Raw genomic sequence first — 115,343 nt, 5'->3', positions numbered from 1 at the left:
ATGAACAAAAAGTTGGAACACGCGTAGTAATCGAATTTTTCCACTACTCTAGTTCTAAATATAGAAGTTATCAAGCTTATTCTCCAGGACGCGCTAAAGTTACTACTGGATTAGATGTAAACTTGAGAACAAGCGGCGTTTTATATAACAAGTAATTACTGTTTTTTTACCAATGTTGAAAATTAGTAAAATAGAAAAGAAGGTCAAACACATCGCTCTTTTTGCTTTGTGTCGACCTTCTTTTCTATTTTTCCGGATACATTTGTTCTGCTAATTTTTCGATACCATCTAACGATTGATAACCATAACCAAACATATAATTATAATCAACTGCATAAACTTGTTTGTTTTTAATAGCTTTCATACTTGAAAGTTTTTGATTTTTCAACACAGCATCAATCATTTTCTCACCAGAGATGCCATCTTTCATCGTGCCCCAATCCGCGACAATCAAAACATCAGGATCTGCTTCAATCAATTTTTCTACGCTGACTTCGCCTTTTTCATCTTTGAAAATATTATCTAGTTTTACCATTTTAAAAATATCATTAAAAAATGTTTCGTTATGGGCAGGATAGACATACAATTCTGCTGGATCTGCTGTATGAAGATAAGCAAAGGTTTGATCCTCTTTGATTTCAGCTAATTTTTTATCTACTTTTGCTTGGCGTTCTTTCAACTCTGATTTAAATGCATCCGCTTTGTCCGATACGTTAAAAACTTTACCTAAGTTATCGATATCATCATAAACAGAGTCAAACGTGCCACCTGTTACAGATGAGTTCAAGACGAAGGTTTTGATACCCATTTCATTAAGTGTATCAACCGTGCCGATACCCCAGTCTTGGTTATCAAACAACCCACCGCGGCCGTATGCCAAATCTGGATCAACACTTAACGCCATTTCCTTGCCGATATAGTCCGTCGATAAATGATTCAATTCATTAAACTCTTTTTCAACTGCCTTATCAGGTTCACCAAACACTGCACCCACACCAACTATTTTATCTTTTAAACCAAGATGCAGTAATAATTCTGCAGCAGGTTGCGTATTGGCTAAGACTTTTTCTGGTACTTTATCAAAAGTTTGTTCTTTCTTTTGCCAGCTTTCCGCCCCTTCTGCTTTTGAAAAATTCTGAACCGTTACAGGATAGCCTTCACTTTGATTTTTTTCAGTAGCCTTTTGCTCTTTTTGACCGCAACCTGCTAACAATGTTAATCCTAATAAACTAATAATAAGTGCTTTTTTCATTTTTTCGCTTCCTCTACATATATATTTAAATCTCATGACTAGTCCAATGAATAGGCAAAACCTAAACGATGGGTCACTGGATTTTGATAAATCGTGCATTTAACGCCATAAATCTCTTCGATCAACTCGGCTGTAAATAAGTCCGCGGGTTTACCTTCAGCAATGATTTTACCTGCTTTCATCGCATAAATGTAATCACAATAATGTGCAGCTAGCTCTAAATCATGAAGGGCCGCTAAAACTCCGATTCCAAGATTTTTGACACAGCTCAATATTTCAAGTTGATAGCGGATATCCAAATGATTGGTTGGCTCATCCAAAATCATATAACTAGGTTGTTGCGCAATCGTCCGAGCTAAGATCACTCGTTGTTTTTCACCACCAGATAATGATAAAAAACTTCGATCAGAATAACTGGTCAAATTTGTCTTAGTCAACGCATCCCTCACGATCTCAATGTCTTCTTGTGTATCTGATTCTAATAACTTCTTATGAGGTGTTCGGCCTAATAAAACCATTTGAAAAACGCTTAGATCAAAATTCAGTTCATTAAATTGATTTACTACACCTAACTTTTGAGCCACTTTCTTTTCGGAAACAGCTAAAAGGTCCAACTCATCTAAAAATACACTGCCAGATTGCGGTTTGATCCCTTTATAAATCCCTTTTAACATCGTAGATTTACCACAACCATTGGCTCCGATGATCCCCACAAATTGTTTCTTTTGTGTTTGAAAAGAAATACTTTTAACGATCGACTCTTGCCCGATCATAATTTCTAAGTCTTTTACCTTTAGTTCCATTGCTAGCCTCCGAAATTGTAGCCTTTTTTTACGATGATATAAATGAATAGTGGTGCACCAATCACAGAAGTAATGATCCCGATCGGCAGTTCAACGCTTGGAATGATGATCCTTGAAAGAAGATCCGCCCAAATCATAAATAATGAACCCGATAAAGCAACGATTGGTAATAGACGTTTATGATCCGAACCAACTAATCCGCGCACAATATGAGGAATGATCAACCCCACAAAGCCGATCATTCCAGAATAAGCCACGATCACACCTGTCAAAAGAGCCGCTAACAATAAGTACAACTGGCGATATTTACTCAAGGAAATTCCTAAAGTAATTGCCGCCTCATCGCCTAGTAACATGACATTTAAAATACGATGTTGAAATAAGAAGAAGCCTGTGATCACAATAACGGTGATTGATAAAACCGTCAGCTTATTCCAACTAGCAGAAGCCAAGCTCCCCATAGCCCAAAAGGTTACTGTCTTCATCCCTTCTGCATTATTCGCCAAATACACAATAAAACTGGAAACCGAGCTACATAAAGCACCAATCACTGAACCTGATAAAACGAGTTTAACGGAGGTCATTCGCCCACCGATTCCTGATAAGATCAATACTCCGAAAGCCGCTGCCATTGCTCCCACAAAAGCACCAAAAGCCAAGCCAAACTGAGAAAAAATACTCCCGGTACCAAATCCAACTAAAATCGCAAAAGTAGCACCCAGCGAAGCCCCCGAAGAAATCCCTAAAATATAAGGATCAGCCAATGGATTTTGAACAACCGCCTGCATCACTGCACCAGTTATCGCCAAACCCATTCCTACAAAAACAGCTAGAATCACTCTCGGCGTTCGAACAAACCAAATAATATTGACCGCTGAATTACTAGTGATCCCATCAAGCGATCCAAGTTTACCACCGGATAGTTTAGTTAAGAGAATCTGAAATACATCCTCCATCGAAATATTCGCTTGCCCATTGATCAAAGAGTAAACGATCGAAAAGAAGATAAGTACCACTAATAATAAAAGAATCAACGGAAAAACATGCTGACGTTTAGTTCTTGTTCTTACATCACTTGCCTTGATTGCCTGCAAAAAAATACGCCTCCTGTGTATCTAAACTACTCATTACTTTCACTCATTTTTTTAATTTATCAGACAGTTGAGCTGTCCAATGTTCCAACGGTTTTCTGCGACTTGTCGGAATTTTCATTTTTTCATCTATTGCGCTGATATCAAGTAACCCGATAATTTGTCGATCTGCTACCACTCCAACAGCCTCTTTGAATATTTCGTCAAAGATTACTGGAATCGTACGCCAAGTAACACCGATTTGTTTTGACCAAGCAGCTAATTGAAAGTTTTGGATAAACGCTGAAACGGCGCCAATTGCTTCCAAGTTCAATTTTTCACTTTTATGCTTAGGCGCTGTGACAATCAACGTTACAGGAACATCTAGAAAATAATCACGGGTTCTTTTTTTAGCTGTTTCTAGATTTTGCTGGTCGTAACGTGCCCATGTATCTAATCGGTCATAGCTTGCCATGATTTTTTCTACGAATAACTGACGGTCTTGCGTCGTCTTGACGATAATGACTTCCCACGGCTCTTCTTTCGAATGATAGGGGGCATAACTGGAACTTGTTAATAGTTCATCTATAACTTCCATAGAGATCGCTTGATCCGATAATGTCCGAATCGTTCGGCGTGCTCTAATTACTTGTTCAATTGAATCAATGTCCATCATTTTTCTCCTATTCTTTTACCATTTTATGTTCGATAGATCTATAGAATAACTTTACGCATCAAATGAAAGTGATAATCATTCTCAATTAGATTTTAAGAGTACCATTACACTATTTTATTTGCAAGTTTCTTTTCCATTTTTTAGAACAAAAAAACTGCCTGATTGGGCTAAACCAACTCAGACAGCTTTTATTGCTTATATCAATATTGATGGTAGAGTAGAAAAACAAGGCAACAAATAGAACAACAGATTATAGAGATTCAGCATCTACCAAATCTAACAATGTGATTACAATACCCTTTCATACCAACCCGGTTCTGAACCATCGTATTCTCTAACAAACTTAGTATAAACAATATCTTTTTCTACATGCCTCCATTCATTCGATAATACTCCCACACTATTTACAGCTTCACCACGCAAACTAAATTCTGAATTCACATGGATTTTGTTTAAAGATTTTGTATTCCAAAATATATGATCTTTTTGTTTCGCTAACTTAAAGCTGGAGATATCTAGTTCTCTTAAGTTTTTTAAATCACTAAACATATACGCCATATTTGTTACATTGCTTGTGTCAAATGTGCTTAGATCTAATGTTGTAATGGCGCTTAGTCCGCTGAACATAAGCGACATGTCTGTTACTTTACTTGTGTCTAAATTTTCAAGTCCCTCTATTTCTTGTACTTCGGTTAAGTCTCGGAATAAACCCGTACTACTATTTTTCAACTGCACTTTATCTGGAAATTTTATTTTATGAATCTTTGCCCCGTTTAGTTGTTCTTCGTACTGTTTAAATTTAAAACTACTACCTATCGTTCCTTTTCCCACAGTTACTGTTTTGGTTTCTTCATCAAATTCTAGTGCAGAGGAGATTCCTTTTCTTTCATACCACCCTGGAACTGAACCATCATATTCACCAGCAAATCTCGAATATACAATGTCTTTTTCTGCGTGGGTCCATTCATTCGATAATACTCCCGCACTATTTACAGCGCTACCACGCAAACTAAATTCTGAGTTCACATGAATTTTGTCTAAGGATTTTATATTCTCAAAGATACGATCTTTTTGTTGCGCTAACTTAAAGCTGGAGATATCTAGCTCTCTTAAGTTTTTTAAATCACTAAACATATACGCCATATTTGTTACTCTGCTTGTGTCAAATGTGCTTAGATCCAATGTTGTGATCGCGCTTAGTCCGCTGAACATAAGCGACATGTCCGTTACTTTACTTGTGTCTAGATTTTCAATATTTCTAATTTCTTTTAAAGCACTCATGTTCTGGAATAATGACTTTGCTGACGTTAACTTTAATGGTTTTGAAATGACAATTGTTTGTACTTGCTTTGAATCTATCTGATTTTCTTCTACTAATTTCGGGATATTGAATTGGGTTGTGCCAGATCCTTTCCCTAAAGTTAAAATCTTTTCAGTTTCATTCCAAGTAAAGCTAACGCCTTCAAATTCTCCATGTTTTAGCGTAGGGTCAATAAATGAAACGGACATTTTCACCCCTAGTTCACTTTGGACTGCCATCATAAACTTAGGATATAAATCCGGATTTTTTATTGAAGGATTTGAATCTCCTGTAAATAAATTTAAACCTTCCTGGCCTTTTTTAAAATAGGCATAATCTCCAGTAACTGTCCCTTTTTCTAATGACGGAGCTCCCTTTATGATTTCATCTGCCTCTATCAATGTTACATTTTGTTCTCCATAAACTGAAGCACCAACATTACCGACATTCTTATAAAAATCATTAATTCTATAGATCGCTATTCCTTTAGACGTACTTGTTCTTTTTTTATTATAAGGATCTCTTCTTCCTTCATCAAACCCAAAGCCTTGTCTATTTTCAATTAAATAATAATTTTCTCCTGTTTTATCCTCTTTTACGGGCACTTTATATATTTTTTGATTTTTTGAAGAGATATCTTCTATGTCAACTTCCTTTTCTGTCGCTACTTCCTCAACAGGTACGCCCAGTTTCATTTTAGAATATGCATCTAAATGAACAGGCGAAGCACCTATATAATTCGTTGGATCATCAACGTCCACTTCTTTTCTTGAGCCATAAGCTCCTCGGTCCATTAAACTATGATCACTTAATCCACCCGAACGACTATTTGAATTGTAGTATAGATCTTTAAGCCCTAACTCATGACCAAACTCATGTGCAGCTAGTCCAATAGTACTAGGAACTGATTTATAACTAGTGGTAGAGTTATTTCCCACCACTTTATCATGATCTTTAGTATATATTAACTCTCCATGCGCCATAAAAGCATTTTCAAACATAAATCCACTACTTGTATACACTTGTTTGCTATAAGATTTGTATCCAAGTATAGAGTTTGTATGACCACTGCCAGTCCCTCTATCTCCACCTGCAACAACAAATACTAAATGAAGATCGTTGAGCGTAATGTTTTTTGAATAATCTTCACTTTTTTGACTATACTGAGAGAAATCAATATACCCCTCTTTCTCTATACAATCTAAACTTGGCCTTACAATTGAGTCTATACCTAATTTATTATTGGGATGCTTTTGATCTAACTTTATCTTTACAACGCCTGGCGCTTCAGGGAATTGAGTTGTCTTCGCAGGTTTTATTTTAATCATTCCGCCAGTTGCTTCGGTATAGTAATTAGCAACTGATATATAGCCATTTTTAGTACTGAAGTATGTGTCTGACCATCCTTTTTCATCCCTTGGCTCTTTTGTATCTTGATTAAATACTTGGTTCTCAAATTCCAATAATATGACCAGTACATTTTGCTCTTTTTCAGGTATCAAAGCTGTTCCTCTACTACCTTGTATGCTCTGTAGATTTTCATTTATTTTCTTAGTAACTATTTCAAGGTCTTTTTCTTTCAAACGCTTGCTTCTTGTTTGTCTAATTTGATATTTCTCTTTTGTTGCGACAACGTCTGTCTGGTCCTTAGAGAGCTCACCAAAGTACCAAGTATTATTTTCTCCTGGCACCACAATGTCCGTTGTATCTTTTACTACATAATAGTTGAAATGTTCGTCCCCCTTCAACTTCACTTCAAAAGTTATGCCATCTTGTTGTGTAACTGTTTCATATGGTATATCTGGGTTTATCAACCCAGCTTCAGCTTTCATGGCACATAGATTAAAACTCAGCAACACACAAAAATAAAATAGCAAACGTTTTTTCATCATACTTCCTCCTTTTTTTAATACACATTTATTATATCCAATATGACGAATAAAATACACATATATTTTAGTAAATATTTAGTAAATAATTATTTTATATTATATACTTATTGTTTAATTATCTAAAAATTTCCCCTACCTAGAATTCAGGATGCTTATTCCTATATACCAGTACATAGAGTATATATAGAGTGTATAGATTTAACTTTAAGAGTGTAATCAACAAAAAAATGGATTAGTTAGTCAGGCAACTTTATTTAGTAAAATCTCATATCACTATCATTCTCATTTATTTCATCGTTTATACATCACAAATTCTTTTGAAAAAATATACAAATCAAAAAGAAAATACAACTATTTTTTCAATGAAAATTACAATCGTTATTTTAAATCAATAAAAAAGGATCTAAGGTGAACTCCTTCGAGTTATCCCTCAGATCCTAAAAATTCTAGCTAAATAAACACTTTATACTACTTAATATTACGTAATTGGAAAAACGACACCAGTTCACCAATTCCCATAAATATCAAAATCCCACCGAACAATTGGAATAATACCAAAAGACTACTGAAAGGATTAAATGTTAACACTAAGCCCGCAACAATCAAAATCACGCTATAAATCAACATCGGCACCCAGCTGACATTGACATATGTCCGTAAATTGACTGATTGAATTGCACGAGTAACCCCAACAATCACGATTACGAGTCCTAGGAAAATCGGTAAAATGCTGACGATTCCTTTCGCAAATACTAGCACGATTCCTGCAAGTACGATTAAAACAATTCCACCTAGAAAACTCATTCCGTATGTCCCAGTTGCTTTTTTGACCTTAAAGCCATCATACAGATTCAGTAGTCCCATAATTGCAATATAGGCCGATATAAAATAGACAGCCAATTGGAACACACTTCTTGGGTTAATCAAAATTAATGCACCAAAGATAATATAAACAATTCCACGTAAAAGTGCATATTTTCTTAATTGTTCCAAAACATTATTCATCGTTATTCCCTCCATTAACGCTTTACTTAATTTCTACTTATATTGTATAGAATTTCTTGAAATAAGACGAGTAATAAGGATCAGTAATTGTTATTTTTATGAATTATAACATATGTGGTGACTCTGTAAATCAATTCCATTTCTTATACCAGCTTAACACTCTCTTAGAAAAGTGGCTAAGACCGAATACTTTGAGTTCTATTAGTAGTACCACGAATCCAGTTAAATGGTGCAAAATTATTGAGAACGACATTTCCATTCTGATCCCAGCTGTTATCCGTAATATTCTAAAAGAGGCTGAGATGTGACTCTAAGAGTCACATCTCAGCCTCCAAAAAATCGGGAACCAAACGTCACACTTCAGTTATATCAAAATCTAAATGCCAAGGTACTTAGATTTGAAAACTTCAGAAATAAACACTCCTGTCCCAACTTTTTTAGTCCACTTTACCAAAGATACAACAACGGAACAAATGGATATACGATTGTTCCTTGCTTGGTGCTTGAGCCTAAACAACTTTTGTCACATCACCTTTTGACGTTTCTATTAAGGTGTTTGCTCTACTTGCCATAAAATCGTTGCTCGATACCCACCAGCTTGTAGCACTTCTCCCGATGGGACTTCTAGTAATAAGCCAGATTTATTTTTATCCCACTCATTACTTACATTATATTGACCTTTAGTTTCATGCGTTCTCTCTGCAATAGACTGTGTCACGTTTTCCGATAAAATCACCGTTTCAGTATCACTTACCTTGTAACGAATCGCTGAAGGTAAAACTTTGCTTGGGTCTTCTTGGCTTGTCAGTGGTTTCTTCAACGTTGCTGTTAGATTCCATGCTCCGCCATTTTTACGATTATCCCAAACAATCAACGGTTTGTCATACTTCGCTTTTTCTACCTTTATAAATGGAATCCCTAACGTCTTACGACCAAAATTCAAGAAGTTTGGTGAAGATTGTACGAACAACATCCCTTTAAATTGATATTGTACCGTACTCTCTTCACTTGTAACTGGAATTTGGGTTTCGTTATCTGGTTTTTTGACTAATTGATAGTTCTTTGCCAAAATAGATTTCAAAGCTTGTTGGACTTCTGTTTCTTCCGTTAGATCGATCGTTGTGCCGATGATCTTATCGAAAGTAATCTTGTCATGTAAAGAATCGCCTGTTTCATCTATGAATTCCACGTTCACTTTTTGATTACTTTGAATATCGATCGTGATTGTTTTTTTGATTACTTCTGTCCCACGAACAGCTTTTAAGGTTGCCTTATAACTCCCTTGTTCAGGATTTAGTGGTAATGTCGTTGACTCTACTGAAAGCGTGATATCTTTACTTGAACCAGTTGCAACATCCCAAGCAATCGCTTCAGATTTTTTAAGAATCAATTTATTGACTTCACTTTCAGTCAGATTTTGAAATGGTTCTGGTCTGCTGTTAAAATCGTTCGCTGCAATATAAAGCCCTCTAGATGGTGGTGTCTCATCGATCACTTGAATCGGAACCTTGATCAACGTCGTTTTATCTGGTTGATTTGCATCCGTCATTCGCACCATTACACTGGTTAGACCAGTGACCGACGTATCTGGCATGTCTCCTTCGTATTGGTATGAAGCAGTATGTCCTGGTAAGATAACCGCATCTTGAATTACTTCAGAAGCTTTTTTATTAAACGTTGTTCCTTTTTTGATGATTTGTGGAATCGGTTTAGCACCAAGATTATAAACTTTGATTTTTACTGCATAATCTTGCGAAGGTAATCCATTATAGGGTCCTTCTGACTCATTTATTGCTAGTAAAGAAGTATCATAGCTTTTGATTGTACCTGGTTCTCCATTTAGCTGTTCAGGTAATCCTGTTCTTGGTATAGTCAATGGGCTATTAAATTCTTTTTGACTATTTGAAGTAAAAGGCATCGTGATTTCCTCACCAGTAGGATAGGTTACATAAACTGTACCGTGATCCGATGCTGTAGGGATTTTACTTAGTTTGTAACTAGTATTAAAATCATCTACATAATCTGGATAAATATTGAATACTTCTGGATTCGCTTTTATTTGCATATAGGGAAGCTCATCACCTGCAAATATCTCGTATCCTGTTTTAAATGCTTCGTCAGGTGAAATATCTTTCCAAGGAGCGCCTAATTGATAGCCCGAGTCTGCGCCTGATGAAATAACTTGTCCAGCATTGTAATTTTTACTTTCAGATCCTGAACCGGAAAAATCATTATTGAAATAGTTCGTCCCACCAGAAACACCTATTGTACTATAATTTCCAGCAATATATTTTTTATACTCTGAAAGCCAGTTTCCTCGAGAGTCTTTTAGCCTAATCGTAAATCTTTTTCCTGATGAAGGCTGCATATAAAAACCACTGCTATTCCCCAACGCATATATTGGCACATAATCATCATAATAATCTGTATCAACACTTTCTAGCATTGAAAAGTTCTTTGTTGTATTAGAAAGATTATACATGTCTAAATTAATCGTAAAATTAAGATTTCGATTCAACGATAAATTATACACATAAAGAATCTGATTTGGTTCATCAATTAGAATTTGCCTTAAATTATTATCTTTTCGCAGAAAATACTTAGATGTAATTTTAGGAACAACTTCATTCCAACCGATCCCATTTGTTCGATTCCATGCACTTCCATACAAAACATTATTATTCACACCTGGGATATCCGTTACTCTTCCATCGCCATTCCCACGAGGACTCGTATAAACGTAGCCTTTATTAGAGCTGTCTTTAACAATGAAACCTAACTCATTTTTCAGCGATGTTACAGAAATACCTCTTTCTGGAAAACCCATTTTTGAACCGTTTAATGGATTAGTAATAACACCATCAGTGGAATTCAAGGGGATGTTGTTCCAGCCTTCAATCGTACTATTTCCGAATACCTGATCTGGAAGTACCACCACATTAAATTTATAGGTCAATAACTGTTCACCCAATGTTATTGTGATCGTTACCTCTTTGGACCCTCTACTAGAGTTCACAATCATAGATTTAGTGATTCGTGCATCCAGATCTTGTCCTGTCGTCAGATCCCAAGCTTTTGGCGCTAATTTTTTAGTAAGCACTTGAATGATTTGCGGAACAGTTTTCCCTTTGATCTCACTCACATTTAAAAATGGTAGATAATTGAAACTCATCCCAGCTTTTGCCTCTACAATAACGGTTTGATTATCTAACGTTACTGTAATTGGTACAGGAATAATTGTCGACACACTTGTATCTTTTTTATCCGTCATTTTTATATAACCCCAGTGAAACCCTGTTTTGCTCGTATCAAATTTATTGACAGGTTCAGTAGGATCACCGGCTGGATTTTTGACCCATTCATACGTGGAACTGGCGGCGGCCGCATCATTTAAGGACTGATATTTTGAAAAAATATTCGCTGCATTCGTGCCCATCGCCATGTCTTTGCCTTGATCCACCTTAAAATAATAAGGCGATTTCACATCGGCACCGAAAACCGTGACATTTCGTGTGGTCGTAGCAGATGCCCCGTCTAATTCTACTTTGATTGTCCCAGTATATGAGCCTATAGAATTATTGACTGCCGTCGTATCCGTAAATGAGACTGGAACTGCTGCTCCTGTACTCATATTCCAAGCACTTAAATGCGCTCTTGACTGAATGAGCGCAATTAGCTCTTCTTTACTTTTCCCTTTTGTTTCATTTGGGTAAAAAAGAACCTTCGCATCGGCTTTTACCATCACTTTATTTGTTAATAAAGCGGTAGTATCTGCGCTAGTCACATTGATCGGTACTTTGATGATCGTTGATACAGTTGCATCAGCTTTCTCTGTCATTTTTACGTATGCCCAGTGAAATCCAACGGTGGAGGTATCAAACTTGTCGATCGCTTCACCATTTTCACCAACAAATTGATAAAGTGCGTTCGTTGCTGTCGTACTATTTACTGTTTGGAATTTCGTAAATAGATTTGTTGGATTAGTGCTTAAAGACAATGTAGCATTTTGAGCGATAGATACAAACGGTTGTGGATTAGCACCGAATACCGTAACATTTCTAGTCGTAGTAGCCGAAACGCCATCTAATTCTACTTTGATCGTACCAGTGTAGGAGCCTATAGAATCGTTGAGCGTTGTTGTGTCTGTAAAAGATACAGGGACGGCTGCTCCTGTGCTCATATTCCAAGCACTTAAATGCGCTCTTGATTGAATCAACGCAATCAGTTCTTCTTTACTTTTTCCTTTCGTTTCATTAGGATAAAGTATCACTTTTACATCTGATTTCACCATGACTTTATTTGTTAATAAAGCAGTAGTATCTGCGCTAGTCACATTGATTGGCACTTTGATGGTCGTTGTTACATTCTCATTCGTTTTTTCTGTCATTTTTACGTAAGCCCAATGAAATCCAACTACGGATGTATCAAATTTTTCCAATACTTCGCCAGTTTCATTTACAAATTGATAGGTGGCATTTGATGCTGTTGCATTATTCACTGTTTGAAACTTCGTAAATAAATTGGTTGGACTTGTCCCTAAAGCGAGCGTGGCATTTTGAGCAATAGACACATAAGCCTGTGGATCAGCTCCAAAAATAACCACATCTTTTTGAACAGAAGCTTTTTGTTCTTCTTCACCTGTTCCTACTGTAATTTCAAACTCAGCTTTATAAGCGCCCACAGAGGTTGTTACAATCGTTGTTTTGATTACATCCACTGGAACCGACGTACCGTCCTCCACTTGCCAAGAGCGGACATTCGATTTGGTTTTGACCAATTGCTGTAGTTGTTCTTCCGTTTTATTCGCGATTTCGTTCGGATACAAAATGATTTTGCCATTCACGTGGTCTGTCTGAAGGGCAATTTGATTGTCCAACAAAAAGGACGTTCCTAAGTCAGTAACCGTTACCGGTATGGGAACACGAATACTGGTCAGCTCGTAATTTTCGGTGATTTCTATATAAATTGTTTGAAATCCCGCCTGTTCACTACTAGGGGTAGCAGGCGTTCCATCGGCGTTAACATATTCATATACAGCACCGTATTCTGGATGTGGAATAACCCTTTCTGAAAAGAGTTTTGTTAGACCTGCTTCGGTGTTAAGATCTGGAAAAACGTCATTTTGTTTCAGCGTCAAGACTTTAGGGGTCGCCTTCAATCCTGCTTCATTTTCCACTGGATCTAGTGCCTTAGCTGTATAATTTTTTTGCATTTTTAGTTTTTCTAATTCAGCAACACTTGTAGTAGAATCTTTATTTGTCACCTGTTTGGTTCCTTTTTTTACACTCATTTCAGGTTTCGCTAGTATAGGATTGGTTGTGGTGAATAAAACGGTGACCGAAAAAATACCCACTATCGTTAGCCCAATAAGTGCCCAAAGTAGTTTAGCTTTAGAAGGATTCTTTTTCTTGTTATCCATTTTTTCTCCTTTCTTCTTTATTTTTGATCGCCTACCTAATTACTCTCTTATCGCAACACCTCCTTTGTCTCACTATCACCTATTTAGTTCAGCCCGAACCAGATCATTGATTGAGCTATTTCGCTTGCTGATTAGAGGTGATGCACAAGAAGAGTGTTTGAGTCAATTCACTATTATTTCTTTTAATACTGTTCTTTTTCATGAGTATGACCGTGAAAAAGGATTGCTTAACGTCTCTTTTCATTTTCTGTTTTTTTACGTTTTATCACTTTATAACTTAAAATGAATACAAGTGCACCTACACATAAAAGTAGAAAAATGACCCAAAAAGTCTGTTTTGTATCTGGTTTATTTTCTTTGAGTTGCATATTAAGACTGCCAGCTTCTAACGTATTGATTGTAAAATCTTCCGTCCATGACCAATTACCACCTTTTTTTGAAGTCACCTTGACCTGAGCAGAATACGTTCCTGCACTCAGTCCTTTATCGGTTAAATCAACAGGGAAATCAATCATTGAATTTGGGGCCATTCGCATCTCTTTTTTTTGGTACTCCACTAACACTTTTTGTTTGTTGGCTTTTCTTACTTGAATATCTATACTCATCCCTTCCACATATACGGGATGAATATTAGAAATATTGACAAATAAATGACTTTTTTTATCTTTGAATGCTATGTATGTTTTATTTAATTTTAACTCTGGTTTTATGCTATTCGTATCACCAACACGTAATAACATCCCCACTAAAAAAGCAAATTCATTGATGACAATATCTTTTTTTCCTTGATCATTTGACTCATGATCTACCACTGGTTGTAATTGGATGCCGCCTGCAATCAATCCGTCATTCATTTCCTTAGGCAGCGTGATCATCAAATCGACCTGCTTACTATTACCTGAAGGAATCACCACTTTTGTTGGTCCTTTAACAATAGTTGCGAAATCATTTATCAAAGAGGCGTCTTTCTGTAAATTGTTCGGCCCATATTCCACTTTCCCGATGCTATTGGTTTTCGCTGTATTTAAACGTATTTGGACTGTTAATTCTTTTGCTAATGCATTGTATAGTTTAAGAGAAACTTTTTGTTCTTGTCCTGGCTTCATTGCAAGATCAAAGTAACCTAACTTCTTATCTTTCTGATTCTCTGGATATAAAACTTCATACGATAACCCGTCAATCAAATTCGATGTATCTTGTTTTGCAATGCTTTTGATGGGATCAACGAACAGTGCTAAACAAAAGAATAGTCCTATTAAATATGTTTGATGTCTCTTCACTTATTGATCCCTCTTTCTAAAATAAATCCTTAATTCTGTGAACAATTTATAACAATAACTGTCAACCAATCTACTTACTTATTTATATCAACACACTACTAAGCTATTTCTTAGTAAGTATTGTCAAGACTCCAGTTCACGCTACCTTTAAATGCTTTACCTGCAGCCCCTGTACCTGTAGTAACAGTTAATTTAGTATCAGATAATTTTGTAGCAAAACCGCCTTTGACAGCATCTGCTTGTGTTTTAGCAATGATATTTGTCGCAGTTGTATTACCAGCTTCTAATGTTACACTTTTACTAACAGCAATATTGTTAGGATCAGCAAGTGTTCCTAAGTTCCCTTCAATTGGGTTTGGTAAAAAGTCATTTGTATCTGGATCAACTTCACCAATATCGTATGATTGCGCATCGCCTAAAGTAAATGTTAGTTTTGATGGCAATTCTGTAGCTGAGCTGTCTTTAGATACTAATTTAGACAATTTAGCTGTCACTTTCCAAGCTGATGTTGTTACGGCTCTAGTGCCTTCTCCGCCTGTTTCAGTACCTTGTCTGTCATCATTCACGACAATATATTGATCTCCAGCTACAGTATTGCTGTATGTAGCAATATTCGCTGTTGCTGCTTGACGACCAAAATCAAATTTAGATGGTGTCCATACCAATGCTAAGTTATCTTTGAATGGTCCTGGTCCAGGTTTTACTGGTCCATCAGTGTCAAAACGAATCCCCAAATCTGTTTGCTCATTTCCGACTTCTTCTGCATTCGCAGGTTTTGCAAAAATCAGCAATGCTGATGAAGCAAGTAATGTTGTAAATAGTATTTTTTTCAAAATTTAATCACCCTTCTTATTTAACGTAAATAAAATTGGCGACAGTTACTGTTATAAATTGTTCACAGATTAGTGTTACTAGAAAAATATTATCCAATTAGTTTAATTTGATCTTTTAATAAAACGAATAGATAAATAATCAGCCCTAGACTTACGATAGATACAGCTAATAGACTAAAGTTAAAGGCCAAATCTAGCTTTTTTTTCCTTAATTTTTTGACTAAGAACACATCTCTTGAAAGTGTTACTAGAAAAAATAGCAATGAAGCGGAGGCAATCCCCCCTAATATATAAATCCATAAATAATCTTTCATTTTTTCCTCCTATGCGTGTATGCGATATACCTTACGTAAACTGATCACACCTAAAAAGACAATCAAGCAAGCAACACCCAACAATAATAGAATGAAGGACGTCATCATTTGTCCTAAATGAGGTAAAGCCCCATCCGTTGATGGATAAACTGGCGGTTTCGTTTCATAAATAGGTGGTTTAGGCTTCTCTGGTTCCACAGACTGGTTGAAGGATATACCGGTTTCTGTTTTCTCCTGCTCTGCTAATGCTTGAGGTGCCTGGCTAAACAAAAGCCCAAACACACACAGCACACTAAGCAACGGCCAAATAAAGTAACGCTTTCCCATCCTTATTCACCCTCTTTTCGATTGCTTTTTTTTCGTTTTTGCTTTTGTTTCCCTTGCTTTTTTCGTTTTGCAATTCTGACTTTTTTCCATTGTTTCTCCCACTTTTTTCTTCTAAAAAGAGTCAATGATACAATCAGAACTGTAACCACTAGTAAGAAAATCGCACTTCCCTTGATCCAAGTGGGCGTAATAATTTTAAACGCACTTTCTTCATTCATCTTTTTTGCTTGTTGGTTCGTGATCGTAAAGTCTTTGCTCAGCTGCCATTCTTGATAGTCATTGGAGGCATCCAGTTTTAAGGTATAGGTGCCGGATGGTAGATTCGCGATTCCCCAATCCATTTCAAAATCAAATGAACTGTTCGGCGCCATGCTATAATTTTCGACAGATTTTCGTTTAACAACTTCAGTAGTGCCTTTTTTAGTCATGGTGCCCACAATACTTAAATTTTCTAATACTTTAGGTTCAGGGTTTTGTAAATTTGCTAACACCATTTTTTTCCCGCGTTTGATTGAGGCTTTTGCTGAATTTAGATTTAATGTTTGAGCGTTATTGAATTCATCGCCAGAACCTGACGTGATCAAGCCGACCCGATAAGAAAATTCCGTTGTTACACCACTTTTTGCTTTTTCTCCTTGATCCAAGGCAAAAACGATTGCGCCCATTTTGACACCGTCATACTTTTCTTTAGGCGGCGTCAATTGGATTTTTACCGTCTTCTCCTCGTAATTCCCGATTGTAATATCAGGATTAGCTATTTTGATCATTGACGTCACTGGTTCTTTTAGCGTTGAGTCGAAATACGTTTTGTCATCGCTATATTCGATGGTTCCACCATCTCCTGTGATGGCATTGGTGCCATAGATCTTTATGTGTACATTTTCTTTTTTAGTACTTTTAACTCTCACTTCTAATGTTTGAGCTTCACCTGGCGTCGTTTTCACATAAAAATAGCTTTTGTTGGGGTCAATTTGGGTATTGGACTGAACCAATGTCACTGTATACCCTAGGTTATTATCATCCTCTGCAGCCCTTACTTGATCGGCAAAAAAAAATAATGAAAAGACACAGATTAGGCCTATATAAATCGCATTAATCTTTCTCATGAAAAACGTTTCTCCTAACTACTACTATTTATTTTTATTTAATCGCTTGAACGATGATTTCCACATGCCATTCATTTTTTTCGTCGCAATTGGTAAATGCTACTAAGCGATGCTCTTTCTTTGCAAAGTGGTCCGTCCAATGGGCCAAGAACTCTTTAGTATATTCTTCAGCTGCTTCCTTCGTTTGAAAAGGGCCTTCTATTTTGACTAGCTCATTTTCTTCGTAGGTTTCATCTTTTTCTTCATATAAAGATTTTGTAATGACGTATATGATATAGACGATTGTTAAAGAGATAATAAACAGCAATAAGAACAGCGGCCAAAGAATCGTCATCAATAGCGCTATAGCATTAAGTCCAATGATCGTTAGAAACATGATCGTTGAGTAGGTCATTTCTTTTTGCTTAATTCCTTCGCGCTTATTTTTGATATAAAACATCAAGAGTAGGAAAAGATTGAACGTCATCAGTAAAAAGGCGACAAATAAATACGTTAGTACATCACTCAAGTAATAATTCACTACAAACAATAGCTGAATAATAAACTTAGCCTCTTTATCCACATAAAACATAGCCTCTTTATAAAACGTTGAAAACAGGATAAAATTAGTGACCCATCCTATTAAAAGGATGATTTGTCCAAGGTAATAATATCGATAGTTTTGATAGTAATTCTTTTTGTCTTTCACACATTTTGCCATCCATTTCTTTAAATAATTGCTTCTATTTCTCAAAAGTTATTTCTATTTAAATAATTAATACGGAGCTAACTTTAAACAGCATTGAATTTTTTTCTATGAGAGGATTACTGCAACACTTTTACATCCGTTTTTTCCATCACATTGTGAGCATTTTTTGAATAAATCAGCATATATCCTTTAGTTCGAATGATTTCAATATCAAAATAGCTTTGTTCTTTTAGTTTATTCCTGATATGAAAAATGAAGTTTGCGACCCGGTACTTTTCGAGTGCTTCTCCTGTGGAAGTACCATAAATGGCTCTATTGATTTCATGATAGGTTACAACGTTATTCAAATTTTCATATAGCAGCTCAATAATTTTGAATTCTTTCCGGGTTAATGCTATTATTTTGTCATGAACCACTAAGCTTAGCTTGGTGGCATCTAAATAGTGATGATCTGGTAATTTTTTTCGTTCAGTCCTGTTTAATAGGTAATTTTTATAATTGAGTGCATTTTTTATTTTGATTCCAAGTTCCTCAAATCCTTGCTCTGACTCAATAATCTCTATTACTGAATTTTTACTTAAATGAGGATACAATTTTATCAGTTCTGAATCCTTGCCTTCACTCAGAATCCAAATAAATAAGGAATGTTCCTCTTGTAAATCGATCAACCATTGAAAGGCTGTAACATAGTCAGTCGATTCCTCCAAGTGAATCACCAAACCATCCAATGCTCCTATTTGTTCTTTTTCTCTAATTTCAATTAGTGAGTAATGTTGTTCACTGAGAGCCCTTTTTATCACTAAACCTATGTTATCGTTCTGTTCAGAATCATCTTTGATATGTAATATGCCAATTATATTTTCCATATGGCTCCCTCCAATTCAAATTTTTATACTATTTATTTTCTTGTTCTATCGAGAAACAAGAAATAGTATTATAACCCTAGCTGTATCAATCGATTCACTCTCTACGACGGCAAAACTGACGGCGCAAGTCAGTTTGAGATTCAACTAGTCAGGGAAGTAGCAAAGTAATCCGAAATTGACTAATCTACTTTATGATTAAGGTACGTTATTCGAAACTAAAATAAAGTCTATCTACTTTCCAAACATGATAATTTTTGAAAAGTAGATAGACTAACTGATTAAGTTGATAGCTTTTCTTTTTTCTGACATAAAAGAATTTACATAAACATCGAGTGTCATCTTGGTAGATTGATGCCCTAATAAAGCACTAATTGTTGCTATACTCACACCTTTTTCTAAACATCGAGTAGCAAAACTATGTCTCAATTGATGAAAACGAATATTAGCAAAATGAAAACTTTGACAGATTTTTTTTAACCACATTGAAATGAGCCGTGGTTCTGCTGGCTTATTTCCTCCTAAAACAAAGTCACCACTCGTTTGTTGTTTTTGTTTGGCCAAAAGACTCTTAACATTTTTAGAAAGTGGAATCGTTCGTTTAGATGTTATACTTTTCGGCGTTCCTTCAATAACTTTCGTTTTTTTATTCACACCATTCATAAGTTGGATTCTTTGAATCGTGCGTTGGACTGTCAGAGTATCGGATGAAAAATCGATATCTTCCCACTTTAAACCAGCAATTTCACCGATTCTCATTCCAGTTTCTAGAGCTAAAATAACCGCAAGTCCTTTAGGATGTGTTACAGCTTTTTCTTTTAACGCTCTTTGCTCCTGTGATGTAATTGCATGTATATTATTGGGTGTTTTCTTTGGCAAAACAACATATTTACAAGGATTTTCTAAAATTAATTCTCTTTTTACTGCAGCTGTGCAACAAGACATCATCACTTGATAGACGATTCGAACAGAATTAGGAGATAAATCTCTTTCTATTCTTTTGATCCAATCATTCAAATTGGCCGTTGTGATCGCTTGTAAAGGAAGATGACCTAAAAAAGGAAGAATGTGTTTTGTCATTTTATTGGTATAACTAGCATACGTGCTAGGCTTCAATTGTCTTTGCATTTCTGTTAGCCAACAAGTTACCCAATCATTCAGTGTGCCTTGATAAGCAACTGTTTTAAAGATATAGTTATGAGAGTACAGTGCTTTCATGGTTAGGAGCCTCTCTTTTAAATCCATATATGTTTTATTATATACATAACCGTATATAGCACTTCCATCACTCTTTCTTCCTTTTATGTATCTTCCTTCCCAACGACCATCTTTTCTTTTATAGATATTTTCACCTTTTCTTACCATAAATCATTTCCCCCTTCATTGTATTTTGACGGCGATTTGACGGCGAATAAAATTCATTATATAAAACCAGTAAATAATAAGATATAAAAGCGAACACAATGATTAAAATACAAAAATATATATAAAACAGTGTTGACAAACTAAACAAAACAATATATCATCAGCTAAGAGAACTAAACACAACGTTGTTTCCATAACTTTTCTTGTTCCTCGATAGAACAAGAAATAATATTTTAAATAACAATAAAAAAAGATTTTTTAAACAAAAAAACAATCCTTTTTGGGGATCTGTTCATTTTTTATTCTTCTGTTCTTCAACATGTGTTTCCGTACTATTTGATCTATCCACAGATATCTTTAGGACCTTTTACTCTGTAGGTCTTTTTTTTCTGGAAATCATCAACCTACTATAGTTAACGATCAAAATGACCTTACAGATGAACGAATATTACTGACACCATGTCACTCTATTATACCTTTTATACTTATAACTTCTAGTTCTATTTTCACTGAGGCTATATTCCTTGAATAGTGGACGTTTAAAAATTGTAGGCTTCTTATTGTCTGAACCTATTTAACTGAAAAGGTAATACGAGAATTCAAGTGTTATTTAGCTAAGAATATCTTACTCTTATGGCTTATTCCCAAAAAGTTACTCCTACTTTTAAAAAAGGCCCAAACTCTCCTAAAACATCTGATTCTAACAGTTCGTCTGAATGCTTAAATCCCCCCACCAAAGTGTTGGAGAGAGCATCTTGTAAATTTTGGAGCTTCTACAATTTCAAGTTGAAAATTTCTTTATGTTTTGACAAAATACTTTTTCAAACAAACAGAAAAACCTAGAGGAAATTCCCTCTAGGAATTATACTACTTGATTTAATTCTCCTCTTGACTAATCTTCGAAACGTAACGAAGTCCTAACTCACAAGTGTCATATCTGCTACGACCATTTTATTAAGGTACTTGTTCCACTTGCCATAAAATAGTTGCTCGGTAGTTCCCTGCCTGCAACACGTCTCTTGAAGGAACTTCTAATAGCAATCCCGATTCATTTTTGTCCCACTCACTACTTACATTATATTGGCCTTTAGTTTCATGTGTTCTTTTCGCAATTTCCTGCGTCGTATTTTCCGATAATATAACCGTTTCTATAGCATCTATTTTATAACGAATTGCAGACGGCAAGACTTTACTCGGATCCTCTTGGCTCGTTAACGGTTTCTTTAACGTCGCTGTTAAGTTCCACGGTCCACTATTTTTGCGGTTGTCCCAAACAATCAATGGTTTGTCATACTTGGCTTTCTCTACTGTTATAGAGGGAATCCCTAAAGTCTTTCGACCAAAATTCAAGAAAGTTGGAGAAGATTGTACAAAGAGTATCCCGTTGAATTGATAGAGCATTGTACTTTCTTCATTTGTTACAGGAATCTTGGTCTCATTTTCTGGCTTTGTCTTTATTTGATAATTTTTAGCCAAGATACTTGCAATCGCTTGTTTGACTTCTATTTCTTTCGTTAAATCGATCGTTGTTCCGATTTCTTTATCGAAAGTGATTTTATCATGTAAGGCTTCTCCTGTTTCATCTAGAAACTCTACGTTCACTTTTTGATTACGCTTTTCAAAAACTGCCCGTATTTTAGCATCTGTAGTCCCCATAGTAAAAGTAGTGGATGCAGATTGATCATCAGAAATACTTGCCCCTTCACCAGATAATATTTCCCAGTTTATAAACTTATATTCTGCGTTTGGGATTGCAGTAATTGTCGTTGCCTGTCCTGTAAGAATTCGATCTGCTTCTACCGAGACGCTTCCTCCTTCAACAGGACTAGGTTCGGCTGTTAAATGCTTCCAATTATCACCATATTTTTTATAGATCATTGTAAAATTTTCTTCTTCATTCGAAAAATACCCATGAATCTCCTGATCTTCGTACGGTACATAATTTGCAATATCTTTTGCTATGATTATATATGGATCACCAATCCCTCCTGTTATTCTATCTGAAGGGGCTATTTTTACTCCTGTATCATCCACATAGTTTACAGTGATGGGGGCTCCCTTGTCTATACGAACAATGATTACATCACTCAGAGAAAATGATCCGAGTTTATTTTTCGATCTAAAGGAAATTGTGGTCTGATCAGCAGGCGCTTCAAAACGAATGGGCGTAATCGGCACAGCATATGTGTCATTGCTGGTCAAAGGCACATCCACTATATTACCAGGTCCTGAAACAGCTGTGCCGCCGTATACTCTAGCATTTGTCATCCCTCCACTTATTACAGCCGTAAGCTCATAGGTAGAGCTAGGTTCCGTGTCTATCGTTTGCCCTAGAATTATTGTTCCACTTGTGTTTGTACCGGCTGACGTGTTCCATAAAGATCTCAAATAGTCATTACTCGGCAATTTAACAGCACTCACTTTAGTCTTTATCACTTCTTCTTTCGGCCACTTTATGTTTCGTGAATCTCCATTTTTCGAGCCTAATGATAATTTGTGTATCGTTTCTGACATAGTAGCGGTAGTTCCCATTATATTCCAACTTGGAATCTGAGTATTTGAATCTCCAAATTGTAGATTGGGGTTCGTTAGTAGATTGCTCCGGGGCGCGATATACATGTTCTTCAATTGAAAAGGACCTTTAATTGCTTGAGCTCTAAATGACAGAGTTGTTATTTTAGACCTTGCAGTGAATCGATAGACTCCAGTTGACTTAAAACTGCTGTCCCCAGTTAAACTTATTGAAAGTAGAGTATTCGGACCCGACGTGCTCGTTTGGTTATCTGCCCTTATAGACGTAATTCCACCTAAATAGTCTGCAGAAAATTCATAAGACTCATTAGCTACTGTTTCTATTTGTTGGCTAAATATTATGGTACCCTTGGCACTTTCAGTCGCTCCTACCAAATGATCTTCATCAGCATTAAGACTAGTATGCATATGTCCTAACGGGTCATCACCTGATGGTGTTTCCACTCTTTTTAGCATGCGTGAATTCTCTCCAGCCTTACGTTTTTCGAGTATCAACTCATAAGGGAATATGGAAAGAGGGGTATCCCCCCCTTGTATCCTCCAGTTTGGAATTTCAGTGTCTTTATCGGTAAATCGAAGATTAGGATTCTTAATTTTATTATTTTGTTCATTTGATAAATTATCCAGTTCGACTGATCGTTTCTCCCTCATTTTTTCACCCAAAACACTAGTATCCTTCAAATTCTCTGTTTCTACCTTTGTGACAGCAACTTGTTTTTCTATTCCCTCTTTTAAATCACTTTCAGAGCTAGCTACAATAGGTTTTGTCGTACCATACAACACCATGACAGAAAAAATACTGATGATTGTCCCCACGATGAGTATCCATCGTAGTTTAGTTTTAGGAGAATTCTTTTGGTTGTTCATTTTTTCACCTTCATTATTTAATTCCTGAAAAAAACTATGTCGTTTCATGTTTAATTCTTTTGCGTTTTATCACTTTATAACTCAAAATGAAAACAAGTATGCCTACATATAACATCAAAAAACACACGAAATAAAGTCCCTTATTGCTTATTTTATTTCCTACCAATTGTTGATTACGACCAATTGTCACCATTGTTTGATTTGACGTTGATCTGAGCTAAATAATCTCCTATAGTCAGTCGATCCCCCAGGTGAATCACCAATTCACCCAATGCTCCTATTTGTTCTTTTTCTCTCATTTCAATTAGTGAACAACGTTGTTCGCTGAGAGCCCTTTTTTATCAATAAACCTCTGTTCTCGTTCTGTTCTGAATCATCAAGGTACTTGTTCTACTTGCCATAAAATAGTTGCTCGGTAGCCACCTGCTTGCAATACTTCTCCTGAAGGAACTTCTAATAGCAATCCCGATTCATTTTTGTCCCACTCACTACTTACATTATATTGGCCTTTAGTTTCATGTGTTCTTTTCGCAATTTCCTGCGTCGTATTCTCCGATAATATAACCGTTTCTTCAGCATCTATTTTATAACGAATTGCAGATGGCAAGACTTTACTCGGATCTTCTTGGCTCGTTAATGGCTTCTTTAACGTCGCTGTTAAATTCCACGGTCCACTGTTTTTACGGTTATCCCAAACAATCAATGGTTTGTCATACTTGGCTTTTTCTACTTTTATAAACGGGATTCCTAAAGTCTTTCGACCAAAATTCAAAAAAGTTGGGGAAGATTGTACAAATAGTGTCCCGTTAAATTGATAGAACACTGTACTTTCTTCACTTGTTACAGGAATCTTGGTCTCGTTTTCCGGCTTTGTCTTTATTTGATAATTTTTAGCCAAGATACTTGCAATTGCTTGTTTGACTTCAGTTTCTCTCGTCAAATCGATCGTTGTTCCTATCGTCTTTTCAAAAGTGAGCTTATCATGTAACACATCTCCTGTTTCATCAATAAATGCTACATTTACTTTTTGATAAGGTTGAATAGTAATAGCAATCGTTTTTTTAACTATTTTTGAGTCTTTAACTGCTTTGAGTGTTGCTTCATAACTGCCAAATCCTGGATTAGAAGGTATTGTGCTAGACTCTACTGAAAGATCGATTCCCTCACTTGAACCTGTTTCAAGCTCCCAAGCAATCGCTTCTGATTTTTCGAGAATCAATTGATTGATCTGGCTTTCTGTTAGGTTTTGAAAAGGATCTGAACCACTGCTAAAATCATTAGCAATTAGATAAATCCCTTCCAATGGTGGTTTTTCATCCATTACTTGAATCGGAACTTTTATTAAAATCGTCTTATCCGGTTGGTTTACATCGGTCATTCTTACCATCACGCTAGTTCCCCCAACAATTGACGTATCTGGCATCTCCCCTTCATATTCAAATGAAGCCTCATGCTCGGGTAGTATCACAGCGTCTTGTATCACTTCGGAAGCTTTTTTATTAAAGTCAGCTCCCTTTTGGATAAGTTGAGGAATTGGTTTTGCCCCAAGATTATAGACATTGATATCTACTGAATAATCTTGTGAAGGCAACCCATTATACTGACCTTCCCCTTCATTAATAGCCAATAAAGAAGTATTATAACTTTTAATTGTTCCAGGCTCTTCATTCAGTTTTTCTGGTAGTTCGGTTCTTGGGATAGTTAAACGACTTTCAAATTCTCTTTCGTTATTCGAGGTAAACGGTACTGTTATTTCTTTCTCATTATAATAGGTCACATAGATCGTTCCATGATCATTTACTGTAGGGATTTTACTTAATTTATAGTTCGTTTCAAAATCTTTCGTATAGTCTGGGTAAACATTAAAAACTTCTGGCTCAGCTTTTAGTTGCATGTAGGGCAGCTCCTCACCAAAAAAAAGATCATAGCCTACTTTTAATGCTTCATTTGGCCGAATCTTTTTTGTTGGTGCACCTAACTGATAGTTAGGATAGACCTTCGTACCAGATGAAACAATATCCCCTGCCTTGTAATCTGAATTTTCAAGACCAGCCTTTCTAAAGTCATCCCCAAAGTAATTGCTGTTCCTTGCTCCGGACAAATCACCAACCATATATTTGGTATAGTCTGATAACCACTTTCCTTTAGAATCTTTTAGCCTAATTGCCAATCTATGTCCTCCCTCATCCTTCTGCTGATAGAAACCACTATTACGAGCTAAAGCAAATACCTCATTATTAGTAAAAGGATTACTACTATATGACATTGGCATATTTTCCAACAGCGCAAAAGTCTTTATCGTATCAGAAAGATTATACATATCCAGCCGTACCTTAAAATTAAAATTCCGATTCAATGACAGATTATAAACATAAAGAATTTCATTTGTTTCATCGAATAATATTTGTTTTATTTTATCGTCTTTTCGCAAAAAGTATTTGGACGTAATAAATGTATTACCAACATTATCACTACCAATACCATAGTCAGAATTATACGATACTCCGTAAATAATCTTTCCATTTACAATCGGAATAGACGAAACTTTCCGACTAAATGGTAGATACCCCGATCCAAATTTATCCAATGCAATAAACCCATTATCTGATTTCATACCATTTATGGACAGATTCCGATTTGCAAAACCAATTTTTGATTCATTCAACGGATTTGTTAAAGTTCCCCGAACAGATCCCAAAGGGATATCTTCCCATTCTTCCATGTCATCCTCTTCAAATACTCCATCAGGAAAAATCAAAACATTACGCGTATACGAGATATTTTGCTCGCCTAAATAAGCTGTAAGCGTCACTTTTTTCGTTCCTTTACTAGCATTTCCCAGCGCAGATTTAGTCATGCGCACATTTATTTTTCTTCCAGAACTTAGTTCCCAAGCTTTTGGTGCTAACTTTTGTTCTAATACCTGAACGATTTGTTGGTCTGTTTTCCCTTTAATTTCACTTTCTCTTACAGAAGCTGAATCGTTAAAACTTATTCCTACTTTTGAATCAACAATAACCGTTTGATTATCTGAGACTATCGTAATCGGAACTTTGATAGTTGTCGTAATTTGTTTATTCGTTTTCTCTGTTATTTTTACATAAACCCAATGAAAACCAACTGTTCCAGTATCAAATTTTTTCACTATTTCGCCGTTCTCATCAACAAACTGATATGTAGCATTCGATGCAATCGTATTATTTATTGTTTGGAATTTTGTAAATAAATTTGTTGGATTACTCCCCAAAGAGAGCGTTGCATTTTGAGCCACGGATACAAATGCTTGCGAATCAGCACCAAAGACAACGACCTCTTTTTGAACAGATGCTTTTTGCTTTTCCTCTCCCGTTCCTACGGTTACTTCGAATTCAGCTTTATAAATTCCAACAGAAGTTGTTACAATTGTCGTTTTGATCGTATCTACTGGAACAGGCGTCCCATCTTCCAATTTCCAAGAATGAACACCAGACTTCTCTTTTACTAATTGTTGTAATTGTTCGTTTGTTTTATTGGCTATTTCATTTGGATACAAAATAATTTTTCCATCTGTATGGGTTATTTGAAGCGCTACTTGATGATTCAATAATAAAGAAGTTCCTAAATCGGTCACAGTGACCGATACGGGAACGCGAATACTGGTTAAATTATAATTTTCTGTAATTTCTACATAGATAGTTTGGAACCCCACCGTTTCACTGTTTGGATTCATTGGCGAACCATCTCGATTCACATATGCATATACAGCTCCGTATTCAGGATGTGGAAGCACACTGTTAGAAAAAAGTTTGGCCCGACCAGCTTCACTGCTAAGATCGGGAAAGGCTTCATTTTGTTTCAGCATCAATACCTTGGGCGTTACTTTTAATCCTTTTTCATTTTCAACTGGCTTTAATCTGTTGACTACATTATCATTCCTTTCAGCCTTAGTTGTAGACTGTTCCATAACTACATCAGAAAGTACGTTGGGCCTCGTGCTTGTATTGGATACCTTTTTCACACCAGCTTCTGATTTTGCCAGTATCGGATTAGTCGCAGTGACTAGAAGTGAAAATAAAAAAACACCAGCGACTGCTAATCCGATAATAAAACTGATTAAACGACCTTTTGAGTAATTCTTTTTTCCATGCATCATTGCCTTCTCCCTTCTTAATTATTTTGATTGTCTGTTCATTATTCTCTTAATGCAACACCTCCTTCAGTCCCCTCTACCTTCCACATGAGGAGATACATGTTAGTGTTGATTGTATTGGCGCTACGAAAAAATCCTTATTTTTTCCTCTTTCCTGCTCTTTTCCTCTTTATCAATCGATTACTTGCAACTACTATAATTAAAACTGGAGCAAACAACCAGATTTTCTTTCGATGAGTTGGTTTATTTTCGACCTGTTGCGAATGAATACGCTCAGCTTCTAATGTATTAATGGAGAAATCTTCGGTCCATGACCAATTACCGCCATTTTTTGACGACACGTTTATCTGCGCGGTGTACTTTCCAGCATTCAGCCCTTTATCTGCTAAATCAACTGGAAAATCGATCATTGAATTAGGTGCCATTCTCATGTCTTTTTTGTAGTATTCAAATAAAGTATTCGACTTATTCGCTTTTCTTATTTGAACCTCTATTGCCATCATTTCTAAATATACAGGCTGTACATTAGACATATTGACAAAAAAATGGCTTTTCTTATCTTTAAACGCTATGTATGTTTTATTTAATTTCAATTCTGGTTTTATATGACTAGTATCCCCCACTCTCAATAACATCCCGATCAAAAAGGCAAATTCATTCACAACGATATCTTTTTTCCCTCGACTATTTATCTCATCAGTATCTATAGGTTGTAATTGAATGCCACCAGCAATCAGCCCATCGGCAACATTTTTCGGTAAACTAATGGCCAGCTCCAAGCGTTGGCTACTTTTGGGAGGAATCACAACCTGTTCTGGTCCCTTGACTAACGCTGTAAACCCATGTTTCAAAGAAGGATCTTTTTTTAGATTGTTTAAACCATATTCAACTCTTCCAATATTGTTGGTTTTGGCTGTATTTAAATTAACTTGTACTGTCAGCTCCTTGTCTAATGAATTATATAGTTTCAACGATACTGTTTGTTTGTTTTCAGACTGTACAGTAAGATCAAAATAACCTAAATTTTTATTCGTTTGATTTTCTGGATAAAGCAACTCATACGACAAACCATTTATCAAATTAGAAGAATCTTGGTTTGCCAAGCTCTTAACTGGTTTAACAAAAAAAACAAGAAGACCTAACACTAGTGCTAAATACGAAAGATACTTATTCATCCACTTTCCCTCTCTAACAAAGCAATCCTTTTTTATGTATTACGTTTTATTTCTGTGAACAATTTATAACAATAACTGTCGTTCAATCTACTTACTTATTTGTGTCAAAACCGTCGTACTTACTCTTAGTACGTGTTATCTAAACTCCAGTCTACACTACCTTTAAATGCTTTCCCGGCAGCTCCTGTTCCTGTAGTAACAGTTAATTTTGTATCCGTCACTTTTGTTGCAAAGCCACCTTTAACAGCATCTGCTTTTGTTTTGGCTATAATATTAGTCGCAGTCGTATTGCCTGCTTCTAACGTTACGCTTTTACCAACAATAATATTATTAGGATCAGAAAGTTTCCCCAAGTTCCCTTCGATCGGGTTCGGTAAAAAGTCATTTGTATCTGGATCAACTTCACCGATATCGTAAGATTGTGGATCACCTAAAGTAAAGGTTAGTTTCGATGGTAATTCTGTAGCTGAATTATCTTTTGACACTAATTTAGATAATGTTGCCGTTACTTTCCAAGCTGAAGTTGTTGAAGCTTTTGTTTCGCCTTCACCTTCACCACCAGCTTCAGTCCCTTGTCTATCATCATTCACGACAATATATTGCTCATCCTCTACAGTATTACTGTATGTAGCGATATTCGCTGTTGCAGCTTGACGACCAAAATCAAATTTAGATGGTGTCCATACCAATGCTAAGTTATCCTTAAATGGTCCTGAGCCTGGTTTATTCGGACCGTCAGTTTCAAAACGAATCCCCAAATCTGTTTGCTCTTTTCCAACTTCTTCTGCATTTGCAGGTTTTGCAAAAATCAGCAATGCTGTTGAAGCTAACAATGTTGTAAATAGTATTTTTTTCAAAATTTAATCACCCTTCTTATTTAACGTAAATAAGATTGACGACAGTTACTGTTATAAATTGTTCACAGAATAATTCAGTTCATCGTTTCTAACCAATGAGCTTGATTTGATCTTTCAGTAATACAAATAGATAAATAATCAGCGCCAGACTGGTGATCGACACCGCCAATAGACTAAAATTAAAGACTAATTCATGTCTTTTTTTTCTTAACTTTCTGACTAAAAAAACATCTCGGGAAAGTGTTACTAGAAAAAAAAGTAACGAACTAGCGACAATTCCTCCTAATATATAAACCCACAAATAATCTAGCATGTGTTCCTCCTATATATTTATACTGTATACCTTACGTAAACTGACAACTCCTAAAAAAATGATCAAGCAAGCCACTCCTAACAGCAATAAGATAAACGAAGTCATCATTTGCCCTAAATGTGGTAGCGCACCATCCGTTGAGATCCCTCCTGGCTTTGTTTCATAAATAGGTGCTTTAGGTTTATCCGGCTCATAAAACTGATTAAATGAAATCCCCGTATCCGTTTTATCTTGATCTGCTAAAACATACGTCACTTGGCTAAACAAGGTAAAAAATACATAAAGCATCATAACTAACGGCCAAATAAAACAAGCTTTTTTCATTCTTATTCACCAGCTTTTCTGTTTATTTTTTTACGTTTTTTCTTTTGGTTCCCTTGTTTTTTTCGTTTAGCAATTCGAACTTTCTTCCATTGTTTTTCCCATTTTGTTCTTCTAAAGACCATTGCAAGCATGACTAAAACAGTTCCTACTATCAAGAAAATCGCCGCACCTTTGATCCAATTAGGGGTAATAATTTTAAACGCACTTTCTTCGTTCATTTTTTTAGCTTGTTGATTCGTTATCGTAAATTCTTTACTAAGTTGCCATTCTTGATAATCATTGGATGCATCCAACTTCAAGGTATATGTACCAGAAGGCATTGCCGCAATTCCCCAATCCATTTCAAAATCAAACGAACTGTTAGGCGCCATACTATAATTTTCTACGGATTTCCTTTTCACTACTTCATCGGTCCCTTTTTTAGTCATTGTGGCTACAATGCTTAAGTTTTCCAATACTTTGGGTTCAGGATTTTGTAGATGACCTAATACCATTTTTTTCCCGCGCTTTATTGAAGCTTTAGCTGATTTTAAATCCAGCTTTTGAGCATTATTAAATTCATCTCCTGATTCAGAAGTAATCAATCCTACTCGATAAGAAAATTCTGTTGAAACGCCACTTTTGGCTTTTTCCTCTTGGTCTAGCGCGAAGACAATTGCCCCCATTTTCACCCCATCATACTTTTCTTTTGGTGGTGTTACTTGGATCTTCACTGTTTTTTCTTCATAATTGCTAACCGTGACATCCGGGGTTGTTATTTTGATCATAGATGTCACCGGTTCTCTTAAGGTCTGATCATAAAGTGTTTTGTCAGCACTATATTCAATCGTTCCTGCATCGCCTGTGATCGCATTGGTTCCATAAATCTTTAGATGAACCTCTTCTTTTTTCGTACTTTTGATTCTAACTTCCAGTGTTTGGGTTTCTCCTGGTGTCGTTTTTACATAAAAATAGCTTTTTGTGGGATCTATTTGGTTGTTTGATTGTACAAGCGTTACTGTGTATCCTAGATTGTCATCACCTGCTGCGAACACTCGATTCTCTTCAAAAAATAGTGAACAAAAGCAAATGAGTAATGCATATATCGCATTTATTTTTTTCATGAAAAAGAGTTCTCCTAACTACTACTATTTATTTTTATTTCATCGTTTGAACAATGATTTCCACATGCCATTCATTTTTTTCGTCATATTTCGTAAACTCTGTTAAGGTATAGCCATTTTTAGAAAAATAGTCTGTCCAATGAGCTAAAAATTCTTCGGCATATTTTTCAGCTGCTTCCTTTGTTGGAAAAGGACCTTCACTTTTAACTAACTCATTTTCTTCGTAGAACTCCTCTTTTTCTTCATACAGATACTTTGTAATGACATAAATAATGTAAACAATCGTTAATGCTGCTATAAATAATAGTAAGAACAGCGGCCAAATAATCGTTGTTAATAAAGCTATTCCATTGATGGCGATAATCAGTAGAAAAACAAGAATTGAAACGTTCATTTCTCTTTGAGAATTTGTTTCTCGCCTATTTTTTATGTAAAACGTCATTAGAAGAAATAGATTAAGTGTCATTAACAAAAAAACAACAAATAAATATTTAAGCAGTTCATCAAAATAGTAAGTTACTATGAACAACAGCTGGATCATAAACCTAGCATTTTTATCCACATAAAATATAGCTTCTTCATAAAACTTGGAAAAGAACATAAAATTAGTGATCCACCCTATTAAAAGGATGAATTCACAGAAATAATAATTTCGATATTTTTGATAATACTTCTTTTTCTTTTTCAACATTTAGCCATCCATTTCTTTACATAATTGCCTGGGCGTCCCCTTTGGACACAAATCTACTTTGATCTTCCTGATGATTTTTATGAAAAACTAGTTATTGCAATACTTTTTCATTGATATCTTTGAAAAAAATATCTTCTTTTTTGGGACAAGTGAGGATATATCCTTTTGTACGAACGATTTCAATTTCAAAATACGTTTGTTCTTTTAGTTTATTTCTAATGTGAAAAATAAAATTCGCTACTCGATATTTCTCAATTGGCTCTCCTGTTGAATTGCCATAGATCACTTCATTAATCTCATGATAAGTCACGACATCTTCTATATTTTGATATAATAGCTCAATAATCTTGAATTCTTTTCTTGTTAGCGTTATTCTTGTCTCATGAACTACCAAACACAATTTTGATGCGTCTAAAAAATGGTCGTGCTCTTCCTTTTTTGGTCCCATCTGATACAACAAGTGGTTTTTATAATTGATTGCATTTTTTATGATCGTTCCAAGATTTTCTATCCCTTGATCGTACGATACAAGCTCTATTACTGAATTTTTGCTTAAATGAGGATATAGTCTGATAAGTTCTGAATTTTGTTCTGAACAAAGAATCCAAATAAATAAAGAGCATTCTTCCTGCAAATGAATCAACCACTGAAATGCTTTGACATAATCTGATGACTGTTCCAAATTGATGACTAGTCCGTCTAACGAGGCGATTTGGCTTTTTTCTGTTACTGTGATTAATGAGCAACTTTGTTCCTCATCGAATGCTTTTTTTATCACCAAAGCTATGTTCTCATTTACGTCCGATTCTTCACCGATATGTAATATACCAATTGTGTTTTCCATGTGGCTCCTCCTGTTTAACTGGGTAAAATTTCGCATTTTGTTAACAAACACGAAACGACTGTATACAGCTTGTTTTATCGCTCGTTCAATGCAATATGACGGCGAACTTGACGGCGTAAACAAAATCAACTAGATAGGATTATTTCCATTTTAGGAGAAAATAATTCCGGAATAATAAAAAACGTACATTAAATGAAACACACAGAACAATCGATCTACGTTAAACATTATAATGTTTAACGTAGATCGATTAACTAATCAAATTAATAGCTTTTCTCTTTTCCGACATAAAAGAATTTATATAGGTATCTAGTGTCATTTTTGTTGACTGATGCCCCAAAAGTGCACTTATTGTAGCTATACTGACCCCTTTTTCTAGGCATCTCGTCGCAAAGCTATGTCTAAGCTGATGAAATCGAATATGAGGCAAATCAACACTTTGACACATTTTCTTTAGCCAAAATGAAATAAGCCGTGGCTCTACAGGTTTACATCCCCCTAAAACAAATGATCCATTGCTATTTTGCTTTTGTTTTGTCAAAAATTGGCTTAAATTTTTAGAGAGCGGAATTGTACGTTTAGAAGTTGTAGTTTTAGGTGTCCCCTCAACGATTTGCGTTTTTTTAGTTGTTCCATTTATAAGTTGAATTCTTTGAATTGTTCGTTTTACTGTAAGAATATTGGTTGAAAAATCAATATCCTCCCACTTCAATCCTGCAATCTCTCCGATTCTCATACCAGTTTCTAATGCTAGTACAACCGCAAGTCCTTTAGGGTGTTTAGAAGCTTTTTCTTTAAGCGTCTTTTGTTGATCCGTTGTAATTGCTTTTATATTATTAAGTTTTTTTTTCGGCAACGTCACATGTTTACAAGGATTTTCTATAAGTAATTCTCTTTTCACAGCAGCAGTAAAGCAAGACACCAAGACTTGATAGACAATTCGAACAGAATTTGGAGATAGATTCTTTCCTATTTTTTTGATCCACTCGTCTAAATTGTGTGTTGTGATCGATTGCATCGGAATATGACCTAAAAAAGGAAGAACATGTTTTATCATCTTATTTGTGTAACTAGCATATGTGCTAGGTTTTAATTGATTTTGTATTTCTTTTAACCAGCAAGAAGCCCAATCATTTAACGTTCCTCGGTACGTAATTGTTTTAAAAATATAATTGTGCGAATATAGTGCTTTCATCGTCAATAACTTTTCTTTAAGATCTGTATACTTTGTATGATAGATATATCCATAAACCGCTCGTCCATCACTCCTTCTTCCTTTTATATATCTACCTTCCCAACGGCCATCTTTTCGTTTATAAATATTTTCTCCTTTTCTAACCATAAAATCGTTCTCCTTCCGTTCTATTTTGACGGCGATTTGACGGCGAACACATTCCGTTCCAAAACACCATTAAACAACGAGATATAAAGTTAAAGATATAAATATTTTTTAAAAAATTATTTCTAACAGTATTGACAAACCGTAAAAAACATTATATTATCGGCATGTAGGTTTAATTATATATATATTTTCTTATTTGTTAACATAACAAGATAACAAATAAGATTAAAATAAAAAACAAATGAAAATATCTTTCATTTATTTTCTAGCTATTATTTTTTTACTTTCTTCGTTTTTTTGATTTTATCTTATAACTAAAAAAGCTCTTTATAAGAGCTTTTTTCTTTTTCAGTGATATAATCCAATTCCTCTAACTTTAAAATTTTCTACACAACACACAGAATCGTTCTCATTTGTTGTGTATTTTATCTTTGATTTAGTTCCATTTGATCTGTCCCCATTTATCTAAGATTAACTTTATATATAGCTAGTCCTCAGTCTTACAGACAATTTCAGCGTTGTAATCCTTATTTAAATCCACTAGTCCTATACAGAGCTAGACCCATTCAGCTATTGGTTTTAAAAAGCTCTCCCACAATTTAAATCCACTAGCTCTATAAAGAGTGAGACCGAAAACAAAAAGCACGAAAGCCGGAACTGCTGCATTTCAATCCACTCACTCTATACAGAGCTAGACTAATTTTGACCAAAAACGTCTAGCTAAAAGGGTAATTTAAATCCACTAGCTCTATACAGAGCTAGACGGCTGTAGAGTTGTATAGGTTGTTGGTGTTGAGCGTATTTAAATCCACTAGCTCTATACAGAGCTAGACTATTATAGGTCTTTTCTACCGTTATAAAATTGTTTATTTAAATCCACTAGCTCTATACAGAGCTAGACATTTATAAAATTTGTTTTGTTTGTATAGTTACTTATTTAAATCCACTAGCTCTATACAGAGCTAGACGGTAATAATAAAAATAACAGTGAGCATAATAATAATTTAAATCCACTAGCTCTATACAGAGCTAGACCTCAAAGTTAACGATACCGTAGTTGTTAAATTTATTTAAATCCACTAGCTCTATACAGAGCTAGACGCAGACCACTTGCTGATAGATAAAGTATACCAAGGTATTTAAATCCACTAGCTCTATACAGAGCTAGACATTTTCTAAATAATTAAACATTTTTAAACCAGCGAATTTAAATCCACTAGCTCTATACAGAGCTAGACACCAATCGTCGAAACGGTTGTAAACGCGCTTCCAATTTAAATCCACTAGCTCTATACAGAGCTAGACCGTGAAAATGACAAAAATAAATGACCTATCGTTATCACTTCATAAAAAAACAACGATGAAAATTAAATTTCAATGAGGAAAACAGACGTTTTAAAACATAATATTGTAAAAAATTGGTGCGGGTCCCTCAGTGTTTTCATGTGCACTTTAGGTCCGCACCACATTACTAATGCTAAAATATCAAAGGACCCTCTATATCGAAGCTTTCTTTTGCACCTATATGTTCAACTTTGTTTTGATAATTATTACCCAATCGATAAATGCGCAAACTATCTACTTCCTCATCAATTAAATCATTCAGTTCTTTCTTCAGCTTCGTCAATTCTGTCGCATCAACTATACACTCAAAAACAGAATTCTGAACACGTCGCCCATAATCTTGACATTTCTTTGCTACTTTCCTTAAACGGCGAGTACCATTCTTTGAACTTGTTGCGACATCGTAGGTTATTAATATCAACATTCAGTGTCACCACTTTCTCATTTATGCTAAACCACAAATCTTTGTAATGACTTGTGCTAACACGCCACTAACAGTATTTTGAAAAAGCTCTGAAAGGAATTCGTTTTTATGACTTCTAATAACTGATTCAAATTTACTAGTATTTTGTTCTTTAGCAGCAACTAAAGCTGCTTGACTTGCCTGTTTTACTGGACTATCGATTTTAATTGATGTTATAACTTTTTCTAACGAGCCTTCTATCGCTTGCCAATCATAGGTTTCTACACTTTCATTTTGTACGGACGTATCCATTTTACTATTTGAGGTAGCAGATTGAATAGAGCTATTTGTCATATTTCCCCCTACATTAAAAGAATGATCATCAGATTGATTGAAGCTTTCTGTAATATGATTGCGCTGAGAGTAATCTTGTTGAACACCAAAGTTTACATTACTGTGATGCCCATTAAAAACAAGCTGATCTCCATTTAAGATTTTTTGTTCCGCTACATTTATAGTATAATCACCAACTTTGCTATTAAACGATGCTTCGATCACTGATTTCACTTCTTCTAAAAACGTTTTTTCTTTAAACATCAAACGGTAGGTCTGACCTGAATTCAAAATAAAGAATAAATAAATTTTATTTTCCGTATATTTCTGATAAATAAAAAATATATATCCTCCAGAAATAAGTAAACCTAACAACCCAATTGATTTAAAATTCTCACTAAATAATCCCATCCATGAGAGCAATAAAAGAAAAATAATTCCCTTTGAGATTTTAAATTTTAATTTCCCGTCATAAATTTGTGAGATGTTACTTAATTGCATCGTCATATCTTTGAATTTTAACAAATTCCCTTTTATCGTCAATTGTTCTGTGACTATCTCTTTATCTGATGTTCCAAAAATTTTCCCTAGTTCACTATTCATAATAATAACTCCTTTTTCAATAAATTATAGTAATTACTTTCCTAACAATTTGAATGCAACTATCACTTCCATAAAAACGGCGGATAACCATCTAAATCTTCTCTTAAAAAACGACTTAACAACAATGCTTGCGTATAAGGAACTAACCCCCAATTGATTTTCTCCCCCAAAAAGGGATGCTGAATTTGTTCTTGCTTTTTTTCTTGCCATTTTTGAAAAAACGTCCGCCTACCATCGTCCGTTAAAATCACAGCGCCACTTTCTTTTTTGACGAAATCCTTTTCAGTTATCATTTTTTTATTGATCAATGTCAAAACAAAACGATCCGCATAAATTCCACGTAATTCTTCCATTAAATCTAAGGCTAAAGAAGCTCTTCCAGGTCGATCTTGATGCATAAAACCAACATACGGATCAAGACCAACTGTTTCTAAGGCTGCTGCACATTCTTGTGCTAACAACGTATACGCCAAAGAAAGCATTGCATTGACATTATCCAATGGCGGTCGGCGGTTCCGCCCATAAAAACCAAAATCACGTTTCTGCTGTAAAATCATTTGATCGAACAAAAGAAAATAGCGATTTGCTGCTTGTCCTTCAATTCCTCTTAATGATTCTAAATCACCAACTTGGCGAATATCTTCAATATATTTTTTTAATTCTCCAGAAATTTGTTTAAAGCGCTCAACATCAACTCTCATCGGATTTTCTCTTGTCATTCGCTCTAACATCCACCGTTGATTGTACAATTTACCAATAATAAAGTGGCGGGCAATTTCCAAGCTTTCTGCTTCACTATCAGATAGACGATATTGTTTTTTCCGCAACGTGACATTGCCAGTTGTGCCACCAGTCACTCGACTGCCAAATTTACCTGTATTTGTTAAGAAGGTGATACTAATGTTTTTTTCAGCACATTTGCGCATCAGAGCTGGACTTGTACCCAAGTAACCTGTTGTTACGATTGACTCTAAATTATGAAGAGGAACTCGACCTAACGTTGCCTCCTCTTTTTTTATCACAATATTTTCACCATCTAAGGCTAGATAGGTTTCAGGAGTCGTAACGAATAATGTATTTAATAATTTTCTCATTCACATAACCTCCGATCTAAATAACCTTTGACCGTTTGTACATTCATCAATTTAGGTAGGCAAATATTTTGTAACGAACATTTTTTGCAGAAATTACCTGTTTTGACTTTAGGTGTGTAGCGTCTTGCCCAGTATTGATGCATTTCAGCTACATTTTTCTTGAGTTCGTCACGTAAAGCGGGCGTAATATCCACTGCTTCTCTGCGTTTTGTTTCATGATAATAAAGATAACCTTTTGGTACTTCACAAACGAGCATTTCTTCTAGACAAACAGCTTGAGCTGTTAGCTGTAAAATATCGCTAAGCTCTTGTTTGGGCTTCCCGTGCTTGTATTCGATGGGAATCGGCGAAAAGGTTCCTGATTCTCCGTGTAACGGTATACCATTTGGATCTTGTACAAATTCCACAACATCACAGATTCCCGTAATTCCTAAAGTTGGTGAATGGATAGGTAGCGCGCGAACAATTAAGCGATCTTTGCGTTTTTCGCGAATCGTCGGCTGATCAGCTTTTTCATGTAAATATTGCCCTTCCAACGTCAATACATTTTCTTGCCATTGTTGTTCAATATGAATCAGCGCCCATTGACGGCGGCAAAAGAGAAAATGTTGAATCCCGGAAATCATTAAATAATCTTGTTCGTCGTACATATTATAGCCCTTCGATGACTGTTAGCTCGATTCCTTCTAATGGTTCAACTGTTACTTTATAATCATCAAATGATTTTGCCCGATCCACTTCAGGTATTTTTTCGATTTTTACAGAACGATGGACTTTAGCCGATGAGGCTTTGCCCATTTTGCTTGGGTGTTCCCACCAGTAGACTTTTTCTACAGCCATACTGCCGTCTGGGCGAGCCGATGATGCGTCATTTTCGAAAAGCGTGGTTAGGGCTTCTTTGATTTTTTCTGCATCAGCTTCGGTAAATCCTGTTTTTTCGGCTAGCTGAACGTTGATGCTGCCGTTGAAGACATAGACTCCAAAGTCAACGAAATGTTTGGTTCCCATGGTGTCAGAGCTTTTCCCGCCACCTTCACTAACTGAATTGACACTTTTGGTGATTTGCATGGTGTTAATGTCGATTGGTTCAAGGCTGACTGCAGTTTGTATGGAAACTGGTCCACGAACACCTACTGAAAGCTCCAACCCTTTAAATGCAAATACCTGTCCGAAGCTACGTGTATCGATCCATGTCTCACAAGCCACTTCACTGAAACGGTTAACGTCTGCTTTCTTTTTATTTGCAGCAATTTTATTTAATTCTTCAACTGAATCTACGCGATCTTTCAAGCTTTTAAGCCCATCATCTGCTCGATCATCAGACTGAACAAAGATTCTTTCTCCCATATCTTGGAGTCGATTACGAATTTTGCGTTTAATTGCTACATCTGATATTTCGCCGAATCCGTCGAAGTTTTGGCGTGGTCGGTTTCCATTTAATGGGTCACCGTTTGGATTGGCGTTTGTTACTGATGTGATTACCTTAAAGTCGATTTTGTGCGTTAAAACTGTCATGATTTATTCCTCCGTTTTCTCTTCTATTTTTTTCTTCAATTCTGCCCGTTGGCTGTAATATCCTAATAAATACTTACCGTCTAATGCTTTATCTGTATAGTGTTCAAGTTCAAAAGAAGCACCAATCTCATCTAATAATTTTTGGTAATATGTCCCTTTTCCTCTTAACCTCGCTTGATAGGGAATTAAATTTTCTTGAATAATTTTCCATGTTTTTAATGGATGATTACTAAACGCATTCATATAGCGAATGGCATTTGTACTTCTGTTAATTCCCGCTTTATATAAAGCGCGTTCTTCTAGAACGTCTGCCACTGCCAACATTCTTCCAAATAAATAATTACGATCCGTTTCATTTTTATCTAAGGCCACACTTTTCTCCTCCTTTTTAAAATCAAAATGCTTTTTCATTACAGCACAAGCAATACTTAGTGTTTTTTCCCATTCCCATTTTTCCATGCTTACAGGATTTGATGCTCGTTGCAACAGACTTCTAACAAGATTGATTGGCATCTTTTTACCATCCACAACGCAAGGAAATAATTCATGGATTGTATTTTTTATTAGGGTGTCACTAGCTCTTGCACCGTAAGCTGCTTCTGCCATATCTCTAAGTGATGGAGCGCCCCAAAATGTGTAGCGTTGTTTCTTTTTACTACCATACGTATGACGCCAAAAACACGTTTGATGCCACGCGTCAATTCGTGTAAAGTATTGTTCTTTTTCAAATGAACGATAGTACAGAACACCCATTCTTCCAGGAGTCGCAGCATCTAAAATCATAATATAAATTGGCTCATGGTAAGAAAGCTTCACGCTATAACCATTCAAGGCTTGCTTAAATAACTCAGAAAATTGTTGATGCGTTGTATCTGGATTTAGTAACATTTCTGCTTCTTCATCTTGGGCAAAAACAGCATCAAAATCAAGAAAATCAGCACTTGATTCTTCTGGATTAGGCACCTCTGTTTCTTTTTTCCCCCAGGTTAAAAAGACTCGCCCATCCAAAATAAATGCTTGTTTACCAATCAGCCATTTCAAAGCATTGTGTCCTTTTTGAGAAACTTCGTAACTAATCGATGCAACTTGATTTTTATCAGTAAAACGACCTTTATATGTGAAATTTGTAGAATCATTTCCTGAGATCAATTTCGCCATATCACCGCCATAGCGTACTTTCGAAGGATGGTTTTCTGTTAGTGGTAACATTTCTCCAGTGACATAATCTAACCCTTCATTTGTCAGTTCGTTTGTATAATAAGCAACAAATGAGTCAATTATTTCTTTATCTCCCCAGAGTGATCGTTTTTCTTTTCCCTTTTCTTGAACAGCAAATCTGACAAAAGAAGTTGATTGTTCCCCAACTACCACACTAAATAACGGTGGCTTCTCACCAAGTTCAGCTTCAAGCTCTTTTGACCATTTGGGGATAAGTTGATGATTCTTTTCAAACATTACATTTTCTTTTACTAAATCTTCAATCAATGTTCCTTTTTCTAAATACTGCAAAACACTTTTAACAACTGGCTGAGAATACTCTGATTCGCACCATGCCAGCAAGTTTTCTATATACATTTGATACGAATTTTTTCCAGCTTTATTCTTTTTATAGACACCACCATATTTTTCAAAGTCACCTGCCACATAGACTAAATTATCATGAATTAAATGTGGCGCAGATGTTGAGCCCGATCTTCCCGCAGACTCAATCGTTACAGGGATCATCGTTTGTGCTTCTTCTTTTGGTACGACATCTGCCTCGTAAAATTCACCCTCTGTCGTTATCGTCACTTCAATTTGTGCATTTTGATAAGCATGAGCAATTGGCAAAAGAACGATTTCTTTTCCTGAAGATGTTCGTTGAACTTTCCCTACTTGGTCTTCATTTTCTTTGTACGTTTGGTACAAGTCATTTAGCCAACTCATTATTCAACCTCCTGTTCCAAAGTTTCAAATAACTGATCGACAGTTTCGATATCTGTTGTTCCAAATACTTTTGCCTGCATTGTTCTAAGTGATCGAACTAAAGTGCATTCTTCTGGACGTTGAAACTTAATGATGCCTTTTTCCATAATCGGACGCCACAACCGAACAGCTAGCTCATCTTTTCCCGTTTCGTCTGGATAGGATAATCCATGCACCATCGTGCCAAAATGTAACTCTCCTTCATAATCGTCATAGTCACCTTTAGCTTTCCCAAACTCAACTGGTTCTACGTAGCCCTGACATTCTCTTGTTCCTAGAAAAATATCTCTCCGTCCGCCAGCTTTGATTGAGCGTTTTAAAATCTGATAATGTTTGTCTTCATTCCAATCTCCTTTTAAATCAGGACGATGTGGATTGAACTCAAAATGGACTTTTACTTCATAAACAGGCTTTTTCAAATACGTATAATACGCCAAATCACTAGCGCTGCTATCGTTGTATTTCATGGGTCGCATGCCTTTGGATTCCATTTGAATCGAGTTCATCACACGAACTTCATCAATATAGTACATAATCGATGGTTTCCAATAAATACTTTCTGTGATTCCTTTTAGCGCTTGATAGGTAGGCACTTGATAGGTCATTTTTTCACCACCCATTTTTGTCAAAGGATCTGTAAAAAGAGCATATTCACCTTCAACTCTAAATGAAATCTGATTTTTGTATCTCATCGTTGCTTCCTCCTTTATGATCAAACTCTTGAAGTTAGATAACATTAAAATCCTAAATAACCACTCACCGCTTCTGCTTCTATATCTATGCCAAACTTCAAATCATATGCATTATTGGTAAGAGCCAAAATATCGCCATTCAACAGTGGATAAATTCCACTACTTGCTTGAAGTTCCATCAATTCGTGCTGGAAGATATTGACCATATATTGCTGCGCTTTTTTCAGCGTTGGCGCATACTCTTCGGGTCTTAGCTCACCATTTAAATCCGCAATCAATTCATTCCCATCTTTGTAAGGAACAAGCACTGATGTCGTTGGACTATCGATGACTTGAAAATATTTTCCTACTGTTTTAGGACTACTTCTAAGAGCCAAAATAGGTGCAGAGCCGTGTGTTCGTTTATAATGTTCCAGCGCATTAGCACCTTCTCCTAATAAACCAAATAGTTCGAGCGATGTCTTTTTAACTGGATAGTTTAATTCATGCTTAAAGCAATCATAATAACGATCAAAATACCGTTTTTGAACATCATGAGAAAGCAATCCCTCTTGATCAAGTTCACTGTTTTCTTTAAGAATATCTAGCGTAATTGTTTGTCCTTGTTTAATCTCTGGTAAATGAGTCAGATTTTCAAGGTCTGCGGAAAGATTAACTAGGTAGACTGGTTGTTGCTTAGTTTCCCCATGTCGATTACAACGTCCTGCGGCTTGGGCAATTGAATCTAAACCAGCCACTGAACGAATCACAGTTTGAAAACTAATATCTACACCCGCTTCAATTAATTGCGTTGTGATACAGATTAGTTTTGTCTCACTATTTTTTAGTTTCTCACGTAATTCATCCAACAAATCTTTCCGATGTTTGGCACACATTGAGGTACTTAAATGATATAATTCAACATCTTCTAATTGTTGTTCTTCCAAATATTGATATAAACTCCGAACAGCTTTTTTGGTATTTAAAATAATCAGCAAATTTTCTTTCTCTACTAAAATGTCTTGACTGAAATCAGCTAATGCTTCAAGCTTCCATGGTTCATCTGTTGTTCGATCAATGACCTCTACTCGTTTAAACTTGGATTCTACTTCTGATAAATCCAAAACCATTTCGCCATCGGAATCTTTGGTTAACGCTCGTCCAACATTTTCTAAAGACGGCTGAGTTGCTGTACACAGAACACTCGTTGTTCCACCGAATTTTTTTAAGAAGTTCAAACTTTCATTAAATAAATGCGTACAATTCGTTGGCACGCCTTGCGCCTCATCAAAAATAATCACAGCATTGGTTAAATTATGAAAACGACGTGGGTTTCGAGTTCCTCGACTGTATATCGTATTTAGAAATTGTACCATTGTAGTAAAAATCACTGGGCTTTCCCAATTGTCTTTCATTAATGCTTGTTTTTGCTCCAGCGCTTCTTTTTCTGCTTCTGATTCTTCGGATTTCCTTACTTTCGTTTCTTCCTGATCCGTAAAAACATTGGAATGATGCTCTAGAATATTTTCTTCATCTTTTAAAATCTCTCGAACTGTCGCAGCGTTCTGTTCGATAATCGTTGTAAATGGCACGACATAAATGATGCGCTCTTTTCCATGCTTGATAGCGTGATTCAAGGCAAATCGAAAACTAGCTAACGTTTTTCCACCACCTGTTGGAATCGAAAGGGTGTAAATTCCTGTCTCTCTCTCTGAAAAAGCTTTACATTGATCCGACATCCGTCCACGAAGTTGATTAATTGGCGTATCCGCGGTAAAAGTTGAAATATATTCTTCTAGGCTTTGACTATAAGATTGCAGTAACTCATCATTTTCATGCTTTTTAAATTTTTCATTTTCTTCAAATAACATCGTATTTGTTCGGTCGGCATCCAGTAAGCAACTATAGATGAATTTCAAAAGGAAAAATGTATCATTTTGTTTGATTCTACTTTTTCCATTTGATTGATAAACTCCTTTCAATTCTTCTATTGCTTCTGACAATAATTGTTGAAATTGTTCCTCTGACATTACTTCTTCAAAAAAACGAAGTTTAATCTGCTCATAGTCCACAACTTCTATTTCCGCTACTCGCCTAAGATAATCAGAAGTTGCTTCTCCTTCTGGTGTAAAAAAATCTTGCAGGCCTCGACTGCTGTGATGAGAAATAATCGCATTCCCCACCAATTCAGCAAAAATATATGAAAATGGATCACGACTATTTTTGTGGCAATAATCAAAAAGAAGCTTACCACCCGCAGTTGAATGATCCACGCTACCACGTGTCACACTTTTCGGATCAACAACAGCTTTTCGCAAATATTCTTGGAATTCGTTGGAATATTTTCCTAAATCATGAAGTAAACCTGCTATATAGCTGACTTTTCTTAATCCAATTTTTGCGCCCCAATCGCCACTCAATACGGCACATTCTAGTAGGTGATCTTTTAAGCGTTGCTTTTCTCCATCTGATTTCCTTACATGTGCGATATACATACTAAAACTCCTTAATTAATTTCTAAATGTCTTAAATAAATTATACCACTTATAAAAAAAAGAACTATCTAAAATTTTGGATAGTTGGATTAATTTTTTAGTTAAAGAAAAAAAGGTAGACTAGTATTAATATTAGCACTAACAAAATAAACAAAACAGAAAGAACATCCCAAAGCTTCTCTGCTATAACTACAACGAGTGCACTAATAGCTACCAACAACAATTTTTTACTTTTATCTCTATTAATCATTTTATTATTACCCTTCCTGCTAAATTCTGATACTAAACACTGAATTGAGCATAAAAATATTTACTAGTTTAGCGTACTACATTAAAACTACTTAGTCAACTATTTCTTCCTTATTAGTTAAAATATAAATAATGTGTTATAATTTAAATAAGTTTTAGAACCTGTCACATTTTAAATGTGTGGATTGAAATAATTCTGTGTTTAGTACCTAATGATAATATCAGCCCAAGTTCTGGAATTTGGGCTGGTTTTCATTTATCTAATTAAATCCGTCCTCAATAAATAAAGCTATAAAGAAAGAAAAACTTGACTCCATCTTTCTTTTCATGTATCTTATAAGTAGAAAATAACGAGCATGTAGATACACCAAAGACCCCATCACTTTCGAGGAGTGATGGGGTCTATTTTGGCTTTCAGCCGCTTTCTAGTCCTGCCGATTATCAAGTCAATGTTTGAATAGTCCTACGACTACTCCAACAATAATCGGACCAATGATTGTGGAAAATAAAACAAGCATATAGATACACCTCCTTTATGCGATTAGTATCGCCATCGCAAAAGAGAAAGCGACCACTTTTAGCATAGCAAAGGTTTTGTTTCTCGCTAGCTTTTCTTCGTAATTAATTCTGCTTTTATCAAATTTGTCCTATTCTTAAAACTATTTTGCCCATTTTCATTAATTTTGACTTCGCAGAAAAAAATCCTCAATTTCAAAAAAATGTTGTTATTTTTCCTTATATATAAGGAGCATGATTTCCGTGTTATTTAATGCCTTACCACAAAAAAATCCATTGTGAATCAGTCACTCTTTATGTATAATAAAATGCATAGGATAGAAATAACTAACATTAAAAATAAATAAATTGGCTCTTCGTGGTCTGGCGCCAACCAAACCAGAAGCCTTGTTTAAACAGCAGTATCTGTAAAACAACTTTGCCAATAGCGTAAGAATCGATCTATTTTTTGTTGGACGCTTCTATAGTGACAACACATTTTATAGTTTCTTTATCTTGCCTATTTGTAAACGATTACAGGTCATCTGTGGATCGTCTTTTTTTATTTCTATCCTACAAATTTTGAGAAAAAGAAAAATAGGCACTTCATTGTTCGGCGCCAACCGTTCAATGAAGCCCTGAATAGAAAGCAGTATCTCTCTATCCAAGTTGCCCATTTACCAGTACCGTAGTACCAGCTTCTTTATTGTACCTAATTCTTGTAAGAATTTCTAGACACTTTTGAAATTTTTCTCCGAATACTCAAAGAAGTTCCAGACATACTAGTCATAATCCAACAATAGAGACGGACAGCTTTAACCATTTTCTTTTGCTCTACATACAAAATCAAACAAAGAGAAAAGAAGCATTCCCATGAAAAATTCCGTCATCTGCATCAAAACTGTCCCATATCAAGAGATTTTAAACCTTCGGGATTCACTCGAACGTTTAGAATCCTGGAAAGAACCGCTGGAAGTTCTGGAAAAGTATTTTACCAATCCCACTACGCCAATCAATAAAAAACAAGTAGTCAAACAATACTACGCTAGTGCAAAATTGTTTGAAACCTTTCATAAAGAGTATGCACTTTTGATAGCCGAATCGCAAAATCAATTAGCGAGTATTACACAAAATCAAAAGATCTAATCAAAAAATAAAAAGGAACACTTTTTGCGTACTTTGTTATTACATGGGGCAAAACTACTTTTAATCAATATGATCAGTACCAGCATTTCTCAGTTCTTGTTTTATTGCTTCATAATAACCTAACTTGTAAAAGTTATACCATTGTTCTATTTCTTTCTCAGGCTTTACTTGAAGTGCCAGCAAAATTTCTTTTGCAAACTCTAAATGCCCAGTGCCATTGGCTGTAATCAAGTTATCTACTCTTATTGCTTGGACTTCTACATACTGGTTGGCACCCGTATAGTTCGCGCCAGCATAATCTTGCAAGTCTTGTAATTGGTTGCTCGTATGTTTTTGATCATTTAGTAAACCAATACTTCCCAAATAAACAGTCGCATCACAAATCGCTGCGATCACAGCGCCTTGTTGTTTTGCTTTTTCTACTAAAGCATCGACTTCTTTTGCTTTATCCGAGCGCCAAGACTTTCCGCCAATTAAAACCAGCGCGGCAAACTCTTTTTGACATGCTTCAACAAATGTATAGTCTGGCAATGTAGAAAAACCGCCCATCGAATGAATGGCTTGTTTTTCATTTGACACTGTTTTAACCGTGAATCCTTCTAGTTGATTCAACTCAGCGGCAATTGAGGCTGCTTCCCAATCTGCATATTCTTCTAATAACACAAAAAGTACTTCTGTCATGTTTTATTCCTCCTCGTATAGTGACTTCATCATACAACAGAAGTGTGACAACTGGTTGTCAGCTTTTATAAAGAAAATACATTTGTTCAATTTTCGATTTGACTGCTTCAACGATTATCGGCGGTTCAATGACTCGTACCTTGTCTTGGAAACGTAAAATGAAATCCACTGTTTTTTCCTGATCGATCAATGGAAACACGATTGTTCCAACAGCTGAGGCTTTATCCTGTTCCTCAAAAAATTCTGCGCCAAGTTTGTCAATCAAGTATAATTTATCCTTTTGATCATACGTTAAAACCACTTGTTGACTTGCTGGCAATACCATCGCTTCTAGATAATCATTTTCCGAGTCAATAGTCAGCTTTATAGCTTCTAAGGGTCTAGGCTCAAATCCCTCATCTAACAACTCATATGTTTGAATCCTAGTCAGTTTAAACAAGCGAAATGCCTTTCTTTTTAAGCAAAAACCATAAAGATACCAATGGGAGGCTTTAAAAACAAGTTTATATGGTTCTACTTTTCGCTCCGAATAGCCTTTTTTGGAATGATACTGAATAACAATAATTCGTTGCATTGCTATTGCTTCTCGTAAATCATTTAGTTTATTCTTACCTTCGTTAAGTGTAAACCACGAGGATAGATCGATCAATAAATCGCTTTGTGGTTGCTGCAAGCTTGTAGTTGGTGCAATTTTTGCTAGTAAGGGACTGATGTCAGAGGATGATGAGATACTTTGAATCGCTGAAAGGCCAGTCAAAATAGTCGAGATATCTTCGGTTGAAAAAATATGTTTACTCACTTTATACCCCTCAACTATGCCATAACCGCCACGAATCCCTGAATAAGAAATAATCGGAATCCCTGCTAAATTTAACGTTTCAATATCACGATAGATAGTTCGTTTAGATACTTCCAATCGTTCAGACAATCCTTTGGCAGTCATTCGGTCATTTTCGGTTAACAAATTTACTAGACTGAGTAAGCGATCGATTTTCATATTTTCTCCTTTTCATTGCATATATACGTAATAAAAAAGGAATCTATTTGCTCAATGCTCATTGATTCCTTCTTTCTTGATTTTTGTATCATCATTATACTGTGTAATTTCTTACAGCACAATTCAATCTATGTATTAAACGTGTCAAAATCGGGTTTATATACGTTTTTCTACAAAATTATATTATCTTTCAAAATATCCATATCCGTAATCACAATCTTCCGATCTTGAATCTTAATCGCTCCTAAATCCTTCAGCTGCTGCATCATGCGATTGACACTACTAGCAGAAGTGATTCCGCAAAAATGAGCAATCTCTTCATTGGTGACCACAAAATCAACCAATAAGCCATCTTCTATCTGCACACCAAACGTATCATACAACTCATAAATCTGCGTGCAAACAGCACCAAATTTTCCATTCATCAACATTTGCTGCATCTTCTTCATTGAATACATCAAGCGAACACGATAATAATCTTTCACATACATCTGCAGTTCTTTGCTTTGATTGATATCCTTCCAAAATTGAACTCGATCGATTTGATATAATTCTGCCTGATCTGATTCAATTCGAATATTAAATGGTGCATCGATAAACTGAGAATATTCATCCCTCAATAAAGAAACGATCTCCAAACTATTGATATATCTCAAATTGAACTCTCGTCCATCAGGAGAAATCACACTGGTTTTGATAATACCGCTCTTCAAAATATATGCATAACGATCCTGTAACCCTTCATATGTAAGATAGGTTCTTTTTTTCTTCACTACTATAGGAAATGAATGTTTATCTAAGTATTCTTGTAATACATGGCTGTCCATTAGTTGGCTCCTCATCGTTTTTTGAAAATTTTCTATACAAATAATTGCTAGTCTTATTTAAAAGGATAACACATCGAAAAACAATAACAAATGTATATGACTTTTGTTGTGTTTTTTTGTTAATAGCTTTTTTTAAAAACAAATCCGCATTTTTTTTCATGACTTTTTTCGTATAGTATCTATACAACTGGCTTTCAGAAAAGAATTGTAACTTGCAATTTAAGCTTATCACAACAAGAAAGAAGGAACTCTCTAAAATGACGGAACATTCAGAAGAAAAATTATTTAACAAAGGCTTTATCAGTATTACATTGATCAATTTTGTGGTCTATCTCGTGTACTATTTATTGATGGTGATCATTGCAGTAATTGCACAAGATACGCTTCACGCCTCTTTAGGTCAAGCAGGTCTTGCTTCTGGGATTTATATTATCGGCACTTTAATTGCTCGTTTATTCATGGGAAAAATGTTGGAACTACTTGGTAGAAAAGCTGTTTTGCGGTATGGTGCCTTGTTTTACCTTATCACAACGATCGCGTATCTTTATATTCCTAGTATTGGCATTCTTTACCTTGTTCGTTTGTTGAATGGTTTTGGCTATGGAACAGTTTCGACAGCAACAAATGCGATCGTAACTGCTTATATTCCAAAATCAAAACATGGTGAAGGCATTAATTATTATGGATTAAGTACAAGTTTAGCTGCGGCGATTGGTCCATTTATCGGAATGGTTTTATTAAATACAATGAGTTTTTATTTTATTATTTTGTTTTCGATTGTACTAATTTTCTTGACTACAATTGCTTGTTTTATCTTCCCTGTAAAAAATATTCAATTAAGTCCTGAACATAAAGCGAGTTTGTCTCGTTGGACGTTTGACAGTTTTATTGAAAAGAAAGTGTTATTTATCTCATTTATCGCCTTTTTGATGGGTCTTTCTTATTCCAGTGTGTTATCGTTCCTTTCTTCTTATGCTAAAGCGATCGATCTTGTCGGTGCAAGTTCCTTTTTCTTTGTCGTTTATGCCTTAGTCATTACAGCTACACGACCATTATCTGGGCGGATTTTTGATGCGCGAGGTGAAAATGCGGTTATGTATCCTAGTTTTATTTTTCTAACTGTTGGTTTGTTGTTCCTAAGTATGACTACAACAAGCTGGATGCTACTTGTTTCTGGTGGTTTGATTGGATTAGGATACGGTACATTTATGTCAAATGGACAAGCCGTTTGTCTAAAGGCCAGTCCTACCAGTCATCGTATCGGAATTGCTTTGTCTACTTATTTTATCGGGTTAGATTTAGGACTTGGTGTCGGTCCTTATCTTTTAGGTGAGTTGCGTACTATCTTGTCATTTTCAGGTTTGTATATGGTCGCTAGCAGTATTCCAGTCATTTGCATTGTTCTTTATGCGCTATTTTATCGATCAAAAGTGATTGTTCACGATAGCTTTTCAGCAGAATAAATACAATATAAAAAGGAGAATCAGGATGAATACAGATGAACGTATGTTAGAAGTTTTACAAAAAACATTAGTAAAAATCGAAGAATTAAATACACGTCTAGGTCATATTGAAAGTGATCTTACGTCTATAGATACCTATCAAACCAATATAGATCGCTATGCTCGAGAGATCGAGCTAGCAACTGAAAATAATAATATCATGTGATAACAAACCACAGGTAAACTATAGATAGTAAACAAGCGAGTAAAAAATCATGCCTCCGTAGGATTTTTTACTCGCTTGTTTGTGTATTACATCCCATTGTATAATTCCACTAATATCATTACTTAAACATTAAAATTAAATAAAAAAAGATATAATTTGAAAAAAATTTCACAATTTTTCAAATTAAACCTTGGATTATATCAATAGAAGTATTATCATTCATTGAGGGAGGAGGAACAATCTATGAAAAATTTTTTTATGAAGAAAAATGATCAGCAGAAATTTGAGATTTTTAAACTGATTCGCTTTAGTCAAGAGGGAATTTCTGGCTATTCTATTTCCAAAAAAATAGATCTTTCTTTGAACCTTGTTTATCGAAAAATTAAAATGCTCAGTGATGATTTAAATGAATTATTTGAACCTGGTGATGTTTGTATCGTAAAAAACGATGTGCTCTACACGATTGTTGTAAAAGACACTTTAAACGTCAGCTTTGTCATTGATACGTTAAGACTACACTATATTCAACAATCACATGAATATTTGATTTTCCGAACCGTATTATTGAAATACTACACGAGTGTCGAAGCCTTATCTCAAGACATCAATTTGAGTATCGCGCACACTTATAAAAGCTTGACCACCATCAACAAAGCATTAAATAGTTTTAAAATCGAACTAAATTTCCCTGGTGATAATACACAAGTTAATTTTGAAGGAGCAGAAATTCATATTCGCCTTTTTCTTTTCTATTTTTATTGGAATGTATTTAAAGGACTTGTTTGGCCTTTTAGAAAAACGCTAGAGCATATGGAACATATTGAATTACCAATAGAAAATATTCCAGATTCACAACAAATCCGTCTAAGATATTTTCAAGCTTTAAGCGCTTGGCGCATTCGCTATAGAGGGGTTCTCGTACACATTGAACCAGATTTTTTAGCTATTATTACGTTACTTAATAAGGTACACCCTATAACATTTTCACTTGACTTAGCTATTTCTGGAGAAGCGCTTGTTCAGGAAGAATGCTACTTTGCCTTTTTGTGTCGAATTTTTATATATGATATTGATACCCATGATCAAAAACTAGAAACTGCTGAAGTATTTATTCAATCAGATTTACCGCTTGCTAAGAGCTGCACATTTCTTCTGGACAGTGTCTACAAAGCGTATAACGTGACACCAAATCGTCAGGAGTATCTTTTTTCTTATTACTCCCTTTTGCTCGGACTAACTTCTATTACGTATTTACAAATTGATAATGCTGATTTACTTGAAAATGATCAAAATATTTCAAATCTAGGTCATGAATTTGCTGACTTTCCTCAGATGGAAGCAGAACTTGCCGCACTTGCTAAAAAACTATTTTCCGAAGATCGTTCGTTGCAATCATTAGAGTCAAAAGGCTTTTTAACCTATATCGTTTACTTATTTTATTTCATTTTAGACAGTTCTAAAAAAACAGAGACATTAAATATTTACGTTCAATATTCAAAAAACCACTTTACTACAGAGGAGATCAAAAATAGTCTCTTGACGTTCTTTAATCCAGAATTGATTCGTTTTGTTTCAAATATCGAAGATTCAGATGTTCTTATTTCGGATTGTGACGAAAAAGACTATCCTAACAATGATTTTTTTTATTTTGAAAATCCAGTAAATACAAATGATTGGCATGCTTTGATCAATTATATCAACAATAAAGCGTATAATAAGTGTTTTTATAAACAGTTTTAGCTTAAAACAATAGAACCTGAATAAACTGGGAGGAAAAAGCAACTACTACGTTACGTTGTACATCACTACGAACGAAGTGATTCGATGCAACACGCTACAATGACAGTGAAGGAGACCGTCTTTTGTAGGGACTCGAAGTCCATGAGGTAATGATCGATCTTCCTTTCACTCACTACTATAGTCCTAAAAAAGAAAATAGAGGGTAATTTCATCCATCGATGAGTTTACCCTCTATTCTTAGTAATTTTTTTTAGCTTTAAAATGCTGGTGTTAACGTGTCACTGTATTTTGTTTCCAATAATTCTCGCACTTTGTCACTTGTCATGGCTTTTTTCAGTGCTTTGATTTTATCTGAATCTTTATTATCTTCTCTAGCAACTAAGCTAATTGCAAAACGATCATCAACTTTTTTCTCTAATAAAATCGCATCTTTTGGTGTTAACCCGATTTTGGCAATATAAGTTGGATAATTGTAAACCATTGCGATATCTTTTTCGTTGTAGGCTTCTGCTAAATTTAATAAATCGACAGATACCCATTCAAAGTTTTTCGGATTTTCTACAATATCTTTGATCGTTCCATTAAAACCGACACCTTTTTTTAATTTGATCACCCCCGCATCATCTAAGATCGCTAATGCTCGTCCTTCATTAGAGACATCGCTTGGTAATGCAATTTTAGCCCCCTCCGGAAGAGCATTGATCTCTTTGTATTCTTTCGAATAAAAACCAACTTTTGCATTGTATATTTTTTGTACAACTACTAAATTACCCTTCTTTTCTTCATTAAATTTTTGCATAAATGGTTCATGCTGGGCAAAATTCGCATCAATTTCTTTGGCATTCAGCAACTCATTATACTGAATATTATCATTGACTTGAACTAATTCTACTTTGTAGCCATCTGCAATGTTTTTACCTGCTAGTTCAACTACTTCTACGGTTGATGGAATATGGGACGCCACCTTGATAATCTGCTCTTCTTTTTTCTGTGAACCTGCTGTTTTTTTCTGTCCACCACACCCTGCAACCACTAAACCTGCAACGACTAACATACTAATCAATAATTTCTTTTTCATCTTCTTGCTCCTAACTATTATTTTTTATTTATTTTTTTTGCTAACCAACTACCGCTTACTTGAATAAAACTAACAAAAATGATCATAAGGACAATTGCCGTATACATTACAGTATATTCATACCGTTGATAACCATAGCGCAATGCAAAATCGCCAACACCACCGCCACCGATCACACCCATAACCGTCGAATATGAAACCATACTGATAATAACCGAGGTCAAGGCCAATACTAATCCGGATCGTGCTTCAACATACAAAAAACGAAAAATCAATTGCCCCTTCGTACTTCCTAAGGATTGGGCAAGTTCTAAAATATCGTTTGGCATTTCCAATAATACTTGTTCAACAAGTCGGGCATATAATGCAACAGCGACAAAACTTAGAGGTAAGGATGCTGCATAAGTTCCAAATGCGGTCCCTAATACCAAACGAGTAAAAGGGATCAAGGCTACTACAAACAATAAGAATGGAAATGAGCGCACAACATTAATGTACCCATTTAACAAAATTCCTATCCAATGGTTGGCTTTTGTTGGTAATTTTTTGGTTAAATAGACAAAAGTCCCAAGCGGTAAGCCAATAACAATGGCTGCAATTATCGAGATCAAAATCATAATGGCGCTTTCTGACAAAGCTTTGCTTAATTCAGGGAGGTAGTAGCTAATTTTATCGATATATTCAGTCATCATCCTAAACTCTCCCGAACTCTTTCATAATAAGAACTAAATTGTGGCTGTTGCTGTCCCTTTTGAATTTCAAGCGTTTCTACCACTTTGCCTTTTTCTAAAATGGCCGTCCGATTGCACAATTGTTTGATCAAGTTCAATTCATGGCTGACAATGACCATCGTGGTCCCAAATGTTTGATTGATCCGCCGCAATAATTCCAAAATATCATACGCATTTTGTCCATCCAATGCCGAAGTCGGTTCATCACAGAGTAACATTTCTGGTTTGGTAATCAATGCCCGTGCAATCCCTACACGTTGTTTTTCACCACCACTCAATTGCCTAGGATAATGATTTCCTTTATCTGATAAACGAACAAATTCCAGAACTTCTCGGACTTTTTGTTGATCATACGCTTTATTCAATCGTAAAGGCAAGGCGATATTTTCATTCACGGTTTGATTGTAGAGTAAATTAAACTGTTGAAAAATCATCCCAATTTTTTTTCGACTTTTTCGTTTTTGGGTGTCGTTTAACTGCATTAAATCTGTTCCAGCAATTTTGATTTTCCCTTGGCTTGGCAACTCCAACGTATTGATCATACGTAACAATGTTGACTTACCCGAACCACTCTCACCGATCACACCAAATATCTCATGATCTTGGATTTTTAAATCAATATGATCTAACGCTGTAACGGCTACTCCATTATGACTATAAAATTTTGAAACCTGTTCAAATGTAATCATTTTATATCCTCCAACTTAGTCAACTAGCAACTGAACAAATTCGTCTTTAGAAACATTGGCAAAATAATCGTCGATCTTGATTGGCTCCAATACTTGCTTGATTGCTTCTTGTTCATATTGACAACCAACCAATAAATTAGCTATTTCCTGCGTATCTTTCTGACTAAAATAATCCCCATAAATCGTGATTGCTGTAATCAATTCTTTTTCGACTGAAATATTTGCTTCTATTAAGCCACCTTTGAACTTCTCTTCTCTTTTGATCGTATACTTCGGTTCTTCTCCAAATACCCATGCATCATTTGCATAAATATCTGTGACCAATTGATCGATTGCCTGCTCATCAGTATGTGTCAAATGATATTCTTGCATTTTGATAGCATCCATCGTCTCAGCATTAAAGAGATGCAGCAATAAACGATCTCTAAAAGCTTCTGTCGTAATCTCCTGATATTCTTTCGCTAGATAAGGCTTAAGATTAGTCACTCGACTTCTAACAGATTTGGTGCCTTTTGAAGCTAATTTCTTTTCAGAAACAGTTAGGACTCGACTGACTTCATCTAAATCGACATCCAGCATCAAGGTACCATGAGAATACATTTTTTTATTTTTAATATACATGGCATTCCCTGAGAATTTTTTCCCATCAATCATTAAATCATTGCGACCACTAACTTCAGCTTCCGTTGCGCCCATTTCATGTAAAGCATCAATAATTGGCTGTGTAAAGCGTTTGAAATTACCGAAAGAATCATGTTCCGCATTCACAACAAAACTAAAGCTTAAATTGCCTAAATCATCATAGACTGCACCACCACCAGATAATCTTCTCGTAATCACAACCTGATGTTCCTTGGCATACTTCAAATCAACTTCAGCGCGTACATTCTGATTGCGTCCAATAATCACACAAGGTTTTTGGATATAAAATAGGACAAGTGGTTCATCAAATGTTCGCTCATTCAACAAATACTGTTCCGTCGCTAAATTTCGACGAATATCATGAGAGGGCATCATAACATAATACATTTTATTCCTCATTTCTATAAAAGTGCTTTCAATAAACCGTCTGAAAAATTCTGATAATTCCAATAACAGATTTAGTCTATCATCCCTGATTATAATATTACATATATTTGCTCAAAAAAGCTTTATATTATAGGAAAAAATGATATTTTATATAACAGAATTTTGAATTTAAGACAGTTTTTAGTACACAAAAGTATTTCGGTGTCTGTCATAAACAAGAAGACTTCAATCAAAAATTTCCGTTTGGAAAACAATTGATACATAAAATCGCGCAATAATTTTTGTTGAAATCCGGCAAAAACAATACTTCTGAACCTAGACTGTGCATTGACTTCACAACAGCAAATGATCGATGAAAAAAAGGGTGTGAAACAAAAGTGAAGTTCACTTTTGTTTCACACCCTAAACCCGAATAAACGGCGGGAGCAGAAGTATTCAGCCTACTTTTCAGACTAGGCACTGAAAGTCGGATTTTGGGTAATGATTTCTTGATACCACTCAAACGATTTTTTCTTCTTTCGTTCCAAAGTTCCTGTCTGATCATCATTTTTATCGACGTAAATAAAACCATAGCGTTTTTTCATTTCGCCAGTCGTTGCACTAACTAAATCAATCGGTCCCCACATTAAATAGCCAAAACAATCCACATAATCTTCTACGATCGCTTTTTCCATCTGTTCTATGTGTTTTTGGACATATTCAATTCGATAATCATCTTGAATTGACCCATTTACTTCTAATTGATCCACCGCACCTAAACCGTTCTCAGTAATAATGATCGGCAATCCATAACGTCTATATATATAATTTAGCATATACCTTAATCCAATCGGATCAATCGCCCAGCCCCATTTACTTTGTTCAAGGTAAGGATTTTGAACACCACCGAATAAGGTCTCTTCGTTGTTATCATCACCTTCATAGTGCGCCACACTAGAAGAATAATAGTTTAATCCTATAAAATCAATTTTTCCCTCTTCAAACGCTTGTTGATCTGCTTTAGAAATCTCCAATTCAATTCCTTGTGCGCTGTATTCTTTCAATTTGTACTCTGGAAATTTTCCCATACACATAGCATCTATCTGATAACATTCCCGATCTGTTTCTTTCAAAGAATTCATGACATTTTGTGGATCACAATTTAAAGGATATGCTGGTGTCAATCCAAAGACACAGCCAACCTGGTTTACAGGATCAATTCTACGCGCTATTTTAACAGCTTTTACACTCGCTAATGTCATATTATAGCTAATTGTCGCCAGCGTCTGTTTTTTATTCTCCATTTCGGTGTATTTCAATCCTGCAATAATGTAAGTAAAAATATCTGAAGCTTCTGTTTGGGGATCAATATGGTTCATTTCATTAAATGTCACCCAATAATGGACCTTTCCTTTTAGTGCTTCAAACATCGTTTCACAATACTTTAAATAAAAATCAACGACTTTCCTACTCGTCCATGAACCATATTCTCTGACTAAATGAATAGGCATTTCAAAATGATATAACGTAACGATCGGGATGATTTTATTTTTTAGCAACTCATCTACGACATTTTGGTAAAACTGAATCCCTAGTTGATTGGCTTCTTCTTCATCTCCATTAGGATAAATCCTTGACCAATCTATAGAAATACGCAACGCTTTAAAGCCCATCTCAGCAAATAAAGCAATATCTTCTTTGTATCGATGATAAAAATCAATACCATCATGAGATGGATAATAATTATCAGATTCGATCGTTTGACAAATTTTGCGCGGAGTTTCATAACTACCCTGTGTGACCAGATCCATGATCGCTACTCCTTTGCCATCTTTGTTCCAAGCACCTTCGCACTGATGAGCAGCAATACTACCGCCCCATAAAAATTCATTTTTTTTCATTGTATTTTCTCCTTAAATTAAAAGCGTAGCATTAGCGTGCTAAGCTAGACATTATAAAATAACAGTTAAGCATTCATCATCAGCAACCACATTTTCTCGTGCTACTGGAACCACATCTAGATAGTCCATAGTATTTGTAATAACCACAATCACTGTTGGATCATACCCTTTTGTTTGAATTTCTGCAAAATCAACAGTTGATAGTAATTGGCCTTGTTTTACACTATCCCCTTGTGAAACGATCGTATCAAAATATTTTCCATCAAGTTCAACGGTATCAATGCCGATGTGGATCAATACCTCTACTCCTTGCTCCGTTTTGATACCGATTGCATGTTTCGTTGGAAAGACAGCTGACACTTCTCCTGAGACTGGTGCAACGATTCGATTATCACTTGGAATAATACCTAACCCTTTCCCTAATGCGCCTGTTGAAAAGGCTTGATCCTTGATTTCACTCAAAGGAACTATCTTTCCCTCTACAACTGAAGCAAGTGGGACCTTCTTTAAGGTAGCTAGCTTAGCTTGATCGTTTTCATTAAGCGATTCTTTTTTCTGTCCTTCTTTTTCTTCTTGGGGAATTCCTAAAATGTATGCTGCAATTGCCGCTGTAACAAAACCAACTACAACACTGATGATCATAAAAACCAAGTTAGAGAAATCTTGATTATCTGCATAAGATGGTAACCCCATCAATCCCCAAACGATAGAATATGTTTTGACATTCATTAATCCTGCAAACAATCCTCCGATTCCGCCTCCGATCATGACTGCTACGAACGGTCTTCTATATTTAATAAACACACCATAAATAGCTGGTTCCGTGACCCCCATCAAAGCACTGAAACTAACTGTTCCAAATAATTGTTTTTGTTTAGAATCCTTTGCTCTTAAGAAATAGCCCAACATCGCACCAGATACTGCTAAATCAGATATCGTCGCTGCCGCTAAGAAGATTGGATCATAGCCCATTTTATTCACAAAATTCAACGCTAATGGCATCATAAAGTTCCCTGCACCCAGCATAATTAAGAATGGTTGAAGTGCCGCATATAACATCACAACGATCCAACTGCCAAACGTGTTATGCAAAACTTCAAAGAACCAGCCAATACCATCACCGATCCAAATACCGATCGGCCCAAAAATCAATAACGTCACTGGCAGACAAATCACCATGATTAGTAGCGGATTTAAAAAATACTGCAAAAACTTAGGAACATATTTCTTTAATAATACCGTTAATTGTCCCATAAACCAAACGGCTAAAATAATAGGAATAAAGGAGTTTGCATAAACCATCTGCGGCAATTGAATACCAAAAATGCTTAGGCCTGCTACGTCATTGATTGAGCTTGAAACAAGTGTTGCAGCTAATGCCACAGCTAAATAGGGACTTGCTTTTAAGCGTTTTGCACAAGACATTGCAATCAAAATAGGTAAAAAGAAGAATACGGCTGAACGAATCGAATCTAATAATTGATAAGTTGGGCTGTCTGCTGAAATTAGTCCTGTAATTGAAAATAAGGATAAAAATCCAGCTAACAATCCAGAGGCAATAATTGGTTCGATTACTGGTGTCATTGTTTCAGAAAGTAGATCCATTGCTGCTTTCAGCGGATTTTTTTTCTCGTTTACTTCGGTCTCCTCATTTGAATTTGGTGCAATTCCCAGCATACTAATCAATTCGGCATGCACTTCACTAACATGAGTACCAATAATAACTTGATACGCTACATTATTGGAAACAACATCGATCACACCATCGAGCGCTTTTAGTTCTTCTGTCTTCGCTTTTGAACGATCTTTTAGGGTAAAACGCAAGCGAGTCATACAGTGAACGACTGCTTGAATATTGTCTTTTCCACCTATCAGGCGGATGATTTCTTCATTGAATGATTGATATTTCATTGTCTTATGTCCTCTCTTTTTGACTCCGATTCGTCACTCGATGGATATGGAGCATAAGATAGGTTTCTTCATCGACCGTTAGATCACAGGCATACTTTTGCTGAATATAAACCCTGATTTTCTGCACACATTCAAACGAATCGTTGTACATCAACTTGATTTGTTCGTTCAAGATCGTGTCACTTTCTTCATCACTATTTTTAGTCATGATTCGTTGAATAAAATATTGCAAATGGGTCATCAGCCTCATATAATTCATAGAGCCTTCGTCTAACTTGATTTGAAAATGGTACTGAATGATCGATAAGATATCTCTTAAACTTTCCATCGAACGGATCGTTTCGTCTAGATTATTCTTATCCTCTTGCAGATTGACAAAGTGTAACGCAATCGAAACAGCTTCATCTTCTGGAAATGTCAGTTGAAATTGTTCATTGATCAAGTTCAATGCATACATGCCAATGTCAAAATGTTGTGGATAAAATTTCTTTACTTCCCAAGTCAATGGGCTGCGAATAAATTGTCCTTTGGCTGCACGTTTCAATGCAAATTCAATGTGATCCAGTAAGGTCAAACTCAAATAATCATTTGATTGTTCACTTAACTTTTCTTCTCCGTAAGCAATGATTTGGTTAATTAAAGTAATGTGATTAGCATCTGAATGAGACAGCAAATAACTAAAATGTTCTAGCATATCATTTGAATCTAAAACATAGGTCTTTTCGATTTCATTTTCATGAATCACTTGTCCCACTTTTTTTCTAAAAGCCAATCCTTTGGCATAAACAATGACCTCATTATCTCCTCTGCTTACGATCGCTACATTGTTGTTTAAAATTTGACTTACTTTCACTTGATTTACTCCTTTCCAGAAAAAAAACTCAAATTACCCAGGAAAGGACATTCCTAGGTAATTTGAGTTCTGCCTGCTTTAATCAGTAACATACTCTATAAAATGACTGCTTCGTCATTCATGTTTTTTTTCTTGTTTTTAGTATAATGCATTCTAACTCAAGATGCAACGCTTTCATAAGATTTACGTTTAGGGACAATCGTTTAGCTTAGGTCTGCTCCATTTGTTTCAATTACTTTCTTATACCAATAGAATGAGTCTTTGCGAGAACGGTCTAATGTTCCTTTGCCTTCATCATCTAAATCAACATAAATAAACCCATAGCGTTTTGACATTTCACTTGTACTTGCGCTGACTAAATCAATACAGCCCCATGGTGTGTACCCCATCAAATCCACACCTTCATCAATCGCTTGTTCCATTTGTTCGATGTGGCTTCTTAGATAGTCAATACGATAACTATCATGAATGCTGCCATCTGATTCGACCACATCTTTTGCGCCTAAGCCATTTTCCACGATAAATAATGGCACTTGATACCGATCATATAATTTATGCAATGTAACCCGAAGTCCAACAGGATCAATTTGCCAGCCCCAATCACTCGCTTCTAAATACGGATTTTTCTTAGAGCCAAGAAGATTTCCACCTGTCGTATCTCCCTCTTTTTTGTGAGATGCGATACTACTCATATAGTAGCTGAACGACATAAAATCAACGGTTCCTTCACGTAAAATTTGTTCATCAGCAGCATCTTTTTTGATTGTAATATTATGGTCGCGGAAGAATTTGTTCATGTAGCTTGGATAATATCCACGAATTTGAACATCTGAATAAAATAAATTATAATGGTCGCTATTCACACTTTCCATTACATCTAAAGGATTACACGTTTCTGGATAAGCTTCCATTCTCGCTAACATACAGCCGATTTGCGCATCTGGAATAATCTCATGGCAAGCTTTAACGGCTAAGGCACTTGCGATAAATTGATGGTGAGCTGCTTGGTACTGCGCTTGCAACATATTTTTTTCACCATCTGCTAAAATACCACCACTTAAATAACCCGTCATTCCGATGATATTGATTTCATTAAATGTTAGCCAATACTTCACTTTATCTTTATAGCGATTGAAAAGGACACGAGCATATCGTTCAAACGCTTCAATCGTTTCACGGCTTTCCCAACCATTTTGTTTAAACGCTAAACCTAAAGGAAATTCATAATGTGAAATTGTCACTAAAGGTTCAATATTATATTTCAGACATTCATCAAAAACCGCATCATAAAATGCTAAACCTGCTTCATTTGGTTCTAGCTCGTCACCATTTGGAAAAATGCGGGGCCAAGAAATCGACAAACGAAATGTTTTAAAACCCATTTCAGCAAATAATGCGATATCTTCTTTGTAACGATGATAAAAATCGATCCCATGACGTTTCGGATAAACCCCTTCTTTATCATTCATTGCAAATTCTATATCCGCTCTTGTTGTTGGTTTTAATAATTCCGTCATGCTTATGCCATTTTCTTTAATGAATCGTGCTGTATCAGCTGTCGACCAACCTTTACCGTCTTCTAAAAATGCTCCTTCAAACTGATTAGCAGCCGTCGCACCGCCCCATAAAAAGTTCTGTGGAAATCCGCTCATATTTTCCCATCCTCTCGGTCATTGATTTAGTGTATAATTGATGTAACAACCTTATCTTAACATGAGAACAAGTTGCGTTATTTTTATATTTTAAGGGTTATTTTCATTATTTGTCCCCATTTTCATATTTGTGAAAATGAACCTTTGCAAAGGAGTTTTTTGATGCTTGATTTATTTGATTTTCTCCATTATTTAAACACAACTAAACGAGATGCGACGTATTCACGAATCATCATCTATCTCTTTAACCATTTAAATGAAATACAAACACTGACCATCACTGAAATTGCAGAACGCTGTTTTGTTTCACCTGCAACTCTTACACGTTTTTGCCATCATTTTGGCTTATCTAACTTTGCTTCTTTAAGAGAATCTCTGATTGTTTTAGGAACGATGAAAAAGCATAGTGGTTTGCGGATGAAAGAACAAGAGCTAATTGATCTTAAAGATGATCCAAAAAGCTACCTTACTTCTTATGGAGCAGAAATCATCACAGCAGTAAACGATGTCTTAACAACAATCGATATTGAGCAGGTCGATCATTTATTAGCTGATATCCACCAAGCAGATGAAGTGATTCTGATTGGTTACAGTTCCACACTTGAGCTGGCAAAAGATTTGCAACTTTCTTTTCTCCTAAACCAAAAGCTGGTTTTTGTTGGAGAAACAGTAGAAACGCAACAAGCCTTTGTAGAAGAACTGAGTGAAAAGTCGGTCGTGATCGTCATTTCATCTTATGGCTCATTACTCAATCGAAGTAGTGAACTGATGAGAAAAATCAGTGATAGTCCAGCCAAATCGATTCTTTTAACACAGCATACACAAAATACACTGACGAACCAATTCGACCTATCCATGAATGTTACGACAACAAACTATGTCCGCATCGGGAATTATCCTTTGACGTTTTTCCTGGATTACTTTGTTAGGCGATACACCAGTCTATATCAGTAAAACAGCTTTGATACATTGATAAATATAAACAAGAGGAGCAAGATATGGGATTATTTGATTTTTTTAAACAAAAAGAACCAAAGGAGATTATTGACTTAAATAAAGAACTTGCAAAAATCGTGGCTATTTATGAAACTTATTCAGAATTTCCAGTGATGTCTGCAGACCGAAATATCGATGACTGGCTAAAATCTATTGCTCTGGGTACAACTAAAATTGTGCCAAAGGAAAGGATGGTCCGCAATGAGGACGGTTTGTTGCCAGGCGAAGTAATCTTACTGGATTGGCTTGCTGAAAAAGATTCCGCCATTCCCGTTTTTCCAGAATTCTTTGAAATGGAGTTAGGAATTGATCCTGTAGAAGCTACAAATGAGTTATTGTTTGCTGATTATCTAGATATTTTAAATGATGCTTCAGTTATTGATTACTGGTCTTTATTTCAATTGAACAAAGTGTTTGAAGAAAATGGCTTGAAGAAATGTGATACTAAAGAGCAGGCAACTCAACTGCTAAATAAAGAGTTTACAAATGATTATATCGCAGATATGGTCAATCCTGGAATCTATGTTTTAAAGCCAAAAGGACAAGCGATTGTTGAAAAATATGCACATTTTATTCATGATTATTTAGATACACCACCAGAATAAAAGAAAGGGTGTGAGACAAAAGTAAAAATCACTTTTGTTTCACACCCTAAATGCGAATAAATGATGGAATCAGAAACAATCCCTTCGAAAATAAGTTGGACTCTTTTGTCTTGACCTCTTTCTCTTTTTATCCCACTAATTCCCAAGGACCCCATTGTTCTGTTCCAGGTACGTTACCTTGAGTCCACCATTTTGCTTTGTAGGTCTTACCTTGATATGTCACAATATCCCCGCCATTATACGCTTTAGATGCATCCCATTCATTAGTTACAGGCGGTGTTGTACTTTCTTTTGTTTTTACTGAAACCACATTACTATCTGCTGAAAGATTGCCCGCAGCATCATACGCTTTTACAGTATAATTGTATGTCGTGTTGGCTTTTAAACTGGTATCTGTATAGGTTGTATTCGTAACAGTTCCTACTAAAATGCCATCCCGGTATACTTTGTAACCTGCTAGCTTCACGTTATCTGTTGATGCTGACCAACTTAATACGGCACTAGTATCCGTAATCGTTCCTGCCACTAGATTTCCTGGTATCGTTGGTGGTGTTGTATCTGTTGGATCTGGATTGACAGCGCCGCCACCATAGATTGTTTGTTTACCAAGTTCCGCACCATTTTTTGCGATTCGTTGCGTCAATACTATACTGCTGATTCGATTTACATCAACGGTTGCAGCATTCGATTTCAATCTAAATGTATAACTTGTGCCTTGCGGAATTTGTTGTGCATCATAAACAGATGATAGATCAACCACAACATTGCTCCCTTCAACGGTAACAGTTCCAGCTTTATAGTCGCCAGCAGTCAGCGTTTCGGCTGCATTGACTGGAATGTACAATTTAGGTAATTTTACTGTTTCAAAGGCCGCTTCAACGGCTTTTAGCACATCACCTGTTTCACCTGAAGTTTCATTGTTTTTAACTGTGATTTCATAGCCAGCGCCATTTTCATTGTAGGGTACGATTGTCGCTTTGACATTTAAATCAGCATAAATCGTTTTATTGGCTGGCAAGTTAGCTGAGCCAAATAAACCTGTTTTGATTGCTTTCGTTAATTCGTCACGCTTCGTCGTATCGGTCGCTTTATCTTGTGACTGCATCCATGAAATCACGCCGCCTAATTGATTATTTTTCACATATTCTGCTTTGTAACTAATCGAGCGCGGATTATCATAGGTATAAAACTCACCTGTTGTTTGATTATACATGTAAGGCGCTTTTGCTACATCATCCCAATATTCTTTTAAGCCTGGTGATTTTACTTTAAGATCTGCAATATTACGATACGGCCAAACACCGCCTGCACGACCTCCATCGCCTGATTTTAAGGGATTTTTATTATTCGCACCATAAGTTGGTGATAAATCAGCATCCTTATTATTTTTTTCTGCCGCTTGGAATAATCCTGGATGAGCAGTATCTGTTCCAGCAGCTACTTTATTCCAACCACGAGTATAAAAGGCTGCACCAATCACAATTTTATTAGACGGCGCACCATTTGTTTTTAAATAGTTGACTGTTTGATCTACTGAAAATCCACTAGCATAATTAGGATCTACAGGATTGCCATATAATGCACTATGATGCGCACTATTTGGTGTCCAGGCCCCATTCATGTCATACGTCATCACGTTAGCAAAATCGATCACTTTAAATAATTCTGCAACATCCACACCATTTTTCAAGGTGTTTTGTGAAGCAGGCAATGCAACGGATAGCTCGTAGTTTTTGCCTAACTCTTTTCCTTGTTTATCGATGGCGGTCCGAATATCTTGTAATAGTGTGATAAAATTTTGTTTATCCGCAGGTTTGGCATGCGGTGTTCCTTCATCGTTTGTGTTGTCCACTTTATCTGGTTCACGAACAGAAGCAGGGTATTCCCAGTCCAAATCAACGAAATCCATATTAGTATACTTAATGAATTTAGCGATATTGCTGACAAAATTAGCTCTAGTCGTCGGATTAGCTGCGACATCTGAGAAATCACCTGATTTTGACCAGCCGCCGATTGAAATACCAATTTTTAAGTTAGGATTTTTTGCACGTATATCTTGAATTGCATTTAAAACTCCTGCGCTAGCGCTATTCCACTGAACGCCTTCTTGCCCGACAGGTGCGCCCACTGCTGCATCTTTATCCGTAAATTTTAAATTGCCGCTACTATCAAAATCTAAAAATGCATAGTTTAAATGAGTCAATTGATTCGCTGGAATATCTTTAGGATAAAAATTATCTTCTCCCCCCCATATAGACCAGTCCCCATAATACATGACGTTACGATAAGTAGAAGATTCCACCGCTTCAACAGAATGATTGGGAACAAACATAGATAAAGATAAAACTAAACTAGAAACAATAAGTACGGCAACTGATAAAACGTTTACATTTTTTCTAAACACTTTTTTCAAATTTTCCACCTCGACTTAAGTTTTATATTCTTTATAGGACAATTAAAAACTGACACTAAGCTTATCTTTTCATCTCCTTCCTGCTTTCATCATTTGTCAGTGGGATTACCTTTATTTCTACCATTAGAATAAAACAAATTGTAAGTAATTGCTACTAATAACCATGATATCCAAAACCTTTTTTATTGTAGCCAAACAGATAGAAGCACTGGCACTACTACTTCCTTATTTTCCAGAAGTTGGGTAACTGAAACAAACGTGAGTGGGACATAACTCTTCGAGTCATATCCCACTCACGTGGAATCCTGATAAACGGTAGATAATTTACGTACAATTTTTAGGGCGCACATCATTCTGTCACATCCTCGTTTTTCTACAAGGAATGTCTTCTTTTTTCATACAGTTTGCTTAATCACTATAATCCGTGATACTCATCTCTAACTCACATACTTCACCTGTTGAGTTAAAAACAACTTGGATAATCCGACCAATTGTTTTATCTTTAACAGCTTTTCTTGAATCATCGTATATCCTAATCGTTTTGTACGCTAATTCATCTTTAGGTTTCTTTATTGTTTCTTGATATTTTTTGATTACTTTTTCTGAATCAACTATTTTCATTGTCTTACTTTCTTTTTGTAAAAGAAGTTCAATTCCCTCTTTAGTCTTTTCACTCGCTATTTTTTCACCAATGATGATTAAACTTTGACGACGTAATTTGTTTTCTTTTTTCTTGGCATCAAATTTGTAGATAGCTTCTAAACTGCCATAAATAGCAAGATTCTCTTCTGCTTTTTGATATTCCATAAAAGTATGCATGATCAGTTCTTGATCAGAACCTTTAACACGATAGATAGGTTCATTCCATTGGTATTCTTTATTGGAGAACGCTTCTTTTGTATTCTTTATGGATGACATATAAAAATCTGTAACAGAAATATCATAGTTTTCTTTCATAAGTTTCTTTGCTTCTTCTTCAGAAACCTCCGGAAAACTAACCAAGCTAAAGGGCTTATCTTGTTTTTTAGACCATGATAAACTTGCCTCCTCATTAGACAAAGGTTTCCCTTGATCTGTTTTAGCACATCCAGAAATCAGTATCAGCATTGTTATTACTAAACTTATTGCCTTAATTTTTTTCATTTCATTCCTCCAAACTTTCTGACCTATTTAATTGCTTAACTCCTCATATTATTCTTCTCTTCAAGTAATTGTCGCTTCCTTAAGAAAAGGACACTTGAGACCACAATTAGGACAACGGCAGGTATTTTAGCTATTTTTTGAATCTTAGTCCCTGTGTAGCTGATTGCTAATTGTCCTTTTCCTTTTACTACAACTTCACTCAAGCCAACATTTTCCTTACTATTTTGTAATCCCCTAACTAACGGATCGCCTGTTGAATTGACTGTATATCCTTTATAGAAGGTTAATGGAAAAGTAAGTGTTGTCTCTTCAGGTGCGTCGTAATCTAAACGAATAAAATCGTAACCACGCTTCAGATTGGTCAACTTAATCTTTTTCGATCCTGCCCGCATGTTGTGAGGATTGTTAATGAATCGGTCAAAATCCATATTAATCGGTAAATATTCTTTTCCATTTCCCAATGCAGCTGGATTAGGATTTTCAAAATCCTTATGCAGAAATTTTTTTTCCTCCTTTGCATTCATTTGATATGAAATCGATTGAATGATCATAAAAAGAAATACAATGATACTCACAAATTTTACGCTTTTTTTAGGTAATAATTGATCCAAGCTATCCGCTAATGCCCAACAAATAACAGTTGAAATGATCATAAAATATCGCCATGTAAACTGTATCGTATTTAGTAATGTGTTGTGAAAAAGAGCATGGGGAAAGGAATCAGTTGTTACAAATAGAAAGATACTTCCAATAATAAGCATTTGTTTGCTTGTAGTGGTTATTTTTTTTAAACATAAAATTAAATACCCTATTGAACTAAATATAAATATACCTAAATTATTAAAGCCTGTATTATTTATACTAATATTTATATATTCAAATAAACTACTCGCACTATTTTGTAAGTAGAAAATTGGTTTTGTCTGAACATTTAACCGCTGATACATCAGCTGTTCTAGTAGTGGAAACAGTACTGGTGATACTAGAATAATCGTCAGCGCTATAGATAATAGAAAATAGCTGATACGCTGTTTCTCATTTACTAATTTTCTGATATTTAAAAGGAAATACAGCCCTATAAACATGGAAAAAATAACTGTTGACAATAAATGAGCATAAAAAATTCCTGCCATACCAATCCCCAAAAAGAAAAACTTCCGATAATCTCCTTGGACAATCTGTATTATTCCCAAAATAACAACTGGAAGAAACAAAAAGGCTAACGTTTCTCCCAACGCCCCTCGAACGATCACATCACATAGACGATAGGAAGCTAAGCCGTAAATCACAGCAAAGAATAAACTTTTTATTTTATTTTTCGACCCATATAAAAATGAATAATAGCTCGAAACAAAAGTCAAAAAGTTGATTAAAATCATATATAGTATATAACTTTGAGTTATAGTGAAACCAACAACTCTAAATAGAGCTGCTGGATATAAAAAGAGATCTGGGTAAAAAATACTTGAAGCGTATCCCATACCAAAAAGAAAATAGTAATTGATCTTAGGAAAATAATCCCCTTGCCGAATTGCCCTACTTAACCCTTCAATCCTCCCCATATGAAAAACAACATCATCTCCTGCATAAAGTTTTCCATTTGAAATGAATGTAAAATAGATGCACAGAATACTCAAAAAAAGAAACATCATATACAAAAGCCAACTAGGATACTCACTTACATTTCGTTTCAACCGCCACATCAATTTTTCACCATTCCTAACTAAATCAAGATTTAAAGTAGTGACTCTTTCTATTCAGATAGACTACATAACCAATAAACAAGCTTATACCACTTACAAATAACACAGCTCCTATTAAAAAGCCTTGCGGCAAAAAGACCAATTCTAATGTGTGTTTCCCTTTTGGAACTGGAATTGCTAAAAAAGCATCTTTAAAGGTTGGAATCTCTACCTCCTTATCGTCTACGTATGCTTTCCAGCCTTTATCATAAGGAATAGTCGTAAAGATGACTTGCTCTTCTTTGGTATCGATTTTAGCAATCGCTTTTCGACCTTTCATTTTGAAATCTATCGCTTTTTCTTTAATTTTATCTAATGTTGCTTGATATTTTGTTATATCCAAATGTGCAGCATCTGGTTTAATAAAACTAATTGAATCAAAATCTTTTCTGTTATCGCGTGGATATAAGTAAAATAATGCCTTTACCTTCACTTTTGTTGCCTTTTCATAATAACCAATATTAAAAAATTGCCCGCTTTTTCGATATTCTGTTACATGAGAATTCTCCCCAACATCAAGTCGAAGCATTGCATCAACACTTTTGTTAAATTGAACAGGATACAAAGAAATATACGACTGCGTTTTTGCAGGAACATCAACTTCCCAAATAAGCTCGATTGGATCTTCTGTATCTAAAGCTCTATACTCCACATCATTTCCCGACTCAGAAATTTCTACATTTTTAGAATCGACAAGAGCTATTTCATCAACAGAGAAAAACGAATCCTTCATGCCAGATAATTGATTATATAAATCTATTTGAGTTTGAACAGCGTTTGGTAAGAAGATGTCTTCATTTGTATAAATGCCTAAAGGTAGTGTTTCTTTGTTTTCGTAGAGAGAATATTCGCCTTCTGTTGCAATTTTCTCAAAACCATATTTCATTGGGTCTGTTTTATCGATGATATATTTTATCCCCAGTAAGGAATCCATCAACAAAGTATTATTCTCATATCGAATAGATAAATTGGTTCCTACTGAAAAGAATCCTAATTCAGACAAGTATTCTGATGAATGCCTGTTACGAATTGAAGAGAACATCCCAACACCTGCGTAACCATAATTAAAGCTATCATTGATCGTCAATTGCGAAAGGTTTTCCATCCGATAAAAATTAGTATTTCGCTCATCCGCCTTATCAACTAATGTACGAATCGGCCGATACGCTTTTTCATAGCTACCACTTTTAGGGTAACGCCATTCTAATGACATACCATTAATAATTCCTTTTGAATTTAGTGACGCCTCAAGGACCACTATTAAAACAAACAGCACCGCCATAAAATGACTCTGTTTTCTTTTCTTAAAGAAGAAATAATTCATAAGTAGATAGACAATCAGAAAAATGATCGTTCCAATAATTGAGACTACAGAAATATACGTGTAGTGTAATTTCTCGCCAAAGATACTGACTAAAATAACGCATGTGATCATCCCGATAATTAGATTGACCATCCTATTAAAATCTGATTCGGCTAATTTTTCCCAACTGTAACCTGCAACCATTAATAGCAAAAACGAAAATAAAAAACTAAATCTGAATAAAAACATATTCGGAGAATGAAAACCATGCCAAAATAAATTCAGCGGTTCAAAATAAAAACTCAAAATCAAAATCAAAAATAGTGAGCCATACGCAATCTTATTTCTTATAGATACTTTTTTGGACATAAAATATAACAAACATAAAATCAAAGGAAATAATCCTATATAAATAAAAGGAATTGTTCCATATTTGGTGGAATCGTATATACCAATCATATTTTTTACAATAATATCTAGAACTCCTGTTGAAGCCGTTTTGATTGTTTTGATTTTACTTAGTTCTTCACCATTATTCCTTATATCCAACAACATAGGTAAAATAATAATCATTGAAGCTAATCCTGAAAGCACTGATGTAATCAAATACATTACACTATTGTTTAGATACTCTTTTTTGTTTATATATAAGCGAGCAATAAAATAGAGAACAGTAAAAATACCAATCATAAAACTCATATAAAAATTCGACAAAAATAATAAGAGGTAGGTAACAAATAAAACAATCGGTTTCTTTTTCTCTATTATACGATCGATCCCTAACACTACTAATGGTAAATAAATAAGAGCATCAATCCACATAACAATTTCTGCATGGGCAACTAGAAAACTCATTTGAGCATACATAATACTTAATATAAGTTGCTGCCAAGCCTTAAGAGTGAATGTCTGTTGTGCGTATAGCCAAAAAGAGACACCCATCGAGCCGATTTTTAATAACGTAAGAAAATAGAAAAACTCTGGAATAGATTGATTATCAAAAAAATAAACAAGAGGTGTAAATATTCCGCCTAAATAATACGAAATCAAAGCCCAATAGTTTATTCCTAAAGAACCATACCAAGAATAAAAAATATTCTGTTTACCATGTAAAACATTATTAAAGCTAGCATGAAAATTAGAATACTGTGAAAAGGCATCACTTACAAGAATACTCTTTGGACCACCAGGATAAACACCTACACTATAATAAACCACTACCATAATCATAATAGGTACGATAAAACTACTAAGTAGAAAGAACCCATTTTTCTGTATATAGTTCAATATTTTTTTCATTCTTTAAACCTCATCTTAAAATTTTAAAAAAGAAGGACACCGTTTTTGCGTATCCTTCTACTTGTATTACTATTTCACTGCGCCAAACTGATTTAATGGAAAATAACGGAGAACCATCACTCCTTCAATTTGATCAGAAGAAACCAAGCCAAACTGACGACTATCATTAGAATGATTGCGATTATCACCTAAAACAAAATAGTTTCCTTCTGGAATAATTTGTAGTGACCTCATTTCATCATATGCTTCTTTTGCTAAATTGATTTTCACTGTTCCATCTGGTAAATCTACAGCACCTATTTGATTCCCATTATATGGAATTGTGGTTTCATCAGAGATTTGATGATTAATAAAAAGAAACCCTCTATCTGTCCAAATCGTATCTCCCGGTAAACCAATCACACGTTTTACATAAGATTCTTTCGGTTTTCCTTGCGGTGCAAAAGTGATGATATCATATCTTTCGGGTTTCTTTTTTTTACTCACTAATATGTAGTCATGATGATTCAGCGTTGGATTCATCGATTGCCCCTCAACCATATGTGCTTTCATTTTAATCAAAAACAGCAAGCAAAAAACAGCAAAAAGAAAAAAGAACCCATTTGAGACTATCTTGAATACCCTTTTTACTTTTTTTAATTGTTTTTCAGCTTCTCGTTCGCTTCTTTTACGATTGGGTTTATGAACTAATCCATTTCTATTCCTTTTGACTTTTTTTACTGCTTGTTTATACTTTAAATTTCTTTTCCCTAATGAATATTCTTCATTCATACTCTCTCTCAAAACTTTCTCTATTTAATACCTCATCATTTTATGGAAAGGCATTAATCTCATTTGAACAACTCCGATGATATCTTTTTCGTCAATCAATCCATAATACCGGCTATCAGAAGAATATTTTCGGTTATCTCCAAGGACTAAGTATTTACCCTTTGGAATTGTAGACTGTCCCGTCAAATGCCTAACATTAAAGTCATCTGTTAAAACTATTCCAGTTTGTTTAGCATCATATAATGATTTTGCTAAATACGTTTCTATTTTTTCATTATTATTCACAAACAATTTATCATTTTTATAAAAGACCTCTTCTCCAGGCAAGCCAATAACTCTTCTAACAGATTTCTCTTTATTGTTCGGAACATTAAAATAGACAAGTCTGTAACGTCTGATTTGGGCTAGTTTATTCACGTAAACTGTATCCCCTTCATTGACTGTTGGATCCATCGAGTAACCTTCAAATTTGGCAATTGTAAACGTTGGTACAGAAACGAGATACAAGATTCCACTCGTTACAAAAATAGTTAAAGCTATCTCTATTAGTAATCGTCTAAGTCGCTTTTTCTTTATTTTTTTTCTTTTCAGCTTTTTCTTTTTTTGAGTATTCTTTTTTTTAGGTGGTTTTAAATGAGTCTGCGGCACCTTACTTCGTTTGGATCTTTTTTTTGCTTCTGGTTGAGGTTTCTGAGATCTTGGAGGGGAGATTTTTTTTTTCGTTAGCTGCTTCTTTTTTTTCTTTGTTCTATTGCTACTCTTTTTTCCCTTGATTAGACTCATAATAGGACCCCTCCTTTGTCCATAACCTCTCTCTGGTATCCTTATTTCCTCTTTTTCAAGGCGTCTTCATTTACTTTAAAATAGCTAAATACTTTTTTTTGTTGTGTCTTTGCTTTTTTTATATCATTTGTAAATTCCTCTAATCTCTGCTCATTATCAAGAAATTCCTTTGGTTGGTTGTTTAAATTAACCCCTAACTCTTTCATCAGCTGATACATTCTAGTTAGTGTACTTTGACCTTCTACCGATAATCGAACATCAGCCATTCGAGCACCATAGCTAGTAAGTCGTCCCGCTAGTTCTATGATATTTTTTGATATTTTTGCTTTATTTTCACTTGTTGATGCAGCTTGAAGTTGTTCTTCTATGTTATTGATTAAATAATAACCTTGTACAATTGCTTCAGAATCCCTTTGGCTTAAATGCGTTTGCTGGTAATGTCTTGAATAAAATGAACCTGCCATAAACAGAGCGCCACAAAAAAACATTACTACAGCTGTTACTAACTGCGACTTACTTTTTCGCTTCAGAAAAATAATTTCTTTTTTACGTCTTTTTTGTTTCTTTTCGTTACGTAACTTCTTTTTCTTCCTTAATTCAGTCATTCTTTGCTTCGTGGAAACAGATAACAGGATGAACACTAATACAAAAACTAAACAGAGGCTAGCAATTGACAATAACCCAATGAACAGCCAGTCTAAAACACTCATTTATCGGTTCCTCCTTACCTCTGTTACTTTTTTTTATTCGCTTTTGAAGAGTTCTTTCTTTTTCCTTTACCACTTTTCTTATTGAATGCCTGAATTGCAAAGAAAACAATCAGTCCCAGTGTTACTACTCCACCAACACACATTGCAATTAGTTTCCAATCAAAGCTGGCCTCTTGTAACAAACTAACGTCTTGATCATTGAATTTATCTGCATCTTCGTCTGTTATTTTAAAATCTTCTAGCCATTCCCATTTTTTGTCTCCCCTAGCAGTTACCTTAATATGCGCTTGATAGTCACCAGGAATCATTTTTTCACCATTCATTGAAACAGCATAATTAATCATTGTATTAGGAGCCATCCGCATTCCTGCTTGTTTAGAATCATAAAGAACTTCTTTTGAGCCTTTTTTAGTGATTTGAGTTTCAAGTGTCATTTCTTCAAGAAATGCAGGATTTTCATTAGAATAATTAATAAAAATAGAATTTCGGAAATTACGCAACTCTGGATACACTTTATTAAGCTTTAAATTGGGCATAACTTCTGTGTCATTTTCTTTTAACACCATCGCAACTACATAAGCATAACGATTGATTACTGCGCCATCAGCTTTTTTTTCTTCCTCTTCATTTGGTTTCACCTGAATCTGAAATCCACCAACAATCTGTCCATCAAATTCGGTTGCTGGCATTGTAATCTCATAATCAACATCTATCGAAGATTTTGCTGGTATCGTTACTTCTTCTGGTCCTTTGACAATATCTGTAAATTTGTATTTTAAGGATGCGTCATCTTCAATCGTTGTTGGACCATATTCTATGACACCATTGCTGTTTGTTTTAGCACCATTTAGGCTTATCAAAATATCGATTGGCTTTTCTTCAGCATTGTTAAGTTTAATTTGTACTTTATGTTTTTCTCCTGGGCTAAGCTTTAAATCAAAATAATTCGCATCACTGACTTGTTTTTCTGATTTGACTGTTTCAAAACTAAACCCTCCCTTTGCTTCTTGATCCGTTCCTTTTGTTTTTTCAGTAGCAAATGCACTAGTGCTTGGAATTAGTAATAAACTTATGTATAAAACAAATTTAAAAAAGTGCGTTTTTTTCTTATTCATAAACTTTCCTCTCTAAAATTAGAAATAAGTGCACTGATTTTAGAATCAGTGAACTTATTTCAATCTTGTTTTACTTCAACTCAAATAAGTTGTCTCTATCTTATTAAGGATTTACACCAGCTGTGATTTCCCATAAAATTGTTGCAGAATATTTTCCTTTTAGTAAACTCAAGTTTTTTGGTACTTTCAAAGTAACTGCTTGTTCCGCGCTACCTTCAGCATCGGCTTCAATCTTTTTGTCTCCGAAAGAAATATCCCAGTATCCAGTTCCTTTTGTAGAATCACTATTTTTAAGAACAGGTACCGCTGCACCTGGCTCTTTTCCATCTTCTGCTGGTGCTAATTCAAAGGCTGTTTCTAACCCAACTGGCTTATATGCATCGTCAGCAGATGCTGAATGAATACGTGCTGTTTTATAGTGAATTTCAGCACCTTTCAAAATACCTTCAGTATTTACTTCATGAGTAAATTGCTTTTGTAGCTTAGCTGTTACTGTATATGAGTGATCTAATGTATCTGAACGTTTGTCCTTGAATTCAACAAAGTTTTCAGTAATAACTCCTGAAGGATCCTGATATTTCTGTACAGGAATATCTCTCATTTCATCTGCTGCACCTTGCTCAATAATTTTACTTTTATCGAATTGTAGTGGGCTAGCTCCTAAAATCTTTAAAGGACCTTTATCTGGATTAGGCTCTAAATCTAATTCACTTGAATCACCTGGAATATGTGGTTTGTCAGAAGAGGCATCTGTATCATCTTCAAATTCAACATTTCCTTGTCCATTGTATTGTGTTGCTGTTCCATTGTCCGCTTTTGTTGCATTTGGCATTGCCACTGCTACTCCGACAACTGCTAATAATGCAGCGCCGCATAATTTGTGTGTTAATTTCATTTGTGTTTCCTCCTAGTTTTTGTGTTTTATTTATGGCAACTCGGCTAATATCCAAGTTAACACCGTTTTGTAAGATACCGGATCGATTTTAGTTACTCCTGGTATAGATAAAGTGACAGCACTATTTTCAACAATCTGCTTATTTTCAAAATTTGGATCTAAAACAGGATTGCCTTGACTGTCCACTTTGGGTTTCAATGTACTTTTTTTACCACTGGGGTTGCTATCTGATGCCCCAAAAATAATACTCCAAGTCCCTTTACCATGATCGTTATTCGCTTTTGCTAACTGATAGGTTTCACCAATATTATCAATCCGGATGATTTCTTTGGAGACTTCTGGCGCTTTATTTAAATCACCAGTAGTATTTACCCATGATTTATCAAAAGATAGCATCGCTCCATCTAATTCATTGAATAGTGTGTCGTTATTTTTAAATTGTGTTTCTTGTCGAACTTGAAGAGTCCAACCTGCCGCGTTGGGACGAAAATCCGAGACTTGAATAAAATTTCCTCTAGCTTCAGTATCTCCATGAAATAATTGTCCATTTACAGGATAGATTTTATCTTCTGTTGAAATCTTGTTACTCCCAAAGTGAAGCTGAGGAACAAAATCAATTCTAAGGTTGCCATCCGTCTTCGGACTGGTTCCTGGGTCGACAGTCTGATCAGGATTTTCAGGATCTACAACAACTTGTTTGTATTCACCATCAAACTCAACAGTACCGTTGGCTAAATATGCGCTACTTTCAGCGTAACTTGTCTTAGACATCAGAAAACCACTACCAAAAGACAGAAGAACTAAAGTTGATAAGGTGAGGACTTTTTTATTCATGTTCTCTCGCCTTCCTTTCATTCTCCTTTTTACGCTTCCAAAGAAATAAAATTCCTACAATCAGTATTAAAGCCATCCCACTGATTCCCAAACTTTTTATCACTAATTCACCCGTAGAAGGATATCTGCCTTTTGGCTTTTCGATAACAGATGATGTAGAATCACTATCAGATGGCGGTTTACTAGAATCTTTGATGGGTTCTTCTTCAAAAAAAGAAATTTCACCATCCGTATTTACCGCTCCTCCTTCGTCTGCATAGCCTTGTATAGATCTACCTACTCCTAGTAAGGAAAATAAAACTACGGTCATAATCAAATAAATTACTTTTTTTCTTTCCATCTTATTTTCCCTCCATTATGGTGTCGGTAGTGGTGCATCCGCTAGCTCCCAAACGAGAATCGCTTTATACACACCCAAAGAACCGATTTGGTTTGGTGGTACTTCTAATTTGAACCCTTGACCATTTTTTTTCCAAGTCTCAGTAATATTGACATCACCCTGTTTGTCATTTTTATGAGTAAAGATTTCATATGCGTTACCATCTAGAACTCTTTCATCTCCATTTTTGCTAAAACGAATCGCGCGCGGTAATTTAACATTTTCCTTTAATTGCGATGTCATAGGTGTGTCTACTTTTACTGTAAGTATCCATTCTTTCAGTGTTCCTCTGTTATCTGACACAATCAACTCTTCAGAATATTCTGGCGTTTCAACACGCGTTGTATTCCCTGTTGCTCTTTGTTTTCCAAAATCAATTTCAGTCGGAAAAGAAGATAACTCGATAATGCCATGAATGATATCTCCCGGTAAAGGAACCTCCTGAGAATCAACTGAGATGGGGACATGTCCTGAATTAGGATTGGTTGGACCAGGAACGAATGGTGTTTCTTGAGGTGAATCTCCTAAAGCCGACGCTTTATTTTTGATTTTCTCTCCAACCACTCCACGACCGATTTTTACATTAAATGTTGCTGTTATATTTTTCTTAGCAGCTATATCACCAGCAAGGATTGTCAACGTACGTGTTGATTCCTCATACTCAAATTTGGAGTCTTGGATCGGTTCACCATTGATCGTAATGCCATGATTCGATGGGTCAAATTCTAATCCTTCCGCAAGTTGATCAACGAGTCGGACATTTTTCCAATCTTGAGAATCAGCTTTTGGATTGCTTGCTTTTAATGTGTAGGTTACTGTGTCACCAACTGAAGTTGTTTCCCCTCCACTTGAAATAGCTGTTTTCACTAAAGTTGGTTGATCTGGGAGAACGTCCTTGACAATTAAACGTTTTGCTTGATGAAAACGATCATCTTTGGCTCCATTTTTGATAGCATCATGATACCCTGAATAAGTACCATACTTATCTACATCAACATTCATATTTCCAAATACGTCATCTGGTTCTTGGGTATACGTATCTGGCAGAACATATGCCGGTAATGGACTGATTGATGTTGTATCTTTTAAATAAACATCTACTTTATCAGATTTGGTTACATACTTAGGCAAATTAAGTGTCCATTTCTCATTGCTGACTACCGTAGTAACTGCTTGCCCATTAGAACCTTTTAACCATTGACCATTAACTTTAATAAAAACTTTACTGCCGTTTTCATCACTGGTTCCTGATAATTGTTTTGTTGCATTGTTTATCTCCGTTGAAACAACAGCTTGAGTTGGCGGAGTAACATCAATAGTTTCAACGACAGGCACTTTAATATCCTCGGCTCCTGAAGTATGCTTATGTTGTTCTGTTGCATTAGCAGGACCACGCCATGCTTCTTCAATGCTTACCTTTGTCCCAGCTGGAATAAAGTCATCTAAAGGAATCTTAAAATAACCCTTTTGATTGGTTGACTCATAAATTGTAGAAGGACCTTCATAAGTCGTTCCTTGAATAATTTTCGACGTTCCATTCGGAAATTCCAATTTCACTTTGACTTGTGCTTCATTATCCCAAGAATCCCGAATAATACGATTACCATTATCATCAAAACCTTCTGCCACAGAGATATGACCATAAATAAACTTATCGCTATTGGTAGGAATTCGTAAGTCATCTACAATCGGTGATGAATTATTTGCAGCTATGCGAGAATACTGGTTTATTGAAGAACCCATATTTCCAAACTTCATGGTAAAATCATTGTCTGGCGAAACACTCAATCCTAAATTTGTACCTAATAATTTATAAGTTACCAATGAACGGTCATAATAAGGGGACCCGTTTAAATTACTCCCTTTCTTCCAAAAAGAAACATCTGAATTGATGGATTCAAACATAGAATTGCTTGAATTAGCTGAAAGTAAATCTCCCCCAGTAGTTTCCGCATTATTACGGAAATCATAAAACATAGGTTCATTCATCTGGAAATTAACTTTTCCAGAACCAGAATAAAATATTGCTCTCCCACCAGTATTTCCAATTGTTTCAAAGAACGAATCTTTACCAACAACTACATCTACATCTCTCGCTGCATCAATTGCTGGACCTAGTTTGGCATCCAATTTTACAACAGAGTTCTTACCACTTAACGTAAAAGAATCAGCTGGCGAGGTTGCCAATTCATTTAGAAAAACAATTGCCTGATTATTCTGAAACGCTGAAGCGTCGGTTCCTCCAGTAGCACTTGGATTACTTGGTCGTCCAGATCCATGTGCTGCTACAAAGAATTTAGAACCTGATGATACATTGACCGCATTGCCACCACCGTTCATTCGGATCGCCGCTTGACTTCCTTGCGTTTTAGTAATTTTCATAGTCGAGTTGCCCGATAGATTAAACGAAGAATTACCAGAATACCTAAATCGCATTGTCGCTCCATGTGTTGTTGATTGACCATTAGATATCATTTCCATATAACTATTGTTAGCAACATTGAACTGAGTATTTGTTGCCTCAATCATTACAACTGGTGTTGAATTACTTGGTGATTGTGAGTGGGCTGTTACAGTAGCATAGTCACTCACACTGAAATGAACTGGGGGACCGTACCGTCCCGTATTGAAATTGAATAATCCACCACTATCAGCTGTTTCAGTTGATGTTGATTCTAACTGTAAATTAGTATTACCTGTACGTGTTGCCATTGAAGTATCACCATATACTTTAATCTCACTATTTGCGCCAGACAAAGAAAAGAATCTTGCTGATGATGAAAATTGTATTTGTGATGCTTTATCAATTATTACTTCTGAATTAGCTAGTGCCGAATTATAAAAATCAGACTTAAATGAGCCACTTAACTTCGCTCTATCAGTAATGTACAATTTATGCGCAATGATAAACTCTCTACGTAAAGCTGCACCAGTATTGTAAAATGAGGAAGTCCCAGTAATTTTAACTAACGCATTGGGAGCATATGCTAAGGATGTACGATTTCCTTCTGGAAGATTTATATTTTCAAAAATAATGTTCCAATTAGCACCTCCATTAGCTGCAGTTTTAACAAATGCTTGTCGAATGCTATTATTTGTTCCTGTTAAATTTATATTAACAAGACTGATTGTCTGTTCATCTGCTACAGTCCCTAGCTCAATCGGATAAGAATTCGTATTACCAATATTAATAGTGTGTCCATTTCCGTTAATGACTACCGATCGAGTCATCGCCGTTCCAAAACTTGAATTAGCAGTTAAATCAGCAGTTAGATTAATTTCATCGTAATTAGGATTATGCATTGCTTGGACAAAACTGCTCCAATTGTTAACATTGACTGGGTTAGACGCGACTGATCTAATCAATGATCTATCTCCAATTGATGGAATATCAGCCAATTTCTTTTCATTAGCTTTTACCTTTTTCTTCAACTCTGCGTAATTTTTTTCAATTTCCGCTAAGACGTTATTAGCTGATAGTAATGTTAGTTTCAGCGACTCAGCCTCTTCTAACAAAGAAACATTGAATTCTAAAACTAGATCGGAAGTATCTTTCTTATAACTAAAAATCGTTGCGTTATCCTTTTCATCAAGCGTGATTTTCACTTTCTCCTCTGGATATTTGGAACTGATATCTTCCAATATTTCACTATCTAACAAATGGATTCCTTCAGAATGCAAAACAACTTCGCCATTTTTTGAAGCAGGTAAAGTAAGCTTGATTGGAATTTTATAAAACGTTTCTTCAGTTACATCCCCAACTTCTATGCTAAATTTTTTCTCTTCCTCAGAAGCTTTAATTGATGAAATTCTACTTAACGTTATTCCAGTAGCAATCAAGATAAACAGCAAAGACAAGTACATGCCTATACTACCTTTTCTATTTCCCACTTATTTTCCTCCCTTCTTAAAAAATTCCCATGTCTTTATAAGACATATTTATTTCAATTTTCTATCAAAAACAAACTTAATTTACTTATGATAAAAAAATGAAAAACTTTTTTTAATTTTTATCACTTAGACAACATATATCCTCTAGAACGAACTGTTCGGATATATTTTGGCTTAAAAGAATCGTCTTCCAATTTCTTTCTTAAATGAAAGATGAGATTGGCTACTCGATATTTTTTATCGCCTTTCTCTTTCCCCCATACACTTTTATAAAGTTCTTCATAGGAAATCGCTTCGCCTTTATTGCGAATCAACGTTTCCAATGCCTTAAACTCTAGTTTTGTTAGTCCGACTTCCCCTTTTCCTTCAATGTTTACAGAGAAATTTGCCGGAACTAAGCGAATATTTTGAATTTGTTGTTCTTTTTTTGGCGACTCTATTTGTGAATAACTATTTTTTTGACCCTTTTTCCCTAATCTTCGTTCAAGAGTATTCATGACATATAAACAAAATTCATCTGAGTCTATTCGATTATCAAATGTGCCATCTGCGCCCAATTGTAGATGAACAATTCGGTTTACTTTTGAGGATTCACTAGATAAAACCCAAACAAAACCTTCCGTTAAATCCCTTACTTTGATAATAAATTCACAGGTTAATCCAATGTTTTCTACAGCAGATTCTATGACAATCACAGCATCCATTTTTGGTATCCTTTCACGAATTTCAGTTGGATCAATTTGATGAATCGAACACTTTTTTTCTTTCAAAGCTGTTATGTATTCTAATTTGCTACTTTCAACATTGTTTACTAGAGCTATGTTAAACATTTAGTTCCTCCTTATTATGTTTCTTATAATCACATCGTTTTCATACAATTCTTTTCCATTTCTAAATAAAAATAGTGTTTTACAGTTCAATAATTATCATTATTTTATGATCTGGAGTAAAATTAACTATAATTACTATTTTTTACAATTCTGACAAAATTTTCTCGTTCTAAGTAAGAACAGGAATGTATGCCATAAACCTCTTTATATCAACTTTTTAATTTTAAGTTGACGGCGAACATGACGGCGAATATAGGTTTTCCTGTTAGATAGCAGCTACAGCTTCTACTGCGATTCGTTCTTCTGTTAAGTTTGAATTTGTATAAATATCAAGTGTCATTTTCGTTGAAGCATGTCCTAACAATGAGCTGATTACAGCGATATTTATCCCTTTTTCCAAACAACGAGTAGCAAAAGAATGTCTCAACGCATGGAAAGAACAGTCGACTAATTTAAAAGTTCGTAACAGTCGCTTAAACTGATAACGAATAGTTCTTGGCTCAGTAAAACCTTGATTTTTTGAAACAACATAAGTACTTCGGCTTATGTTTTTTTTCTTTACTAATTGCTCCAATAAATCGGAAGACAGTGGAATGATCCGTTCTGAAGTCTCAGATTTTGGCTTTTCTTCAATGACTTGTGTTTTATAACCACTTTCTGAGTAAGTTTTTACTCTTTGAAGAGTTCGTTTAACGGACAGTACTTTATTGTCAAAGTCAATATCTTCCCACTTCAAACCTGCTATCTCCCCAATCCGCATACCTGTTTCTAATGAAATCAGTGCCGCTAGGCCATCGGCTGATTTTTTTGCTTCTTTTATTAACAGTTTGTGCTCAAATTGCGAGATATTCGTTATTTTTGGCTTTCTTATTTTTGGTAGCTCCACGTTTTCGTATACTGAACTTCTAATAAAATGAAGCTTCTCTGCATATTTTAATGATGTTTTTAGTACCCTAAAAACCGAATGAAGTGAATTGGTAGAAATCTTTTTCTTTGTAATTTCAATAAAATCTGTTAAATGTTTAGTCGTTAGTTCACTTAATCCCTGATCTCCAATTGTCGGGCGAATATGACAGTCAATTTTGCTTTTGTAACTATCAAATGTTCCTGGTTTTACTTTTGTACTAATTACCGTTTCAAGCCAATAATCCAACCAATTATTGAGCGTTCCATAAAATTGTTCTGATTTTTCTTGTACAGAAAGCATTGTTGCTTTTTTTATTGTTAGTTTTTCCTTTACCTCCTTATACGTTTGACCATAAACATAGCCATAGTGAATCCCTTTATTGGTTTTCCTGCCCTTAACATATCGCCCCTCCCAACGACCATCTTTTCGTTTATAAATGTTTTCTCCTTTTCTACCCAAAGTAATCTCCCTTTCACAAAAATAATTGACGGCGAATTTGACGGCTATAAAAAAATGGGTTTTTCTCAAAATATTTAGAAATCAATGAAAAAATTGATATCTCCTTGGAATAAAAGTAAGCTATACTTACAAAAGATAAAAAAAAGATATACTATTGACATAATTCTCAGTATTCTCATCTTTAAAATATGCAATTGACAATATTATCCAAATCACTTAACCTTTTAAAAGAGATAAAAATAAAAATATATCCACATTTTCTTTTTTCCGTTAACTCTATTTCCTGTTCTTACTTAGAACAGGATTTTTTTCACACTTCTCCTTTCAATAAATAGTATAAAAAAACAGCTCCTTTTTATTATCAAAAAAAGTTTAAATATTATACTTTTTTGATAAACAAAAAAAAACAAACGAAAAATCTAGACATTTATTCTATAAATAAAGAAGAAGCTCGCTTTCACTTGAATAGCGAACTTCTTCTTTAGTTGAAAAAAATTATTTGATTTTCTAATCAAATTTTATTCTTTAATCCTATAAATATCTGCTTCTGTTGTCTTTTTGAACAGATAATAACATAAGACTGAAATCAACAGAACTACACTTGCAACAACAGATAATGGTAAAAAAATATTCGTACTTGTCTGTTTAAATATCATCCCGATCATTACTTGCCCTAACGGAACCGCACATTGTGCGCATGCTACGATGGTAGCCATTATTTTTCCCAGGTTTTCTTTTGGCGTCACTCGTTGAACCATCGAAATCAAGTAGATGGATATGATACTCATCAGCATACCTATAGGAGCACCTGTTATAACAAATAAAGTGAACCCCACCCTATTTCCTGCAGAAGTTCCTGCAAATGTTAAGCCTATATTCATTGCAAATAACAGCAATCCAGATAATGTAAAGGTGAGATACAGATTATTCAATCGTAATTTTTTAGTAAAATAGCTCGCAAAAACAGCACCTAAAATTGTAGACAAACTGACTATAGACATCCCTAAACCATACATTGAGTCGTTTGCTTGTAAGACTACCCTTAAAATTACTGGTGTACCCACAATAAAAAATGATGCCAAAATAAAATTGACTAAGGCCGCAATCAGGATGGACTTCAAAATCACTTGGTTTCTACGAACTTCTTTGAAGCCTTCTATTAGATCTGATGTTAATGTTTTTAACACGCCTTTTTCTAATGCTCTTTTTTCAAATGGAATGTGAATGAACGATTCGATTATCGCTGCCAAAATGAAGAAGAGAGTGCTACTGATAACAAGTACTTGAGCCCCTAACAAACTATATAGAATTCCACCAATAATCGGCGCTACAACATTGGACATTGAAAGAACACCATTAACCATGCCGTTGACCTTTTCCAATTCACTCTCATCTACTAATAGAGGAATACTCGCTGTAACAACTGGTGTATCAAAGCTTCCAACAATCGACAAGATAAATAATAGAATGCCAATCAGAAAAACCGATTGGTTCATCCCTAATACAAAAAATAATAAAATAGCTAAAATAGCATTGGAGATGTCCATCAACACCATCAACATTCGGCGATCAAACCGATCCGCAATCGCCCCTCCAATCGGCGCAAATAAGACAGGTATACTAGAAACTGCTAAAACAGTCGCAAAAATATCCGCTCTTCCTGTTTGGTCTAACACAAAAAGTGATAAGGCAAACCGTAAAATCGCTCCTCCAAATACCGAGATCATTTGACCTAATATCAAGTATACAATGTTCCGTTGATCCTTTTTCATTTTTTCTTCTCCCCACATTTTTTACTCCATAACTAACAAAATGATAACGCTGTTTTCTTTATAAGCTTACCATTTTATTGTATTTTCTTACTCATTCAAAAGTATTAGTTTCTCTCAGACTTTTGGATGAACATTGAAGCTAATGTGGTTCGATTTCTCAGCTTTTTATCCTTCAATCAAGCCAGTGGCAAGTACTATTAATTCATCACGATTCACTCGATAACTTTTCCCTTGTTTTATAATAAAACCTAATTTTTGAAATTCTGTTAGGGTATGCATTAAATGCCGATAACTAACACCTAGAAACTCAGCTGTCTCTGTTTGTTTCTCAGCATAGACCCCTTCAACTTCGGTTTGTAACATATATGCAGCTAAACGATGTTTCAACTCATAGTTTTGGTTATTTGAAAAATGTTCAACTCTTAATAAGACTTTTTCACCTAAGTATTTACCCATCATTCTCAAAAAATGATTATCATTCAACAATTCTTGCTTCACTTTATGATAAGGAAGAGCTAGACAAATGCATCGATCAATTGCTTGCACATCTTTAACTTGTTCTTCAACTTCTAACAAAGAAAGCTCGCCAATAAAATCCCCTCTACTTAAAAATTGAATCAGAGAGCGTCGACCATTTTCATGGATTTTGTAGATTTTGGCCTTCCCCTCAATTAAAAGAAATAAGTGATCTACTTGTTTATCAAAACGAATAATATATTCTTTTTTATCATAAACGTAAAGCATGGCTTGTTCCAACACATGTTTAGAAAAATAGTCTGGAAGCTTTAAAGGTTCCTTTTCAGTTAATTTTACTAGTTGATTTAAGCTATACGTTTTCATTTTGCCTCCTTAAAACATGAGATATCTCCTATTATTATGATTGACTTTCGGTTAAATTACTACTAAAAGGTAGATGGCTCTCATTCGTTTTAAAAATGAGCATGCTTATTTGCTTTTACATTAGGAGGTTCTTATGAAAAAAATTTTAGCTTCACTTTTCTTTTATGCACTTAGTGGGATTGGCATTAGTTTAACGCTAAAAGCAGATATTGGCGTCAGTAGTTTTAATTCATTAAATGTGGCGATTGCTTCTACCAGCAATATCAAAGTGGGAACTATCACTTTTTTAATGAATGTTTTCTTTTTATTACTGTTTATTTTATTATCAAAACAAAAACAATTTTTGAAATACTTGCTGATGTTCTTTTCAATACTATGTCTTGGTAGCATTATAAACTTTTTTTCCTATACACTATTAGCTCCGATAAACTTAGAGAATTATTTCTTTAAAATGGTGATCTTTGTATTAGGCACCTGTATAGCGGGGTTTGCCACGGGAATGGTCATTTCTATCGGTATCTTGCCCTTTCCAATTGAAAGTGTTTGTATTGTATTATCAGATTTGACAGGTTATTCCTTTACAAAATTTAGATATGGAATCGATTTGTTTTCGGTTGCTGCTTCGTTAATCCTTTCCTCGATCTATAGTTTGCCAATTTTTGTGCGAGAAGGCACTCTCATTAGTTTATTCTTATTATCTGGTGTTATTTCTTTTACCAAGGTGCATTGTGAAACGTACTTACTTAATCTAAAAAGCTGAACTATCTAAAAAAGTGGAAGTGTGTGGGACAAAAGTAAAAAGCACTTTTGTTTCACAAACTAACTACGAATAAACGGTGGAAACAGAAGTAACCTCTTCCACTTTTTCTATTTTAATAAAAGGTAAGTTACCATCCGTAAAAATTTCATCGCCACCACCATTTCGCCCATGATAACTTGTTGTAAAGTGTTTCACAACTTCAATAGAAACAGGTTGATTGGATTCTGTAAACGTCTCTAAAACAAAATCACGTTCGTGATCAATATCTGAATTGATTTTATGAGTGATTTGACCTGTAAAAACAGAAAAACCAACTTTTTTATCATATGTTGCAGCACCCAACCAGTCTGCTTTTCTTCCTCCTGGTAAATACCAATTATCTGGTGTTTCCCAAAAACGAACATGATGCCTTCTCCTTGGATTATTTTTGATTTCCTGTTCAAAAGCTAAATCCTGTTTCTTATTAAATAAAAATAGAGAACTAACTGGAGCGCTAGGATACGACTTCGAAAAAACACTGGCAATGATCATCTGGAAACTAGAATGCAATGACAGCGGCTCTGCTTTCGTCCAGCCGGCATTTATGAAAAGTTGTTCTAATTCCTCTTTAGAGCCTATAAAAGCTAGATTGATTGGATCTCCTAGAAGCCCCATCATTTGTTCTAGAGCGACCAATAAAATAATCTGGCAAATACCGCCCAGTCATCAGCTTATTGATAAAAGGTAATGCTATATACGAACTAAACAGCCATAAAAAAATATACAGAAAGATATGGATTTTTCGTGTTAAAATTTCTGAAAATAATGACTTATAAACTAAATAACCAAAAAAGACGATAAAAGCAAACCGAATTAATCGAAAGACACTATTCAGTAACGTTTGTTTTTCCATTTAACTTTTCCTTTCTCCTTGCAATTTACTTTCCAGCTAACTCTAAATCATAAGACCGTTCGGATTGTAGTTTTTCAGACCTTTTTCAAACACCTTATTGACAAAATTGCTTTCTATTGTTCTTTAACTGTTCATGTATCTTATTCGTTTAATTAAATTATACTCCTTTCTGATATAAAGTCGCGCATTAGCATACCCATCAAAAAAAGAAGTAGCTCCTTTGAAGAGCTACTTCTTTTTTATTTTATGAACAGTTCACTATTATTTTTGTTTAATACCAACCATTGGCCATCCAAAAAGCTTGGGCTGCTTCCCATGAACCATAGCGTCCTGCCACATAGCTATCTGCCACACGTTCTTGATTTGCTTCTGAATAATCTCCATTTAGGTATGAAGCGTCTAATTGATATCTACCAATATATTTACCATTTGTAGCACCATAAGAACCGCTAGATTCTTTTTGAGCAATCCATTCTTTGGCAGATGACGTAGTTGGTGCTGCTTCTTGTGCAACTGGTGCTGCTGCTACTGGTGTTTCTTGTACAGCTGCTTGGGTTGCTTGTTGAGCAGATTCTTGTTGAACTGGAGCTTGGGCCACTTCATCCGCAGTTCTGATCGTTAGTTGTTCTCCTTCAAAGATCATATTTATATTAGAAATATTATTATCTTTAGCAATTAAATCGATCATACTATTATCTCCGCTGAATTGATGAGAGATAGTAGATAATGTATCTCCAGATTTTACTGTATATAAGCTATCAGCGTGCGCGTCAGTCGTTCCCATAAAAATGCCAAATCCTGCAGTCAAAGTTGTTGCTAATAAAATCGTTTTAAGTGATTTCATGTTGTTTCTCCTTTGTAAAAAAATATTTTTGTCGTTTGTTTATCGACTTTGCATACTTTAACATCTAAAAATATTTCATAGGTGAAGATACCGTGACAATTCGTTACGAGTGTTTTTATTGCGTAACGGCTTGTAAAATAACAACGGCGAAACACTTGTTCGCTCTGGATTTTTATTTAATTTTAAAGTTGAAAAAAAACATGAACTTTTCTGAAATAATGTTTATTTTAGTTCATTATTAGTCGGAATGTTACAAGATTCTGGAATTGTTACAGAGCATTTCAGTCATTTTCTCTCGCAAAAATATCATTTTTAGTCATTTTAGTGATGTGACTGAGAGCTGTTTTTCAGATTTTTAACACAAAAAAAAGCAGAAACCGGTCTGATTACTCAGCCACTTCTGCTTTTTCTTTTATTTATTATTATAGTCTTTTTGTTCGATCACCGATTCTAATAATCGATTTTCAGTTTGAATAATATCAAAGAACGCACTAATTTTCTCTAATTGCTCATAATCGATTTGATATAATTTTACTCTAGGTTTGAAAAATAAGAACCCAGGGCGAATTTTGACTCGCTCATTAATCAAATGACATTGTTCCATCATTGATTGTAAATCCATTTCCGAAACACTGTTTTTGATTTGCTCAATACGCGCTCGTTCATAGACCCATTGATCTTTTGTCACTGTCATTTTTTCAGTAATCGTTACTAATTGGCGATTCAAACGCCAAGATTGTTCAATAAATTTTGCTTTTTTATAAAGGTCATCATAGTGAATCAAATCAATGCGGACAAACTTATACCAGTCCTCTTCATCAATCGTAGACTTTTGATGTTTTTTAAATCGTTTTAATCCGCTAACGAGTAAGCTATTTTCTATGGCGAGCAGCTCGTATTCCAATTTTTCTTTTGCTACCCGCACGCGTTCCTTTGACGCTTTTTCTCGTTTTAAGCTTTCTTTCAAAAAAAGAACTTCACTTTCTTCTGTCCGAGCAAGAGCGGTTGCTTCAACATCTAAATCTACTTCCAGATGTTCCTCTTCTGCCTCATCTACGAATAGTTGCTCATTATCTGGTATTTCTTCCACAGTTTCTTCTATAGATACTTCAACTGGAAAACTAAGTGTCTCACCAGATAAAGGAAGCTCTTCCTCTTCCTTAAAGATAGAAAGAAATTTTTTTTCTAGAATGTTGCTGACAGATTCACCCTTTGAGTAACCCATCTGTTCTAGGCTAGCTGAAACTGTAAATTGAATTGGTTCATCTTCTGAAGTAAAAGAGATAGGAATCAATTCACAAAAATATGTACTAAAAACACCCTCGACCTCTTCAACTAGCTTCGTCCAAACAAACTGTGGGAAAAGTTCTTCTAATTCTTCCAACAGAACATCCCAATTTAACTGCGCTTGAAAAAATTGAATCTCCACATGCTTTTTGATCGGTGACGTTATCACTTTCCGAGAAAGTTCATCGTGCTCTCGAAAAGTCAGAAAGTCTCCTGTTGATTGTTCATAGAGTGCCTCACATGCATCAACGATTTCTTCAGTATTGTCTTTTTGATAGAGAACGGTCCCTACAGTGAATGGGATTGCTTGTTGATGAAAAAACACATCGAAATAGTCATTCATTAAACCGTTCTCCTTTCTTTTTTAAGATTGCAGATCATATACAGGTGCTAAAATAAGTTGCTGACCTTCAGTTAAAAAGTATTGATCTAAGTCGTTCCACTCTTTTAACGACCAAACTGAAATGCCTGTTTTTTTAGAAATACTCGCTAAAGTATCTCCTTTTTTCACTTCGTAAGTTTCTTTTGTCTTCTTACGAGTTGCACTTACTTGATAATCTTTTACTTCTTTTCTAGTGGTTGTTTCACTTGTTTCTTTTGTTGTTTTTGTTTGTTTCGCTGTATTTGTTGTCTTTTTCGCTGAAGTCGTTTTTGACTCTTTTTTAGCCGTAGACTTATCCTTTGCTTGACTTGAGAATGCATTGGACAGATTTTGAACCATCTCCAACGAACGGTCTACTGCATCTTCTTTTGGTACTACTGTGCTTTTTTCGTCTTGTTTTGGCACACTCAATTTTTGACCGATAAACAGCATACGTCGATCTAATTGGTTTTTTTCTAAAATAGCCAACGTTGAAATATTGTATAACTTACTAATCGATTTAAGTGACTCACCTTTTTTCACAATATGTGTAAGGTATTCGATTTTTTGATCTAGTTGGTCATCTTTCTTTTGCAACTTATCAAACGAAGTATTCAACTTGATTTTCTTTGCTTTTTTGGTATTTTTCTTATCTTTTAATGTATCATATTGCGTTAAATCATACGCATCAATCAAGCCATTCAATTTTGAATTATAGCTAGTATCTGTTGCATAACGACCTGTTAGGAATTTCGTTGCATCTTTATAAGATTTTGTATTGGTTTTCCAAGTACCACTATAAAAAGCACTGCTAGAATCGGTACCACCTCTCAGAAGCTTTACGTAATCCCCAAGTGATTCTTTATACGATGGATACTTTCTAAAATTGGAACGAATCGTAAACATGCTCCCAGAACCATTATCTTCACTCGTTAGAAAATTGGCGCTGGCACCTTCATAGCTACCTTTTATTCCAAATAAATTATAGTTTGGTGCAGAAGCTAGTGCACTGTTTCCAGAAGCACTTTCTAAAATTGCCTGCGCAATCATCACTGAAGCATATAAATTGTTCTCACCAGCTATCGAACGAGCATCCTCCCCAATTACTTTAACAAAACTTTTGGTTGTTAGATTAGGACTGATATGAAATACCTGATCTGATCCGGCAGAGCTATGGTTAGCATTATTGCCCGTTACCGCTCCAGTATTCGGTCTACTTGGCCGTTGTGTCGCTACGTTGGGCTGTTGGCTAGGACCTTTAGCTGGTGGTGCTGGTTGGTTCGGCTTCGGCTTTGGTTTTGGTTTTGGTTTTGGTTTTGGTTTCGGTTTCGACGGAGTTGTTGTTGAACTCGTTGTACTAGTGCTACTTGTAGAGGTACTAGTCGTCGAATCTGTCGTTGGTGTCGATGATTCAGATGAACTTGTCGAACTTGTCGAATCTGTCGTATTTTGCGTAGAGCTAGTCTCATCTGATGAACTTGTCGACTCACTGCTGGATTCTTCAGTTGAATCTATTGTTGAAGAATCCGTACTGTTTTCGATAGTAGAGCTAGTTTCGATAGTAGAGCTAGTTTCGATTCCTTCTACTGTACTTTCTGTTGTTTCGTGTTCCTTAGTTGAAGATAAAATTGTTACTTGCTCTCGTTCTTCGGAGCTTGAAGTTGCTTTGTCATCGATTTCTTTCGCAACAATTGGTTGAACATCGTTAACAGAAAGGACAGCACTTGAAGTAAGTAACCCTACACTCAATAATCGTAATTGTTTACTGTTTAGATTTCTTTTTTTCATTCTGTGCCCTCTCTTTCTTGTTAATCAGTATCTTCTTTCACCAAATTGATGATTTGGTTAAATGCTTGTTCTGACTCTTCTTTAACATCTTTAATACGTTTGTAATAATTTTGATATTCTTGCTCAGCACGTTCTAAGCGTTTTAAAACACTCGCTTTTCTCTTCGTTTCTTCATTAATCATCTGTGCATGCTGATTCGCTTGATTGACGATTTCTTTTGCTTGTCTCTTCGCCTCTAGTAAAACTTCGCCAATGTCTTCTTTGGAAAGCTGTTGGTCAACATCACTCATTTTTTGTGCTAATTGATGTTTTGTTTCTTCCAATTCTTGACGAACTTTCGCCAACTCTTCATAAGCACCAGTATCCGTTGGTGTATCTGATGCCATGATCACAATCCGATCTTCTGAAAGTTTGTCTATTTCTTCTTGTTTAGCTAGAAGCTCTTGTTCATACTGTCTGATCTTGTTTGCAAAGCGCTCAGCTTTTTTACGATTCAAATCTGTTTCATCAATTTGACGATTGCTGTCACGTAACAAGCTGTTATATTTCATTTTGACTTGTTCAAGTTCTGCCATGCGAGCATCGTAATCTTTTGGTACAGCTTGTACCATCGACAGTTCATTTTCTAATGATTCATTCGTTTCCTGAGCTGCATCTACTTGATTTTGCAGCTGAGTGATTTCTCTCTTGTGCTTGCGTAATTCCGCTTTTACTTCACGTAGTTCGCCTTGAAGCTGTTCATTTTCTTCTTGCAGTTCTTCTAATTCATCATCGTCAATAACTTCATTGACCGGTGGTCTCTTTTTCTTTGGTTTTGGTTTTCTAGATGGAGCTGGAACTGTTTTTTTCTTTTTACGTGAGAACAATGGACGAGCTTCTTCTTCGTCATCATAATCTTCATCGTCATCATCGTAGTCTTCGTCATCATCATAATCTTCATCATCATCATCGTCGTCATAGTCTTCGTCGTCATCATAATCTTCATCATCGTCGTAGTCTTCGTCGTCGTCATCATAATCTTCATCATCGTCGTAGTCTTCGTCGTCGTCATAATCATCATCATAGTCGTCATCATAGTAATCGTCGTCATCGTAATCTTCATCATCATAATCTTCGTATTTTTTTCTTTTTTTACCTTTGCCAAAAATTTTTAGCATATGCTCACGTCCTTCTACAAAAATAGGGCTATCTCTTCATTGATTATTTTTACTGTACAATTGAAACTTAAGTGAATTATTTGAACTGTCTATCTATGTATACAACTATAGTGACGAGTGCCGTAATTTTTTATTTATAAAAATAACCAATTTCACTTCTAGGTATTTTTTAATTACGTAACTGGCTTCTTTTAGCTAGTCGCATTCAACAAGCCTCACCATCTTTTGTAGTTATCAAAAAATAGTGGTTTAAAAACATACCTACCTCCTTACATTTTATCAGATAAAGCTCAAACAAACAAACTGAATTCACGCTTTATTTCCAATTTTATGATAGCAAAACTATCGTTCATATTTTTTTACAAAAAAAAAGATTTATAATAAATGAAATACGTGTTTTTTTATAATTACAATCTAAAAATTCCCAGCTATCTATTTTATTTTTGTGTCTAATTTTATCGATACAAAAAAAGCTGCTCTATGTTAAAGTGAATAGCGCTTCCCCATCTCTAAACATCCAAAATCGTCTTTAAAATGCGTGTTACATTCACCAAAAACTTTTTTTATCAGTAAACTAAAAAAGCAGTGGAACTTAGTAAATAAGCAACCACCACTACTGAATCCCACTTTTTAATAACCATAAAAACGATAATTATATCATTTATATCTCTTTCTACCGTTTTATTTATTTGTTATTGATTGTTTTGAAACGAAATGAAAATTCCGGAATAAATCCCTTGAAATTCCATCGATTTTTTTAAATTAATAAAAAATTAAGAAAATATTTTTCGTGATAATTACAAATAGAATCGATTTTAGCAATTTTATTCCATTTTTAACAAGATTTTGACCGTTTGTCGTGATGACCTAATCGATACATCCACATGAGGTGTAACTCATAACTTCTACTCCAGTTTCAATTACTTCGGTCACTTAAACTAAATGATCCTTCAAATAGTCAATACGATAATCGTCTACTACAGTTTTTGTTGTCCCCTCAAATTCTGCTAATTCCTCGATCGCACCGAAACCATTTTCAACAAGAAAAATAGGCACCTAATAACGGTCACATAAACAGTTCAGATAATAACTCACCTTTCGGATCTGTCTGCTTACACCAAGGAATCTGAATAAATGACGAACGAAGAAGTAACTACTTCGTTACACTTCAATCACCTTGATATACAACATAAAAAACAAAGTGATTCGATGATACACAAATTGAGCGGGACATAGCTCTACGAGTCATATCCCACTCAATTGATCACATCAAATTCTAAGTGCTAAAGCACTAAGATTTGAAGGCTTTGGAAATAAGTTGAAATTGTTGCACAATTCCTGCTTGGTTCTTGAAATTAAACACTTTTGTCCAAAATTCTTTCATCTACTCTTTTGAAGGAATAAGTAATCGTAAACCATTGAAAATGACTAATAATGTACTTCCTTCATGTGCAATCACGCCGATCGTAATGTCCATTTTTCCAAGGATATTCAACGTAATCAATGCAACGACGATAAACATTGAAAAAATAATATTTTGCCAAACAACGCGATCTAAGCGTTTAGATACTTTATGAGCATAACTAAATTTGGTCAAATCATTTTGCATCAATACTGCATCCGCAACATCAATAGCAATATCAGTGCCGTCTCCCATAGCAACACCAATATCTGCTGTTACTAACGCTGGTGCATCATTGACACCATCGCCTAGCATTGCGACATTACCGAACCGAGCTTGCTGATCTTTGATGATTGCTGCTTTATTTTCTGGCAAAACATTTCCAACAACCTCATCGATGCCAATTTGACGACCAACTGCCTGCCCAGTTAATTCTGCATCTCCAGTAATCATCGTTGTATGGATTCCTTGTGATTTCAAATACTGAATGACTGTCTTGGCATTTTCATTCGGTACATCCATCATTGCAATCAATCCAATCACTTCATTGTTTTTTGCGAAATAAACAACTGTTTTTCCTTCTTTAGCATATTGTTCATTATGAGCATTGATTTGAGTATTAACTAAACTGAATATTTCTGGTTTACCAATTTGATAAGTATCTCCTTGATATTTCGTAACTAGTCCTTTACCAATTTCATTTTCAACTGTTAAACTAAGTACTCTATCAGCTTTAAATTTATCTAAAATCGCATTTGCTAGTGGATGGTTTGCCGTTTTTTCCATGGCAACGATTAAATCGATACAGGTTTGTTCTGTTAGTTGAGCTCTATCTGCTAAGAAGTAAAAATCAGTTACAGATGGTTTCCCTTTCGTTAAAGTACCTGTTTTATCAAAAGCAACTGATTTGATCGTTGCTAAGTTTGCGAGATAAGAACCGCCTTTAAACAAGACACCTCTTTTGGCCAAGTTGGAAATCCCTGATAATGTTGCTGGCACAGCGCTAGCAGCTAAAGCACAAGGTGATGCTGAAATCAAGAACACCATACCGCGATAAAAACTTTCATTCCATGACCAATTAAATAGAACTGGGCCAATTGCTATAAAAATCGGTACTACAATCAAAACAATCGTTACATAATACGGTTCTAATTTTTGAATCTTAGTAGCCGTTTTTGACAAATTTGATTGGGACTGATCAACTAATTGAAGGATTTTAGCAAAAACTGTATCCTTGCTGTCTTTGGTAACTTCCATTGTAAATGTTCCCGTACCATTGATCGTACTGCCAAATACTTCATCACCAACTGTTTTTTCTCTAGGTATACTTTCACCATTGATTGAAGATTCATCGATTGAGGTACGACCAGATAAAATGATACCATCTGTAGCAATTTGATCACCATTCAAGACTTGCAATTTGTCACCGATTTTTAAAGCGGCAACATTGACTGTTTTCACACTGCCATCTGCTTGGATCAAGCGTGCTTCGGTCGGATTCATTTTAAGTAAATTCGTGATTTCTCTTTTGCTGCGCCCTTCTGCATATTCTTCAAGAAAATGAGCTGCTGCAAAAATGATGATCAACAATGCACCTTCTTCGTAATTGCCAATGATCGTTGCTCCAAAGGCTGCTAAAGTCATCAAAATGTGAACATTGGGTACAAATTTTCTTTGTTCTTTTGATTCACTGATTGTATCAACAATACCTTCTAAAATAATGTGATAACCAGATAATAGCATTGCGCTTATAAAAAGAATATCTTGGAGTAGAGACCCTTCATTGAGAAAAAATGCGACGATAAAAATAGCGAATCCTGTAAAAAATAAAATAACTGGAGATTTACCATGATTATGACCTGTTTCGTGATCATGGTTATGCCCTTTTGTACTAGAGCAACTGTGTTCGTGTGCTTTTGTTGTGTCCATTTTATAGTTCCTCCTTCATTTGTTTTCTGAAAAGATACAATTCACTTTCACATGAATAATCATTCATATATTATATATTCATAATACATGAACAGTCAGTCATGTGTCAAGCAAAAAAACAAAAAATTTGCACAAAAAAACTGGGGCAACGTTTTTACGGCTGCCCCAGTTCCTATATGATTCGTTTATTTCTGCTCTTTAACTTGAATATATTTAAAACTATATGGTGAACCAAAAGCATGCTTCACTACACCACTGATAGTTTTCTTTTGTAACAATGCTGTTTGTTGTTGATAAAGCGGCGCAACTGTATAATCTTCTGCCAATAAAACATGTTCAGCTTGTAATAAGTCAGACCATCTTTTTTCTTCATTTGCTGCGTCTGTTTCTGAAGCGGCTTGAATCAATCGATCATAGGTTGGATTTTTATAGTTCACATGATTTAACCCCGATGTTGAAGCAAACATATCTAAAAACGTAATCGCATCTTTAAAGTCTGGCATCCATTGACCAAACGCAATATCATAGTCACCAGATAAATAGCGATCTTGTAAATTATTGCTTGGTAAAGTGGTAATCTCAAACTTGATGCCTGGCAAAACTTCAGCAATTTGGCTTGCTAAGTATTCAGCGGTTTTCTTCTCTGTATCTGTGTCTTTACTCAAATATACTAAAGTGATCTCTTCTTTATTGAGTTCTTTTTTTGCTTCAGCATAAGCTTTTTGTGCAGCTGTTTTATCGAATGTTTGCTGCACTCCGTTTTCGGTTCTAAAATCTTCCCCTGTTGTTGGATTTTGAACAAAATTTTGAGGAACGAAGCCTTTCGCTGCAATCGAACCGTCTCCCAAGACATTTTTGACAAATGTTTCTCGGTCGAGCGCCAAAGAGATTGCTTTTCGTAAGTTGACGTTTGCTAAGAATTTTCCTTGTCCTTGATTAAAACGTAAGTAGCCCATCTTTGTATCATTTTGATTTTGAAAATCAGGATCGTTCTTATATTGTTTAGAGAATTCACCATCAAGTACTACACGGTCAAGTTCATCCGTTTGATATAAATTCACTGCTGTACTCGTTGATTTTACAACTGTTGTTTGAATTTCATCAACGTTAACATTTTTCTGATCCCAGTATTTGGGATTTTTAACATACCGCCATGTATCAGAATTTTGTTCCCACCCTTTTAGAACGAATGGTCCATTATAGAGAGTCGTTTTGGCTGAAGTACCATAGTCACTACCTTGTTTTTCAGCAAATGCTTGGTTGATAGGGAAAAAGGTTTCAAACGTTAACAATGATGTAAAATAAGGGATTGGTTTCACTAGATGAATCACGAGAGTATGGTCATCAGGTGCTTGCACTCCAAGCTCTACTGGTTTTATTTTCCCTTGATAAATAGCTTCAGCATTTTTTATAGAAGAAACAAATAAACTAGCATAAGAAGGCGCCGTTTCTGGTGTGACTGCCCGTCTCCATGCATAAAGAAAATCATTTGCCGTAACGGCTTCGCCGTTTGACCATTTTGCATCCTTTCTTAAAGAAATCGTGTAGGTTTGTTTATCTTCACTGATTTCTGGTAAAGCTGTTGCTACAGCTGGTATGGTTTCGTCTTTTTCATTTAATTGATAAAGGCCTTCCAGTACTTGGTTCTGAGCATTAAAACTAGTAAAATCTTCTTCTTGAGTTGTATCTAACGTTAATAGTTCAGCTGGTTCAGTAAAATGGACGATTGCTTTTTTTGATTCATCTGATGTTGTTTTTTCAGCTGAATTGCAACCTGTCACCAACACTAACAATGCCAGCGTGCTGATCATGAAAAACTTTTTCATCGTGCTCCTCCTTAAATCATTTATTGATACGTCACCAATAAACTAACTAAACATCACTTCTTCTACTACCGTTATTTCTGGATCTAATGACTGCATGACTGGACAATTTTTCCCAATCAATTTCAATGCTCGTTTAGCTTTTCCTTGTTCTTCCTCAGGCAAACGAATTGAAAACGTGATCAAAACATGACTTAATGGTTTTGCTTGCTTCTCTTCTGCTCGTTCGTAAGAAATTTCTACTTTGTCTATAGTAAAATCAATATGAGAATTCGTGAGTATTTTTTCATAAACATATGCACCGCAAGCACCGATTGATGCGACAAGCATTTCTACTGGAGAAAAACCGATCTCTTTTTTCAATACCCAGTTCCCACTTTGATGTATCAACTCAAATCCATTTTCACTTGAAATCAATTCCATTTTACTCTCTCCTTTTCTTTAGTAAACCACTATTTTTAGAGCGTTTTCTTTATCTTACTATGATAGTACAAAATCGAACAAACGGGTAATAGTTATATAGTAGGTATGATAGCGAAAAGCTATCGATAAAAAACTTCTCTTATCCTATTTAGAATCAGAGAAGTTTTTACTGTAGCTTAAAATTCTTTTTTTAATCGATTGTCCTCTTCATTTTTATCCTGAATGATCGAATCGATGTACTCTTTCAAAAACTTACTATTTTCTGCGATGATCTGATAGCCTTTTTCTTGCTTGAGCTTTTCGATCACTCCATCTGAACTATAATCTTCTCCAGAAAAAAAACGAACATTCATTTTCCCCACAAAATCAGCCGCTATATCCATTTGTGCTTCGTCGGTCATGCCACTATCAATCAGTTGAGCGTAGGCTAGTCGTTTACCATCCTCTATAAAACTATTTCTGAGGTACTCCTTATAGTTTCTCACTTGAGGTGTTGTGATATTGTTTTCCTTCGCCCAAGTATCTACATCGTTTTGATTTTTTCGATAGCTAAATAAATTCCCATCCAAATGAATTACTCCGTAACTTTGTGGTGTTATTGAAAAAGAACCAGAAACAATTTCTGTCAGTTGTTTATTATCAATCATTTCAGTCATGATGTCTTGTGCATGAATATGTCCTGAAAATACAACTGGCACTTGATACTCTACAAGGAGTTGTTTGAACTTGTCCGCATTATTAAGTACGAAGCCACTGGATAGCAGTTTATTATGCGCATAAATGTTATGGTGCATAAATACGAGTGTTTTTTTCTTTGCTTGTTTTCCTTCTTCTAGTTGTTTTTTGACCCAACTCATCGTTTTCCCACGAATCATCCCTCCAGTTGCTGGTCTTGTTTGGGGTTGATTATCATCGGGATAGATATTTGAATCAAGAAAAAGAAAATTATACGTTGGGTTTACAGCAACAGAATAACTCAATGAGCTTTTATCATAACTAGTTGCATTTTGATAGCCATTTTCTGCAAAAATTTCTTTAAAATCGGCAATCGATATCGCTGCTGTCTTTTCTTGTTTATCGCCAACAAATTTTCTAGCCCAGCCGTCATTGATATCATGATTGCCAGGTATGACAAAGACTTTGATGCCTTTGTCTGTTAATTGTTTGAGCAACTCTGCCAACCTTTCAGCACTAGCTTTCTCACCATTCAAGGTCAGGTCACCTGTAAGAATCAGCATATCTGGCTTTTGTTCGATTGCTTTATCGATAAAAGCTTGCCAGCTTTCTTCTTGATAATCTAGCTCTTTACCAGCTGCTGTTCGCTTGATATTTTCATATGCGGAACCTGAATCGGTCAAATTGTTATTGATATAATGAGGATCGCTTACGACCCAGAATTCAACCTGTTTTTTTTCCATTAATGGTTCTGCAGCTTTCTCTTTATTTTCGCCCAAATAATTCCATGCAAGTACGCCCACCACTAGGCTACCTATAATAAACCCAAGCATCTTTTTCATTGTGTTATTCCCCATTCTTTTTCTTCCACTCTATTTTATGCTTTTCCAGACAAAAAAGCTCTCACCGTATCTATTTTACTAAAATACGATGAGAGAAACTGCTCTTTTTTATAGTTCTGCTCCATTTGTTTGAATCAAGTGTTTATACCATTCAAAGGAGTCTTTTTTGATTCGTTTCAACGAACCATTTCCTTGATTGTCACGATCGACATAAATGAAACCGTAGCGTTTGCGCATTTCTCCAGTCGTAAATGAAATCGGATCGATACAGCCCCAAACTGTGTAGCCGATAACCTCTACACCATCTATTTCAATGGCTTTTTTCATTTCTCTGATATGTTGGCTAAGAAAATCGATTCTTTCTACATCGTGGACTTTCTCTTCTACTAATATGTCTGCGTAGCCAAAACCATTTTCTACAATAAAAATTGGCCGTTCATAGCGATTACTTAACAGATTTAGATAATGACGTAAGCCGGCAGGATCGATCGACCAGCCCCATTCTGTCATGCTTACATAAGGATTTTCAACAAGAGCGCTGTCTCCAAGTAAATCATCTTCCAAACGAACTGCTTCAGGACGTGTTGAGATTGTATTACTTAAATAGTAGCTGATACCGATATAATCTACTGTGCCAGCTTTTAGTAACTGTAAATCTTCCTCCGTAATATCCAGATCATAGCCCTTTCTTTCCCATTCTTTGACTGCCCAACGAGGATAGTTTCCTCTTACTTGAACATCTGTGAAAAATAATTGTTTCTCATCTTCTTGTTGGGCTACTATGATATCACTTGGATCACTTGTCAGCGGATAATTCGGTGTTGCTGCTAACATACAGCCGATTTGAAAATCAGGATTGATTTTTTTTCCTTCAGAAACTGTGATTGCGCTCGCTACAAATTGATAATGCGCTGCTTGGTACATCGTTTTTAGTTTGTCTTCGCCTTCTTGATAAAGGATTCCGGAGTTTGTAAATGAATAAATTGGATTTTCTAAGATTCGTTGGTTATTGATTTCGTTAAAGGTCATCCAATAGTTTACTTTATCTTTATAACGCTCCATCACAGTTACAGCAAATTTAGTGAAAAAACCAATCAATTCCCGACTACGCCAACCGCCATATTGTTTTACTAGGTGATAAGGCATTTCAAAATGGGATAACGTGATTACAGGCTCGATCCCGTATTTTAATAATTCATCAAACAAATTATCGTAAAAAGCAAGGCCTGCTTCATTCGGTTCTTGCTCATCGCCATTTGGAAAAATTCTCGTCCAAGCGATACTCGTTCTTAAACATTTAAATCCCATCTCGGCAAATAACTTAATGTCTTCTTGATAGTGGCCGTAAAAATCAATGGCTTCATGATTGGGATAAAATTTTCCTTCTATAATCCCCTCTGTAATTTCTCGTGCATGATCTTTTGACCCAGCCGTCATAACATCGGCAATACTTACGCCTTTTCCACCTTGAGTAAAACCGCCTTCTACTTGATGAGCGGCTACTGCACCACCCCATAAAAAATCATTTCTCATTTATGTGCTTCCTCCAAACCTGTTCCTACAACAAATAGTTTTGTTTCTGGTGTAACTGACTCAGTGGTGTTGATAATATTCATTGTTTCCATACTTGGGCCATCTGTTAAAATCACTGGTGATGTCATCGCATAACCTGCTTGTTCGATTTTTTCACGATCAAAGACTAGTAATGTTTGACCACGTGTGATTGTATCACCCATTTCAACTTTTGTTTCAAAGTGTTCCCCATTTAAATTGACTGTGTTGATTCCGATATGGATCAATAATTCACTACCGCCCTTTGATTTCAACCCAATCGCATGTTTTGATGGGAAAATTGCGACAACAGTTCCGTCAAATGGGGCTACAACTTTATTATCTGATGGGATGATCGCCACACCTTTACCAGCAATTTCGCTAGAAAAAACATCATCATCAACCTCTTTTAAAGGAATTACCGTACCTTCAAGCGGTGCGTACACGATCGTTTCAGATGTACTTGTAGCTGGAGTTGGTCTTTCATCAGTTGTTTCTTGAAAATCATCTTCACCTTGATCTGTTTCAGGTAAAAAATCAGTCATTTCATCTTCTTTAACACCAAAGAAATACGTCAATACAGCTCCTGCAATCAAAGCAGAACCAACGCCAATAAAGTATCCTACTTTTGGTGTATAAACTGGTATAGAGAAAATGTTATGAAATACATAAGCATTCATCGTAACACCTGTCACACCACAAATTGCTCCACCAATGGCACCAGAAATTGCTACGATCGGCAATAAACGTTTGTATCTTAAAATCAATCCATAAACAATTGGTTCTGTAACACCTGCAAATAAACCAGTTAAGGCTAAAGGTCCAGCTAAAGCTTTCATTTTTGAATGCTTTTTAGATTTCAGATAGAAACCAATCGCGATCCCAATTTGAGCAAAAACAGCTGCCACAGCCATTCCTTCGATTGGGTCTCCGCCCATCACAGTCAAGTTTTCAAGCGTGATCGGAGAAAAGCCCCAGTGCAGACCAAACATTACCATAAACGGCATTCCGCCACCTAAAACGATTCCTGAAAGTAAGGCACTTTTACCAATCAACCACATAACACCTTGTGATAATGCGTCCCCAATAACCGTTCCAAATGGGCCAAAAAGTAAAGCAGTCAATGGAACCATGATCATCAAACTAAACATTGGTACTGCAAATAATTGCAAGTCTCTAAAAATAATTTTGCGTAATAATTTATCTACGAATGAGTAAATAAAAATCGCGACAAAAATCGGGAAAATCGTCGTTGCATAATCAACAACATTTAAATTGATGCCAAGGAAATCAAGTTTCTCCTGACCAATCATACCCGTGAATGATGGTTCCAGCAAGGCCGCACCGATCACACCACCAACATACATATTCCCACCAATTTTTTTCGTTAAGGTAATCCCTAAGAAAACAGGTAAGAAGTAAAAGATCGCATTACTTGCTGCACTCAGTACCATATAAGTTGAACTAGTATCCGCCAATAATTTCATTTCAACTAAAATCGTTAAAACAGCTTTGATCATTCCAGAACCTGCCATCGCTGGAATCAGTGGTGAGAAAGCACCAGAAATCACTTCAAATACATAATTAAAACTTAGCTTTTTCTCAGTCTTAGGTGCATCTTCGTTTAAATTTGCGAGTGATTGGATTGCTGCATAATAATCTGGTACTTTACTACCGATCACCACTTGATATTGCCCACCACTGTTGACCACTGACATGACATAAGGAAGTTTTTCTAAGGATTCTTTATCCGCTTTCTTGGTATTTTTCAAACTAAATCTTAAACGTGTGGCACAGTGAACTAAACTATTGATATTCGACTTCCCACCAACAAGCTCGATGATTTTTTTACTTTCTTCTTCATAACGCATGATAGTAATTCCTCTCTTTGATCTATTTTTTTATAAAAAAAGTGACCTAAGAAACACTTATACACTAAGTGTTTTTCTTAGGTCACGCCTGCTTCACCAGTAACGATCCTATTGATTGCTTGATAAGCGATTTAAGTGAAGTGTTAAGTACATCAATTCATCATTGGAAATCGTCCAATCATATTGTTGTTCCAAAAATGTTTTGATTTTGACTGCACACTGATAATCTTGTTCATATTTGACAGCGATCAAATTGATCAAGGTCGAATCCTCATTTGATGAAACTTCTTTGTCTAGCTGTCTTTTGACGAAGTAACGAATATGGGTAATGAAACGAGTAAAATCATAAGATGTTTCATCATATTCTTTGCCATAATGGTATTTAATAATATCGATAATGCTTTGAATGATTTTCGTTGTCAGCATTGTTTCGTTCATATTGCTAGTAGAATTATAGGCATTGACAAAATGAAGGGTAATAAAAGCTGCTTCCTGGTCTGGAATCTCAATCCCTGTTTTCTCCCGCATCATTTGAACAGCTTTCAACGCAAATGCATATTCTTTTGTATAAATTTGTTTGATGTCCCATTCTAATGGCGAGCGCATTTGTAATCCTTCTGCAGCTCGATTTAAGACAAAACCAATATGATCGGACAATGTCAGCAAAATGGAATCATCGATTGATTGTTCTAATTCTGCTTCACCTAGTTGAATAATATCACTGGCCAGTTCAATATCTTCAATATCGATTCGTGCAAGCAGATTATCTAAGTTACTAACGGAATTGTTACCTTCAAGAACAAATCTTTTTTCAATCAGAGCTGAATCGATCACATCACCTTCACGCTTGTTGAAGCCGACACCTTTGCCCATAATGATTTCTTCGATATTGTCATCATTTAAAACCAAAGAAACATTATTATTAAAAACTTTCAGTATTTTCATTGAAATTATCTCCTGTTCTTGACTTGAAAAACGAAAAAAGACCTGACCATATCAAACATCACCAAAAAAAGTAATGTGAGAGGTCACGCCTGCTTAACCAGTAACGATCCGTTGACCAAAGTATACAACGACTTAAATTCTTTGTCAATAGTACGCTTACATTTTGCTGACAACGTCCTCTATCATTACATTTGGCTCTCTTCGAACGAATAAATTTTCTCAATAGAATTGGCTAATTTTTTAAATTGAACAAACTTCCCTTCACGAAGATACTCTTTTCCATCAACGAAAAAAAGTAAGGTCGGTGCTGAAAATATCAAATACTCAGCTGAAATTTCTTTGACTTTATCCGCTTCAACTTCTCTCAAATCGATTTTAGGATATTTTTTTAATAGCTCAATCAATTTAGGTTTGAGCGCATGACACACCGAACAATCTTCTTGTGAAACATATAAAAAAGCAAGGTGTGTTTCATTTATAAAGGTTAATACCTCTTGAATTGTTTGTAATTTTTTCATAGACTGATCAATCCTTTTGTAGTTGGCTAAATCATAGCATCTTCTTATCGAGATTACGATTTTTATGCCCCAAATATTAGTTATTCACTTCGATCCATGCCTTATAATAATCTCTGTAAAAACCGTCTTGCTCTTCTGCAGTCATGATATAGCGTCCAACCATCGTGCCAGTTTGATAGCCTTGTTCTTCCAACTTGTTTTTCACCGATTGAAAGTTATTATCTAAAGGATCATCTGACTTGATCGTAAGTAGAAATTGTTTGTATGAATAATTTGTTTGCTCTGGTCGTTGCCAAATTGAAACCTCTTCTACAAATTCTTTTGTGGTGACAGCAAAGCCATAGATGATTTCTTTTTCATTTTTAGAATCGATATAAACTACTAAACTAGAAGGATTATCAATATATGTCTGTAATTCATTGGGATCTTTTAAGTCAATCGGAATAATTCTTTCCACATCTAATGGCTCGTCAATAAATTCTTTCTCCTTCAACTTAATTAAACTCAACAATTGATCTTTTCTGTGTTTGATTCCTTGTTGTTTTTTCTCTAGTTCAGCTAATTCATCTGCGACACGTGTTTGTGTTTCATCTAATATCGACCATAGTTCTTCTGGTGATTTCCGATAAAGATTCGTCATTTTATTGATAGGAATATCCAATTTGCGGTAAAAATCGATATCACTGATTGTTAGGATATCCTCCATATCAAACATTCGGTAACCATTATCCCGATTTCGAGAGGAGGTAAGCAGATTCATGTCATCCCAATAGCGAATTTTAGACTTTGACAATTTCATAATTTCAGCCACTTGTCCTACCGTCAATAGTTTTTCTTTTTCCATAAAATCACCTCTACTTTTAATTATAATCAAAAATGATTGACCTTCAAGTAACTTGAAGGTGTAGAATACCTTTTGAGTCTTGAAAAGGAGGAATTTTCATGAAAATTATTCAGTTTTTCATTAAAAAAAATATGACACTTATTTTAGCAACAGTTCTTTGTTTGTGTTTACAAATCATCGGGACACTTGGTGTACCGTTACTCGTTGCTCAATTGATCGATGTGGGAATTGCTAGCGGCAACGAACAATCAATCAAAATCATTGGGCTTAAAATGCTCGCAATGGCTTTATTTGGTGCGCTCTCAGCTATTGCTGGAAGTTATCTTTCAGCTAAAGTAGCCGCTAAGTTTGGTTTAGAAACACGGGAAATGTTTTTCGACAAGCTCCAAACATTTTCTATTAAAGATGCAGACAATTTCGGAACTGGTTCGCTACTGACACGAATGACAAATGACGTTGACAATATTCAGCAAATGATCGTGTTGTTTCTACAGCTAATTTTACCTGCACCGATCATTGCAGTGTTCTCACTTTATATGACATTCACTTATTCAGCGACGTTAGCTTTAGTACCACTGATCGCAATTGCCACTTTTGGGTTGATCGTTTATATCTTAATGAAAAAAGGAACGCCTCTTTCACTATTGATCCAACCAAAAATGGACAAAATCATTGTAACATTGCGGGAATTTTTCACTGGGATCAATATGATACGTGCTTTTAACAACCAAGATTATGAAGAAGAACGGACAAATAAAACATTTTCTGACTACGCAAATGGTATGATTCGAGTAAATAGTATTTTTGCTTTTATTACTCCTGTTGCCTTCTTGTTGATGGGTGTGGTTTTCTCTTCTATTCTATGGTTTGGTGGAAATTTAGTTGCTGTTGGTATTTTGCAAATCGGAACTGTTTCAGCAGTCGTTGAATATTCTTTACTAACGCTTGCGTACTTGATGATTGCAGCAATGGTTTTAGTTATGCTACCAAGATCACTGGCTTCAGTAAAAAGAATCGAAGAGATTTTGAATACACAAGATCAAATTTTAGATACGGACCAACCTGTTTTACTTGAAGAAACTGGATCACAAGATGCCTTGATTGATTTAAACCATGTAACATTTAGTTATGATCAAGCAGATGAACCCGTTTTAGAGAATATTCATTTCATTATTCCAAAAGGAAAAACAACTGCCATCGTTGGCGGGACTGGTTCTGGTAAAAGTACGATAGCAAAATTATTATTGCGACTTAGCGATGTTTCTGAAGGCGCGATTTTATTCGATGGTGTGGATATTAGAAATGTCACACAAGAAGAGTTACGTTCTAAGATCAGCTACGTTCCTCAAAAAGCTTTTCTATTTAGCGGAACCATCAAGAGCAACTTATTGATGGGTTACCCTGAAGCAACAAAAGCAGATATGGATCGAGCGTCCGAAATCGCTCAACTTGCTTCTTATCTTGCTACGTTAGAAGATGGCTATGATTCATTCGTAGCTCAAGGCGGAACAAACTTCTCAGGTGGACAAAGACAACGTTTGTGTATCGCTCGAGCGTTGATCAAACCTGCGGATATTTATATCTTTGACGATAGCTTTTCAGCGCTTGATTATCAAACAGATGCCGCGTTAAGACTCGCGTTAAAAGAAGAAATGGCAGATAAAACGTTGCTGATCGTTGCCCAAAGATTAAGCACGATCCAACAAGCAGACAATATTATTGTCCTAGATGAAGGAAAAATCGTTGGTCAAGGAACACACAGCCAACTATTACAAAATAATAAAACCTACCAAGAGTTTGCACGCTCACAAGGGATTATCAAGGAAGGAGCGCTAGTCTGATGGAAAAATTAAATAAACAAACATTAAAACGATTCTTTCAATTGATTCGACCTGAACGTCCGATATTTTTCGGCTTGATTTTATGTAGTTTGATTGGCAATGCCTTAGTTATTGCTATGCCATTTATTATGGGGATTGCCATTGATGATTTACTGTCTCTGATTAAAACACACGGAGTTGGTCACATCACGTTTTCAATGGTCCAAGAAGCTTTATTGACTCCCGTTTTGATCCTGATCGTATTTTCGATTATCAGTAGTTTGATGTCCTACACACAAGAGCGTGTGATGGCTTCCTTAAGCGAACGTATCACATTAAGAGTCAGAAAAGAAGTCACGAAAAAGTTCAAATCATTACCGATGGCCTTTTTTGATCAACATCAAGTAGGGGATATCTTAAGCCGAACAACAACCAGTTTAAATCAGCTATCACAAGTTTTCTTAACTGGGATCAATCAATTCTTCACATCAATCTCAACGATCGTCTTTGCCGGGATCATGTTATTCTACATTGACGTAAAACTGACATTGATCGTCGTTGTCCTGATTGCAGGAAGCTCATACTTAACTGGTAAAATTGCCAACAAAAACAAAAAATTAGCCGAAGCAAGTCAGGCTGAACTTGGGATTTTAAATAATAAAACAGAAGAGTTTTTATCTGGTAATTTAGTGACAAAAACATTTAATCAACAAGATCATGCCAAAGACGTTATTTCAGAAACGAACCAAAAACATTATAAAGCTTTTCTAAGTGCTCAATTTATGAACTTCGCAATTTATCCAGCAATTCGCTTGATCAATCAATTAGCATTTATTGTCAGTGCGATCATCGGTGCATTCTTAGTTTTACAAGGTGGTATCACGATTGGACTGCTTCAAGCTTATCTACAATATATCAATCAAGTGTCTGAACCAATTTCTACCGCTTCTTACGTCATTAACTCGATTCAAGCAGCGTTGGCAGCTGTTGATCGGATCTTTGAGATTTTAGATGCCGAAGATGATGTTCCAGAAAAAGCAAACTTACAAATCATCGATCGACCAACTGGCGCCATTGCTTTTGATAACGTTCAGTTTGGTTATACAGAAGAAAAAATGTTGATGAAGCAAGTTGATTTCACGGTTAAACCGAAACAAATGGTAGCGATCGTCGGACCAACTGGTGCAGGTAAAACAACGTTAGTAAACTTACTAATGCGTTTTTATGAATTAAATGGAGGTCGTATCACCTTTGATGGCGTAGACATCACAGATCTTTCAAGAACAAATCTACGCGCAATGTTCGGGATGGTTTTACAAAATACGTGGCTATTTGAAGGAACGATTGCGGAAAACATCGCGTACGGAAGAATGGACGCGACACGAGAAGAAGTCATCGAAGCTGCTAAAATCGCCCAATGTGATCACTTTATTCGGACATTGCCAAATGGTTATGATTCGATCATTTCCAGCGAAAACGGCTCATTGTCACAAGGTCAGCAACAATTATTGACGATTGCTAGAATTATTTTAGCAAACCCACCTGTGGTTATTTTAGATGAAGCAACCTCTAGTGTAGATACTAGAACGGAAGCTCATATTCAAAAAGCGATGGATGAAGTGACGAATAATCGAACAAGTTTTGTGATTGCGCACCGTTTATCTACGATTGAAAATGCTGATTTGATTTTAGTAATGAAAGATGGCGATATCGTGGAAAAAGGAAATCACCAAGAATTATTGGCGAAACCTTCATTGTATGCTTCTTTATATAATAGTCAGTTTCAACAAACTTAAAATTACTCCTACTAAGTTTTTTTCTAAAGTCTTAGTAGAGGGTTCTGTATTCAGAATACACTGTTCACTTTAAGCCTCTATATGATTTATAACGCCTATTGACTTTTCTACTCAAATAACGTACACTTTTTACTTGAATCTAATAATTAAATAGTACCTCAATTCGAGGTAGAGGTTGCGGTTTTTATTAAGCTTGTGGAGTGAGAGGACACGTCGAAGCAAGTCTAGGAAAAATCGCCGAAATACATAACAGCCTCCCTGTTATGTGTTGGGACGTAAGCGAACAACTTGCGGACTGTCTTAGTAGTGATGCTAAGTTGCGCTATGTTTTTGTTGAGAGTACCTGACGATAGTAGGCAACCATGCATTTTTGTATGGTTGCTTTTTTGTGTGAAGGATAATATGTTTAGACACATCCTACAAAACTCTTTAAACTAAATTATAGTAGAACAAATTCAAGGATGTATAAGAAAGGAAGACGAACATGAACAAAAAATCATTTTCACTTGGCTTGTTAGTTGTATTTATTTTAAGTATTTTATGTGCCCCCGTATTCAGCCAAGCAGAAGGAACAGAAACTAACGGTGAATTCCGTGTTGGGATGGAGGCAGGTTATGCACCATTTAACTGGTCACAAAAAACAGATGCAAACGGTGCTGTACCCATTCAAGGAAATTCTTCTTATGCAGGCGGCTATGATGTACAAATCGCTAAAAAGATTGCCGCTGGCTTAGATAAAAAACTCGTGATCGTTCAAACAAAATGGGATGGTCTAGCACCTGCCCTACAATCAGGTAAAATCGATGCCATTATTGCTGGGATGAGTCCTACTGCAGAACGTCGTAAAGAAATTGATTTTACTGATCCTTACTATGAATCACAATTAGTTGTAGTCATTCAGAAAAAAAGTAAATTTGCAGACGCTAAAAATTTGAAAGATCTATCAGGTGCTAAAATCACAGCACAGCTAAATACGTTCCATTATAGTGTGATCGATCAAATTCCTGGTGTGAATAAACAACAAGCTATGGATAATTTCTCTGCTATGAGAACAGCCTTAGCATCTGGCATGATTGATGGTTATGTTAGTGAGCGTCCTGAAGGGGTCACTGCTACAAGCGTCAATAAAGAGTTAAAAATGCTTGAATTTTCTAAGGAAAATGGCTTCCAAACCAATGCCGAAGATGTCCAAATCGCAGTTGGCATGCGGAAAGCTGATTCTTCCATTGCCAAAGTCAATCAAATTTTATCAGATATTTCATCAGAAGAACGCACCAAGATAATGGATCAAGCAGTCAAAGATCAGCCTGCTGCCGAAACAAGCGATAGTGAAAAATCAGGCGTTTTATCTGACTTCAAAAATATTTGGAATCAATACGGTAGTATGTTCTTACGTGGTGCAGGTTTAACCTTATTTATCGCTTTGATTGGAACAATTGTCGGAACAACATTAGGATTATTGATTGGTGTCGTTCGAACAATTCCCGAATCTGAAAATAAAGTAAAACGTTTCTTCCAAAAATTGGGTAATGCATTGCTTTCAATTTATATCGAAGTCTTCCGCGGCACACCTATGATGGTTCAAGCAATGGTTATATTCTACGGTTTAGCCTTGGCTTTTGGTATTTCTTTAGATCGAACAGTTGCCGCCTTGTTTATCGTTTCAATCAATACAGGTGCTTATATGTCAGAAATTGTTCGTGGCGGGATTTTTGCTGTTGATCAAGGTCAATTTGAAGCAGCTCAAGCAATTGGAATGACACATGGTCAAACAATGCGTAAAGTCATTGTCCCTCAAGTTTTACGTAATATTTTACCTGCTACAGGAAATGAATTTGTTATCAACATTAAAGATACAGCTGTCTTAAGTGTTATTGGTGTAGCAGACTTATTCTTCCAAGGAAATGCAGCATCTGGCGCGAACTTCCAATTTTTCCAAACTTTTACGATCGTTGGAATCATGTATTTGATCATGACCTATGCAATTACCCGTCTATTACGCATCGTTGAAAAGAAAATGGATGGTCCTTCTGCTTACGTCAAATTAGAGGAAGCAGAAACTCTAAAAGAAAGCTAACTATCTAGCTTCACAGGTTAAATGATCCTGTTCAACTTTTAAAATTAGGAGGAGATAATAATGAACCAAATTATTGAAGTCGAACATCTAAGAAAAAGCTTCGGTGAAAATGAAGTTTTAAAAGATATTAATGTGACGGTAAACAAGGGAGAAGTTGTAACTATCATCGGTTCTTCTGGTTCTGGAAAGTCCACTCTTTTACGTTGCATCAATTTATTAGAAAAGCCCACTGGCGGTAAAATTATCTACAACGGTGAAAATGTTTTAGAACGTGGATATAACTTACCTAAATATCGTACCCATTTAGGAATGGTGTTCCAATCGTTTAACCTATTTAATAATATGAACGTTTTAGAAAATTGTACCTCTGGACAGATCACTGTCTTGAAACGAGGAAAAGAAGAAGCACGTAAAATCGCTTTGGAAAACTTAGATAAGGTTGGGATGGAGCGCTTCATTGATGCAAAACCTGCTCAGCTTTCAGGTGGACAAAAACAGCGTGTAGCTATCGCTCGCGCGTTATCGATGAATCCTGATGTAATGTTATTCGATGAACCTACCTCAGCCCTTGATCCTGAAATGGTTGGTGAGGTATTGAAAACCATGAAAGATTTAGCTCATACAGGGTTAACAATGATCGTTGTCACGCATGAGATGGAATTTGCAAAGGAAGTCTCTGACCGTGTGATTTTTATGGATAAAGGTGTGATTGCTGAAGAAGGTACATCTGATGATATCTTTGTTCATCCAAAAGAAGAACGAACGAAAGAGTTTTTACATCGAATTTTATCTAAAACTTAAAATGCACCTGGGTCTAAGAATCAATTGAACAAAAACTCGCATGAACTATAACAGATCATGCGAGTTTTTGCTTATTTATATTGCCTAATCTTCAGCGGTGTAAATGTATCAATAAATGTGTTGATTTCATCTAGTGAATCTGAAAAGAATATCTTCGCTCGGTCGTCTTTTGTTAAGAACCCATCTATAACCATCTTATCAAAAAAGCCAGCTAATAAATCATAATAACCATCTACATTAAAAAAGACACAAGGATTTTGATGCTCTCCAACGCGTCCCCAAGAAACAACTTCAGATATTTCTTCCAAGGTTCCTGGACCACCCGGCAAGGCTAAATAGCAGTCAGCTAAATCAATCATTTTTCTTTTTCGTTCATGCATATCTGTTACAATATGCATTTCTGTAATCTCTTGATGAGCTAATTCGCGATCTATCAGAAAAGATGGCATCACACCGACTGCTTTACCACCATTTTCAATAACTGTATCCGCTAAAACTCCCATTAGACCAACATTGCCGCCGCCATAAACAAGATCGTATTTATGAAGACCCATCCATTGACCTAATTCTTTCGTCCGCTCTTCATATAACGGCTTATTCCCCAAACTGGCACCGCAATAGACTGCCATTTTTTTCATAACATCCCCACCTCTTCTAACTATTGAAACAACTCATTTATGCTTCTTCATTTTGTGTTTGATACGAAATATCATTAAACGATTTGACTGTATATACATTTGTAAGCTGATCTTTTTCTAAAATGGAGATACTAGTATTCGCCAATGGACCCCCTTGACGCCAGTGTGCTTTTTCTTTTCCGATCAATGAATTGATCAATGTGATCAGCAAAACGCCATGTGCCACAATCAACACGTTACCATCTGGATATTTTTCCCCAATTTTTTCAATAGTATCTGTTGAACGTTGTACTAACGAATCAATTGTTTCGCCGTCAAAAGTCGTAGGATCATACAAATCAGGTCGGTTACGTAAATAATCTGTTTGTTGATCAGTATGATCTATTTCGGCTCCCTCACGTTTACCAAATTTGAGTTCTCGTAAACTATCTTGGTACTGAACAGTTACACCGTCTAAAAATTTATTTTCTTTAAGAATATAATTAGCTGTATCCATTGCTCTTTTTTGAGTACTGATAGCTGCCATATCGAATGAAATATCGCAGAGATAACGCCCTGCTTGAATCGCTTGTTCAATTCCGATCGGTAACAGCGGCGAGTCTATTTCTCCACCTTGAAAGCGTAAACTTAAATTTAATTCAGTCTTTCCATGTCTAACAAAATAAAATGTGGTCATATGTTCCATTCCCTTCATTTTTTTGAAATATTCCTTCACTTGATTATAATACTACAAATAGAAAATCTTTTCTTTATTTCTCAAAATGTGGGTAAATTTTAGACACTATTCTTTGCTTTTAGAGACATATAATCGGAACATAAAATTAGATACAAGCAATACTAATCCTAGTATTACAACCAATATATTTTGTTGCTCACCTGTTTTTGGTAGATACTTTTCTTCATTCATTTTTTCATCTATTTTTTTATCTTGGATTGGAGAACTTGTTTTTTCATCGCTAATAAAATTATTAGATTGAACCTCATTATTGTTTAATGAAGTATTTGGTTGATTATCCCCTGTTGTCTGACCAAGATCATTAATTACTTCTTTATTTCTAACTGTGATTACTGCTTCTTGCGTTACTGAACTATAACTATAAGTCACGATATATTCTCCTGCTTTATTTGTATCTACGTTTCCTTCTACCTTTATTTCTGTAAAGGCTACTTCTTTGCCTTCTTTATCCGTTGCTGATACAAAATTATCTTCGGGAGTCCATTTTTCTCCTACTGGAATAGTGGAGTTTGTTGTTTTAATGCTTGTTTGATCTTCAATATCTGCTTCTTTTACTGTGATTATTGCTTCTTGGGTTACTGAACCATAGCTATAAGTCACTGTATATTCTCCTGCTTTACTTGTATCTACACTGCCTTCTACCTTTATTTCTATAAACGCTATTTCTTTGCCTACTTCATCTGTCGCCGATACAAAATTATCTTCGGGAGTCCATTTTTCTCCTACTGTGATAGTGGAGTTTGTTGTTTTAATGCTTGTTTGATCTTCAATATCTGCTTCTTTTACTGTGATTATTGCTTCTTGGGTTACTGAACCATAGCTATAAGTCACTGTATATTCTCCTGCTTTACTTGTATCTACACTGCCTTCTACCTTTATTTCTATAAACGCTATTTCTTTGCCTACTTCATCTGTCGCCGATACAAAATTATCTTCGGGAGTCCATTTTTCTCCTACTGTGATAGTGGAATTTGATGTTTTTACACTTGTTTGATTTTCAATGTCAGCTGCTTTTACCGTGATTAATGCTTTTTGGGTTACGGAACCATAACTATAAGTCACTGTATATTCTCCTGCTTTACTTGTATCTACACGGCCTTCTACCTTTATCTCTGTAAAGGTTACTTCTTTGCCTTCTTTATCCGTTGCTGATACAAAATTATCTTCGGGATTCCAAGTTTCTCCTACTGTAATTGTAGAATTTGTTGTTTTAATGCTTGTTTGATCTTCAATATCTGCTTCTTTTACTGTGATTACTGCTTCTTGGGTTACTGAACCATAACTATAAGTCACGATATATTCTCCTGCTTTATTTGTATCTACGTTTCCTTCTACATTTATTTCTGTATAGGCTACTTCTTTGCCTTCTTTATCCGTTGCTGATACAAAATTATCTTCGGGATTCCAAGTTTCTCCTACTGTAATTGTAGAATTTGTTGTTTTAATGCTTGTTTGAT

91 protein-coding genes, 1 CRISPR repeat array and 1 riboswitch (1 of these 93 running past the window's edge) are annotated in these 115,343 nt (G+C 35.4%); of the genes, 12 read left to right on the top strand and 79 right to left on the bottom strand.

Annotated elements, in window-relative coordinates; genetic code table 11:
* Positions 1 to 155, top strand: the final stretch of a protein-coding gene (locus tag I580_RS15015) for a hypothetical protein (RefSeq protein WP_010770746.1). It extends 325 nt beyond the left edge of the window; only the last 155 of its 480 coding nucleotides appear in the window; its start codon lies off the left edge, out of view; its stop codon occupies positions 153 to 155.
* An 89-nt stretch (positions 156 to 244) separates the two neighbouring features.
* Here the strand turns inward: I580_RS15015 and I580_RS15010 are convergent, their stop codons facing one another.
* From I580_RS15010 to I580_RS17475, 34 genes are all read right to left on the bottom strand, one after another.
* A complete protein-coding gene (locus I580_RS15010; protein ID WP_010770745.1) occupies positions 245 to 1,252 on the bottom strand; it encodes an ABC transporter substrate-binding protein in 1,008 nt (335 codons plus the stop codon).
* 38 nt (positions 1,253 to 1,290) lie between these two features.
* The gene (locus I580_RS15005) at positions 1,291 to 2,055 is read right to left on the bottom strand and encodes an ABC transporter ATP-binding protein (protein WP_010770744.1); all 765 of its coding nucleotides are present in this window, start codon (positions 2,053 to 2,055) and stop codon (positions 1,291 to 1,293) included.
* 2 nt (positions 2,056 to 2,057) lie between these two features.
* Complete coding sequence (locus I580_RS15000; RefSeq protein ID WP_010770743.1) at positions 2,058 to 3,149, bottom strand: FecCD family ABC transporter permease; 1,092 nt, start codon at positions 3,147 to 3,149, stop codon at positions 2,058 to 2,060.
* 43 nt (positions 3,150 to 3,192) lie between these two features.
* Positions 3,193 to 3,798 carry a nitroreductase family protein gene (locus tag I580_RS14995; protein ID WP_010770742.1) on the bottom strand — a complete coding sequence of 202 codons (606 nt, stop codon included), beginning with the start codon at positions 3,796 to 3,798 and terminating at the stop codon, positions 3,193 to 3,195.
* Positions 3,799 to 4,089: 291 nt separating this feature from the next.
* On the bottom strand, positions 4,090 to 6,990 hold the full coding sequence (locus I580_RS14990) for a BspA family leucine-rich repeat surface protein (protein ID WP_010770741.1): 2,901 nt from the start codon (positions 6,988 to 6,990) through the stop codon (positions 4,090 to 4,092).
* A 471-nt stretch (positions 6,991 to 7,461) separates the two neighbouring features.
* The gene (locus I580_RS14985) at positions 7,462 to 7,998 is read right to left on the bottom strand and encodes an HdeD family acid-resistance protein (RefSeq protein ID WP_010770740.1); all 537 of its coding nucleotides are present in this window, start codon (positions 7,996 to 7,998) and stop codon (positions 7,462 to 7,464) included.
* Between the two features lie 547 nt (positions 7,999 to 8,545).
* Positions 8,546 to 13,417: a MucBP domain-containing protein gene (locus I580_RS14980; protein ID WP_010770739.1), complete on the bottom strand. Its 4,872-nt coding sequence runs from the start codon at positions 13,415 to 13,417 to the stop codon at positions 8,546 to 8,548.
* Between the two features lie 227 nt (positions 13,418 to 13,644).
* Entirely contained in the window at positions 13,645 to 14,697 is a 1,053-nt protein-coding gene (locus tag I580_RS14975; protein ID WP_010770738.1) for a WxLIP family cell surface protein, read from the bottom strand.
* A 110-nt stretch (positions 14,698 to 14,807) separates the two neighbouring features.
* Entirely contained in the window at positions 14,808 to 15,530 is a 723-nt protein-coding gene (locus I580_RS14970; protein ID WP_010770737.1) for a WxL domain-containing protein, read from the bottom strand.
* Positions 15,531 to 15,619: 89 nt separating this feature from the next.
* The gene (locus I580_RS14965) at positions 15,620 to 15,844 is read right to left on the bottom strand and encodes a hypothetical protein (protein ID WP_010770736.1); all 225 of its coding nucleotides are present in this window, start codon (positions 15,842 to 15,844) and stop codon (positions 15,620 to 15,622) included.
* A 9-nt stretch (positions 15,845 to 15,853) separates the two neighbouring features.
* Positions 15,854 to 16,171, bottom strand: a complete 318-nt coding sequence (locus I580_RS14960; RefSeq protein ID WP_010770735.1) for a hypothetical protein — start codon at positions 16,169 to 16,171, stop codon at positions 15,854 to 15,856.
* 2 nt (positions 16,172 to 16,173) lie between these two features.
* Positions 16,174 to 17,277 (bottom strand): WxLIP family cell surface protein, encoded by a 1,104-nt coding sequence (locus I580_RS14955; protein WP_010770734.1) that lies wholly within the window; start codon positions 17,275 to 17,277, stop codon positions 16,174 to 16,176.
* Between the two features lie 34 nt (positions 17,278 to 17,311).
* Positions 17,312 to 17,965, bottom strand: coding sequence for a hypothetical protein (locus tag I580_RS14950; protein ID WP_010770733.1), 654 nt, complete (start codon positions 17,963 to 17,965; stop codon positions 17,312 to 17,314).
* Between the two features lie 116 nt (positions 17,966 to 18,081).
* Positions 18,082 to 18,831, bottom strand: a complete 750-nt coding sequence (locus I580_RS14945; protein ID WP_010770732.1) for a winged helix-turn-helix domain-containing protein — start codon at positions 18,829 to 18,831, stop codon at positions 18,082 to 18,084.
* 270 nt (positions 18,832 to 19,101) lie between these two features.
* Positions 19,102 to 20,193 carry a tyrosine-type recombinase/integrase gene (locus I580_RS14940; RefSeq protein WP_010770731.1) on the bottom strand — a complete coding sequence of 364 codons (1,092 nt, stop codon included), beginning with the start codon at positions 20,191 to 20,193 and terminating at the stop codon, positions 19,102 to 19,104.
* Between the two features lie 954 nt (positions 20,194 to 21,147).
* Positions 21,148 to 23,541 (bottom strand): MucBP domain-containing protein, encoded by a 2,394-nt coding sequence (locus I580_RS14935; protein WP_167324166.1) that lies wholly within the window; start codon positions 23,539 to 23,541, stop codon positions 21,148 to 21,150.
* A 427-nt stretch (positions 23,542 to 23,968) separates the two neighbouring features.
* Positions 23,969 to 27,721: a hypothetical protein gene (locus tag I580_RS14930; protein ID WP_248632354.1), complete on the bottom strand. Its 3,753-nt coding sequence runs from the start codon at positions 27,719 to 27,721 to the stop codon at positions 23,969 to 23,971.
* 137 nt (positions 27,722 to 27,858) lie between these two features.
* Entirely contained in the window at positions 27,859 to 28,896 is a 1,038-nt protein-coding gene (locus I580_RS14925; protein WP_010770728.1) for a WxLIP family cell surface protein, read from the bottom strand.
* A gap of 125 nt (positions 28,897 to 29,021) precedes the next feature.
* Complete coding sequence (locus I580_RS14920; RefSeq protein ID WP_010770727.1) at positions 29,022 to 29,753, bottom strand: hypothetical protein; 732 nt, start codon at positions 29,751 to 29,753, stop codon at positions 29,022 to 29,024.
* Positions 29,754 to 29,841: 88 nt separating this feature from the next.
* Positions 29,842 to 30,066 (bottom strand): hypothetical protein, encoded by a 225-nt coding sequence (locus I580_RS14915; protein ID WP_010770726.1) that lies wholly within the window; start codon positions 30,064 to 30,066, stop codon positions 29,842 to 29,844.
* A 9-nt stretch (positions 30,067 to 30,075) separates the two neighbouring features.
* Positions 30,076 to 30,390 carry a hypothetical protein gene (locus I580_RS14910; RefSeq protein WP_010770725.1) on the bottom strand — a complete coding sequence of 105 codons (315 nt, stop codon included), beginning with the start codon at positions 30,388 to 30,390 and terminating at the stop codon, positions 30,076 to 30,078.
* A gap of 2 nt (positions 30,391 to 30,392) precedes the next feature.
* Positions 30,393 to 31,493 (bottom strand): WxLIP family cell surface protein, encoded by a 1,101-nt coding sequence (locus I580_RS14905; RefSeq protein WP_010770724.1) that lies wholly within the window; start codon positions 31,491 to 31,493, stop codon positions 30,393 to 30,395.
* Positions 31,494 to 31,527: 34 nt separating this feature from the next.
* Positions 31,528 to 31,887 carry a hypothetical protein gene (locus I580_RS17300; RefSeq protein WP_248632352.1) on the bottom strand — a complete coding sequence of 120 codons (360 nt, stop codon included), beginning with the start codon at positions 31,885 to 31,887 and terminating at the stop codon, positions 31,528 to 31,530.
* A gap of 388 nt (positions 31,888 to 32,275) precedes the next feature.
* Entirely contained in the window at positions 32,276 to 33,028 is a 753-nt protein-coding gene (locus tag I580_RS14895) for a helix-turn-helix domain-containing protein (RefSeq protein WP_010770722.1), read from the bottom strand.
* 250 nt (positions 33,029 to 33,278) lie between these two features.
* On the bottom strand, positions 33,279 to 34,370 hold the full coding sequence (locus I580_RS14890) for a tyrosine-type recombinase/integrase (RefSeq protein WP_010770721.1): 1,092 nt from the start codon (positions 34,368 to 34,370) through the stop codon (positions 33,279 to 33,281).
* A gap of 529 nt (positions 34,371 to 34,899) precedes the next feature.
* A CRISPR array of direct repeats spans positions 34,900 to 35,675; the repeat unit is 33 nt; unit sequence ATTTAAATCCACTAGCTCTATACAGAGCTAGAC.
* A gap of 172 nt (positions 35,676 to 35,847) precedes the next feature.
* Positions 35,848 to 36,138: a CRISPR-associated endonuclease Cas2 gene (gene cas2, locus I580_RS14885; protein WP_010770720.1), complete on the bottom strand. Its 291-nt coding sequence runs from the start codon at positions 36,136 to 36,138 to the stop codon at positions 35,848 to 35,850.
* Positions 36,139 to 36,159: 21 nt separating this feature from the next.
* Positions 36,160 to 37,053 (bottom strand): hypothetical protein, encoded by an 894-nt coding sequence (locus tag I580_RS14880; protein ID WP_010770719.1) that lies wholly within the window; start codon positions 37,051 to 37,053, stop codon positions 36,160 to 36,162.
* Between the two features lie 62 nt (positions 37,054 to 37,115).
* Positions 37,116 to 38,147 carry a type I-C CRISPR-associated endonuclease Cas1c gene (gene cas1c, locus I580_RS14875; protein ID WP_010770718.1) on the bottom strand — a complete coding sequence of 344 codons (1,032 nt, stop codon included), beginning with the start codon at positions 38,145 to 38,147 and terminating at the stop codon, positions 37,116 to 37,118.
* Positions 38,144 to 38,797 (bottom strand): CRISPR-associated protein Cas4, encoded by a 654-nt coding sequence (cas4, locus tag I580_RS14870; protein WP_010770717.1) that lies wholly within the window; start codon positions 38,795 to 38,797, stop codon positions 38,144 to 38,146. Before cas4 ends, cas1c begins: the two co-directional genes overlap by 4 nt.
* Before the next feature lies 1 nt (position 38,798).
* Positions 38,799 to 39,662: a type I-C CRISPR-associated protein Cas7/Csd2 gene (gene cas7c / locus I580_RS14865; protein WP_010770716.1), complete on the bottom strand. Its 864-nt coding sequence runs from the start codon at positions 39,660 to 39,662 to the stop codon at positions 38,799 to 38,801.
* Between the two features lie 3 nt (positions 39,663 to 39,665).
* A complete protein-coding gene (cas8c, locus tag I580_RS14860) occupies positions 39,666 to 41,588 on the bottom strand; it encodes a type I-C CRISPR-associated protein Cas8c/Csd1 (protein WP_010770715.1) in 1,923 nt (640 codons plus the stop codon).
* Positions 41,588 to 42,319, bottom strand: a complete 732-nt coding sequence (cas5c, locus tag I580_RS14855; RefSeq protein ID WP_010770714.1) for a type I-C CRISPR-associated protein Cas5c — start codon at positions 42,317 to 42,319, stop codon at positions 41,588 to 41,590. Before cas5c ends, cas8c begins: the two co-directional genes overlap by 1 nt.
* A 44-nt stretch (positions 42,320 to 42,363) precedes the next feature.
* Positions 42,364 to 44,793 carry a CRISPR-associated helicase/endonuclease Cas3 gene (locus tag I580_RS14850; RefSeq protein ID WP_010770713.1) on the bottom strand — a complete coding sequence of 810 codons (2,430 nt, stop codon included), beginning with the start codon at positions 44,791 to 44,793 and terminating at the stop codon, positions 42,364 to 42,366.
* A gap of 695 nt (positions 44,794 to 45,488) precedes the next feature.
* Positions 45,489 to 45,560, bottom strand: a complete 72-nt coding sequence (locus tag I580_RS17475) for a type I toxin-antitoxin system Fst family toxin (protein WP_143141732.1) — start codon at positions 45,558 to 45,560, stop codon at positions 45,489 to 45,491.
* 850 nt (positions 45,561 to 46,410) lie between these two features.
* Between I580_RS17475 and I580_RS14845 the strand changes: the two genes are divergently transcribed.
* Positions 46,411 to 46,683 carry a hypothetical protein gene (locus I580_RS14845; RefSeq protein WP_010770712.1) on the top strand — a complete coding sequence of 91 codons (273 nt, stop codon included), beginning with the start codon at positions 46,411 to 46,413 and terminating at the stop codon, positions 46,681 to 46,683.
* Between the two features lie 60 nt (positions 46,684 to 46,743).
* On the opposite strand, the gene I580_RS14840 is transcribed toward I580_RS14845, so the two are convergent.
* The 3 genes from I580_RS14840 to I580_RS14830 all read right to left on the bottom strand — a co-directional run bounded on the left by I580_RS14840 (position 46,744) and on the right by I580_RS14830 (position 49,188).
* Positions 46,744 to 47,364 (bottom strand): DJ-1/PfpI family protein, encoded by a 621-nt coding sequence (locus I580_RS14840; RefSeq protein WP_010770711.1) that lies wholly within the window; start codon positions 47,362 to 47,364, stop codon positions 46,744 to 46,746.
* Positions 47,365 to 47,422: 58 nt separating this feature from the next.
* The gene (locus I580_RS14835) at positions 47,423 to 48,361 is read right to left on the bottom strand and encodes a helix-turn-helix transcriptional regulator (protein ID WP_010770710.1); all 939 of its coding nucleotides are present in this window, start codon (positions 48,359 to 48,361) and stop codon (positions 47,423 to 47,425) included.
* A 170-nt stretch (positions 48,362 to 48,531) separates the two neighbouring features.
* Positions 48,532 to 49,188 carry a Crp/Fnr family transcriptional regulator gene (locus I580_RS14830; RefSeq protein WP_010770709.1) on the bottom strand — a complete coding sequence of 219 codons (657 nt, stop codon included), beginning with the start codon at positions 49,186 to 49,188 and terminating at the stop codon, positions 48,532 to 48,534.
* 257 nt (positions 49,189 to 49,445) lie between these two features.
* Here I580_RS14830 and I580_RS14825 point away from each other — a divergent pair, with 257 nt between their 5' ends.
* From I580_RS14825 to I580_RS14815, 3 genes are all read left to right on the top strand, one after another.
* Positions 49,446 to 50,651, top strand: a complete 1,206-nt coding sequence (locus tag I580_RS14825) for an MFS transporter (RefSeq protein WP_010770708.1) — start codon at positions 49,446 to 49,448, stop codon at positions 50,649 to 50,651.
* A gap of 25 nt (positions 50,652 to 50,676) precedes the next feature.
* Positions 50,677 to 50,856, top strand: a complete 180-nt coding sequence (locus I580_RS14820; RefSeq protein WP_010770707.1) for a hypothetical protein — start codon at positions 50,677 to 50,679, stop codon at positions 50,854 to 50,856.
* Positions 50,857 to 51,099: 243 nt separating this feature from the next.
* The gene (locus tag I580_RS14815; protein WP_010770706.1) at positions 51,100 to 52,596 is read left to right on the top strand and encodes a helix-turn-helix domain-containing protein; all 1,497 of its coding nucleotides are present in this window, start codon (positions 51,100 to 51,102) and stop codon (positions 52,594 to 52,596) included.
* Between the two features lie 256 nt (positions 52,597 to 52,852).
* On the opposite strand, the gene I580_RS14810 is transcribed toward I580_RS14815, so the two are convergent.
* The 8 genes from I580_RS14810 to I580_RS14775 form a co-directional block, all read right to left on the bottom strand.
* Positions 52,853 to 53,674, bottom strand: a complete 822-nt coding sequence (locus I580_RS14810; protein WP_010770705.1) for a MetQ/NlpA family ABC transporter substrate-binding protein — start codon at positions 53,672 to 53,674, stop codon at positions 52,853 to 52,855.
* Between the two features lie 17 nt (positions 53,675 to 53,691).
* The gene (locus tag I580_RS14805) at positions 53,692 to 54,366 is read right to left on the bottom strand and encodes a methionine ABC transporter permease (protein ID WP_010770704.1); all 675 of its coding nucleotides are present in this window, start codon (positions 54,364 to 54,366) and stop codon (positions 53,692 to 53,694) included.
* The gene (locus tag I580_RS14800; RefSeq protein WP_010770703.1) at positions 54,363 to 55,094 is read right to left on the bottom strand and encodes a methionine ABC transporter ATP-binding protein; all 732 of its coding nucleotides are present in this window, start codon (positions 55,092 to 55,094) and stop codon (positions 54,363 to 54,365) included. Before I580_RS14800 ends, I580_RS14805 begins: the two co-directional genes overlap by 4 nt.
* A gap of 15 nt (positions 55,095 to 55,109) precedes the next feature.
* The gene (gene lplA / locus I580_RS14795; RefSeq protein ID WP_010770702.1) at positions 55,110 to 56,123 is read right to left on the bottom strand and encodes a lipoate--protein ligase; all 1,014 of its coding nucleotides are present in this window, start codon (positions 56,121 to 56,123) and stop codon (positions 55,110 to 55,112) included.
* Positions 56,124 to 56,575: 452 nt separating this feature from the next.
* Positions 56,576 to 58,003, bottom strand: coding sequence for a glycoside hydrolase family 1 protein (locus tag I580_RS14790; RefSeq protein ID WP_010770701.1), 1,428 nt, complete (start codon positions 58,001 to 58,003; stop codon positions 56,576 to 56,578).
* A gap of 51 nt (positions 58,004 to 58,054) precedes the next feature.
* Positions 58,055 to 59,914, bottom strand: a complete 1,860-nt coding sequence (locus I580_RS14785; protein WP_010770700.1) for a beta-glucoside-specific PTS transporter subunit IIABC — start codon at positions 59,912 to 59,914, stop codon at positions 58,055 to 58,057.
* Positions 59,915 to 59,918: 4 nt separating this feature from the next.
* The gene (locus I580_RS14780; RefSeq protein WP_010770699.1) at positions 59,919 to 60,767 is read right to left on the bottom strand and encodes a PRD domain-containing protein; all 849 of its coding nucleotides are present in this window, start codon (positions 60,765 to 60,767) and stop codon (positions 59,919 to 59,921) included.
* A 203-nt stretch (positions 60,768 to 60,970) separates the two neighbouring features.
* On the bottom strand, positions 60,971 to 62,419 hold the full coding sequence (locus tag I580_RS14775) for a glycoside hydrolase family 1 protein (protein WP_010770698.1): 1,449 nt from the start codon (positions 62,417 to 62,419) through the stop codon (positions 60,971 to 60,973).
* 162 nt (positions 62,420 to 62,581) lie between these two features.
* Between I580_RS14775 and I580_RS14770 the strand changes: the two genes are divergently transcribed.
* Positions 62,582 to 63,373 (top strand): MurR/RpiR family transcriptional regulator, encoded by a 792-nt coding sequence (locus I580_RS14770; protein WP_010770697.1) that lies wholly within the window; start codon positions 62,582 to 62,584, stop codon positions 63,371 to 63,373.
* Positions 63,374 to 63,417: 44 nt separating this feature from the next.
* Positions 63,418 to 64,020, top strand: coding sequence for a hypothetical protein (locus I580_RS14765; protein WP_010770696.1), 603 nt, complete (start codon positions 63,418 to 63,420; stop codon positions 64,018 to 64,020).
* 127 nt (positions 64,021 to 64,147) lie between these two features.
* On the opposite strand, the gene I580_RS14760 is transcribed toward I580_RS14765, so the two are convergent.
* The 16 genes from I580_RS14760 to yeiL form a co-directional block, all read right to left on the bottom strand.
* Positions 64,148 to 66,433 (bottom strand): glycosyl hydrolase family 18 protein, encoded by a 2,286-nt coding sequence (locus I580_RS14760; protein ID WP_010770694.1) that lies wholly within the window; start codon positions 66,431 to 66,433, stop codon positions 64,148 to 64,150.
* Positions 66,434 to 66,841: 408 nt separating this feature from the next.
* Positions 66,842 to 67,576 (bottom strand): hypothetical protein, encoded by a 735-nt coding sequence (locus tag I580_RS14755; RefSeq protein ID WP_010770693.1) that lies wholly within the window; start codon positions 67,574 to 67,576, stop codon positions 66,842 to 66,844.
* A gap of 35 nt (positions 67,577 to 67,611) precedes the next feature.
* A complete protein-coding gene (locus I580_RS14750) occupies positions 67,612 to 69,279 on the bottom strand; it encodes a glycosyltransferase family protein (RefSeq protein WP_010770692.1) in 1,668 nt (555 codons plus the stop codon).
* 25 nt (positions 69,280 to 69,304) lie between these two features.
* Complete coding sequence (locus tag I580_RS14745) at positions 69,305 to 71,920, bottom strand: YfhO family protein (RefSeq protein ID WP_010770691.1); 2,616 nt, start codon at positions 71,918 to 71,920, stop codon at positions 69,305 to 69,307.
* Positions 71,921 to 71,989: 69 nt separating this feature from the next.
* Complete coding sequence (lepB, locus tag I580_RS14740) at positions 71,990 to 72,691, bottom strand: signal peptidase I (RefSeq protein WP_010770690.1); 702 nt, start codon at positions 72,689 to 72,691, stop codon at positions 71,990 to 71,992.
* Positions 72,692 to 72,715: 24 nt separating this feature from the next.
* Complete coding sequence (gene lepB, locus I580_RS14735) at positions 72,716 to 73,474, bottom strand: signal peptidase I (protein WP_010770689.1); 759 nt, start codon at positions 73,472 to 73,474, stop codon at positions 72,716 to 72,718.
* Between the two features lie 41 nt (positions 73,475 to 73,515).
* Positions 73,516 to 74,184 (bottom strand): hypothetical protein, encoded by a 669-nt coding sequence (locus I580_RS14730; protein WP_010770688.1) that lies wholly within the window; start codon positions 74,182 to 74,184, stop codon positions 73,516 to 73,518.
* A gap of 23 nt (positions 74,185 to 74,207) precedes the next feature.
* The gene (locus tag I580_RS14725) at positions 74,208 to 75,299 is read right to left on the bottom strand and encodes a WxLIP family cell surface protein (protein ID WP_010770687.1); all 1,092 of its coding nucleotides are present in this window, start codon (positions 75,297 to 75,299) and stop codon (positions 74,208 to 74,210) included.
* A 103-nt stretch (positions 75,300 to 75,402) separates the two neighbouring features.
* A complete protein-coding gene (locus tag I580_RS14720; protein ID WP_010770686.1) occupies positions 75,403 to 76,194 on the bottom strand; it encodes a WxL domain-containing protein in 792 nt (263 codons plus the stop codon).
* A 30-nt stretch (positions 76,195 to 76,224) separates the two neighbouring features.
* Complete coding sequence (locus I580_RS14715; protein ID WP_010770685.1) at positions 76,225 to 77,028, bottom strand: WxL domain-containing protein; 804 nt, start codon at positions 77,026 to 77,028, stop codon at positions 76,225 to 76,227.
* Positions 77,021 to 77,368: an LPXTG cell wall anchor domain-containing protein gene (locus tag I580_RS14710; protein ID WP_010770684.1), complete on the bottom strand. Its 348-nt coding sequence runs from the start codon at positions 77,366 to 77,368 to the stop codon at positions 77,021 to 77,023. Before I580_RS14710 ends, I580_RS14715 begins: the two co-directional genes overlap by 8 nt.
* A gap of 15 nt (positions 77,369 to 77,383) precedes the next feature.
* The gene (locus I580_RS14705) at positions 77,384 to 81,298 is read right to left on the bottom strand and encodes an isopeptide-forming domain-containing fimbrial protein (RefSeq protein WP_010770683.1); all 3,915 of its coding nucleotides are present in this window, start codon (positions 81,296 to 81,298) and stop codon (positions 77,384 to 77,386) included.
* 122 nt (positions 81,299 to 81,420) lie between these two features.
* Complete coding sequence (locus I580_RS14700) at positions 81,421 to 82,128, bottom strand: winged helix-turn-helix domain-containing protein (RefSeq protein ID WP_010770682.1); 708 nt, start codon at positions 82,126 to 82,128, stop codon at positions 81,421 to 81,423.
* A 265-nt stretch (positions 82,129 to 82,393) separates the two neighbouring features.
* Positions 82,394 to 83,494: a tyrosine-type recombinase/integrase gene (locus I580_RS14695; protein ID WP_010770681.1), complete on the bottom strand. Its 1,101-nt coding sequence runs from the start codon at positions 83,492 to 83,494 to the stop codon at positions 82,394 to 82,396.
* 518 nt (positions 83,495 to 84,012) lie between these two features.
* Positions 84,013 to 85,266: an MFS transporter gene (locus tag I580_RS14690; protein ID WP_034860077.1), complete on the bottom strand. Its 1,254-nt coding sequence runs from the start codon at positions 85,264 to 85,266 to the stop codon at positions 84,013 to 84,015.
* A 165-nt stretch (positions 85,267 to 85,431) separates the two neighbouring features.
* Positions 85,432 to 86,106 (bottom strand): transcriptional regulator YeiL, encoded by a 675-nt coding sequence (gene yeiL / locus I580_RS14685; RefSeq protein WP_010770679.1) that lies wholly within the window; start codon positions 86,104 to 86,106, stop codon positions 85,432 to 85,434.
* 133 nt (positions 86,107 to 86,239) lie between these two features.
* On the opposite strand from yeiL, the gene I580_RS14680 reads away from it, so the two are divergent.
* A complete protein-coding gene (locus I580_RS14680) occupies positions 86,240 to 86,866 on the top strand; it encodes a YczE/YyaS/YitT family protein (protein WP_010770678.1) in 627 nt (208 codons plus the stop codon).
* A gap of 63 nt (positions 86,867 to 86,929) precedes the next feature.
* Here I580_RS14680 and I580_RS14675 read toward each other — a convergent pair whose 3' ends face one another.
* The 15 genes from I580_RS14675 to I580_RS14610 form a co-directional block, all read right to left on the bottom strand.
* Complete coding sequence (locus I580_RS14675; protein ID WP_010770677.1) at positions 86,930 to 87,523, bottom strand: LssY C-terminal domain-containing protein; 594 nt, start codon at positions 87,521 to 87,523, stop codon at positions 86,930 to 86,932.
* 506 nt (positions 87,524 to 88,029) lie between these two features.
* Positions 88,030 to 88,602 carry an aggregation-promoting factor gene (gene apf, locus I580_RS14670; protein ID WP_010770675.1) on the bottom strand — a complete coding sequence of 191 codons (573 nt, stop codon included), beginning with the start codon at positions 88,600 to 88,602 and terminating at the stop codon, positions 88,030 to 88,032.
* 412 nt (positions 88,603 to 89,014) lie between these two features.
* A complete protein-coding gene (locus I580_RS14665) occupies positions 89,015 to 90,232 on the bottom strand; it encodes a hypothetical protein (RefSeq protein ID WP_010770674.1) in 1,218 nt (405 codons plus the stop codon).
* A 21-nt stretch (positions 90,233 to 90,253) separates the two neighbouring features.
* On the bottom strand, positions 90,254 to 92,038 hold the full coding sequence (locus I580_RS14660; RefSeq protein WP_010770673.1) for a glucosaminidase domain-containing protein: 1,785 nt from the start codon (positions 92,036 to 92,038) through the stop codon (positions 90,254 to 90,256).
* 20 nt (positions 92,039 to 92,058) lie between these two features.
* Positions 92,059 to 93,195, bottom strand: a complete 1,137-nt coding sequence (locus I580_RS14655; protein ID WP_010770672.1) for a coiled-coil domain-containing protein — start codon at positions 93,193 to 93,195, stop codon at positions 92,059 to 92,061.
* Positions 93,196 to 94,128: 933 nt separating this feature from the next.
* On the bottom strand, positions 94,129 to 94,251 hold the full coding sequence (locus I580_RS17295) for a family 1 glycosylhydrolase (RefSeq protein WP_245558631.1): 123 nt from the start codon (positions 94,249 to 94,251) through the stop codon (positions 94,129 to 94,131).
* Between the two features lie 328 nt (positions 94,252 to 94,579).
* On the bottom strand, positions 94,580 to 96,526 hold the full coding sequence (locus I580_RS14650) for a heavy metal translocating P-type ATPase (protein ID WP_010770671.1): 1,947 nt from the start codon (positions 96,524 to 96,526) through the stop codon (positions 94,580 to 94,582).
* 185 nt (positions 96,527 to 96,711) lie between these two features.
* Complete coding sequence (locus I580_RS14645) at positions 96,712 to 98,352, bottom strand: peptide ABC transporter substrate-binding protein (protein WP_010770670.1); 1,641 nt, start codon at positions 98,350 to 98,352, stop codon at positions 96,712 to 96,714.
* 42 nt (positions 98,353 to 98,394) lie between these two features.
* Positions 98,395 to 98,772, bottom strand: coding sequence for an OsmC family protein (locus tag I580_RS14640; protein ID WP_010770669.1), 378 nt, complete (start codon positions 98,770 to 98,772; stop codon positions 98,395 to 98,397).
* A gap of 176 nt (positions 98,773 to 98,948) precedes the next feature.
* On the bottom strand, positions 98,949 to 100,304 hold the full coding sequence (locus I580_RS14635) for a metallophosphoesterase (RefSeq protein ID WP_010770668.1): 1,356 nt from the start codon (positions 100,302 to 100,304) through the stop codon (positions 98,949 to 98,951).
* 93 nt (positions 100,305 to 100,397) lie between these two features.
* Positions 100,398 to 101,822, bottom strand: coding sequence for a 6-phospho-beta-glucosidase (locus I580_RS14630; protein ID WP_010770667.1), 1,425 nt, complete (start codon positions 101,820 to 101,822; stop codon positions 100,398 to 100,400).
* The gene (locus I580_RS14625) at positions 101,819 to 103,711 is read right to left on the bottom strand and encodes a beta-glucoside-specific PTS transporter subunit IIABC (protein WP_010770666.1); all 1,893 of its coding nucleotides are present in this window, start codon (positions 103,709 to 103,711) and stop codon (positions 101,819 to 101,821) included. The genes I580_RS14630 and I580_RS14625 overlap by 4 nt, the downstream gene beginning before the upstream one ends.
* 108 nt (positions 103,712 to 103,819) lie before the next feature.
* A complete protein-coding gene (gene licT, locus I580_RS14620) occupies positions 103,820 to 104,656 on the bottom strand; it encodes a BglG family transcription antiterminator LicT (RefSeq protein ID WP_010770665.1) in 837 nt (278 codons plus the stop codon).
* Positions 104,657 to 104,841: 185 nt separating this feature from the next.
* Complete coding sequence (locus I580_RS14615; protein WP_010770664.1) at positions 104,842 to 105,174, bottom strand: thioredoxin family protein; 333 nt, start codon at positions 105,172 to 105,174, stop codon at positions 104,842 to 104,844.
* Positions 105,175 to 105,250: 76 nt separating this feature from the next.
* Positions 105,251 to 106,018, bottom strand: coding sequence for a MerR family transcriptional regulator (locus tag I580_RS14610; protein ID WP_010770663.1), 768 nt, complete (start codon positions 106,016 to 106,018; stop codon positions 105,251 to 105,253).
* Between the two features lie 98 nt (positions 106,019 to 106,116).
* On the opposite strand from I580_RS14610, the gene I580_RS14605 reads away from it, so the two are divergent.
* From I580_RS14605 to I580_RS14590, 4 genes are all read left to right on the top strand, one after another.
* Positions 106,117 to 107,859, top strand: a complete 1,743-nt coding sequence (locus I580_RS14605; RefSeq protein WP_010770662.1) for an ABC transporter ATP-binding protein — start codon at positions 106,117 to 106,119, stop codon at positions 107,857 to 107,859.
* Positions 107,859 to 109,634, top strand: coding sequence for an ABC transporter ATP-binding protein (locus I580_RS14600; protein ID WP_010770661.1), 1,776 nt, complete (start codon positions 107,859 to 107,861; stop codon positions 109,632 to 109,634). The genes I580_RS14605 and I580_RS14600 overlap by 1 nt, the downstream gene beginning before the upstream one ends.
* Positions 109,635 to 109,795: 161 nt before the next feature.
* Positions 109,796 to 109,967: riboswitch (Lysine riboswitch) on the top strand.
* A gap of 151 nt (positions 109,968 to 110,118) precedes the next feature.
* A complete protein-coding gene (locus I580_RS14595) occupies positions 110,119 to 111,711 on the top strand; it encodes an ABC transporter permease subunit (RefSeq protein WP_010770660.1) in 1,593 nt (530 codons plus the stop codon).
* A gap of 60 nt (positions 111,712 to 111,771) precedes the next feature.
* Positions 111,772 to 112,512 (top strand): amino acid ABC transporter ATP-binding protein, encoded by a 741-nt coding sequence (locus tag I580_RS14590; protein ID WP_010770659.1) that lies wholly within the window; start codon positions 111,772 to 111,774, stop codon positions 112,510 to 112,512.
* 71 nt (positions 112,513 to 112,583) lie between these two features.
* On the opposite strand, the gene I580_RS14585 is transcribed toward I580_RS14590, so the two are convergent.
* The 3 genes from I580_RS14585 to I580_RS14575 form a co-directional block, all read right to left on the bottom strand.
* Positions 112,584 to 113,150, bottom strand: coding sequence for an LOG family protein (locus I580_RS14585; protein WP_010770658.1), 567 nt, complete (start codon positions 113,148 to 113,150; stop codon positions 112,584 to 112,586).
* A 37-nt stretch (positions 113,151 to 113,187) separates the two neighbouring features.
* Positions 113,188 to 113,826 (bottom strand): histidine phosphatase family protein, encoded by a 639-nt coding sequence (locus I580_RS14580; RefSeq protein ID WP_034860073.1) that lies wholly within the window; start codon positions 113,824 to 113,826, stop codon positions 113,188 to 113,190.
* A gap of 105 nt (positions 113,827 to 113,931) precedes the next feature.
* The coding region (locus I580_RS14575; RefSeq protein WP_016249803.1) for a bacterial Ig-like domain-containing protein at positions 113,932 to 115,343 on the bottom strand (1,412 nt) is incomplete at its 5' end.

This window comes from Enterococcus caccae ATCC BAA-1240, assembly GCF_000407145.1.
Classification (GTDB): domain Bacteria; phylum Bacillota; class Bacilli; order Lactobacillales; family Enterococcaceae; genus Enterococcus_L; species Enterococcus_L caccae.
The sequence above is the reverse complement of the archived record's forward strand: the minus strand, read 5'-3'. Positions and strand labels throughout refer to the sequence as shown.

Excerpts from the sequence above, each read along its gene's own strand:
- I580_RS14610 (WP_010770663.1), bottom strand. The coding sequence starts at position 106,018 with ATGGAAAAAGAAAAACTATTGACGGTAGGACAAGTGGCTGAAATTATG.
- I580_RS14965 (WP_010770736.1), bottom strand. The coding sequence starts at position 15,844 with ATGAAAGATTATTTATGGATTTATATATTAGGGGGGATTGCCTCCGCT.
- I580_RS15010 (WP_010770745.1), bottom strand. The coding sequence starts at position 1,252 with ATGAAAAAAGCACTTATTATTAGTTTATTAGGATTAACATTGTTAGCA.
- I580_RS14905 (WP_010770724.1), bottom strand. The coding sequence starts at position 31,493 with ATGAAAAAAATAAATGCGATATATGCATTACTCATTTGCTTTTGTTCA.
- lepB (WP_010770689.1), bottom strand. The coding sequence starts at position 73,474 with ATGAGTCTAATCAAGGGAAAAAAGAGTAGCAATAGAACAAAGAAAAAA.
- I580_RS14945 (WP_010770732.1), bottom strand. The coding sequence starts at position 18,831 with ATGGAAAATATAATTGGCATATTACATATCAAAGATGATTCTGAACAG.
- I580_RS14700 (WP_010770682.1), bottom strand. The coding sequence starts at position 82,128 with ATGTTTAACATAGCTCTAGTAAACAATGTTGAAAGTAGCAAATTAGAA.
- I580_RS14980 (WP_010770739.1), bottom strand. The coding sequence starts at position 13,417 with ATGGATAACAAGAAAAAGAATCCTTCTAAAGCTAAACTACTTTGGGCA.
- I580_RS14595 (WP_010770660.1), top strand. The coding sequence starts at position 110,119 with ATGAACAAAAAATCATTTTCACTTGGCTTGTTAGTTGTATTTATTTTA.
- cas1c (WP_010770718.1), bottom strand. The coding sequence starts at position 38,147 with ATGAGAAAATTATTAAATACATTATTCGTTACGACTCCTGAAACCTAT.
- I580_RS14725 (WP_010770687.1), bottom strand. The coding sequence starts at position 75,299 with ATGAATAAGAAAAAAACGCACTTTTTTAAATTTGTTTTATACATAAGT.
- cas7c (WP_010770716.1), bottom strand. The coding sequence starts at position 39,662 with ATGACAGTTTTAACGCACAAAATCGACTTTAAGGTAATCACATCAGTA.
- I580_RS14665 (WP_010770674.1), bottom strand. The coding sequence starts at position 90,232 with ATGAATGACTATTTCGATGTGTTTTTTCATCAACAAGCAATCCCATTC.
- I580_RS14825 (WP_010770708.1), top strand. The coding sequence starts at position 49,446 with ATGACGGAACATTCAGAAGAAAAATTATTTAACAAAGGCTTTATCAGT.
- I580_RS14625 (WP_010770666.1), bottom strand. The coding sequence starts at position 103,711 with ATGCGTTATGAAGAAGAAAGTAAAAAAATCATCGAGCTTGTTGGTGGG.
- I580_RS15005 (WP_010770744.1), bottom strand. The coding sequence starts at position 2,055 with ATGGAACTAAAGGTAAAAGACTTAGAAATTATGATCGGGCAAGAGTCG.
- I580_RS14835 (WP_010770710.1), bottom strand. The coding sequence starts at position 48,361 with ATGAAAATCGATCGCTTACTCAGTCTAGTAAATTTGTTAACCGAAAAT.
- I580_RS14585 (WP_010770658.1), bottom strand. The coding sequence starts at position 113,150 with ATGAAAAAAATGGCAGTCTATTGCGGTGCCAGTTTGGGGAATAAGCCG.
- I580_RS14635 (WP_010770668.1), bottom strand. The coding sequence starts at position 100,304 with ATGGGGAATAACACAATGAAAAAGATGCTTGGGTTTATTATAGGTAGC.
- I580_RS14630 (WP_010770667.1), bottom strand. The coding sequence starts at position 101,822 with ATGAGAAATGATTTTTTATGGGGTGGTGCAGTAGCCGCTCATCAAGTA.
- I580_RS17300 (WP_248632352.1), bottom strand. The coding sequence starts at position 31,887 with ATGAACGTTTCAATTCTTGTTTTTCTACTGATTATCGCCATCAATGGA.
- cas5c (WP_010770714.1), bottom strand. The coding sequence starts at position 42,319 with ATGAGATACAAAAATCAGATTTCATTTAGAGTTGAAGGTGAATATGCT.
- I580_RS14790 (WP_010770701.1), bottom strand. The coding sequence starts at position 58,003 with ATGAAAAAAAATGAATTTTTATGGGGCGGTAGTATTGCTGCTCATCAG.
- licT (WP_010770665.1), bottom strand. The coding sequence starts at position 104,656 with ATGAAAATACTGAAAGTTTTTAATAATAATGTTTCTTTGGTTTTAAAT.
- I580_RS14650 (WP_010770671.1), bottom strand. The coding sequence starts at position 96,526 with ATGGACACAACAAAAGCACACGAACACAGTTGCTCTAGTACAAAAGGG.
- I580_RS14985 (WP_010770740.1), bottom strand. The coding sequence starts at position 7,998 with ATGAATAATGTTTTGGAACAATTAAGAAAATATGCACTTTTACGTGGA.
- I580_RS14800 (WP_010770703.1), bottom strand. The coding sequence starts at position 55,094 with ATGATTACATTTGAACAGGTTTCAAAATTTTATAGTCATAATGGAGTA.
- I580_RS14675 (WP_010770677.1), bottom strand. The coding sequence starts at position 87,523 with ATGATGGGGCTTCTAGGAGATCCAATCAATCTAGCTTTTATAGGCTCT.
- I580_RS14745 (WP_010770691.1), bottom strand. The coding sequence starts at position 71,920 with ATGAAAAAAATATTGAACTATATACAGAAAAATGGGTTCTTTCTACTT.
- I580_RS14830 (WP_010770709.1), bottom strand. The coding sequence starts at position 49,188 with ATGGACAGCCATGTATTACAAGAATACTTAGATAAACATTCATTTCCT.
- I580_RS14600 (WP_010770661.1), top strand. The coding sequence starts at position 107,859 with ATGGAAAAATTAAATAAACAAACATTAAAACGATTCTTTCAATTGATT.
- I580_RS14775 (WP_010770698.1), bottom strand. The coding sequence starts at position 62,419 with ATGAGCGGATTTCCACAGAACTTTTTATGGGGCGGTGCGACGGCTGCT.
- I580_RS14730 (WP_010770688.1), bottom strand. The coding sequence starts at position 74,184 with ATGAGTGTTTTAGACTGGCTGTTCATTGGGTTATTGTCAATTGCTAGC.
- I580_RS14690 (WP_034860077.1), bottom strand. The coding sequence starts at position 85,266 with ATGAAAAAGGATCAACGGAACATTGTATACTTGATATTAGGTCAAATG.
- I580_RS14925 (WP_010770728.1), bottom strand. The coding sequence starts at position 28,896 with ATGAATAAGTATCTTTCGTATTTAGCACTAGTGTTAGGTCTTCTTGTT.
- I580_RS14940 (WP_010770731.1), bottom strand. The coding sequence starts at position 20,193 with ATGGTAAGAAAAGGTGAAAATATCTATAAAAGAAAAGATGGTCGTTGG.
- I580_RS14915 (WP_010770726.1), bottom strand. The coding sequence starts at position 30,066 with ATGCTAGATTATTTGTGGGTTTATATATTAGGAGGAATTGTCGCTAGT.
- I580_RS14710 (WP_010770684.1), bottom strand. The coding sequence starts at position 77,368 with ATGGAAAGAAAAAAAGTAATTTATTTGATTATGACCGTAGTTTTATTT.
- I580_RS14990 (WP_010770741.1), bottom strand. The coding sequence starts at position 6,990 with ATGAAAAAACGTTTGCTATTTTATTTTTGTGTGTTGCTGAGTTTTAAT.
- I580_RS14765 (WP_010770696.1), top strand. The coding sequence starts at position 63,418 with ATGGGATTATTTGATTTTTTTAAACAAAAAGAACCAAAGGAGATTATT.
- I580_RS14820 (WP_010770707.1), top strand. The coding sequence starts at position 50,677 with ATGAATACAGATGAACGTATGTTAGAAGTTTTACAAAAAACATTAGTA.
- cas2 (WP_010770720.1), bottom strand. The coding sequence starts at position 36,138 with ATGTTGATATTAATAACCTACGATGTCGCAACAAGTTCAAAGAATGGT.
- lepB (WP_010770690.1), bottom strand. The coding sequence starts at position 72,691 with ATGAATGAAGAATATTCATTAGGGAAAAGAAATTTAAAGTATAAACAA.
- I580_RS14590 (WP_010770659.1), top strand. The coding sequence starts at position 111,772 with ATGAACCAAATTATTGAAGTCGAACATCTAAGAAAAAGCTTCGGTGAA.
- I580_RS14850 (WP_010770713.1), bottom strand. The coding sequence starts at position 44,793 with ATGTATATCGCACATGTAAGGAAATCAGATGGAGAAAAGCAACGCTTA.
- I580_RS14720 (WP_010770686.1), bottom strand. The coding sequence starts at position 76,194 with ATGAAATTAACACACAAATTATGCGGCGCTGCATTATTAGCAGTTGTC.
- I580_RS14930 (WP_248632354.1), bottom strand. The coding sequence starts at position 27,721 with ATGCATGGAAAAAAGAATTACTCAAAAGGTCGTTTAATCAGTTTTATT.
- I580_RS14815 (WP_010770706.1), top strand. The coding sequence starts at position 51,100 with ATGAAAAATTTTTTTATGAAGAAAAATGATCAGCAGAAATTTGAGATT.
- lplA (WP_010770702.1), bottom strand. The coding sequence starts at position 56,123 with ATGTATTATGTTATGATGCCCTCTCATGATATTCGTCGAAATTTAGCG.
- I580_RS14640 (WP_010770669.1), bottom strand. The coding sequence starts at position 98,772 with ATGGAATTGATTTCAAGTGAAAATGGATTTGAGTTGATACATCAAAGT.
- I580_RS14755 (WP_010770693.1), bottom strand. The coding sequence starts at position 67,576 with ATGAAAAAAATTAAGGCAATAAGTTTAGTAATAACAATGCTGATACTG.
- I580_RS14770 (WP_010770697.1), top strand. The coding sequence starts at position 62,582 with ATGCTTGATTTATTTGATTTTCTCCATTATTTAAACACAACTAAACGA.
- I580_RS14655 (WP_010770672.1), bottom strand. The coding sequence starts at position 93,195 with ATGCTAAAAATTTTTGGCAAAGGTAAAAAAAGAAAAAAATACGAAGAT.
- I580_RS14660 (WP_010770673.1), bottom strand. The coding sequence starts at position 92,038 with ATGAAAAAAAGAAATCTAAACAGTAAACAATTACGATTATTGAGTGTA.
- I580_RS14750 (WP_010770692.1), bottom strand. The coding sequence starts at position 69,279 with ATGTGGCGGTTGAAACGAAATGTAAGTGAGTATCCTAGTTGGCTTTTG.
- I580_RS14715 (WP_010770685.1), bottom strand. The coding sequence starts at position 77,028 with ATGAATAAAAAAGTCCTCACCTTATCAACTTTAGTTCTTCTGTCTTTT.
- I580_RS14955 (WP_010770734.1), bottom strand. The coding sequence starts at position 17,277 with ATGAGAAAGATTAATGCGATTTATATAGGCCTAATCTGTGTCTTTTCA.
- I580_RS14605 (WP_010770662.1), top strand. The coding sequence starts at position 106,117 with ATGAAAATTATTCAGTTTTTCATTAAAAAAAATATGACACTTATTTTA.
- I580_RS14845 (WP_010770712.1), top strand. The coding sequence starts at position 46,411 with ATGAAAAATTCCGTCATCTGCATCAAAACTGTCCCATATCAAGAGATT.
- I580_RS14785 (WP_010770700.1), bottom strand. The coding sequence starts at position 59,914 with ATGAAATATCAATCATTCAATGAAGAAATCATCCGCCTGATAGGTGGA.
- I580_RS14645 (WP_010770670.1), bottom strand. The coding sequence starts at position 98,352 with ATGAAAAAGTTTTTCATGATCAGCACGCTGGCATTGTTAGTGTTGGTG.
- I580_RS14580 (WP_034860073.1), bottom strand. The coding sequence starts at position 113,826 with ATGACCACATTTTATTTTGTTAGACATGGAAAGACTGAATTAAATTTA.
- I580_RS14880 (WP_010770719.1), bottom strand. The coding sequence starts at position 37,053 with ATGAATAGTGAACTAGGGAAAATTTTTGGAACATCAGATAAAGAGATA.
- yeiL (WP_010770679.1), bottom strand. The coding sequence starts at position 86,106 with ATGAAAACGTATAGCTTAAATCAACTAGTAAAATTAACTGAAAAGGAA.
- cas8c (WP_010770715.1), bottom strand. The coding sequence starts at position 41,588 with ATGAGTTGGCTAAATGACTTGTACCAAACGTACAAAGAAAATGAAGAC.
- I580_RS14805 (WP_010770704.1), bottom strand. The coding sequence starts at position 54,366 with ATGATGACTGAATATATCGATAAAATTAGCTACTACCTCCCTGAATTA.
- I580_RS14995 (WP_010770742.1), bottom strand. The coding sequence starts at position 3,798 with ATGGACATTGATTCAATTGAACAAGTAATTAGAGCACGCCGAACGATT.
- I580_RS14895 (WP_010770722.1), bottom strand. The coding sequence starts at position 33,028 with ATGGAAAACACAATTGGTATATTACATATCGGTGAAGAATCGGACGTA.
- cas4 (WP_010770717.1), bottom strand. The coding sequence starts at position 38,797 with ATGTACGACGAACAAGATTATTTAATGATTTCCGGGATTCAACATTTT.
- I580_RS14890 (WP_010770721.1), bottom strand. The coding sequence starts at position 34,370 with ATGGTTAGAAAAGGAGAAAATATTTATAAACGAAAAGATGGCCGTTGG.
- I580_RS14960 (WP_010770735.1), bottom strand. The coding sequence starts at position 16,171 with ATGGGAAAGCGTTACTTTATTTGGCCGTTGCTTAGTGTGCTGTGTGTG.
- I580_RS14810 (WP_010770705.1), bottom strand. The coding sequence starts at position 53,674 with ATGAAAAAGAAATTATTGATTAGTATGTTAGTCGTTGCAGGTTTAGTG.
- I580_RS14680 (WP_010770678.1), top strand. The coding sequence starts at position 86,240 with ATGAAAAAAATTTTAGCTTCACTTTTCTTTTATGCACTTAGTGGGATT.
- apf (WP_010770675.1), bottom strand. The coding sequence starts at position 88,602 with ATGAAATCACTTAAAACGATTTTATTAGCAACAACTTTGACTGCAGGA.
- I580_RS14840 (WP_010770711.1), bottom strand. The coding sequence starts at position 47,364 with ATGACAGAAGTACTTTTTGTGTTATTAGAAGAATATGCAGATTGGGAA.
- I580_RS14615 (WP_010770664.1), bottom strand. The coding sequence starts at position 105,174 with ATGAAAAAATTACAAACAATTCAAGAGGTATTAACCTTTATAAATGAA.
- I580_RS14910 (WP_010770725.1), bottom strand. The coding sequence starts at position 30,390 with ATGAAAAAAGCTTGTTTTATTTGGCCGTTAGTTATGATGCTTTATGTA.